Source organism: Bradyrhizobium sp. USDA 4501 (assembly GCF_054062115.1).
The window spans coordinates 6,779,693-6,891,671 of record NZ_JBSSEX010000001.1; the positions used below are offsets into that span (position 1 = coordinate 6,779,693).

Annotated in this window: 105 protein-coding genes, 2 pseudogenes and 1 riboswitch (2 of these 108 cut by a window edge); of the genes and pseudogenes, 53 read left to right on the forward strand and 54 right to left on the reverse strand. The window is 65.0% G+C overall.

All coding sequences use genetic code 11. From position 1 onward, the window contains the following. The 6 genes and pseudogenes from pgl to ACVWZM_RS31210 form a co-directional block, all read right to left on the reverse strand. A protein-coding gene (pgl, locus tag ACVWZM_RS31185) for a 6-phosphogluconolactonase (RefSeq protein ID WP_076823948.1) crosses the window boundary here: on the reverse strand, positions 1–219 show its beginning. The gene continues 534 nt to the left of window position 1, outside the view; only the first 219 of its 753 coding nucleotides appear in the window; its start codon is at positions 217–219; the stop codon falls past the left edge of the window. 1 nt (position 220) lies between these two features. Then, positions 221–1,714: a glucose-6-phosphate dehydrogenase gene (zwf, locus tag ACVWZM_RS31190; RefSeq protein WP_076823950.1), complete on the reverse strand. Its 1,494-nt coding sequence runs from the start codon at positions 1,712–1,714 to the stop codon at positions 221–223. A 20-nt stretch (positions 1,715–1,734) separates the two neighbouring features. Beyond that, positions 1,735–2,718 carry a phosphogluconate dehydrogenase (NAD(+)-dependent, decarboxylating) gene (gnd, locus tag ACVWZM_RS31195; protein WP_057014889.1) on the reverse strand — a complete coding sequence of 328 codons (984 nt, stop codon included), beginning with the start codon at positions 2,716–2,718 and terminating at the stop codon, positions 1,735–1,737. A gap of 12 nt (positions 2,719–2,730) precedes the next feature. Beyond that, entirely contained in the window at positions 2,731–5,577 is a 2,847-nt protein-coding gene (locus ACVWZM_RS31200; RefSeq protein ID WP_076823955.1) for a bifunctional transaldolase/phosoglucose isomerase, read from the reverse strand. A 213-nt stretch (positions 5,578–5,790) separates the two neighbouring features. Then, positions 5,791–6,238 (reverse strand): annotated as a pseudogene (locus ACVWZM_RS31205) (DsrE family protein). A 54-nt stretch (positions 6,239–6,292) separates the two neighbouring features. After that, a complete protein-coding gene (locus ACVWZM_RS31210; protein WP_076824213.1) occupies positions 6,293–6,883 on the reverse strand; it encodes a hypothetical protein in 591 nt (196 codons plus the stop codon). A gap of 496 nt (positions 6,884–7,379) precedes the next feature. Between ACVWZM_RS31210 and ACVWZM_RS31215 the strand changes: the two genes are divergently transcribed. The 4 genes from ACVWZM_RS31215 to ACVWZM_RS31230 all read left to right on the forward strand — a co-directional run bounded on the left by ACVWZM_RS31215 (position 7,380) and on the right by ACVWZM_RS31230 (position 13,698). Next, on the forward strand, positions 7,380–9,323 hold the full coding sequence (locus ACVWZM_RS31215) for a PrkA family serine protein kinase (protein ID WP_038382967.1): 1,944 nt from the start codon (positions 7,380–7,382) through the stop codon (positions 9,321–9,323). Positions 9,324–9,431: 108 nt separating this feature from the next. Continuing rightward, positions 9,432–10,700 (forward strand): YeaH/YhbH family protein, encoded by a 1,269-nt coding sequence (locus ACVWZM_RS31220; RefSeq protein ID WP_076823957.1) that lies wholly within the window; start codon positions 9,432–9,434, stop codon positions 10,698–10,700. Positions 10,701–10,704: 4 nt separating this feature from the next. Then, a complete protein-coding gene (locus ACVWZM_RS31225) occupies positions 10,705–12,249 on the forward strand; it encodes a SpoVR family protein (protein WP_057014891.1) in 1,545 nt (514 codons plus the stop codon). A gap of 258 nt (positions 12,250–12,507) precedes the next feature. After that, positions 12,508–13,698 (forward strand): ABC transporter substrate-binding protein, encoded by a 1,191-nt coding sequence (locus tag ACVWZM_RS31230; protein WP_076824215.1) that lies wholly within the window; start codon positions 12,508–12,510, stop codon positions 13,696–13,698. Between the two features lie 82 nt (positions 13,699–13,780). On the opposite strand, the gene ACVWZM_RS31235 is transcribed toward ACVWZM_RS31230, so the two are convergent. The 4 genes from ACVWZM_RS31235 to ACVWZM_RS31250 form a co-directional block, all read right to left on the reverse strand. Further along, on the reverse strand, positions 13,781–14,836 hold the full coding sequence (locus tag ACVWZM_RS31235; protein ID WP_057014892.1) for a 2-oxoacid:ferredoxin oxidoreductase subunit beta: 1,056 nt from the start codon (positions 14,834–14,836) through the stop codon (positions 13,781–13,783). Beyond that, positions 14,833–16,680: a 2-oxoacid:acceptor oxidoreductase subunit alpha gene (locus tag ACVWZM_RS31240; protein WP_018273082.1), complete on the reverse strand. Its 1,848-nt coding sequence runs from the start codon at positions 16,678–16,680 to the stop codon at positions 14,833–14,835. The genes ACVWZM_RS31235 and ACVWZM_RS31240 overlap by 4 nt, the downstream gene beginning before the upstream one ends. Beyond that, positions 16,650–18,449 carry an FAD-dependent oxidoreductase gene (locus ACVWZM_RS31245; protein WP_456855513.1) on the reverse strand — a complete coding sequence of 600 codons (1,800 nt, stop codon included), beginning with the start codon at positions 18,447–18,449 and terminating at the stop codon, positions 16,650–16,652. Before ACVWZM_RS31245 ends, ACVWZM_RS31240 begins: the two co-directional genes overlap by 31 nt. Before the next feature lie 289 nt (positions 18,450–18,738). Beyond that, positions 18,739–19,410 carry a hypothetical protein gene (locus ACVWZM_RS31250; protein WP_456855514.1) on the reverse strand — a complete coding sequence of 224 codons (672 nt, stop codon included), beginning with the start codon at positions 19,408–19,410 and terminating at the stop codon, positions 18,739–18,741. Between the two features lie 184 nt (positions 19,411–19,594). Between ACVWZM_RS31250 and ACVWZM_RS31255 the strand changes: the two genes are divergently transcribed. Then, positions 19,595–21,973: a caspase family protein gene (locus ACVWZM_RS31255; protein WP_456782136.1), complete on the forward strand. Its 2,379-nt coding sequence runs from the start codon at positions 19,595–19,597 to the stop codon at positions 21,971–21,973. A 66-nt stretch (positions 21,974–22,039) separates the two neighbouring features. On the opposite strand, the gene pip is transcribed toward ACVWZM_RS31255, so the two are convergent. From pip to pqqA, 6 genes and pseudogenes are all read right to left on the reverse strand, one after another. Then, positions 22,040–23,011, reverse strand: coding sequence for a prolyl aminopeptidase (gene pip / locus ACVWZM_RS31260; protein ID WP_168856938.1), 972 nt, complete (start codon positions 23,009–23,011; stop codon positions 22,040–22,042). Then, positions 23,001–24,245, reverse strand: a complete 1,245-nt coding sequence (gene pqqE / locus ACVWZM_RS31265) for a pyrroloquinoline quinone biosynthesis protein PqqE (protein ID WP_456782135.1) — start codon at positions 24,243–24,245, stop codon at positions 23,001–23,003. The genes pip and pqqE overlap by 11 nt, the downstream gene beginning before the upstream one ends. Beyond that, positions 24,242–24,550, reverse strand: a complete 309-nt coding sequence (pqqD, locus tag ACVWZM_RS31270) for a pyrroloquinoline quinone biosynthesis peptide chaperone PqqD (protein WP_456855515.1) — start codon at positions 24,548–24,550, stop codon at positions 24,242–24,244. Before pqqD ends, pqqE begins: the two co-directional genes overlap by 4 nt. Positions 24,551–24,616: 66 nt before the next feature. Further along, positions 24,617–25,373 (reverse strand): annotated as a pseudogene (pqqC, locus tag ACVWZM_RS31275) (pyrroloquinoline-quinone synthase PqqC). A gap of 20 nt (positions 25,374–25,393) precedes the next feature. Next, complete coding sequence (gene pqqB / locus ACVWZM_RS31280; RefSeq protein ID WP_456855516.1) at positions 25,394–26,323, reverse strand: pyrroloquinoline quinone biosynthesis protein PqqB; 930 nt, start codon at positions 26,321–26,323, stop codon at positions 25,394–25,396. Between the two features lie 158 nt (positions 26,324–26,481). Further along, a complete protein-coding gene (gene pqqA, locus ACVWZM_RS31285; protein WP_035635412.1) occupies positions 26,482–26,562 on the reverse strand; it encodes a pyrroloquinoline quinone precursor peptide PqqA in 81 nt (26 codons plus the stop codon). A 326-nt stretch (positions 26,563–26,888) separates the two neighbouring features. Between pqqA and ACVWZM_RS31290 the strand changes: the two genes are divergently transcribed. The 9 genes from ACVWZM_RS31290 to ACVWZM_RS31330 all read left to right on the forward strand — a co-directional run bounded on the left by ACVWZM_RS31290 (position 26,889) and on the right by ACVWZM_RS31330 (position 36,676). Further along, positions 26,889–27,146 carry a DUF6894 family protein gene (locus tag ACVWZM_RS31290; protein ID WP_028332662.1) on the forward strand — a complete coding sequence of 86 codons (258 nt, stop codon included), beginning with the start codon at positions 26,889–26,891 and terminating at the stop codon, positions 27,144–27,146. Positions 27,147–27,307: 161 nt separating this feature from the next. Continuing rightward, complete coding sequence (locus ACVWZM_RS31295; RefSeq protein WP_253625783.1) at positions 27,308–28,579, forward strand: PQQ-dependent sugar dehydrogenase; 1,272 nt, start codon at positions 27,308–27,310, stop codon at positions 28,577–28,579. 111 nt (positions 28,580–28,690) lie between these two features. Next, a complete protein-coding gene (locus tag ACVWZM_RS31300) occupies positions 28,691–29,257 on the forward strand; it encodes a c-type cytochrome (RefSeq protein ID WP_253625784.1) in 567 nt (188 codons plus the stop codon). Positions 29,258–29,328: 71 nt separating this feature from the next. Further along, the gene (locus tag ACVWZM_RS31305; RefSeq protein WP_253625785.1) at positions 29,329–30,720 is read left to right on the forward strand and encodes an amidase family protein; all 1,392 of its coding nucleotides are present in this window, start codon (positions 29,329–29,331) and stop codon (positions 30,718–30,720) included. Between the two features lies 1 nt (position 30,721). Next, positions 30,722–31,198, forward strand: coding sequence for a glutathione peroxidase (locus tag ACVWZM_RS31310; RefSeq protein WP_456855517.1), 477 nt, complete (start codon positions 30,722–30,724; stop codon positions 31,196–31,198). Beyond that, positions 31,195–31,461 (forward strand): DUF3297 family protein, encoded by a 267-nt coding sequence (locus tag ACVWZM_RS31315; RefSeq protein WP_016848389.1) that lies wholly within the window; start codon positions 31,195–31,197, stop codon positions 31,459–31,461. The genes ACVWZM_RS31310 and ACVWZM_RS31315 overlap by 4 nt, the downstream gene beginning before the upstream one ends. A gap of 135 nt (positions 31,462–31,596) precedes the next feature. Beyond that, entirely contained in the window at positions 31,597–32,766 is a 1,170-nt protein-coding gene (locus ACVWZM_RS31320) for a mandelate racemase/muconate lactonizing enzyme family protein (RefSeq protein WP_076823976.1), read from the forward strand. Positions 32,767–32,950: 184 nt separating this feature from the next. After that, positions 32,951–34,012, forward strand: a complete 1,062-nt coding sequence (locus ACVWZM_RS31325) for a hypothetical protein (protein WP_456855518.1) — start codon at positions 32,951–32,953, stop codon at positions 34,010–34,012. A gap of 300 nt (positions 34,013–34,312) precedes the next feature. Continuing rightward, positions 34,313–36,676, forward strand: coding sequence for a TonB-dependent receptor (locus ACVWZM_RS31330; RefSeq protein ID WP_456855519.1), 2,364 nt, complete (start codon positions 34,313–34,315; stop codon positions 36,674–36,676). A gap of 146 nt (positions 36,677–36,822) precedes the next feature. Here ACVWZM_RS31330 and ACVWZM_RS31335 read toward each other — a convergent pair whose 3' ends face one another. Then, positions 36,823–38,175 carry a malonyl-CoA decarboxylase gene (locus ACVWZM_RS31335; protein ID WP_076823983.1) on the reverse strand — a complete coding sequence of 451 codons (1,353 nt, stop codon included), beginning with the start codon at positions 38,173–38,175 and terminating at the stop codon, positions 36,823–36,825. Between the two features lie 158 nt (positions 38,176–38,333). Further along, positions 38,334–39,146 (reverse strand): AraC family transcriptional regulator, encoded by an 813-nt coding sequence (locus tag ACVWZM_RS31340; RefSeq protein WP_076824223.1) that lies wholly within the window; start codon positions 39,144–39,146, stop codon positions 38,334–38,336. Positions 39,147–39,220: 74 nt separating this feature from the next. Between ACVWZM_RS31340 and ACVWZM_RS31345 the strand changes: the two genes are divergently transcribed. The 7 genes from ACVWZM_RS31345 (at position 39,221) to ACVWZM_RS31375 (ending at position 47,542) form a co-directional block, all read left to right on the forward strand. Then, entirely contained in the window at positions 39,221–40,411 is a 1,191-nt protein-coding gene (locus tag ACVWZM_RS31345; RefSeq protein WP_456855520.1) for an MFS transporter, read from the forward strand. A gap of 199 nt (positions 40,412–40,610) precedes the next feature. Beyond that, on the forward strand, positions 40,611–42,155 hold the full coding sequence (locus tag ACVWZM_RS31350; protein ID WP_456855521.1) for an SUMF1/EgtB/PvdO family nonheme iron enzyme: 1,545 nt from the start codon (positions 40,611–40,613) through the stop codon (positions 42,153–42,155). Positions 42,156–42,192: 37 nt separating this feature from the next. Beyond that, positions 42,193–42,618 (forward strand): DUF4399 domain-containing protein, encoded by a 426-nt coding sequence (locus tag ACVWZM_RS31355; RefSeq protein ID WP_168856950.1) that lies wholly within the window; start codon positions 42,193–42,195, stop codon positions 42,616–42,618. Between the two features lie 157 nt (positions 42,619–42,775). Further along, positions 42,776–43,522, forward strand: coding sequence for a transporter substrate-binding domain-containing protein (locus ACVWZM_RS31360; RefSeq protein WP_456782126.1), 747 nt, complete (start codon positions 42,776–42,778; stop codon positions 43,520–43,522). Between the two features lie 429 nt (positions 43,523–43,951). Continuing rightward, positions 43,952–44,770, forward strand: a complete 819-nt coding sequence (locus ACVWZM_RS31365) for a formate/nitrite transporter family protein (protein ID WP_137480433.1) — start codon at positions 43,952–43,954, stop codon at positions 44,768–44,770. 60 nt (positions 44,771–44,830) lie between these two features. Beyond that, positions 44,831–46,567 (forward strand): protein kinase domain-containing protein, encoded by a 1,737-nt coding sequence (locus ACVWZM_RS31370; RefSeq protein ID WP_456855522.1) that lies wholly within the window; start codon positions 44,831–44,833, stop codon positions 46,565–46,567. A gap of 138 nt (positions 46,568–46,705) precedes the next feature. Then, positions 46,706–47,542: an IS5 family transposase gene (locus ACVWZM_RS31375; protein WP_456834810.1), complete on the forward strand. Its 837-nt coding sequence runs from the start codon at positions 46,706–46,708 to the stop codon at positions 47,540–47,542. 62 nt (positions 47,543–47,604) lie between these two features. Here ACVWZM_RS31375 and ACVWZM_RS31380 read toward each other — a convergent pair whose 3' ends face one another. Continuing rightward, complete coding sequence (locus ACVWZM_RS31380; protein WP_456855523.1) at positions 47,605–48,399, reverse strand: substrate-binding domain-containing protein; 795 nt, start codon at positions 48,397–48,399, stop codon at positions 47,605–47,607. A 194-nt stretch (positions 48,400–48,593) separates the two neighbouring features. Continuing rightward, on the reverse strand, positions 48,594–49,817 hold the full coding sequence (locus ACVWZM_RS31385; RefSeq protein ID WP_456817212.1) for a polyhydroxyalkanoate depolymerase: 1,224 nt from the start codon (positions 49,815–49,817) through the stop codon (positions 48,594–48,596). 171 nt (positions 49,818–49,988) lie between these two features. Here ACVWZM_RS31385 and ACVWZM_RS31390 point away from each other — a divergent pair, with 171 nt between their 5' ends. The 3 genes from ACVWZM_RS31390 to ACVWZM_RS31400 all read left to right on the forward strand — a co-directional run bounded on the left by ACVWZM_RS31390 (position 49,989) and on the right by ACVWZM_RS31400 (position 51,568). After that, the gene (locus tag ACVWZM_RS31390) at positions 49,989–50,645 is read left to right on the forward strand and encodes a glutathione S-transferase family protein (protein ID WP_168857485.1); all 657 of its coding nucleotides are present in this window, start codon (positions 49,989–49,991) and stop codon (positions 50,643–50,645) included. Between the two features lie 319 nt (positions 50,646–50,964). Beyond that, positions 50,965–51,399 carry a cupin domain-containing protein gene (locus ACVWZM_RS31395; RefSeq protein WP_057014914.1) on the forward strand — a complete coding sequence of 145 codons (435 nt, stop codon included), beginning with the start codon at positions 50,965–50,967 and terminating at the stop codon, positions 51,397–51,399. Between the two features lie 31 nt (positions 51,400–51,430). Then, positions 51,431–51,568: a hypothetical protein gene (locus ACVWZM_RS31400; RefSeq protein ID WP_168857487.1), complete on the forward strand. Its 138-nt coding sequence runs from the start codon at positions 51,431–51,433 to the stop codon at positions 51,566–51,568. A gap of 90 nt (positions 51,569–51,658) precedes the next feature. Here the strand turns inward: ACVWZM_RS31400 and ACVWZM_RS31405 are convergent, their stop codons facing one another. Further along, positions 51,659–51,883: a hypothetical protein gene (locus ACVWZM_RS31405; RefSeq protein ID WP_057014915.1), complete on the reverse strand. Its 225-nt coding sequence runs from the start codon at positions 51,881–51,883 to the stop codon at positions 51,659–51,661. 194 nt (positions 51,884–52,077) lie between these two features. Between ACVWZM_RS31405 and ACVWZM_RS31410 the strand changes: the two genes are divergently transcribed. Then, positions 52,078–52,449 carry a hypothetical protein gene (locus ACVWZM_RS31410; protein WP_057014916.1) on the forward strand — a complete coding sequence of 124 codons (372 nt, stop codon included), beginning with the start codon at positions 52,078–52,080 and terminating at the stop codon, positions 52,447–52,449. Positions 52,450–52,626: 177 nt separating this feature from the next. Here ACVWZM_RS31410 and ACVWZM_RS31415 read toward each other — a convergent pair whose 3' ends face one another. After that, positions 52,627–53,730 (reverse strand): mandelate racemase/muconate lactonizing enzyme family protein, encoded by a 1,104-nt coding sequence (locus ACVWZM_RS31415; RefSeq protein WP_057014917.1) that lies wholly within the window; start codon positions 53,728–53,730, stop codon positions 52,627–52,629. A 223-nt stretch (positions 53,731–53,953) separates the two neighbouring features. Continuing rightward, entirely contained in the window at positions 53,954–55,195 is a 1,242-nt protein-coding gene (locus tag ACVWZM_RS31420; RefSeq protein ID WP_057014918.1) for an ABC transporter substrate-binding protein, read from the reverse strand. A gap of 238 nt (positions 55,196–55,433) precedes the next feature. Here ACVWZM_RS31420 and ACVWZM_RS31425 point away from each other — a divergent pair, with 238 nt between their 5' ends. Further along, the gene (locus ACVWZM_RS31425) at positions 55,434–56,273 is read left to right on the forward strand and encodes an AraC family transcriptional regulator (protein WP_456855524.1); all 840 of its coding nucleotides are present in this window, start codon (positions 55,434–55,436) and stop codon (positions 56,271–56,273) included. A 177-nt stretch (positions 56,274–56,450) separates the two neighbouring features. Here ACVWZM_RS31425 and ACVWZM_RS31430 read toward each other — a convergent pair whose 3' ends face one another. Beyond that, positions 56,451–57,461 (reverse strand): polyprenyl synthetase family protein, encoded by a 1,011-nt coding sequence (locus ACVWZM_RS31430; RefSeq protein ID WP_057015096.1) that lies wholly within the window; start codon positions 57,459–57,461, stop codon positions 56,451–56,453. 135 nt (positions 57,462–57,596) lie between these two features. On the opposite strand from ACVWZM_RS31430, the gene ACVWZM_RS31435 reads away from it, so the two are divergent. The 9 genes from ACVWZM_RS31435 to ACVWZM_RS31475 all read left to right on the forward strand — a co-directional run bounded on the left by ACVWZM_RS31435 (position 57,597) and on the right by ACVWZM_RS31475 (position 65,644). After that, positions 57,597–57,824 carry a putative signal transducing protein gene (locus ACVWZM_RS31435; protein WP_026193157.1) on the forward strand — a complete coding sequence of 76 codons (228 nt, stop codon included), beginning with the start codon at positions 57,597–57,599 and terminating at the stop codon, positions 57,822–57,824. Positions 57,825–57,840: 16 nt separating this feature from the next. Further along, positions 57,841–58,644 carry a tRNA1(Val) (adenine(37)-N6)-methyltransferase gene (locus tag ACVWZM_RS31440; RefSeq protein WP_316393864.1) on the forward strand — a complete coding sequence of 268 codons (804 nt, stop codon included), beginning with the start codon at positions 57,841–57,843 and terminating at the stop codon, positions 58,642–58,644. Positions 58,645–58,940: 296 nt separating this feature from the next. Next, the gene (locus ACVWZM_RS31445) at positions 58,941–59,852 is read left to right on the forward strand and encodes a S49 family peptidase (RefSeq protein ID WP_168857488.1); all 912 of its coding nucleotides are present in this window, start codon (positions 58,941–58,943) and stop codon (positions 59,850–59,852) included. 116 nt (positions 59,853–59,968) lie between these two features. Then, on the forward strand, positions 59,969–60,160 hold the full coding sequence (locus ACVWZM_RS31450; protein ID WP_026193154.1) for a hypothetical protein: 192 nt from the start codon (positions 59,969–59,971) through the stop codon (positions 60,158–60,160). Positions 60,161–60,404: 244 nt separating this feature from the next. After that, positions 60,405–61,340: a glycine--tRNA ligase subunit alpha gene (locus ACVWZM_RS31455; RefSeq protein ID WP_057014922.1), complete on the forward strand. Its 936-nt coding sequence runs from the start codon at positions 60,405–60,407 to the stop codon at positions 61,338–61,340. Then, positions 61,340–63,436, forward strand: a complete 2,097-nt coding sequence (glyS, locus tag ACVWZM_RS31460; protein ID WP_456855525.1) for a glycine--tRNA ligase subunit beta — start codon at positions 61,340–61,342, stop codon at positions 63,434–63,436. The genes ACVWZM_RS31455 and glyS overlap by 1 nt, the downstream gene beginning before the upstream one ends. A 3-nt stretch (positions 63,437–63,439) precedes the next feature. Next, positions 63,440–64,036, forward strand: coding sequence for a class I SAM-dependent methyltransferase (locus tag ACVWZM_RS31465; protein WP_253639035.1), 597 nt, complete (start codon positions 63,440–63,442; stop codon positions 64,034–64,036). Further along, complete coding sequence (locus ACVWZM_RS31470) at positions 64,036–64,467, forward strand: GFA family protein (protein ID WP_307720374.1); 432 nt, start codon at positions 64,036–64,038, stop codon at positions 64,465–64,467. The genes ACVWZM_RS31465 and ACVWZM_RS31470 overlap by 1 nt, the downstream gene beginning before the upstream one ends. Positions 64,468–64,543: 76 nt before the next feature. After that, complete coding sequence (locus ACVWZM_RS31475; RefSeq protein ID WP_456855526.1) at positions 64,544–65,644, forward strand: hypothetical protein; 1,101 nt, start codon at positions 64,544–64,546, stop codon at positions 65,642–65,644. Between the two features lie 135 nt (positions 65,645–65,779). Here ACVWZM_RS31475 and ACVWZM_RS31480 read toward each other — a convergent pair whose 3' ends face one another. Continuing rightward, entirely contained in the window at positions 65,780–66,139 is a 360-nt protein-coding gene (locus ACVWZM_RS31480; RefSeq protein ID WP_076824009.1) for a DUF1236 domain-containing protein, read from the reverse strand. A 234-nt stretch (positions 66,140–66,373) separates the two neighbouring features. Between ACVWZM_RS31480 and ACVWZM_RS31485 the strand changes: the two genes are divergently transcribed. From ACVWZM_RS31485 to ACVWZM_RS31520, 8 genes are all read left to right on the forward strand, one after another. Next, positions 66,374–66,529 (forward strand): DUF3096 domain-containing protein, encoded by a 156-nt coding sequence (locus ACVWZM_RS31485; protein WP_016844375.1) that lies wholly within the window; start codon positions 66,374–66,376, stop codon positions 66,527–66,529. Between the two features lie 91 nt (positions 66,530–66,620). Beyond that, the gene (ppdK, locus tag ACVWZM_RS31490) at positions 66,621–69,542 is read left to right on the forward strand and encodes a pyruvate, phosphate dikinase (RefSeq protein WP_057014928.1); all 2,922 of its coding nucleotides are present in this window, start codon (positions 66,621–66,623) and stop codon (positions 69,540–69,542) included. A gap of 144 nt (positions 69,543–69,686) precedes the next feature. After that, positions 69,687–69,899 (forward strand): hypothetical protein, encoded by a 213-nt coding sequence (locus tag ACVWZM_RS31495; protein WP_168857493.1) that lies wholly within the window; start codon positions 69,687–69,689, stop codon positions 69,897–69,899. 123 nt (positions 69,900–70,022) lie between these two features. Further along, complete coding sequence (locus ACVWZM_RS31500; RefSeq protein WP_456855527.1) at positions 70,023–71,489, forward strand: cell wall hydrolase; 1,467 nt, start codon at positions 70,023–70,025, stop codon at positions 71,487–71,489. A gap of 189 nt (positions 71,490–71,678) precedes the next feature. Next, positions 71,679–72,923, forward strand: a complete 1,245-nt coding sequence (locus ACVWZM_RS31505; RefSeq protein ID WP_456855528.1) for an MFS transporter — start codon at positions 71,679–71,681, stop codon at positions 72,921–72,923. A gap of 47 nt (positions 72,924–72,970) precedes the next feature. Then, the gene (acuI, locus tag ACVWZM_RS31510; RefSeq protein WP_456855529.1) at positions 72,971–73,957 is read left to right on the forward strand and encodes an acrylyl-CoA reductase (NADPH); all 987 of its coding nucleotides are present in this window, start codon (positions 72,971–72,973) and stop codon (positions 73,955–73,957) included. A gap of 186 nt (positions 73,958–74,143) precedes the next feature. Further along, entirely contained in the window at positions 74,144–74,722 is a 579-nt protein-coding gene (locus ACVWZM_RS31515) for a hypothetical protein (RefSeq protein WP_028332627.1), read from the forward strand. 139 nt (positions 74,723–74,861) lie between these two features. Further along, a complete protein-coding gene (locus tag ACVWZM_RS31520; protein WP_016844381.1) occupies positions 74,862–75,095 on the forward strand; it encodes a DUF6894 family protein in 234 nt (77 codons plus the stop codon). A 24-nt stretch (positions 75,096–75,119) separates the two neighbouring features. Here ACVWZM_RS31520 and ACVWZM_RS31525 read toward each other — a convergent pair whose 3' ends face one another. The 5 genes from ACVWZM_RS31525 to ygfZ all read right to left on the reverse strand — a co-directional run bounded on the left by ACVWZM_RS31525 (position 75,120) and on the right by ygfZ (position 80,669). Next, positions 75,120–77,825, reverse strand: coding sequence for a DUF2339 domain-containing protein (locus ACVWZM_RS31525; RefSeq protein ID WP_456855530.1), 2,706 nt, complete (start codon positions 77,823–77,825; stop codon positions 75,120–75,122). A gap of 108 nt (positions 77,826–77,933) precedes the next feature. Continuing rightward, a complete protein-coding gene (locus ACVWZM_RS31530) occupies positions 77,934–78,440 on the reverse strand; it encodes a tyrosine phosphatase family protein (RefSeq protein ID WP_456855531.1) in 507 nt (168 codons plus the stop codon). A 119-nt stretch (positions 78,441–78,559) separates the two neighbouring features. After that, on the reverse strand, positions 78,560–79,171 hold the full coding sequence (locus ACVWZM_RS31535) for a YfbR-like 5'-deoxynucleotidase (RefSeq protein ID WP_076824022.1): 612 nt from the start codon (positions 79,169–79,171) through the stop codon (positions 78,560–78,562). Then, on the reverse strand, positions 79,168–79,794 hold the full coding sequence (locus ACVWZM_RS31540) for a DNA-3-methyladenine glycosylase I (protein ID WP_057014934.1): 627 nt from the start codon (positions 79,792–79,794) through the stop codon (positions 79,168–79,170). Before ACVWZM_RS31540 ends, ACVWZM_RS31535 begins: the two co-directional genes overlap by 4 nt. Beyond that, complete coding sequence (ygfZ, locus tag ACVWZM_RS31545) at positions 79,791–80,669, reverse strand: CAF17-like 4Fe-4S cluster assembly/insertion protein YgfZ (RefSeq protein WP_057014935.1); 879 nt, start codon at positions 80,667–80,669, stop codon at positions 79,791–79,793. Before ygfZ ends, ACVWZM_RS31540 begins: the two co-directional genes overlap by 4 nt. 127 nt (positions 80,670–80,796) lie before the next feature. Here ygfZ and ACVWZM_RS31550 point away from each other — a divergent pair, with 127 nt between their 5' ends. Further along, the gene (locus tag ACVWZM_RS31550) at positions 80,797–82,131 is read left to right on the forward strand and encodes a dihydroorotase (protein WP_092087735.1); all 1,335 of its coding nucleotides are present in this window, start codon (positions 80,797–80,799) and stop codon (positions 82,129–82,131) included. Between the two features lie 65 nt (positions 82,132–82,196). Here ACVWZM_RS31550 and ACVWZM_RS31555 read toward each other — a convergent pair whose 3' ends face one another. The 5 genes from ACVWZM_RS31555 to ACVWZM_RS31575 form a co-directional block, all read right to left on the reverse strand. After that, positions 82,197–82,463: a hypothetical protein gene (locus tag ACVWZM_RS31555; RefSeq protein WP_028332620.1), complete on the reverse strand. Its 267-nt coding sequence runs from the start codon at positions 82,461–82,463 to the stop codon at positions 82,197–82,199. Positions 82,464–82,618: 155 nt separating this feature from the next. Continuing rightward, on the reverse strand, positions 82,619–83,275 hold the full coding sequence (locus ACVWZM_RS31560; protein ID WP_057014937.1) for an HAD family hydrolase: 657 nt from the start codon (positions 83,273–83,275) through the stop codon (positions 82,619–82,621). Beyond that, positions 83,265–83,642 carry a TIGR02301 family protein gene (locus tag ACVWZM_RS31565; RefSeq protein WP_076824032.1) on the reverse strand — a complete coding sequence of 126 codons (378 nt, stop codon included), beginning with the start codon at positions 83,640–83,642 and terminating at the stop codon, positions 83,265–83,267. The genes ACVWZM_RS31560 and ACVWZM_RS31565 overlap by 11 nt, the downstream gene beginning before the upstream one ends. A gap of 84 nt (positions 83,643–83,726) precedes the next feature. Continuing rightward, positions 83,727–84,146: an NUDIX hydrolase gene (locus ACVWZM_RS31570; protein ID WP_057014939.1), complete on the reverse strand. Its 420-nt coding sequence runs from the start codon at positions 84,144–84,146 to the stop codon at positions 83,727–83,729. Between the two features lie 42 nt (positions 84,147–84,188). Then, on the reverse strand, positions 84,189–84,689 hold the full coding sequence (locus tag ACVWZM_RS31575) for a hypothetical protein (protein ID WP_057014940.1): 501 nt from the start codon (positions 84,687–84,689) through the stop codon (positions 84,189–84,191). A 62-nt stretch (positions 84,690–84,751) separates the two neighbouring features. On the opposite strand from ACVWZM_RS31575, the gene ACVWZM_RS31580 reads away from it, so the two are divergent. After that, complete coding sequence (locus tag ACVWZM_RS31580; protein ID WP_456855532.1) at positions 84,752–85,513, forward strand: SOS response-associated peptidase; 762 nt, start codon at positions 84,752–84,754, stop codon at positions 85,511–85,513. Positions 85,514–85,682: 169 nt separating this feature from the next. On the opposite strand, the gene ACVWZM_RS31585 is transcribed toward ACVWZM_RS31580, so the two are convergent. From ACVWZM_RS31585 to ACVWZM_RS31595, 3 genes are all read right to left on the reverse strand, one after another. Further along, positions 85,683–86,078, reverse strand: a complete 396-nt coding sequence (locus tag ACVWZM_RS31585; protein ID WP_076824036.1) for a RidA family protein — start codon at positions 86,076–86,078, stop codon at positions 85,683–85,685. A 4-nt stretch (positions 86,079–86,082) separates the two neighbouring features. Then, positions 86,083–86,562, reverse strand: coding sequence for a DUF6691 family protein (locus ACVWZM_RS31590; protein WP_456855533.1), 480 nt, complete (start codon positions 86,560–86,562; stop codon positions 86,083–86,085). Positions 86,563–86,629: 67 nt separating this feature from the next. After that, a complete protein-coding gene (locus ACVWZM_RS31595; protein ID WP_057014944.1) occupies positions 86,630–87,079 on the reverse strand; it encodes a YeeE/YedE family protein in 450 nt (149 codons plus the stop codon). A gap of 207 nt (positions 87,080–87,286) precedes the next feature. Here ACVWZM_RS31595 and ACVWZM_RS31600 point away from each other — a divergent pair, with 207 nt between their 5' ends. Next, entirely contained in the window at positions 87,287–87,721 is a 435-nt protein-coding gene (locus tag ACVWZM_RS31600; protein ID WP_028332611.1) for a hypothetical protein, read from the forward strand. A gap of 147 nt (positions 87,722–87,868) precedes the next feature. Here the strand turns inward: ACVWZM_RS31600 and ACVWZM_RS31605 are convergent, their stop codons facing one another. Both ACVWZM_RS31605 and ACVWZM_RS31610 read right to left on the reverse strand, forming a co-directional pair. Continuing rightward, positions 87,869–88,384 carry a mismatch-specific DNA-glycosylase gene (locus ACVWZM_RS31605; RefSeq protein WP_253639046.1) on the reverse strand — a complete coding sequence of 172 codons (516 nt, stop codon included), beginning with the start codon at positions 88,382–88,384 and terminating at the stop codon, positions 87,869–87,871. Positions 88,385–88,859: 475 nt separating this feature from the next. Then, positions 88,860–89,255, reverse strand: coding sequence for a hypothetical protein (locus ACVWZM_RS31610; RefSeq protein ID WP_168857501.1), 396 nt, complete (start codon positions 89,253–89,255; stop codon positions 88,860–88,862). A 153-nt stretch (positions 89,256–89,408) separates the two neighbouring features. On the opposite strand from ACVWZM_RS31610, the gene ACVWZM_RS31615 reads away from it, so the two are divergent. Together ACVWZM_RS31615 and ACVWZM_RS31620 are read left to right on the forward strand one after the other, a co-directional pair. Beyond that, on the forward strand, positions 89,409–90,350 hold the full coding sequence (locus ACVWZM_RS31615; RefSeq protein ID WP_456855534.1) for a flavin-containing monooxygenase: 942 nt from the start codon (positions 89,409–89,411) through the stop codon (positions 90,348–90,350). Next, positions 90,277–91,077 (forward strand): hypothetical protein, encoded by an 801-nt coding sequence (locus tag ACVWZM_RS31620; protein ID WP_456855535.1) that lies wholly within the window; start codon positions 90,277–90,279, stop codon positions 91,075–91,077. Before ACVWZM_RS31615 ends, ACVWZM_RS31620 begins: the two co-directional genes overlap by 74 nt. 112 nt (positions 91,078–91,189) lie before the next feature. Here the strand turns inward: ACVWZM_RS31620 and ACVWZM_RS31625 are convergent, their stop codons facing one another. The 7 genes from ACVWZM_RS31625 to ACVWZM_RS31655 form a co-directional block, all read right to left on the reverse strand. Beyond that, positions 91,190–91,585, reverse strand: coding sequence for a hypothetical protein (locus ACVWZM_RS31625; protein WP_253639048.1), 396 nt, complete (start codon positions 91,583–91,585; stop codon positions 91,190–91,192). Between the two features lie 322 nt (positions 91,586–91,907). After that, complete coding sequence (thiC, locus tag ACVWZM_RS31630) at positions 91,908–93,773, reverse strand: phosphomethylpyrimidine synthase ThiC (protein ID WP_456855536.1); 1,866 nt, start codon at positions 93,771–93,773, stop codon at positions 91,908–91,910. 133 nt (positions 93,774–93,906) lie between these two features. Further along, positions 93,907–94,515: a thiamine phosphate synthase gene (thiE, locus tag ACVWZM_RS31635; protein WP_456855537.1), complete on the reverse strand. Its 609-nt coding sequence runs from the start codon at positions 94,513–94,515 to the stop codon at positions 93,907–93,909. Further along, positions 94,502–95,284, reverse strand: coding sequence for a thiazole synthase (locus ACVWZM_RS31640; protein ID WP_456855538.1), 783 nt, complete (start codon positions 95,282–95,284; stop codon positions 94,502–94,504). The genes thiE and ACVWZM_RS31640 overlap by 14 nt, the downstream gene beginning before the upstream one ends. A 194-nt stretch (positions 95,285–95,478) precedes the next feature. Next, positions 95,479–95,676 carry a sulfur carrier protein ThiS gene (gene thiS, locus ACVWZM_RS31645; protein ID WP_057014951.1) on the reverse strand — a complete coding sequence of 66 codons (198 nt, stop codon included), beginning with the start codon at positions 95,674–95,676 and terminating at the stop codon, positions 95,479–95,481. Then, on the reverse strand, positions 95,667–96,680 hold the full coding sequence (locus ACVWZM_RS31650; protein WP_456855539.1) for an FAD-dependent oxidoreductase: 1,014 nt from the start codon (positions 96,678–96,680) through the stop codon (positions 95,667–95,669). The genes thiS and ACVWZM_RS31650 overlap by 10 nt, the downstream gene beginning before the upstream one ends. Further along, positions 96,668–96,809, reverse strand: a riboswitch (TPP riboswitch). Its footprint overlaps the gene before it by 13 nt. 108 nt (positions 96,810–96,917) lie before the next feature. Continuing rightward, a complete protein-coding gene (locus tag ACVWZM_RS31655; RefSeq protein ID WP_456855540.1) occupies positions 96,918–97,442 on the reverse strand; it encodes a transglycosylase SLT domain-containing protein in 525 nt (174 codons plus the stop codon). 372 nt (positions 97,443–97,814) lie between these two features. Here ACVWZM_RS31655 and ACVWZM_RS31660 point away from each other — a divergent pair, with 372 nt between their 5' ends. After that, positions 97,815–98,012 (forward strand): hypothetical protein, encoded by a 198-nt coding sequence (locus ACVWZM_RS31660; protein WP_028332600.1) that lies wholly within the window; start codon positions 97,815–97,817, stop codon positions 98,010–98,012. Between the two features lie 29 nt (positions 98,013–98,041). On the opposite strand, the gene ACVWZM_RS31665 is transcribed toward ACVWZM_RS31660, so the two are convergent. Both ACVWZM_RS31665 and ACVWZM_RS31670 read right to left on the reverse strand, forming a co-directional pair. Beyond that, entirely contained in the window at positions 98,042–99,397 is a 1,356-nt protein-coding gene (locus ACVWZM_RS31665; protein ID WP_456855541.1) for an ATP-binding protein, read from the reverse strand. A 2-nt stretch (positions 99,398–99,399) separates the two neighbouring features. Continuing rightward, positions 99,400–100,137, reverse strand: a complete 738-nt coding sequence (locus tag ACVWZM_RS31670; protein WP_018273044.1) for a response regulator — start codon at positions 100,135–100,137, stop codon at positions 99,400–99,402. 288 nt (positions 100,138–100,425) lie between these two features. Here ACVWZM_RS31670 and ACVWZM_RS31675 point away from each other — a divergent pair, with 288 nt between their 5' ends. The 3 genes from ACVWZM_RS31675 to ACVWZM_RS31685 all read left to right on the forward strand — a co-directional run bounded on the left by ACVWZM_RS31675 (position 100,426) and on the right by ACVWZM_RS31685 (position 104,896). Then, complete coding sequence (locus tag ACVWZM_RS31675; RefSeq protein ID WP_028344225.1) at positions 100,426–100,803, forward strand: PRC-barrel domain-containing protein; 378 nt, start codon at positions 100,426–100,428, stop codon at positions 100,801–100,803. Positions 100,804–101,127: 324 nt separating this feature from the next. Then, a complete protein-coding gene (locus ACVWZM_RS31680; protein ID WP_456855542.1) occupies positions 101,128–101,646 on the forward strand; it encodes a PRC-barrel domain-containing protein in 519 nt (172 codons plus the stop codon). Between the two features lie 181 nt (positions 101,647–101,827). After that, positions 101,828–104,896 (forward strand): alpha-mannosidase, encoded by a 3,069-nt coding sequence (locus ACVWZM_RS31685; protein ID WP_456855543.1) that lies wholly within the window; start codon positions 101,828–101,830, stop codon positions 104,894–104,896. 119 nt (positions 104,897–105,015) lie between these two features. Here the strand turns inward: ACVWZM_RS31685 and ACVWZM_RS31690 are convergent, their stop codons facing one another. The 3 genes from ACVWZM_RS31690 to ACVWZM_RS31700 all read right to left on the reverse strand — a co-directional run bounded on the left by ACVWZM_RS31690 (position 105,016) and on the right by ACVWZM_RS31700 (position 108,953). Continuing rightward, positions 105,016–106,230, reverse strand: coding sequence for an ABC transporter substrate-binding protein (locus ACVWZM_RS31690; protein WP_253639056.1), 1,215 nt, complete (start codon positions 106,228–106,230; stop codon positions 105,016–105,018). Between the two features lie 274 nt (positions 106,231–106,504). Then, on the reverse strand, positions 106,505–108,073 hold the full coding sequence (locus ACVWZM_RS31695; protein ID WP_456856798.1) for a DUF4403 family protein: 1,569 nt from the start codon (positions 108,071–108,073) through the stop codon (positions 106,505–106,507). A 190-nt stretch (positions 108,074–108,263) separates the two neighbouring features. Further along, positions 108,264–108,953, reverse strand: a complete 690-nt coding sequence (locus ACVWZM_RS31700; RefSeq protein WP_456855544.1) for a L,D-transpeptidase — start codon at positions 108,951–108,953, stop codon at positions 108,264–108,266. A 250-nt stretch (positions 108,954–109,203) separates the two neighbouring features. Here ACVWZM_RS31700 and ACVWZM_RS31705 point away from each other — a divergent pair, with 250 nt between their 5' ends. After that, on the forward strand, positions 109,204–110,427 hold the full coding sequence (locus ACVWZM_RS31705; protein WP_253625813.1) for an acyltransferase family protein: 1,224 nt from the start codon (positions 109,204–109,206) through the stop codon (positions 110,425–110,427). A 23-nt stretch (positions 110,428–110,450) separates the two neighbouring features. On the opposite strand, the gene ACVWZM_RS31710 is transcribed toward ACVWZM_RS31705, so the two are convergent. Together ACVWZM_RS31710 and ACVWZM_RS31715 are read right to left on the reverse strand one after the other, a co-directional pair. Next, positions 110,451–111,233: a sulfite exporter TauE/SafE family protein gene (locus tag ACVWZM_RS31710; RefSeq protein WP_076824231.1), complete on the reverse strand. Its 783-nt coding sequence runs from the start codon at positions 111,231–111,233 to the stop codon at positions 110,451–110,453. 117 nt (positions 111,234–111,350) lie between these two features. Beyond that, a protein-coding gene (locus ACVWZM_RS31715; RefSeq protein ID WP_168857512.1) for a TAXI family TRAP transporter solute-binding subunit crosses the window boundary here: on the reverse strand, positions 111,351–111,979 show its final stretch. It continues 754 nt past the right edge of the window; 629 of the gene's 1,383 nt are visible here — the last part of the coding sequence; its start codon lies beyond the right edge, outside the window; its stop codon occupies positions 111,351–111,353.

Below are 111,979 nucleotides of genomic sequence, written 5' to 3' on the forward strand. Positions count from 1 at the left end.
GCCGATGAACCAGTCGATGCGGTCCCATGGAATCCTTTGGCGATAGTCCGGCGTCGCCAGCAGCTGATAGAGCGCCTTCGGGCTGGAGCCGCCGGTGAGGCACACCGCGATCCGGCCGCTGTTCTGGTCGATCCTGGCGATCACCCGCTCGGCGGCCGCCTGCGCCAGTGCCGCCGGATCGGCGACCGTGATGATCTGGCGCTCGCCGGTCGCGGTCATGTCAGCCCAGCTTCCGCCAGCTACGGCCGTCACGCGTCAGCAGCGCATTGGCGGCCTCCGGGCCTTCGCTGCCGGCCTTGTAGGGTTGCAGGCCACGGCCGCCGGCGCTCTTCCAGGCGTCGATGAAGGGCTGCACCGCCTGCCATCCGGCCTCGACGCTGTCGGCGCGCTGGAACAGCAGATTGTCGCCGATCATGCAGTCATAGATGAGTGTCTCGTAGCCGGTCGACGGCTCGGCCTTGAAGTAGTCCTTGTAGCGGAACTTCATCTCGACGCCGTCGATGTTGATGGTCGGGCCGGGTACCTTGGTGTTGAACTGCAGCTCGATGCCTTCGGTCGGCTCGGTGGAGATGACGAGGTAGTTCTGCGACAGGCGATCGACCGACGTGTCGCGGAACATCGCAAACGGCGCCTGCTTGAACTTGATCGCGATCTCGGTGCGCTTGGTGGTCAGCGCCTTGCCGGTGCGCAGGTAGAACGGCACGCCGGCCCAGCGCCAATTGTCGATGGTCAGCTTCAGCGCGGCATAGGTCTCGGTCGAGCTGTCGGGCCTGACGTCGGGCGTCTTGAGAAAGTCCTCGATCTCGGTGTCGCCGATCCGGCCGGCGCGATACTGGCCGCGCACCGAATTGTGCAGCGCCTCCTGTTCGCTCTGGGTCTGGATCGCGCTCAGCACCTCGGCCTTTTCGGAGCGCACCGCGTGGGCGTCGAACCGCGCCGGCGGCTCCATCGTCACCAGCGACAGCAGCTGGAACAGATGGTTCGGCACCATGTCGCGCAGCGCGCCGGTGGCGTCGTAGAAGCTGCCGCGATGACCGACACCGAGCTTCTCGTCGACGGTGATCTGGATGTGGTCGATGTGGTTGCGATTCCAGATCGGCTCGAACATGCCGTTGGCGAAGCGCAGCACCAGGATGTTCTGGACGGTTTCCTTGCCGAGATAGTGATCGATCCGGTAGATCTGGTGCTCGTCCATCAGCTTCAGCAGCGCGGCATTCAGTGCCTTGGCCGACGCCAGATCGGTGCCGAACGGCTTTTCGATGATCAGCCGCCGCCAGGCGCCGTTCTCCTCCAGCATGCCGGTGCGCCCGAGCTGCTGGCTGATCGGCAGGAACGCTCGCGGCGGGGTCGCGAGGTAGAACAGCCGGTTGCCACCGGTGCCGCGCGCCTGTTCGAGCTTCTCGAGCCGCTCGTTCATGGCATCGAAGGAGGGCGGATCGCTCGGGTCGGCCTCGATCGCGGTGACGCATTCAAACAGGCGTGTGACGATGGCCTCATCCAGCGGGCGCGTGGCGAACTTGCGTAGCCCTTGCATCAGGCTGTCCTTCATCTGGTCGCTCGACATGCCCTTGCGGGCGATGCCGACGACGCAGAATTTCTCCGGCAGCAGATTGCCGGCGGCAAGATTGTAGAGCGCCGGGATGACAAGCCGATGTGTCAGATCACCGGTGGCGCCGAAGATGATGAAGGAGCAAGGGTCTGGTTTCTTCTGCACGTGACCTTCCGCGGTTCGCTTTAAGTTTTCTTCGGCGGCTCCTTGTGGCCGCCAAAGCCTGCGCGCATCGCCGAGAGGATCTTCTCCGCGAAGGTGTGATCCTTGCGCGAGCGGAAGCGCGTATAGAGCGCCGCCGTCAGCACCTCGGCCGGCACGGCCTCGTCGACCGCGGCATTGACTGTCCAGCGGCCTTCGCCGGAATCCTCGACAAAGCCGGAATAATTGTCGAGCGTGTGGTTCTGCGCCAGCGCCGATGCCGTGAGGTCGAGCAGCCAGGACGGGATCACGCTGCCGCGCCGCCAGACTTCGGCGATGTCGGCGATGTCGAGGTCGAAGCGATGCTCGGCCGGCAGCGCCTCGATATTGGCGTTCTTCAGGATGTCGAAGCCTTCGGCATAGGCCTGCATCAGGCCGTATTCGATGCCGTTGTGGATCATCTTGACGAAATGCCCGGCGCCGATCGGGCCGGCGTGAATGTAGCCCTGTTCGATGCGCGGATCGCGGCCCTCGCGGCCGGAGGTGCGAGGAATGTCGCCGATCCCGGGCGCCAGCGTCTTGAAGATCGGGTCGAGCCGGTCGACCACTTTCTTGTCGCCGCCGATCATCATGCAGTAGCCGCGCTCGATGCCCCAGATGCCGCCGCTGGTGCCGACATCGACGTAATGCAGCCCGCGCTCCCTGAGCGCCTTGCCGCGGCGGACGTCATCCTGCCAGAAGGTGTTGCCGCCATCGATGATGACGTCGCCTGGCTGCATCAGCTTCGACAGCGCCTCGATGGTGGCTTCGGTGATCTTGCCGGCCGGCAGCATCACCCAGGCGGTGCGCGGCGCCTCCAGCTTGAGGACGAAATCCTCCAGCGATGAGGACCCGATCGCATTGTCGGCGACGAGCGCCGCGACGGCCTTCGGATCCTTGTCGTAGACCACGGTGGTGTGGCCCTGGGTCATCAGGCGGCGGACGATGTTGCCGCCCATCCGCCCGAGGCCGATCATGCCGAGTTGCATCCCTCGCCTCCGTCAGTTCAGTGCAGCCGAGATCGCGGCATCGAGCGCCGCGAGCCCGGAGCTGAGATCGCCCTTGAGATGCACGCGCAGCGCCCGCCGGCCGCGCTCGGTGAGCACGTCGAAATCGCCGCGCGCCTGTGCCGCCTTGATCACGCCGAAGCTCGCCTTCTGGCCGGGCACCGGCAGGTCCGCCGTATCGTCGGTCGTGACCTGCAGGAACACACCGCTGTCGGGCCCGCCCTTGTAGGCCTGCCCGGTCGAATGCAGGAAGCGGGGACCGAACTCGGCGCAGGTCGCAAGGTGCCTTGCGTCGCGCACCTTCAGCCGCATCGCCTGCATGGCGTCGATGGTGTCGCCATCGCGCTCGATATAGGCGAGCAGGGCGACATAGTCGCCGCGGCCGGAGCGCGCGAGGTGCGCCTTGATCCAGGAGTCGAGATCGCCGTTCGCACCGGCCTTGCGCAGCTCCTCGGCGTTCTGCGCGTCGGTGTAGAGATCGACCCCGTCCGCCGACACCACCGGCTGTTCGGCCGGCAGCGACCCGGTCTTCTCGAACGCTGCCGTCAGTTCGCGGGTCTTGACCTTGGCGGCTTCGACGTCGGGCTGGTTGAACGGGTTGATGCCGAGGATCGATCCGGCGACCGCGGTCGCGATCTCGAAGCGGAAGAACTCCTGACCGATATGGTCGATCGACTTCATCACGATCCGAACCACGGGATGGCCGGCGGCCTCGAGCGCCGCGAGCTTGGCCTCATGCGCTGCATCGTTCTCGCCATCGGTGCGCAGATCGATGAAGAACCGGTCGTTGCCGTAGACCGCGGCGTCGCCAATCGTCTCGCCCTCGATCGGGATCAGGCCCTTGCCGTCCTTGCCGGTCGATTCCGCGATCAGCTGCTCGGCCCAGGCGCCGAAATCGGCAACGTCCGGCGAGGCGAAGATCGTCACCTTGTCGCGGCCTTCGAGCCCCGCGATGCCCATCGCGAGCCCGAGCTGCACGCCCGGGTTCTCCTGCGGCGGCACGTCGGCACCGCAAGAGCGCACCATCGCGAGCGTATGGCCGAGCAGGCTGCGGACGTCGATGCCGGCAGCGGCCGCCGGCACCAGACCGAACGGCGACAGCACGGAATAGCGGCCGCCGATCGCGGGGTCGCCGTAAAAGATGCGGGCAAAGCCCTGCTTGATCGCGACCTTCTGCAGCGATGAGCCCGGATCGGTCACCGCGATGAAGCGGTGGCCGGCCTTGTCCTTGCCGATCGCCTTCGCCACCCGATCGAAGAAATAGTCCTTCATCACGTTCGGCTCGGTGGTGCCGCCGGATTTGGAGGAGACGATGAACAGCGTCCTTGCGATGTCGACATACTCCTCCATCGCGCGCACCTGCGCCGGATCGGTGGAATCGAGCACGTGCAGCCGCGGGAAACCGGACCGGTGCGGGAAGGTCTGGGCCAGGACCTCCGGCCCGAGGCTCGACCCGCCCATGCCGAGCACGACGGCATCGGTGAAGTTCTGCCCCTTCACGCGCTGGGCAAAGTCCTCATAGTCGGCGACATCAGCGGTGGCCGCGCTGGTGAGCCAGCCCAGCCATTTGTCCTCGTCGTCGCCGGTCCAGACCGATTTGTCCTTGTGCCAGAGCCTTCGGATCCGGGCGGAGGCGCGCCATTCCTCGGTGCTCTTCTCGACCGCCTTCTCGATGGTGGCGCCGAGCGCGAGCTTCTGGCGGTCGATGCCGCCGCCGAGCGAGGTGGCGCGCTTGTGGGCGACCGCGCCGTACAGCTTGTCGGCCGCGTCGGCGAACAGCTTGACGCCGTCCTTGACCAGTTCCTCGGTGATCGCATCGAGCGAGATGCCGGACTTCTCCAGCTCTTCCAGCACGTGGCGGGCGTCCTCGACATTTTCCTCGAGGCTGTCGCGGACCTTGCCGTGGTCGCGGAAGGCATCGAGCGTTGCCGGCGGCACGGTGTTGACGGTGTCGGGGCCGATCAGCTCCTCGACATAGAGCACGTCGCTATAGTCCTTGTTCTTGGTGCCGGTCGACGCCCACAACAGCCGCTGCGGCTTGGCGCCCTTGGCCGCCAGCTTGTCCCAGCGGCTGCCTGCGAACAGGTGCTTGTAGTCCTGGTAGGCGAGCTTGGCATTGGCGATCGCGACCTTGCCCTTCAAGGCCGCGAGCCGCTCCTTTTCGTGCGGATCGTTGGCCTTGGCGATCTTCTCGTCGAGCTGCTTGTCGACGGCGGTGTCGATGCGGCTGACGAAGAAGCTCGCGACGCTCGCGACATGGGAGGGATCGCCGCCCTTGCCGACGTATTTCTCCAGGCCCTTGAGATAGGCCTCGGCGACCTGGCGATAGACCTTCTGCGAGAACAGCAGCGTGATGTTGATGCTGATGCCTTCGCCGATCAGGTACTCGATCGCCGGCAGGCCCTCGGGCGTCGCCGGTACCTTGACCATCAGGTTCTTGCGGTGGACGTCCTTCCAGAGCCGTTCGGCTTCCGCGATCGTGCCCTTGGTGTCCATCGCGAGATAGGGCGACACCTCGAGGCTGACGAAGCCGTCGCCGCCGTGGCTCTGGTCGTAGACCGGGCGCAGCACGTCGGCGGCGTGCTGGATGTCCTCGACCGCGAGGTGCTCGAACAGGTCGGCGACCGAGCGGTCGCCGTTCTTGAGGGCCTTGCCGATCGCCCCGTCATATTCGTCCGAGCTGCCGATCGCCTTCTCGAAGATCGAGGGGTTGGACGTCACGCCTTTGACGCCGTCGGTCTCGATCAGCCGCTTCAGGTCGCCGTCGGCGACGAAGCCGCGGGCGAGGAAGTCCAGCCAGACGGCCTGACGGTGATTTTCGAGTGCTTTGACGGGGTTCATGGGTGCCTGTTCTCGTTCGATCGAGGGTCGATTTTTGGGTTCCCGGGCAGCTTTCGGGGGCGGAGGGGGATTGTCAACTGGGAGCCCCGGGCGGAATATCAGCATTTCCAAGGGATAACGCCATTCACAACAGTTCGATCCGCTCGGACGCAGGTGCGAGCAGACCCCCATCTCAGCACATTTTTATGACGCGTTGCGGCGCAGGACCGCGCGTCAGGGGCGCAGGTAGAGGTAACCTTGGGATTGCAGCTCGGCGAGGCGGACCCACCCCGCCGCGCTCGGCGGCAACGAAGCCGGGGAGCAAGTCGGCGAGGCCGATGTTCTGCGATTTCATGGTGTTGCCGCAGGCGGCGAACTCGATCCCATCCTTGGTGAACCGCGCGACATGTTTTGACAGCTCGGGATTGGCGGCTGCTGAATGAAACGCCTTCAGCGCCCGGCCGTGCACCACCAGCGCAATCGTCACATTGCCGGGGCCGCCGACGCCGTCGAGATGGTTCTGGATGTTGCCGATCACGAAATTGACCTTGTCGAGGTCATCGAGGTGATAGACCACCTTCAGCTTTTGCGGCGGTGCTTCGGTGGCGGCGCCGGCCTGGGACGCTGCCAAGACGGCGCCGATCGCTGAAAGCGTGCCCCAGAGGATGCTGCGTCGGCGCATGGCGTCTCTCGCGCAATTATTGTTGATCCAGTGTTGTCCCTTTGGGCAAACCTATCATTTGTGGCGGAGCGCAGCGAGTTCCTTGCGGTCGGTCACAAGTTCGGCGCATTCGCCCAAGTCCGCGCGATCGACGCGAAAGATCTTGTCGTCGGCGCCGGCGAACAGCGCTTCGCCCGCATCGTCGTCGGGCTTGTTGCGATTCCACACCATGATGCGGCCAAGGGGCGCAATCGCGGATTTATTGTCCTTGGACAACGCCACGGTGATACCGCCGCCCTCGCAATCCACGCCGCATTCGAAGCGTATTTCGTGGCAGTAGCCGCTGGAGTCGAAATTGCCAGGGCGGTGGCGGTACGCGACGCCGAGCCGGAATGAATAGTTGGTGGCCTTGTCCTCCGGAGCGTCTTCCGCTGACACCAGCAGCTTCATCGCGCTGACCTTCTGCTTCGGATGCTGCGCCAGATGATTTGCATCGTAGCGCCGCACGAAGCAGGCATAGGCTTTCGCGCCGGGCGGGCCCGCGAACATCCTGTTGTGGAAGGCGGCCGCCGCGGCCTTGTCGACGCCTTCCTGCGCCTGAACGGCTAACGGCGCGCCGGTCCAGGCGGCGGCTGCGAGTGCGACAACAAGGAGCGCCTGCTTCATGACCGGCTCGGGAATAGCCAGCGCCTCCAAGGTGTCATCTTTAAAGCGCGGCAATGGTGCCGCGCGGAACTGCGCGGGCTCGTTGCCTTAGTCGCGGCGACAAGGAGGCACGTTCAACCGCGGCTGAACGTTTGTTCATGAGAGTCCATGACGCGTGCATCTTGACGCCACGGCTGAACGGTCACACTTTTTCAGGGAAGCCCAACGTCCATCGCCGGACGGGAAGTTGCCCGCTCGGATGTCCGCTTCGGAGGCCTGGCCCCGGTAAACCACGGATGTGGCGAGGGGGTTACAGCCACCAAAAACAAGGGGATATTGATGAACCATTAAGCTTCCTGCCTGTTGATAAGGCAGAGGCTGCACGCGCCGTGCATTGCCGAACTGAGTCGGTCGAGTGTCCAATGGACCCAGCGTGCCGACGCTGATTCGATCCTAGGACGCTCTTGTTACGACTCGTGTCAGTCGTGCGGCGATACATATCGTGGAGAGAGGGATCATGTACAACGATTCTTTGTTCAACGCCTTCGCAAGGTCGTTTGAAGCGCGAAGCCAGACCGACATGTCGATGGCCGAGTATTTGGAGTCGTGTCGAAGTGATCCGATGCGATATGCAAATGCGGCCGAGCGGTTATTGGCGGCAATCGGTGAGCCCCAGATGATCGACACGGCCAAGGACCCACGCCTTGGCCGTATCTTTTTGAACCGTACGATCAGGTCGTATCCGGCCTTCGCCGGCTTCTACGGCATGGAGGATACGATCGAGCGCCTCGTCGGCTTCTTCCGTCACGCCGCGCAGGGCCTCGAAGAGCGCAAGCAGATCCTCTATCTGCTCGGGCCGGTCGGCGGCGGCAAGTCATCGCTCGCCGAGCGCATCAAGGCGCTGATGGAGATTCATCCGATCTACGTGCTGAAGGCGGGCGACGAGCTGTCGCCGGTGTTCGAGAGCCCGCTTGGGCTGTTTGATCCCGAGACGCTTGGCCCGATGATCGAGGAGAAGTACGGCATTCCGCGCCGCCGGCTGAGCGGGCTGATGTCGCCCTGGGCCTACAAGCGGCTCGAAGCCTTCGGTGGCGACATCTCGCAATTCCGCGTCGCGCGCATCCAGCCTTCAAGGCTGCGCCAGATCGCGGTTGCCAAGACCGAGCCCGGTGACGAGAACAACCAGGACATCTCCTCGCTGGTCGGCAAGGTCGACATCCGCAAGCTCGAGACCTACGCCCAGAACGATCCCGACGCCTACAGCTATTCCGGCGGCCTCAACCGCGCCAACCAGGGCGTGCTCGAGTTCGTCGAAATGTTCAAGGCACCGATCAAGATGCTGCACCCGCTGCTGACCGCGACGCAGGAGGGTAACTACATCGGCACCGAGAACATCGGCGCGATTCCGTTCACCGGCATCATCCTCGCGCACTCCAACGAGGCGGAGTGGCAGAGCTTCAAGACCAACAAGAACAACGAGGCCTTCATCGACCGCATCTGCGTCATCAAGGTCCCGTACGTCCTGCGGGTCACCGAGGAGCAGAAGATCTACGAGAAGCTGATCCAGGGCTCCGAGCTTGCCGCAGCACCTTGCGCTCCGGCGACGCTGGAGACGATGGCGCGCTTCTCGGTGATGTCGCGGCTGCGCAAGCACGAGAACTCGACGCTGTTTGGCAAGATGCGGGTCTATGACGGCGAGAGCCTCAAGGAATCCGATCCGAAGGCGCGCAGCGTTCAGGAGTACAAGGACGCGGCCGGCGTCGACGAGGGCATGGACGGCGTCTCCACCCGCTTTGCCTTCAAGGTGCTCGCCTCGACCTTCAACCATGACACCACCGAAGTCGGCGCCGATGCGGTGCACCTGATGTATGTGCTGGAGCAGGCGATCCGCCGCGAGCAGCTGCCTGACGAGACCGAGAAGCGCTATCTCGAATTCATCAAGGCCGACCTCGCGCCGCGTTATGCCGAGTTCATCGGCAACGAGATCCAGAAGGCCTATCTGGAATCCTACGCCGACTACGGTCAGAACCTGTTCGACCGCTATGTCGACTACGCCGACGCCTGGATCGAGGATCAGGACTTCAAGGATCCCGACACCGGCCAGCTGATGAACCGCGAGCTCCTGAACCAGGAGCTGACCAAGATCGAGAAGCCGGCCGGCATCGCCAACCCGAAGGACTTCCGCAACGAGGTCGTCAAGTTCTCGCTGCGCTCGCGGGCGCACAACGGCGGCAAGAACCCGAGCTGGACCTCCTATGAAAAGGTTCGCGACGTGATCGAGAAGCGGATATTCTCACAGGTCGAGGATCTGCTTCCGGTCATCTCGTTCGGCTCCAAGAAGGACGGCGAGACCGAGAAGAAGCACGGCGAGTTCGTCGAGCGGATGGTGGAGCGCGGCTATACCGAGCGCCAGGTCCGCCGGCTCGTCGAGTGGTACATGCGGGTGAAGCAGGCCGGCTAATACGCGATCCGGAAAGCCGGCACCGGCTTTCCGTTTCGTCTCGTCCTGTCCAATAAAATGCGATGCGACTGTCATGATCGCATCCGGTGAGGCAGATGCAACGTGGTCATGCATATCGTCGATCGGCGGTTGAATCCGGGTAGCAAGAGCCTGGAGAACCGCCAGCGCTTCCTGCGGCGCGCCAAGGCGCTGGTGCAGGGGGCCGTCAAGAAGTCGTCACAGGACCGGGACATCAAGGATGTCCTGGAAGGTGGCGAAGTGACAATCCCGCTGGACGGCATGGATGAGCCGCGGTTCCGGCGCGAGGGCGGCACGCGTGACATGGTGCTGCCCGGCAACAAGAAGTTCGTCGAGGGCGACTGGCTGCAGCGCCCGAACCAAAGCGGCGCCAAGGGCTCCGGCGCAGGCGAAGGCGACAGCGAGGACGCCTTCCGCTTCGTGCTCAGCCGCGACGAATTCGTCGATCTCTTCCTCGACGACCTCGAACTGCCCGATCTTGCCAAACGCAAACTTGCGGAAACCGAAAGCGAAGGCATCCAGCGCGCCGGCTATGCGACGTCGGGCTCGCCCGCCAACATCTCGATCAGCCGCACGGTGAGCCGGGCGCTGGCGCGGCGCGTGGCACTGCGCCGGCCGCGCAAGGACGACATCGAGGCGCTCGAGGCGGAGCTTGCCGAATGCGATGACGATGCGCGGCGCCGCGAGCTGCTGGCGCTGCTCGAAGCGTTGAAGGCCAAGGCCAAACGGATCCCGTTCATCGATCCGATCGACATCCGCTACCGCCGCTTCGAGACGGTGCCGAAGCCGGTGGCGCAGGCCGTGATGTTCTGCCTGATGGACGTATCGGGCTCGATGTCCGAGCACATGAAGGATCTGGCGAAGCGGTTCTATATGCTGCTCTACGTGTTCCTGAAGCGGCGCTACAAGCACGTCGAGATCGTGTTCATCCGCCACACCGACCGCGCCGAGGAGGTCGACGAGGACACCTTCTTCCATGGCCCGGCTTCCGGCGGCACGCTGGTGTCGAGCGCGCTGGTCGCGATGAACGATATCGTCCGCACCCGCTTCCGTCCGGCCGACTGGAACATCTATGCCGCCCAGGCCTCGGACGGTGACAACATGACCTCGGACAGCGCGCTGACCGGTCACCTCCTGACCGACAAGATCCTGCCGGTCTGCCAGTTCTTCGCCTATCTCGAGGTCGGCGAAGCCGCCAACTACACTTTCGACATGCCGGACTCCTCGCTCTGGACGCTCTATGAGCGTCTGCGCAACGAGGGCGCGCCGCTGTCGATGCGCAAGGTGAGCGAGCGCGGCGAGATCTTCCCGGTGTTCCAGGACCTGTTCAAGCGCCGCAGCAAGCAGGAAAGGGTGTAGCGTGATGGGTTCTTCCGGGGAACGGCTGTTCGAGGGCGCCGATTGGGATTTCCAGACCTTGCAGCGGGTCCACGACGCCTGCGAGAAAATCGCGCGCACCGAGCTCGGGCTCGACGTCTATCCCAACCAGATCGAGGTGATCACCGCCGAGCAGATGCTCGACGCCTATTCCTCGGTCGGCATGCCGCTGTTCTACAAGCACTGGTCATTCGGCAAGCAATTCGCGTTCCAGGAAGCGTCCTATCGCAAGGGCCTGATGGGCCTCGCCTATGAGATCGTGATCAATTCCTCGCCGTGCATCTCCTATCTCATGGAGGAGAACACGGCGACGATGCAGACGCTGGTGATCGCGCACGCGGCGTTCGGGCACAATCACTTCTTCAAGAACAACTATCTGTTCAAGCAGTGGACCGATGCCGACGGCATTCTCGACTATCTGGAATTCGCCAAGGGCTACATCGCGGTCTGCGAGGACCGCCATGGCCGCGAGACGGTGGAGCGGACGCTCGATGCCGCGCATGCGCTGATGTCGCATGGCGTCGACCGCTATCCCGGGAAGAAGACGCTCGATTTGCGTGCCGAGGAGAAGCGGGCCGGCGAGCGCCGGCAGCACGAGGAAAGCGTGTTCAACGATTTGTGGCGGACGGTGCCGAACACCAAGGCCAAGAGCAAGGCTACGCTCACGGCCGAGCGCCGCCGCGCGCTGCTCGGCTTGCCGCAGGAGAACATCCTCTATTTCCTCGAGAAGACCGCGCCGCGCCTTGCACCCTGGCAGCGCGAGCTGATCCGCATCGTCCGCCACATCGCGCAGTATTTCTACCCGCAGGGCCAGACCAAGGTGATGAACGAGGGCACCGCGACCTACGTCCATTACCGCATCATGAGCCGGCTGCATCAGCAGGGCCGGCTCACCGACGGCAATTTCCTCGAATTCCTGCAGTCGCACACCAATGTGGTGTTCCAGCCCGAATTCGACGACCGCCGCTATTCCGGCTTCAATCCCTACGCGCTCGGCTTCGCCATGATGCAGGACATCGAGCGGATCGTGAAAAATCCGGAGGACGAGGACCGCGAGTGGTTCCCTGACATCGCCGGCAAGGGCGACGTCGAGGGCGTGCTGCGCGAGATCTGGAGCAACTACCGCGACGAGAGCTTCATCAACCAGTTCCTCAGCCCGGCGCTGATCCGGCGCTTCCGCATGTTCCATTTGCACGACGACCCCGCGGAAAGCCAGGGGATCAAGGTCGACGCGATCCACGACGAGCGCGGCTACCGCCGGGTCCGCCGCGAGCTGGCGCGGCAATACGACGTCGGCTTCGTCGACGCCAATATCGAGGTTGTGGATGTCGATCTCGACGGCGATCGCCGCCTGATGCTGCGTCACACCACCGTGAAGGGCGCGCAGCTCAACGAGACCGACGCGCGGCGCGTGCTGCAACACCTCGCCGATCTGTGGTCCTACGACGTCGCGCTGACCGAAATCGACGGCACCGACAAGGTGCTGAAGGAATACGTCGTCAGCCCGCGCGCGGCTGCGGTCGCGGCGTGAGGATCACGCTCTCGCTGACATGAGCGCGGCGCGCACCGCCGCGCGGAATGCGAGTCTTGCTCGGTGAACCTTCATGTCTATCGAAGGCTCACATCATGAACATGCCGGCAACATTCCGACTTTGAAAGCGCATGGCGTTCTATGCGCGAACGCGATTGCCGGCATGCGGAAATCTCGCGAGACGTTCTTGGTGATTGCCTGCGCGGACGCGATGGATAATGTGCGCCGCGTCAAGAAAACCAAGAAAAGGATATGCTCTTGTCAACTCGCTCCCGCCTGGCGGGCTTTCTCGCCTTCACCGCGCTCACGGCCTCGTTGATCTCGCCGTCCGTGGCAGCCGATACCGCAATCAAAATAGGAAACACCGCGCCCTATAGCGGCCCGGCGTCGGCCTACGGCACGATCGCGCGTGCCGAAGCCGCATATTTCCAGATGCTCAACGATCAGGGCGGCATCAACGGCCGCAAGATCGACTTCGAGAGTCTCGACGACGCCTATTCACCGTCGAAGACCGTCGAGCAGACCCGCAAGCTCGTCGAGCAGGACGAGGTGCTCGCGATCTTCAGCGCGGTCGGCACCGCGCCGAACATCTCGGTGCAGAAGTACCTCAACATCAAGCGCGTGCCGCAGCTGTTCGTGTCCTCCGGCGCGACGCGCTGGAACGATCCAAAACAGTTCCCGTGGACGGTCGGTTTCAATCCGACCTACGAGCTCGAAGGCCGGCTCTACGCAAAATACATCCTGAAGACCAAGCCGGATGCGAAGATCGCCGTCATCACGCCGAACGAGGACGCCGGCAAGGACTATCTGAGGGGTTTCAAGGACGGGCTCGGCGAGCATGTCGGCCAGATCGTCGCCGAGACCACGTATCTCACGACCGATCCCACCATCGATTCCCAGATGGTGACGATGCGCGAGTCCGGCGCGGACGTCTTCTTCGCGGAGGCGACGCCGAAATTCGCGGCCCAGGCGCTGCGCAAGGCGGCGAGTATGGGCTGGAAGCCGCTGACCATCCTGCCGACCGTCTCGAACTCGGTCTCCGCGGTGCTTGAACCGGCCGGTCTCGAGAACGTCATCGGCGTCGTGACCGGGCTCTATCTGAAGGATCCGACCGATCCGCGCTGGGCCGACGATCCCGCGCAGAAGGAGTTTGCGGACTGGATGAAGAAGTACCAGCCGAATGCGAGCCCGGGCGACCTCTTCAACGTGCAGGGCTACACGGTGGCGCAGGTCATGACGGCGGTGCTGAAGAACTGCAACGGCGACTACAGCCGTGCCAACATCATCAAGCAGGCGACCAATCTGAAGGCGCTCGAGCTGCCGATGCTGTTGCCCGGCATCAAGGTGCAGACCGAGCCCGACAATGTGACGCCGATCCGGCAAATCCAGATGGCGCGGTTCGACGGCAAGTCCTGGGCGCTGTTCGGCGACGTCTTGAGCGACAAGTAGCCGTCACCAACTCCGCTGTCGTCCCTGCCTAGTGCGCAATTGCGCACGGGAGCAGGGACGACACGGAGTGTGCTGCCACTGCTCAGCGCAGGCTGGCGTTGATCTTGTCCAGCACGGCTGAACCCGGGCACAGCGCTTGTTCGTCGAGCGTGTTGAGCGGCGTCTCGACGGTGTCGAGATGGGTGTGCAGATCCTCGGCATCCGGATCGACATAGAGCAGGCCAGTGACGATCTGGCCCTTGGCCGCGTGCTTCTGCAGGAAGGTCATCGCGCCCAGACGATCATGCGGATCGTAATCGGCGTCGAGCTTGCGCAGCGCCAGTCTGGAGCCGTCATGCTGCTCGACCACCTGAACGGTGCCGGGCGCATAGTCGACGCTGATCGGATCGCGGCCGACCAGCACGTCGAGGCGATTCACCGCGTCATTGTGCTCGCGGACATAGTCAAAACTCTTGGTCGAGCCGGCGTGGTTGTTGAAGGCGATGCAGGGGCTGATCACGTCGATGAAGGACGCGCCCTGGTGGCGGATCGCAGCCGCGATCAGCGGCACCAGCTGGGTCTTATCGCCGGAGAAAGAGCGCGCCACGAATGTGGCCCCGAGCTGCAGCGCGATCGCGACCAGGTCGATCGCGTTGTCGGTATTGACGACACCCTTCTTGGACTTCGAGCCGCGGTCGGCGGTGGCCGAGAACTGGCCCTTGGTCAGGCCGTACACGCCGTTGTTCTCGACGATGTAGGTCATGTTGACGGCGCGCCGGATCGAATGCGCGAACTGGCCGAAGCCGATCGAGGCGGAATCGCCGTCGCCGGAGACGCCGAGATAGATCAGGTCGCGGTTGGCGAGGTTGGCGCCGGTCAGGACCGACGGCATGCGGCCGTGCACCGAGTTGAAGCCGTGCGAATTGCCGAGGAAATAGTCCGGCGTCTTCGACGAGCAGCCGATGCCGGAAATCTTCGCCACCCGGTGCGGCTCGATCGAGAGCTCGTAGCAGGCCTCGATGATCGAGGCGGTGATCGAATCGTGACCGCAGCCGGCGCACAGCGTCGAGATCTTCCCCTCATAGTCGCGGTGGGTATAGCCCAGCTCGTTCTTCTTCAGGCCGGGATGATGAAACTTCGGCTTTGCAATGTAGGTCATGTCACGGCCTTGCGGAGAGGGGTCACCTTGAGATGATCCTGGTGGTCGCCGATCGCGCCCGCGATGAAGCGCGCGGTGATCGGCGTGCCGTCATAGTGCAGGATCGGCACCAGCCTGACGGGGTCGATGCCGTTCTCGTTGACGATCAGCTGGCGAAGCTGCGCGTCGCGGTTCTGCTCGACCACGTAGACGAAGTCGTGGTCGGCGATAAAGCTCGCGACGCTGGAGTGGAACGGGAAGGCGCGGATGCGCATGCGGTCGAGCTGATGGCCGCGCGCCTCCAGGATCCCGATCGCCTCGTCCATCGCGGGCGAGGTCGAGCCGAAATAGATCACTCCGTATTTGGTCGGCTTCGCCGCATTGGCCTGCAGCGGCCGCGGCACCATGTCCTGCGCGGTCTCGAACTTGCGCACCAGGCGTTGCATGTTGTCGGCGTAGACCGCGCCTTCCTCGGAATAGCGCGCGTAGCGGTCGCGCGAGGTGCCGCGGGTGAAGTAGGAACCCTTGGTCGGATGCGTGCCGGGATAGGTGCGATAGGGGATGCCGTCGCCGTCGACGTCGAGATAGCGGCCGAAGTCGCGGCCTTCCTCGAGCATCTCCGCCGTCATCACCTTGCCGCGGTCGTATTGCTTGGCGTCGTCCCACTTCAGCGGGCGGCACAGCCGGTGGTTCATGCCGATGTCGAGATCGAGCATCAGGAAGATCGTGGTCTGCAGCCGCTCGGCGAGGTCGAAGGCGGCCGCGGCGAACTCGAACGCCTCCGCCGGATCTTCCGGGAACAGCAGCACGTGCTTGGTATCTCCGTGCGAGGCATAGGCGCAGGCGATCACGTCGCATTGCTGGGTGCGGGTCGGCATGCCCGTCGAAGGGCCGGCGCGCTGGATGTTCATGATCACGGCCGGGATCTCGGCGAAATAGGACAGGCCGATGAACTCGGTCATCAGCGAGATGCCGGGACCCGAGGTCGCGGTGAAGGCCCGTGCGCCGTTCCAGGAGGCGCCGATCACGATGCCGATCGAGGCGAGTTCGTCCTCGCCCTGCACGATGGCGTATTTCGCCTTGCCGGTTTCGGGATCGTGGCGGTACTTCTTGCAGTGGCTGGTGAAGGCTTCCGCCACCGATGATGACGGTGTGATCGGATACCACGCGCACACGGTGGCGCCGCCATAGACGGCGCCGAGCGCGGCCGCGCTGTTGCCTTCGACGAAGATGCGGTCGCCGACCTTGTCGGACTTCTTCACCCGCAGCCCGAGCGGACATTTCAGGTTTTGCAGCGCCCAGTCGCGGCCGAGATGCAGCGCATGGACGTTGGAGGACAGCAGCTTCTCCTTGCCCTTGTACTGCTCGCCGATCAGCTGCTCGACCAGCTTGGGATCGAGGTCGAGCAGGGCGCAGAGCGCGCCGAGATAGATGATGTTCTTGAACAGCTGGCGCTGCCTGGGATCGGTGTAGGTCGAGTTGGTGATCGCGGTCAGCGGCACGCCGATGACGGTGATGTCCTCGCGGAATTTCGACGACGGCATCGGCTTGGTCGAATCGTAGAACAGATAGCCGCCGGGCTCGATCGAGGCGACGTCCTTGTCCCAGGTCTGCGGGTTCATCGCCACCATCAAGTCGACGCCGCCGCGGGCGCCGAGATGGCCGTCCTCGGTGACGCGCACCTCATACCAGGTCGGCAAGCCCTGGATGTTGGACGGGAAGATGTTGCGTGGCGAGACCGGCACGCCGTGGCGCAGAATCGAGCGCGCGAACAGTTCGTTGGCGGAAGCTGAGCCCGAACCGTTGACGTTGGCGAAGCGGACGACGAAGTCGTTTACGCTGCTGATCGGGCTTTGGACTGACATGTTGATCCCGCTTGAACCATATCGATGAGGTACTTCTGCATGTCCCAGGCGCCGGTCGGGCAGCGCTCGGCACACAGCCCGCAATGCAGGCAGACGTCTTCGTCCTTCACCATGACGCGGCCGGTCTTGAGGTCGCCGGAGACGTAGAGCGCCTGGTCGTGATGCGGCGAGGGCGCTTTCAGCCGCTGCCGCAAATCATCCTCCTCACCGTTCTCGGTGAAGCTGATGCAGTCCATCGGACAGATGTCGACGCAGGCGTCGCATTCGATGCAGAGCGGCGCGGAAAACACCGTCTGCACGTCGCAATTCAGGCAGCGCTGCGCCTCGCCGAGCGCGAGCTTGAGGTCGTAGCCGAGCTCGACCTCGGCGCGGATGTCCTTCAGCGCGACCACCTTGTCGCGATGCGGCACCTTGAAGCGCTTGTCGGCGGAGATGTCGTTGTCGTAGCTCCACTCGTGGATGCCCATCTTCTGCGAGGAGACGTGCACCTCGGGCAGCGGGCGCTCGTTGATGTCCTCGCCGGACAGCAATCGGTGAATGGAGAGCGCGGCGTCGTGGCCATGCGCCACCGCCCAGATGATGTTCTTCGGCCCGAACGCCGCATCGCCGCCGAAGAACACCTTCGGATTGGTCGAGACAAACGTCTTGGGATCGACCTTCGGCATGTGCCACTTGTCGAATTCGATGCCGCAATCGGCTTCGATCCAGGGGAACGCGTTCTCCTGGCCGACCGCAACGAGCACATCGTCGCAGGGCACGGTCTCGTCAGGCTCGCCCGAGGGCACCAGATTGCGGCGGCCCGTGGCGTCGTACTCCGCCTTCACCTTCTGGAAGGTAACGCCGATCAGCTTGCCGGCCACATGCTTGAACGCCACCGGCACCATGTAGTTCAGGATCGGGATGTCCTCGTGAAGCGCGTCTTCCTTCTCCCACGGCGAAGCCTTCATTTCCTCGAAGCCGGAGCGGACAATCACCTTGACGCTTTCGCCGCCGAGGCGGCGCGCGGTGCGGCAGCAATCCATCGCCGTGTTGCCGCCGCCGAGCACGATGACGCGGCGGCCGATCTTGTCGACGTGGCCGAACGACACGTTGGCCAGCCACTCGATGCCGATATGGATGTTGGCGGCGCCCTCCTTGCGGCCGGGGATGTCGAGCTCGCGGCCGCGCGGTGCGCCAGAGCCGACAAAGATCGCGTCATAGTTCTCGGCGAGCAGCTGCTTCAGGCTGTCGACGCGCTGACCACCCCTGAACTCGACACCGAGGTTCAGGATGTAGTCGGTCTCCTCGTCGATCACGCTGTCGGGCAGGCGGAATTTCGGAATCTGGCTGCGCATCATGCCGCCGGCCTTGGGATCGCCGTCGAACACGGTGCAGTGATAGCCGAGCGGCGCGAGATCGCGCGCCACGGCGAGCGAGGCAGGGCCGCCGCCGACCAGCGCGATGCGCTTGCCGTTCTTCGGCCCGGGCTTCGGCAGCCGATGCTTGATGTCGTCCTTGAAGTCGGCTGCGACGCGCTTCAGGCGGCAGATCGCGACCGGGTTGTCCTCGACCCGGCCGCGGCGGCATGCTGGCTCGCATGGACGGTCGCAGGTGCGCCCGAGAATGCCGGGGAACACGTTGGACTTCCAATTGATCATGTAGGCGTCGCTGTAACGCCCCTCAGCAATCAACCGGATGTACTCGGGAACGGGTGTGTGTGCGGGACAGGCCCATTGGCAATCGACTACTTTGTGGAAGTAGTCAGGCGCCGAGATATCAGTCGGTTTCATTCCTACCTTTGACCCGCGCGAAAATGCCAGACCCGCGCGGCCTTATCGTTGACGACGAACGCTCACGTGGCGTTGTTCTGGTTTTTGAATTGGATCATAGGCTTATCTTATTAGAGCCGTTCCAGAGAAGGCAAAGGCTAAATTGTCCGATCATCAGCTTTCGCGCGGCTGATGCGCGTGTAGCGTTAATCTCGATTGCGTTATGTGGCGGTGCAGCATGATCTGCACCGCCACGTTTGCTTGAGAAGATGTTTTTCGGGAAAGCGCTTCGCACGCTTTCGGATCAGGCTTACTCGCGCGGAAGGTCGCTCTTCGCGATATCCCACAACAGCCTGTAGACGCCGCTGGTGACCACGAGCGGCTTCAAGGCTGCATTGCCGGTGATGCCTGCGGCCGCTGCGGGGATCGCGCCGACGTCGGTGGCGTCGATCAGCACGAACCAGTCGCCGGCCCCGGGATCGGGTTTCGCCGCATCCGGCGTGAGCGGTTTCGACAGATCAGGGTCGTTCTCCAGAAGGTGCATCGAGATGATGCCGTCGCGCGAAGCTGGATCGAGTTGCTCCCGCAATGCAGCGCGAAGTTTGTCCGCGCCTTCGGCGGGCGGGCGCAGGCGGATGATGCCGAGCGCTGCGCCCCTGCCGACGCCGCGGCTGATCGTGATGCGCGCGACCCCGCGGATCATGTTCTGAAAGCGCGCGATATTGGCCTTCGACCAGTCGGTCTGGTTGGCGAGCGCCTTGCGATAGGCCGGGCTCTCGAGCACATCGAAGGTCGCGGTCGAGTAGAGGCTGAGATATTTCGGCTTGCCGTCATGGGCGACGTAGCGGCGGGCTTCCAGAAAGCCGTCGATGGCGACCCGTTCCTCGAGATGCTCGCGGTCGTACCAGCGATTGAATTCAGCTTCGTGCAAGCTGTCGATATCCATCGAAGTCAGCAGCATGCCTTGTCCGGCGATTGGCATCGAGTGCTCCTTTTTTGCCTGTTTTATCCGCGCAATATCGCCTGATCGCGCAAACCAGGGAAGCCGGTTCCCGTCACCACAGACCAAGGATTGCCACAATTGCTGCAATGCTGTTCAGCACCGGTTCACAGAGGTAGCATTTCATTCGTTACGCCAACTCTCGAGAAGAAAAGGGACGACCACCATGGCACGCATTCTGTGGGCATTGATCGTCGGTCTGGTGTCGCTCGCCTCGCTTCCCGTGCATGCGCAGGATCAGGAAAAGCGTCTCGCACTTGTCGTCGGCAACGGCGCCTATGAGGCCGGCGCGTTGCAGACCGCCGCGAACGACGCCGGTCTGATCGCGCAGACCTTGCAGGCCGCCGGCTTCGACGTGATCGGCGCACGCGATCTCGACGGCGAGACGCTGCGCAAATCGTTCCGCGATTTCATCCAGAAGGTGCAGGAGGCGGGGCCCAATGCCGTCGCCTTCGTCTATCTCGCCGGTTACGGCGTGCAGCTCACCGGCGAGAACTATTTCGTGCCGGTCGATGCCAAGATTGCCCGCGACACCGACGTGCCGGTCGAGGCGATCCGCATCTCCGACTACAGCCACCAACTCTCGGCGCTGCCGATCAAGGCTGGCGTGATCGTGCTCGATGCGGCGCGCAGCAATCCCTTCGCCAAGGAAGGCCAGCCGCTGGCCGGCGGTCTTGCGCTGGTCGATCCCGATCCGAAGATGCTGATCGCCTTCAACTCGGCGCCCGGCACCGTTGCTCCTGACGGTGCGCCGCCCTACGGGCCTTACGCGCAAGCACTGGCGGAAATGATCCGCACCGGCGGCCTGACTCTGCCCGAGGTGTTCGACCGCGTCCGCCTGCGGGTCAACGAGATGACCAAGGGCGCCGAGATCCCGTGGGATGCGCACAAGGTCGACGCGCCCTTCATGTTCTTCGAGCGCAAGCCGGACGCGCCGCCGCAGCAGGTCGATGCCGGGCTGCGCACCAAGCCGATCCGCGATTTCTCGGCGCAGGATGCCTACGCCGCGGCGCTGGAGCGCGACACGCTGCAGGGCTACGAGGATTACCTGCAGGCCTATCCGAACGATCCGCTGGCCAAGCGCGTGCGCGCGATCGTGGCGGCGCGGCGCGAGGCGATCACCTGGCGGCGCACCTACAACGCCGACTCGACTGATGCGTATTGGTCGTATCTGCGGCGCTATCCGCGCGGGCCGCATGCCTACGACTGCCGGCGCCGGCTCGCCTATCTGTCGGCCGCGCTGGAGCCGCCGGCGCAGTTCACGGTGCTCGACTACGACGTGCCGCCGCCGCCGCCCGACGAGATCGACTATGTCGACCGCCCGGTGCTGTATTACAGCGATCCGGTGTTCGCCTTCGCGCCGCCACCGCCGCCGCCGGTGTTCTTCCTGCCGCCGCCGCCGCCGGACTTCGTCGTGCTGCCGCCACCGCCGCCGCCGATCGGCCTGTACGTGCTGCCGACGCCGATGTTCGTGGCGATGCCGGCCTATGTCGCCGCACCGGCCTATGTCGTGCCGCCGCAGAACAACATCGTGTTCAACAACATCCACAACACCACGGTCATCAACACGGTCATCAACAATCCCAACCCGACGCCGGCGCAGCTCCATGCGGCCGGGGTGACGGCGGCGATGGGCGGCGCGCCGGTGACGGCGGCACCGCGACTGCCGGCCGCGGCGATGCAGCGCGCCAATCTGCCGGGCGCTCCGCAAGGCGCGACGCCCGCGCAGGGCGCGGCGATGGGAGCTCCGCGCGCCGCACCGAACGCTGCCGCGGCGCCGAACGCTGCTGCCACTCCGAATGCTGCCGCCGCTCCGAATGCGATGGGCGCGCCGGGCACGCCGGGTGCGCATACCCTGCCGGGCGCGAAAAATGGACCGCCGCTGCCGCAGTCGGCGACCGCACCGGCCAATGCCATGCAGCATGGCGCTGTGCCGCCGGGAGCCGCACAACCCGGCGCCGCGCAACCTGGCGCAAAGCCGAATGCGGTGGTGCCGGGCAAGCCGGCGACTGCCATGGCGCCTGCCAATGCGCAGCCTGCTCCTCCGGCCAAGCCCGGTGCCGCGCCGGCGACAAACGCGCCCGCCTCACCCGCGGCCGCCGGCAAGCCAGGTGCGCAACCGCTTCCGCATGCGGCGACCGCGCCGACCGCAAACGTGAAGCCCTCGGCGGCGCCGTCGCCGGCGAACAGCGCGATGTCGACACGGCCGACGCCGGCGGCGCACCCGGCACCCGCGCGCGCCGCAGTGTCGCCGGCGCCGGTCTCCCGGCCCGCGCCGGCGCATGCGGCAGCTCCGCCGGTCCATGCCGCAGCTCCGCCCGTGCGGGCTGCGGCTCCCCCGCCGCGGCCGGTTGCCCCGCCACCTCGTGCTGCGGCTTTGCCGCCGCGTCCGGCGCCGGCACCGGCTCCGCGCGCCGCGCCGCCGCCTCGGCCGGCGATGCAGGTGCAACATGCAGCGCCGCCACCGCGGATGGCGGCGCCGCCAAGGCCCGCGGCCGCGCCACGGGCAGCGCCGGCATGTCCTCCCGGCAAGTGCAAACATTGAGGGAAGCAAGGGAGCCGGTCGAGTTCTTCACCGGCTCCTTGACGTCGGGTGCGTTCCGGCGGCGGTCTAGCGCTTGGCCGCGAGGTCGGCGATCGCCTTCATCACGGCGTTGCGGATGCCGGGATCGTAGAGGATGTGGCCGGCGCCATCGATGATGCGGACCTCGCTGCCCGGCCAGCGCGCGGCGAGCGCGTGCGATGTTGCGGGCGGGCACAACAGATCGTAGCGGCCCTGCACCAGGATGCCGGGAATGCCGGCGAGCTTGCCGGCCTCACTCATCAATTGATGCGGCCGCATGAAGCAATCGTTGGCGAAGTAGTGCGCCTCCATGAACGGCGTCGAGGGCAGGGCGCCTGAGGCCTTGAGATCGAGCCGCGTCTGCTTCGGCGTGTGCTCCGACAACGCGCGTTCGGTGTCGTGCCAGGCGCGCGCGGCCGGCGCATGCACGGCGGCGTCGGGATCGAGGATGCGGCGATAATAGGCCGCAAGCGGTGCTGCGCGCTCGCTCTCGGGCAGGAAGTTGAGGAAGTCCTCGTGGAGGGCGGGATAGAAGCGCGGCAGGGCGCGCAGGAAAACGTCGTCCAGCTCCTCGGCTGTGCCGAGAAACGTCGCGCGCAGTGCGAGCCCGCTGACCCGCTCGGGATGGGCCTGCGCATAAGCCAGCGCCAGCGTCGCGCCCCAGGAGCCGCCGACCACCATCCAGCGCGCGAAGCCGAAGCGCTCGCGGATCTTCTCCATGTCCGCGATCAGGTGCTGCGTCGTGTTGTTGTCGCGGCTGCCCTTCGGCCGGCTGCGGCCGCAGCCGCGCTGGTCGAACAGCACGGCGTGAAAGCGCTCGGGATCGAACAGCCGGCGATGATCGGGCTGGCAGCCGCTACCGGGGCCGCCATGCAGATAGACCGCGGGAATGCCACCCTCGCGCCCGACGCTCTCGACATGGAGATCGTGGCCATCGCCGACGTCGAGCCATTCCGACGTCAGCGGCGCAAAGGGATCGGCACGCCTCGCGGCCTTGCCGACGTCGGCGTCAGGCGCCATTGCGCTTGTCCTGGGATTCGTTCCGGGGGGCGTCCGTCTCCAACGTGCCGCCGGCGAAGTTACGATACAGGAAGCGGTTCTGCGTGCCGGCGGATTCCTGCTCGGCCTGCTTGAAGATCTCCTCGTGTCGCGGCGACAGCGCGCAGGCCGGGTCGGTGTTGCCGGCATCGCCGGTCAGCGCAAAGGCCTGGCAGCGGCAGCCGCCGTAATCGATCTCGCGGAATTCGCAACTCTTGCACGGCTCCGGCATCCAGCCGGTGCCGCGATAGCGGTTGAAGGCCTCCGAGTTCTGCCAGATCCAGGCGATCGAATGATTCGAGCGCACCGATTCGAATTCAAGCCCGGTGATGCTTTCGGCGGCGTGGCACGGCAGCACCTTGCCGGCCGGCGAGATGTTGAAGAACTGGCGGCCCCAGCCGCCCATGCATTTCTTCGGCCGCAGCGCGTAGTAATCCGGCACCACATAGTCGATCGCAAGCGTGCCCTTCAGGCGCATTTGGGCTTCCTCGACGATGCGGCTGGTCTCCTCGATCTGCTCGATCGTCGGCATCAGCGCGGCACGGTTCTTCAGCGCCCAGCCGTAATACTGCACGTTGGCGACCTCGAGCCGGTCGGCGTCGAGGTCGACCGCCATCTGGATGATGTCGGTCAGCTGATGCAGGTTCTGCCGGTGCATCACCGCATTCACCGTGAGCGGCAATTCCAGCTCGCGCGTCCATTTGGCGACCTCGAGCTTCTTCTTGTGCGCGTCCTTCAGCCCGGCCACGCGGTCGGCGACGTTGGGCTCGTTGCCCTGAAAACTGATCTGCACATGGCTGAGGCCGGCGTCGGCCAGCGCCGAAAGCTTGTCCCTGGTCAACAGCACGGCCGAGGTGATCAGGTTGGAATAGAGCCCGACATCGGTCGCGTGCTGCACCAGCTCGACGATGTCCTTGCGCGCGGTCGGCTCGCCGCCGGAGAAATGGATCTGCAGCACGCCGAGCTCGGCAAGCTCGCTCAGCACCTTCTTCCATTCGTCGGTGGTGAGCTCGGTCGAGCCGCGGTCGAGCTCGACCGGGTTCGAGCAGTAGGGGCATTGCAGCGGGCAGCGGTGGGTGATCTCGAGCAGCACCGCAAGGGGAATGCCGTAGGTCTCGGCCGCCGAGCGGCGGCTCTCCAGCACGGCGAGCCCATCGCTTGGGGCTGCGCTCGGGCCCGGCGCTGTCGTCTTGGTGTCGGCCAGCGTGTCGCTCATGCTGTGCTCTCGCGCGCTTCGGTGAGAAAACCCTTGTCGGCCAGATCCTGCAGCATCGCGATCACGTCGGTCGCGATCGCCTCGCGTGGGGCGGCGTATTTTTCGGCGAGCTGGTCCACCATCTCGGCGACACTGCGCACGCCGTCACACAGCTGCAGCACCTCGACCGCGATGTCGTCCGGCGCCAGCACGCGCTCCGGCGCCAGGATCACCCAGACCTGCCGCGTCTCGTCGAATTTCAGCTTGGTATGGCGCGGCAGTTTCGGCCGGCTGGTCTCGCTGACGCTGATGTTGCGGCTGGCCATGATCTAAGTCTCTTTGTCTGAGCATGATCTTTCGGAAAACCGGCTCCCACTTTTCCGGATCATGCTCTAACCTGTCTTCGGCACGAACGCGCCGGGCGGAATCTGGCCGTCGACATACGCATGATACAGCGCGTCGAGCTGCACCCACAGCACGTTGGTCTTGAAGATCAGCGCGTTGCAGACCGCTTCGCGCTCCGCCGGCGTCTTGGCGTGCTGCTTGACATAATCAAGCGCAAAGCCGGCGTCGCGCGGCGCCTGGGTCAGGCGGCGGCTGAAATAGCTCATGATGTCGGGGTTGACGAAGTCGTAATGCTTCAGCATCCCCGAGATGCGCTCCTCGTGCAGGTTCGGCGCGAACAGTTCGGTGAGCGAGGAGGCGATCGCCTCCAGCGGCGTGCGATCGCGGCAGAAATGCACATAGGCTTCGACGGCGAAGCGCGTCGCCGGCAGAATGCCTTCGGTGGACTCCACGTAAGCCGTGTCGAGGCCGAGGCCTTCGGTCAGCTTCAGCCAGCGCTCGATGCCGCCTTCATTGCCGAGATCGCCGTCGTGATCCTCGATGCGGTGGCGCCATTCGATCCTTGTGTTGCGGTCGCGGAAGCGCGAGATCACCATCGCGTCCTTCAGCGGGATCGTGCTCTGGTAGTAATAGCGGTTCAGCGCCCAGGCCTGGACCTGGCCCTTGTTGAGCTTGCCGCCGTGCAGCAGGGCGGTGGAACGGGTGCAGGCTGTGATACCGCGTGGCACCGATCGTGCGCAGCGTCGCCTCCATCTCCTCGGCAGTGTCGAGCGTGATGCCCTTGCCGATCGAGAGCGCGGTCATTCCTGAGGTCAGCACGACATTCACAGCACGATCTCCGTTCCGTCGGAGGGAATCTGCCAGCCCGCCTGTTCGGCCGCCTTGCGTTCGGCCGAGGTCCCAAGCAGCGCCGGGTTGGAGTTGTTGATATGCAAAAACACTTTTCGTCCGATGTCGAGCCCGGCGAGGCTTTCGATCGCACCCTGATCGCCCGACATCGCGATGTGGCCCATGCCCTGGCCGGTCTTGTTGCCAAGGCCCGCCGCGATCAGTTCGTCGTCGCGCCACACCGTGCCATCGAAAAACACCAGCGGGGCGCCCTTGAGCCGTGATTTCAGGTCGTCAGTCACCCGTGCGCAGGCGGCCAGGAAATAGAAATATTTGCCGCTGCGCCGGTCCGCAATACGCAGGCCGAGCGTATCGCCGACGCCGTCGGCGCCCGCCGGATGCGCCTTGCCCTCAAGATACCACGCGCCCTTGCCGGGAACCTCAAACGGCAGCACCTCAAGCCCGGACGGCGATCCGTCGGGCAGGGCCGGTTCGAAGGCCTGGTCGACCGTGATCGGCCGGCGGTCGACGTTCTCGTCGCTGAGCACGTTGAAGATGCTGTTCGCGCGCAGGATCGCGAGCACCCGCTCATGCGCGTAGATCGCAAATGGCGAGCCCTCGCGCATCGACAATAGCCCGGCGACCGCGTCGATCTCGCCATTGGTGAGGATGACGCCCGCGATCGGACTATGGCGCAGTGCGCCGTGCTTCGGATGCAGCTGCGGCGTGGCAATCAACTGCTGGCGCAGATCCGGGGACGCATTGACCAGGAACCAGTGCACACCATCGCCGCTGACGGCGATCGAGGCTTGCGTGCTCTGCAGTTCGGGGTGGTCGCTTCGCGCCGTCCTGCAGACGGCACAGCCGCAGTTCCACTGCGGAACGCCGCCACCCGCCGCGGCACCCAGGACGACGACACGAAGCATGATCCGTCCCCTGAGAAGCTTGGCCTGGAGAAGTTTGTTGGACCCAGAAACGTTACGAGGTGGACTCCGGATTTGAAACACACTCCCTTGGTCGGGAGCGCGTTACGCCCGGATGTCCACCTGCGCTAAAACGCTAAACGTGTAGAGGGCGCTGCCGCTTACTTGCGGGTTGCGCACATATACATGTTGATTTCCATGCCGACCGACACTTCAACGATCTTCGGTGCTTTCCAGGCCATTTGGCTCTCCTTGTTGCAACCGGACGAACTTTCCGCCCTGCAGGCTAAACTACTGTGGTTGGAAAAGTTCGCCAGTTAAATTTTCTGTAAGGTGCCGCCTCGAAGGGCATGCTGCACTGCGGCAAGCAAATCTTACCCACTCACAAATTTGTGCGCGCGTTTCCCGTCAAAAGCCCGTGGCATCAGACCTTTTTCCTGTTGTTAGCCACACGGTGAATGGTGATGTTGGAATAGGTAAACAGCAGCCCCGCGGTCCTCCGAAGGTCCCGGTGACGATCCTGTGCTTCCCCGCGACGGGAGGCGACTAACCGAGCCGAGTTCAGCCGATGCCACGCTATTTCTTCAACACCCGTATCGGCGACGAGCTGATCTCCGATCCCGACGGCGAAATCCTGCGGGACCCGGATCGTGCGTGGGAAATGGCGCGCGCGATGATTCGCGAACTGCTCAAGACCGAGGGCGCCGACGGCGCGCTGCTCAGCGCCGTGATCGAGGTGACCGACGACGAGGGCGAGGTCGTGCTGGAGTTTCCATTCACGGAGGCGATCCTCGATCGCCCGGACCGCTCGATGACAAGGCACTGACGCTGGCCCCGCGCGGCCACAACCATGCGTTGGCCGATGTCCGGCATGCTTCCGATTGCAATTGTCCGGACAAATTCGCAAGACTATGAACGGAAAGCCGAACGGCGCCGGGCGACGTCAATGGCGCAATCAACAACGGCTTCCACCCAGGGGAGATCTTCATGAAAAAACACTCGTTCGCACCGCGCAGCTTGCTGCTCGCGGGGGTCATGCTCGGGGCGTTCACGCTCTCTGCTGCGGCGCAACAGCCGGCCGCGCCGGCGGCAGGTGCCGCCCCTGCCGCCCAGCCGCTGCCGCCTGGCTCGCCCTTGATCGGGCGTCCCGACAATGAAGCCGCCGCCAAGCTCGCGCCGGTGGCGCCGCCGCCGCTGCCGTCCGCGCCCGACAAGCTGCCGCTCGCCAAGCTCAAGGTGCCGGCCGGCTTCAATGTCGAGGTCTATGCGGCCGGCATGGCCAATGCGCGCTCGCTGGCGCTCGGCGACAAGGGCACGGTGTTCGTCGGCAGCCGCCTCGTCGACAAGGTCTATGCGATCGTCAACAAGGACGGCAAGCGCTCGGTCAAGGTGATCGCCTCCGGTCTCTATCGTCCGAACGGCGTCGCCTTCAAGGACGGCACGCTCTACATCGCCGAACTCTCGAAGGTCTCCAAGATCGACAAGATCGAGGACAATCTGGATAACCCGCCGAAGCCCACCGTCGTCTACGACAAGCTGCCGAAGGACGAGGCGCATGGCTGGAAGTTCATCGCCGTCGGTCCCGACAACAAGCTTTATGTTCCGGTCGGACAGCCCGGCAACAACGTGCTGCATGATGCCGACCACGGCCAGATCCGCCGCATGAATCTCGATGGCTCCGGCGCCGAGGTCTACGCGCTCGGCGTGCGCAACACGGTCGGCTTCGACTGGAATCCCGAGAACAAGCAGATGTACTTCACCGACAACGGCCGCGATTGGCTGTCGGAGACGGTGCCGGAAGACGAGCTCAACCGCATCACCAAGGCGGGCGAGGATTTCGGCGCGCCGTACTGCTACCAGGGCAACATCATCGACCAGGAGCTCGGCTGGGGCAAGACCTGCAAGGACTACACCGCGCCGGTCGGCCTGATGGGCCCGCATACCGCGTCGCTCGGCATGCGCTTCTACACCGGCAGCATGTTCCCGAAGACCTACAAGAACGTGATCTTCGTCGCGCGTCACGGCTCCTGGAACAAGTCGCAGAAGCAGGGTGGTGACGTGGTCGCCGTCAGGCTGAACAAGGACGGCACCGTGAAGTCGATGGAGCCGTTCCTGACCGGCTTCCTCGAAGACAACAAGTATGTCGGCCGCCCGGTCGACGTGATGCTGCTGAAGGACGGCTCGCTGCTGGTCTCCGACGACTGGAACGGCGCGGTCTATCGCGTCAGCTACGGCAAGCCGAAGGTCGCCAATCAGTAACAACCACCAACGTCATTCCGGGCTGGTGCGACAGCACCAGACCCGGAATCTCGAGATTCCGGGTTCGCCCTTCGGGCGCCCCGGAATGACACTGAAAGTCAGGAGCAGCCGATGCGTAAGTTCATGATCCCTGTGCTCCTGTTTGCATCCGCTCTTTCCGCAAATGCCGAGACCATCCAGGAGCGCGCCGCCGCGTGCTTTGCCTGCCATGGCGAGCATGGCACGTCGGAGACCGAGAACACGCCGTCGCTTGGCGGCCAGACGGCGCCCTATGCGCTGATCCAGCTCTTCATGTTCCGCGAGAAGCTGCGGGTGTTCGACCCGATGAACGAGATGGCGAAGCCGCTGACCGACGACGATTTGCGCAGCTTCTCGGATTTCATCGCGACCCTGCCGAAGCCCACGCCGCCCGCTGACGCCGGCGATCCGGCGCGGATGGCGCGGGGCCAGGCGCTGGCGCAGCAGAACCGCTGCAATAGCTGCCACAACACCGATTTCTCCGGCAAGGAGAATGTCCCGCGCATCGCCAACCAGCGCGAGGACTACCTCGCCAAGACGCTGGCCGAATACAAGGACAACAGCCGCCATGGCTATGACGCCACCATGGCCGACGTGATGCAAACGGTCACCAAGGAGCAGATCGGCGACCTTGCCTATTACATCGCGCATGTCCGCTGAAACATCAGGCGGCGGACCGCTGGCCATGTTCTCCGCGCGGCGCTAAAACGGAGCGTCACACGGAGTTGCACATGCAGGATATTTGGCGTCTGTCGGCGGCCGAGCTCGCCAGCCTCATCAAATCGAAGAAGGTGTCGGCGAAGGAGGCTGCGGAGGCGGGGCTCGCCCGGCTCGACGCGGTCAACCCGAAGCTCAACGCGGTGGTCGATCACCGGCCGGACGACGTGCTGGCGCAGGCGGCCAAGATCGATGCGGCCATTGCGCGCGGCGAGGCGGTCGGGCCGCTCGCCGGCGTGCCGGTCACCATCAAGGTCAATGTCGACCAGGAGGGCTACGCCACCACCAATGGGCTGAAGGCACAGCGCGACGTCATCGCCAGGGTCGACAATCCGGTGGTCGCCAATCTGCGCAAGGCCGGCGCGGTGCTGCTCGGCCGCACCAATTGTCCGGCGGTCTCCTATCGCTGGTTCACCACCAACCTCATTCACGGCGACACCAAGAACCCGCGCGATCCCGGCATCACCCCGGGCGGCTCGTCCGGCGGCGCGGGTTCGGCGGTCGCGGCCGGCATCGGCCACATCGCGCACGGCACCGATATCGCCGGCTCGGTGCGCTATCCGGCCTATGCCTGCGGCGTGCACGGCCTGCGGCCAAGCATGGGCCGTATCCCGGCCTTCAATTCGGCTTTGCCGGAGCGGCCGATCGGCCCGCAGATCAGCGCGGTGTCGGGCCCGCTGGCGCGCACCATCAACGATCTGCGCATCTCGCTCGCGGCGATGTCGGCGCCGGACTATCGCGACCCCTGGTATGCGCCGGTGCCGCTCGAAGGCCCGCCGCGCGAGAAGCGCGTTGCGATGTGCCTCAATCCCGACGGTCTTAATCCGGTGCCGGAAGTGGTCGCCGCGGTGGCCGATGCCGGCAAGCGCTTGCAGAAGGCCGGCTGGATCGTCGAGGAAATTGCAAACACGCCGTCCTTGCGCGAGGCGGCCGAGATCCAGACCCGGCTCTGGCTCGGCGACGGCTATGAGGCCCAGCTCGCATTCGCCGAGCGCGAGGGCGATCCCGGCGCACTGGCCTGCCTGCGCGGCGTCCGCGCCCGGGTGCATCCGTTCGACCTGTCGCAGGCACTGACCCGCCGCGCGACCCTGACGCGCGAATGGTTCGCCTTCTTCGAGAAATATCCGGTGCTGCTGATGCCGGTGTCCGGCGAGCTGCCGTTCCCCGACCATCTCGACCGCAAGGACGAGGCGTCGTTCGCGCGGGTGTGGCACGCGCAGCTGCCGCAGATTGCGATCCCGTTCATGGGGCTTCCCGGGCTCGTGGTCTCCACCGGTCTCGTCGGACGGATCCCGGTCGGCGTGCAACTGGTGGCCGGACGCTACCGCGAGGATCTCTGCCTTGCCGCTGGTGAGGCGGTCGAGGCCGGCGGCACGCCGTCGTCGCCGATCGATCCGGTCAGCTGAGATGGCGACCGTTTACGATTTCACCGCCAAGTCGCTCGCCGGCGACGACGTGCCGCTGCAGCGGTTCGAGGGCCAGGTGCTGCTGATCGTGAACACGGCGAGCGCCTGCGGGTTCACGCCGCAATACAAGGGCCTGCAGGAGCTGCACGCCGGCCTGTCGCCGCGCGGCTTCGCCGTGCTCGGCTTCCCCTGCAACCAGTTCGGCGCGCAGGAGCCGGGCGATGCGCAGCAGATCGCCGCGTTCTGCGAGACCAACTACGCCGTCACGTTTCCGATGTTCGCCAAGATCGACGTCAATGGCTCAGGTGCGCATCCATTGTACGAACACCTGAAACGTGAGAAGTCGGGCCTGCTCGGGCCCGCGATCAAATGGAACTTCACCAAGTTCCTGGTCGATCGCGCCGGCAAGGTCGTGGCGCGGCATGCGCCGACCGCCCGGCCCGAAGGATTGAGGAAGGACATCGAGGCGCTGCTATGAGCGACGACAACGACACCAACGACCAATTCCCCGACCGCCTCTCGGTCGATCCGAACAGCCCGTACTACAATGCGGATATTCTCGCCCGCGATGTCGGCATCCGCTTCAAAGGCGCCGAGAAGACCAATGTCGAGGAGTACTGCATCAGCGAAGGCTGGGTCCGCGTCACCGCCGGCAATGCCAAGGACCGTTACGGCAATCCGCTGACCATCAAGGTGCACGGGCCGGTCGAGCCGTATTTCCGGGATAAGGCGAAGTCCTGAAGCCGCTTCCTCTGCCGTCATTGCGAGCGAAGCGAAGCAATCCACGTCTCCGCTCGTTGAGAAATGGATTGCTTCGTCGCTTCGCTCCTCGCAATGACGAGGAGAGGACGGCAAACCCAACTTAGAAAGCCCCCCATGTCCGTCCGTATCGTCGACGTCCGCGAGGTGACCAAGCCGATCTCCTCGCCGATCCGCAACGCCTATATCGACTTCACCAAGATGACCTCGAGCCTGGTGGCCGTGGTCACCGACGTGGTGCGCGACGGCAAGCGGGTGGTCGGTTACGGCTTCAATTCCAACGGCCGTTACGGGCAGGGCGGTCTGATCCGCGAGCGCTTTGCGCCGCGCCTCAAGGAAGCCGATCCGAAATTGCTGCTCGATGCCGATGGCGGCAATCTCGATCCGGACAAGGTCTGGTCGACGCTGATGTCGAACGAGAAGCCGGGCGGCCATGGCGAGCGCTCGGTCGCGGTCGGCACCATCGACATGGCGGTGTGGGACGCGGTGGCGAAGATCGCGGGCAAGCCGCTGTTCCGGCTGCTCGCCGAGCGCCACGGCCTCACCGCCAATCCGCGCGTCTTCGTCTACGCAGCCGGCGGCTACTACTATCCTGGCAAGGACCTCGGCGCGCTGCGCAAGGAGATGCGTGGCTATCTCGACCGCGGCTACAACGTCGTGAAGATGAAGATCGGCGGTGCGCCGCTTGCCGAGGACCGCGAGCGCATCGAGGCGGTGCTGAAGGAGATCGGCAGCGCGGCGCAGCTTGCGGTCGACGCCAACGGCCGCTTCGATCTGGAAACCGCGATCGCCTACGCCAAGATGCTGCGCGAGTATCCGCTGTTCTGGTACGAGGAGGCCGGCGACCCGCTCGACTACGCGCTGCAGGCCGCGCTGGCCGAGTTCTATCCGGGGGCGATGGCGACCGGCGAGAACCTGTTCAGCCACCAGGATGCGCGGAACCTGATCCGCTACGGCGGCATGCGGCCGGACCGCGACTGGCTGCAATTCGATTGCGCGCTGTCCTACGGGCTCTGCGAGTATCAGCGCACGCTCGAGGTGCTGAAGACCCACGGCTGGTCGCCGAGCCGCTGCATCCCGCATGGCGGCCACCAGATGTCGCTCAACATCGCGGCCGGCCTCGGCCTCGGCGGCAATGAGAGCTACCCCGACCTGTTCCAGCCCTATGGCGGGTTCCCGGACGGCGTGCGCGTCGAGGGTGGCCACATCGTGATGCCCGACCTTCCCGGCATCGGCTTCGAGGGCAAATCCGATCTCTACAAGGAGATGAAGGCGCTGGCGGACTAAGTTCGGCCCAGCGACTGCCGATCCGCCGGGCGCGGGTGGGCACGAGCTTGATCGCAAAATATTGTGAGCATTGCTCAATAAATTATTGAACGTTGCTCATTTCTGGATATACTCATGAGAACAGGGCGCCTTTAGTCCCGGATGATCGGGAGCAGGCGCAAAAACCGGCCGTGAGGATAGCCGCATGCCATATTCAGCCAAGGATCTCCGGGACGCCGCAAATGCTGGGGTGATCAGCCCGGCCGATCTGGAACGGTTGCTCGCTTTCCTGGCGAGCAGCGCCGGGCAAGGTTCGGCAGGCGATGCAAGTCCCGCCGCCAAATTCGATGCCGCGCATGTGCTCTGGTACGCCGGCGCGCTCATCGTGATCGGTGCCATGGGCCTGTTCTCGACCCTGGCCTTCACCCAGATGGGCGGCCGGGCGCTGACGGCCTGCGCGATCGCCTATGCGGTCGGGTTCAGCGTGGCGGGTCATTACCTCTGGCACGACAAGAATCTGCGGGTTCCCGGCGGCCTGCTGATCGCGATCGCGGTCTCGATGGCGCCGCTCGCGGTCTACGGCATCCAGGACGAGCTTGGCTGGTGGGGCAAGTTCGGCAAGCCGGGAACCGTGCAGGACTTCTACGTCTGGGTGAAGGGCAGCTGGATCTTCATGGAGATCGCGACCGTCGCCGCCGGCATCGTCGCGCTGCGCTACTACCGCTTCGCTTTCATCGTCGCGATCATCTCGGTCGCGCTGTGGTTCATGTCGATGGACTTGGCGCCGTGGTTCAGCGGCATGGCTCACGCCGATTTCGAGATGCGCCGCAGGGTGTCGATCTGGTTCGGGCTTGCCGTGCTCGCGGTCGCCTGGATCGTGGACTATCGCAGCCGCAACGGCGACTTTGCGTTCTGGCTGCATCTGTTCGGCCTGATGGCGTTCTGGGGCGGAATTAGCGCGTCCGAAGGCTCAACCGAATTGAGCAAGGCGGTGTACTGCCTGCTCAATGTCGGCCTGATCGTGATCGCCGTGATTTTGATGCGGCGCGCCTATGCGGTGTTCGGCGCGTTCGGCATCTGCCTCTATCTCGGCCATCTCGCCGACGTCGTCTTCAAGGACTCGCTGTGGTTTCCGTTCTCGCTGTCGCTGATCGGCATTGCCGTGATCGCCGCAGGCCTGCTCTACCATCGCAACGAGCGTGCGATCACTGGCTGGATCGATGCGCATCTGCCGGCGGGGTTGCGGCCGCGGTCCGCAACCGCATGACCGCGACGTCCTGATCGTTTTAGAATCGCTACAATCTGGAATTGCTACAAGAAGTGCGGCGCGCAAGCGCCGCTCTTCGTTTCCGGGCGCAAATCCGGAAGCCGACAGAAACCATTCGCATCCTTGACTTTTCCAACCCTGCGCTCGCCGCGAGGTATATCCGCGTCCATTCGTCGCGATTTTATTCCGTAGTCACGCAAAAATTTTCTCGCGCCCGTCGTCTGGACGCACAGCGCCGCACCTCTCTAGAGGACGGCGCATCGCCTTCAGCGAAGGCGAGAGTTGCTTGGGGACGACGTCATGACATCAAGAACACAAGCCCATCGTCGCACTGTCTTGCTTGCGCTGCTCACGGCGAGCTATCTCGCGCTGAGCGTTCCGCTCGCAACGTCTGCCGCACAGGCGCAATCGGCGCCGTCGCAGGCCGGCGCCTCGTCGCTGCCGCCGGTGACCGTCACCGCGCCGGCCACGCAACGTCGCCGCAACGCACCATCGACATCGCGTAACACCGCCGCAGCACGAGGCCGCCGCACCCAGACGGCACGGCGGATCGCGCCCGCGGCGGCGGCAAAACCGTTCGCGGAATCGCAGGACGCCCGCACCGGCACATCGGGCTATTTCGCCAACAGCACGTCGGTTGCGACCAGGACCAACACCGCCATCGTCAACATCCCGCAATCGCTCAACGTGATCACGCGGGAGCAGATCCGCGACCAGAACTATCAGGGCCTCACCGACGTCACCCGCTATGTCCCCGGCGTTGCCGTGCATCAGGGCGAGGGCAATCGCGACGAACTCGTGATCCGCGGCGTCGATTCCAGCGCCAACTTCTTCGTCAACGGCTTTCGTGACGACGTGCAGTATTTCCGCGACATGTACAACGCCCAGAGCATCGAGGTGCTGAAGGGGCCGAGCGCGCTGACCTTCGGCCGCGGCGCCGGCGGCGGCCTGCTCAACCGCACCCTCAAGGAAGCCGACGGCAACCGCGTCTACGAGGCGACGGCGCAGACCGGCTCGTGGGGCGATCGCCGCGTCAGCCTCGATGCCGGACAGGCGATCAACGACAACGTCGCAGCAAGGCTCAACGTGTTCTACGAGGGTGCCGACGCCTTCCGCGATTTCAATCATCTGGAGCGCTACGGCATCAATCCGACGGTGACGCTGAAGCCCGACGACAACACCAAAATCAAACTGAGCTACGAGTACTTTCACGACGAGCGCACCGCCGATCGCGGCAATCCCTCGCAGGGTCTGCCGGGCGGCGCGACCCGCTTCAACCCGACCACGCCGTTCGCGCCGAACGGCGACTTCTCGACCTTCTTCGGCAGCCCAAGCCTGAACACTGCGCAGGCGACGGTGCAGACCGGCATGGCCATCATCGAGCACGATTTCGAGAACGGGCTGACGGTGCGCAACGGCACCATCGCCGCCGACTACCAGAAATTCTATCAGAACGTCTATCCAACGGGCGGTCCGCTCGCCGGCGCGGTCAATCCTGCCGACACCGCGGTCAATCTCGGCGCCTATCAGCACACGACGAACCGCGACAATGTCTTCAACCAGACCGATTTCACCTACAAGGCCTGGACCGGGCCGCTGTTCCACACCGTCGGCTTCGGCACCGAGTTCGGCCGGCAGACCGGCGTCGATATCCGCAACACCGGCGTGTTCCCGAACGGCACCAACACCATCGTGCAGAACCCGTTCGCGCCGACCTATTTCGGCCCGGTGACGTTTCTTCACCACTTCACCGGCACCAACAGCGACGGAGTCACCACGCCCGATTCGAACAGCCGCTATGCGCTGAACATTCAGTCCGGCTATCTCAGGGACACCATCGAGATTTCGCGCGCCGTGCAGATCATCGCCGGCGCCCGGTTCGATCGCTACGACATGTCGGCCACCGACATGAACACCAACATCAATCGCAATCGCGTCGATAATCTGGTGTCGCCGCAGGGCGCCCTGATCATCAAGCCGATCGATTCGATGTCGGTCTATACCGCCTACAGCGTCTCCTTCCTGCCGGCCTCGGGCGACCAGTTCAGCGCGCTGAACGACGGCACCCTGATCCTGCAGCCGCAGCGCTTCGAGAATGTCGAGCTCGGCATGAAGTGGAACATCAATCCGAAGCTGCTGTTCTCGACCGCGGTCTACAATCTGAACCGCACCAACCAGCCGATCGCCGACGGCAACAATCCCGGCTTCTTCTTCCCCTCCGGCGGCACGCTCACGCGAGGCGTCGAGGCGAGCCTGACCGGCTATGTCACCGCGCAATGGCAGTCGTCGCTGGCCTATGCCTACACCGACGCGAAGATCACCGGCGCCACCTCGGCGACCGTCGTGCCCGGCAACCGCGTCCAGCTGGTGCCGTACAATCAGTTTGCCTGGTGGAACAAGTATCAGTTCACGCCGATGTGGGCGGCTGCGCTCGGCGTGATCTATTTCGGCGATTCCTTCGCCTCGTCCGACGATACGGTGCGGCTGCCGGGCTTCGTGCGGTTCGACGCGGCGATCTATGCCAAGATCGACGAGACCTGGAGCGCCCAGCTCAACGTCGAGAACATCTTCGACAAGGGCTATTGGGCGTCGGCTGACGGCAACAACAATATCTCGCCGGGACAGGGCCGCACGGTAAGGCTGATGGCGCGGGCGAGGTTTTAGCTTTCACCGTCATGCCCGGGCTTGTCCCGGGCATCCACGTCTTTGCCGCGGTCTATAAGAAAGACGTGGATGGCCGGGACAACAAGCCCGGCCATGACAACGGTAGAGAGGTGTGCTCGCAATGACGTGGAGAGGGGTTGGCCCTGTCATCCCAACCGCATGTCCAGCAGCCGCCGGCCTTCGCCCTTCAACAGCTTCTTCACCGCGCTCGAGGCGATCACCTCGCCATTGTTGGCGTAGGCTTCGTGGTTCTTCTCGATGTCGTCGAGGCGGTAGAGGTAGTTGACCATGATGCCGGCGGATTCGCGCAGGCCCTTGGGCGAGAGATCGCCGAGCCAGTTGATCCGCTCCAAGCGTGCGCCGTTGCCGAGATGGAAGCGCGCGACCGAATCGATCAGTCGTCCCTTCGGCGTGCGCGCCTTCAGGAAATAGTAGGCGGCAAGCGGCTCCAGCACGGCGCGCAGCTGGGTCGCGAGCTCGGCGTTCTCGAACCAGTCGGGCTTGCCGAGGCTTTCCAGCAGCCGGCGGTCCTCCTCGGTGAGCGGCACGTCGTCGGCCTGCTTGACCCACTGCATGAAGCCCGGCACCGGCGATAGCGTCACGAAGTTGTCGAGCTTCGGCAATTCGCGGCGCAGCTCCTCGACCACCTGCTTGATCAGGAAGCTGCCGAAGGAGATGCCGCCAAGGCCGCGCTGGGTGTTGGAGATTGAATAGAACACCGCGGTGCGGGCGCGCTCGACCGGCACCGGCTCGCGCTCTTCGGCCAGCAGCGGCGCGATTGCGCCCGGGATGGCTTCGGTGAGCGCGACCTCGACGAAGATCAGCGGCTCGTCGGCCAGCGCCGGATGGAAGAAGGCGTAACAGCGGCGATCGATCGGATCGATGCGGCGGCGCAGATCGTCCCAATCGCGGATCTCGTGTACGGCCTCATAACGGATGATCTTCTCCAGAATATTGGCCGGAGACGACCAGTCTATCCTGCGCAGCACGAGGAATCCCCTGTTGAACCAGGACGAGAGCAGATGCACCACGTCGCGATCGAGCGCGGCAAGGTCCTTGTTGCCCTTCATCAATGAAAGCAGATCCGAGCGGATCGACACCAGTTCGCCGGTGCCGCCCGGCGCGCGATTGAGCCGGCGGATCAATTCCTGGCGGCGCGGCTCGGACGCGAAATGCAGGTCGCTGGCATCGTCGCCATTGGCTTTGGCGCGCCAGCTTTCGATCGCCTGCGCCAGTTTGGCGTGATCGGGGCCGAAATCGCGGGCCAGCGTCTGGAAGAACGACAGCCGCCCGGCGGCATCGAGGTGGTGGTAGCGGTCGAGCACTTCGCGCGCCATCGCGGTGCCGGAGGCTTCGCCGCGGCCGGATAACAGCGCCTCGCACAATTCCAGCAGTTCGGAAGCATCCTGCTTGTCGTCGGCCGGGCTGGCGCGGCCGAGCAGGACGCGGCCGCGTTCGGAAATCGTCGAGAGCAGATCGGAGAAGAAGGCATTGGCCATGAGCAGGTCGTATCCAGCAGGTCGTATCCAATGAAGCCGGACCTTACACGGGATTTAAGGTCGGGAGCACAGCAATCAAGCGCATGGATCGTACGGAAATATGTCGCAGCGCGACAGCGGTATAATTCGTCGTCGCTGCGCCCGGTGACAAACCCGGTTCACGTTTTCTCGCACGTTTTCTCCGCGAACGCGGTCGGTGTCTTGCCGGTAACCTGCCGGAACGCGTGGGAAAATGCCGGCACGCTGGCATAGCCGAGGTCGGAGGCGACCTGCTTGACCGAAACATTCGCGCTGCTCGACAGGCGCTCGATCGCGGCCGCGATGCGGGCGCGCTGGCACCAGCTCTTGAACGAGAGCTGCGTCTCAGCCGAGAACAGCCGCGACAGCGTCCGCGCCGAGGTGCCGACCGTGCGCGCCAGCGCGTCGATGTCGTGGTCCTGCGTCGGATCGGCCAGCACGAGGTCGGCGGCGCGGCGGCAGCGCGGCTCCTGCGGCAGCGGGATGAAGGTCGCGGAATCCTCGGCCTGGTGCAACTCCAGCATCACGAGGCGAATCAACAGATCGGTGCGCTCGCGTCCGCATGAGGCGTCGAACAGCGCGAGGATCGCCTGGTGCACCAGCGGCGACACCCGCACCACGAATTCGTGGTCGAGGCTGTCACTGCGCTTTTCGCGCGCGAGCCAGGCCTGGTCGAAATACAGCGTGCGCATCTCGATGTCGCCAAGCACGTCGATCGCGTGCGGGAGCAGGGCAGGGACCCACACCGCGCGGTCCGGCGGCACCAGCCAGCGCCCCTTCGGCGTCGTCACCTGCATGGTGCCGCTGGCGGCATAGACCAGCTGTGCCTCGCGGTGCAGGTGCGGGTCGAGCCGGACGCCCTTGCGGTAGCTGCGCGCCACCAGATGCACGCCGTCCCCGGTGACGCGCCGGTCCTGGTGGAGGGCTCTTATTGGCGGCTCAGCGATAGTCATTGGCGACATCCCGTCAGGACAAGCACCTATAACCTATTTTCGAGCAATTGAAGAATCGCGTGAGAGACGTGCCGATGAACAGTCCAAGCAACAGTCCCAGCCGGGTGATCACCTTCGTCAACGCCGCCCATTTCATCGATCACTACGCGATGCTGATTTTCGCCGCCGCCGTCATCATCATGGGTCCGGCGCTCGGCATGGCCTATTCGGAACTCCTGCCTTATGCGACCCCGGGCTTCATCGCCTTCGGCGCCGGCTCGCTGGTCACGGGCTGGCTCGGCGACCGCTGGAGCCGCCGCCACATGATGGTGATCTTCTTCGTCGGCATCGGCCTGTCGATGATCTCGGTCGGCTTCGTGCAGACACCGCTGCAGCTCGGCGCCGCACTGCTGGCGATCGGCGTCTTCGCCTCGATCTATCATCCGGTCGGCACCGCGATGATCGTGTCCTATGCCGAGAAGCTCGGCGTCCAGATGGGGATCAACGGCGTCTGGGGCAATCTCGGCGTCGCCTCGTCGGCGCTGGTGACCGGCGTGATCGGCCAGTATCTCGGCTGGCGCTGGGCCTTCATCGTGCCCGGCACGGTCACCGTGCTGATCGGCATCGCCTTTGCGATGACGGTGGTGCATGAGGACCGCAAGGGCTCCAGGCAGGCGGCAGCGCAGGTGCGGGTCGCCAAGGAGGACATGTGGCGGGTGGTGCTGTCGCTGCTGATCGTGGTGATCGCGATCTCCACCACCTTCAACGCGGTGACGGTGGCGCTGCCGAAGCTGTTCGCCGAACGGCTCGCCGACCTGACCAAGAGCCCGGCGCTGCTCGGCGTGATCGCGGCCGGGGTCTATGTGTTCGGCGCGATGACGCAGTACACCATCGGCAAGCTGCTCGACAGATATTCGCTGAAGACGGTGGCGCTGCCGCTGTCGTTCCTGCTGGCGCCGTTCCTTTATCTGGCGGCGAGCCTAAACAACCTGCCGCTGATCGTGGTCTCGATCGGCATCGTGATGGGCGCGTTCGGCCAGGTCACGGTGAACGATGCCATGGTCGGCAAGTACACCACCGAGGAATGGCGCTCGCGCGCCTATGCGGTGCGCTATTTCGTCGGCTTCACCGCGGCCGGCGCGTCCGTCGGCCTGGTGGCATGGTTGTACGACCAGGGCGGCTTCTCGATGATGCTGCGCGCGTTCGCGGCACTCTGCCTGCTGGCGATCGCCGCCGCGATCATCCTGCCGCGCGAGATCCGCACCCCGGCCGCGCAGGCGGGCTGACGCAGGCGTTTTGCCGCCCGTTTAACGTTGCGACGAGGCGTGCCCGACCGGCGGGCCTCGACCGACGGCGGATAACCGTGACATGGTCACGCTTCGCGAACTTTGTTCCGACCCGCAGGTGTGGTAGGTTCAAGCGGGCCTCGGGGACGAAGGCGCCGGTTGCGCCTTGAACACGTCTTTGCGGAGCAGCCGGAGCGCTATGGGAGAAATTCGCGACTTCAAGTCAGGCCGGTCACAGCCCGACAACACCCAGCCTCCCGGCGATTCAATGCCGCGGCGCCTCGCCGCGATCGTAGCGGGCGATATCGCCGGCTACAGCCGGTTGATGCAGCTCGATGAGGAAGGCACGCATACGCGCGTCAAGCGGACCCTGCGCGATCTGATCGAGCCCACCATCGCCGAGCACCACGGCAAGCTGGTCAAGACCACCGGCGACGGCTTTATCGCGATGTTCGACAGTCCGGTCGAGGCCGTCCGTTGCAGCATCGTGATCCAGCAGAACATGATCGGCCGCAACGCGGCGATCGCGAGAGATCACTGGATCGAGTACCGGATCGGCGTCAACCTCGGCGACGTCATCATCGAGCCCGACGATATCTATGGCGACGGCGTCAACGTGGCCTCGCGCCTGGAAGGGATCGCGGCGCCGGGTGACGTCTTCATCTCCGGCGGCATCTACGAGCAGATCAAGCACAAGATGGTCTGCGGATACGAATCGCTCGGCGACCGCAAGGTCAAGAACATCACCGATCCGGTCCGGGTTTATCGCGTGCTGCCGGACGCCGCTGCGTACCAAAGGACGCGCAGGCGCCGCGAGTCCGTCCTGCTCACGCTGCTCGGACTGGCGGTCGCGATCATCGCCGGAGGCGTGCTGTGGTATCTGCTCGCCCAACCGCGCGGCAAGCCGGCCGACGTGGCGCAGGCGCCTCCGTCACCGACGGCATCGCCTGCCGTCCAGCCGCCGGCACCAAGCCCGGCTCCGACCCAAACCGCAAGTCCGGCCCCGGCGGCACCGACACAGCAAGCGTCGCCTCAACCCGCGCCCTCGGCGAGCCCTACCCCGGAGCTGCCGGAGCCCGAACTGGTCTCGCTTCAAGCCGGCAGCTTCTCGATGGGAAGCAATGACGATCCGTCGGAGCGGCCGATCCGCCGGGTGACGGTCAAGCCCTTTGCCATGGGCAAGTATCCGGTCACGGTCCGCGAATGGAACGCCTGCGCGGCGGCCAAGGCCTGTGGCTTCACGGCCAGCGGCAAGGACGACGTTCCGGTCACCAATGTGAGCTGGAGCGATGCGAAGCAATATGTGACGTGGCTCGCCGAGCGCACCAAGAAGGCCTACCGGCTTCCGAGCGAGGCCGAGTGGGAATATGCGGCGCGCGGCGGAACGCAATCGAAGTACTGGTGGGGCGACCAGGTGCAATCGGGCCACGCCGGATGCAAGGATTGCGGCGGCGACAGTTCGGCCGAGCAGCCGGTCAAGGTCGGCAGCTACAAGCCGAATCCGTTCGGCCTCTACGACATGGGCGGCGGGGTCGATCAATGGGTCGAGGATTGCTGGCACAGGAATTACCAGGGCGCGCCGACCGACGGTGCGGTCTGGTCCGGCGGCGACTGCGCCTCCCATGTCATCCGCTCCGGCTCGTGGAAGAATGACGCACGCTATGTGCGTCCGGCCAATCGCGATAATTACGACACCAATGTCCGTTATCCGACCCACGGTTTCCGGGTCGCGCTGTCTCCCTGAGCGATCATCCCTGATCGCCAGGCTTCATGGAGGGGCTATGAAAAGTGCAGGCTTGATCATGCTCGCCGCGGCACTGACGCTGTTCGCGGCTCCGGCCGACGCCCAGAACAAGCCGGCCGGCAAGGACACCAAGCTGTATTTCATCTGGCCGCGCGACGGCGCCAAGCTCAAGAGCCCGTTCTGGTGCCGCTTTGGGCTGCGCAACATGGGCGTCACCCATGCCGGCGACGACTACCCGAACAGCGGCCATCACCATCTTCTGATCGACGTGAATGAGCCGTTGAATGCGAATGAGCCGATCCCGTCGGACAAGTCTCATCTGCATTTCGGTGCCGGCCAGACCGAGACGCAGCTCGACCTGGCGCCCGGCAAGCACACCCTGCAGTTGGTGCTGGGCGACGCCAAGCACTATCCATTCAGCCCGCCGGTCGTCTCCGAAAAAATCACCGTCCGGGTCAGATAGGCCGATACGGATAGCTCCCTTGCGGGAACCGGCGCTTGCACAAGGCCGCGCCGTGCGGTTTGTTGCGCGCCTGCCGGACAGCAAGATTCGGCGTGGAGGACGTCCGATGTCGTCTCGACTGCTGCGTCTGGCCGGCCTCGTTCTGGGAGTGATTGTCATGGCCACATCAGCGGATGCCGACGCCTTGAAGGATCAGATCGCACCGACCGGAAAGCTCCGGGTCGCGATCGCGATCAGCCCGGCCGGCGGCGCGTTCTGGTCGACCAAGACCGAGAGCGGCTATGCGGGCGTTCCCGTCGATCTCGGCCGCGAGATGGCGGCGCAACTCGGCATCCCCGTCGAATATGTCGTGCACCAGAATTCCGGCCAGATCACCGACGCGGCGGCCAAGAACACCTGGGACATCACCTTCCTGCCCAAGGATCCCGAGCGTGAGACCAAGATGACGTTCGGGCCGATCTACGAGGTTGCCGACGCTACCTATATCGTCAAGCCCGGCTCGACGATCACGAATTTCGCCACGCTCGACCAGGACGGCGTCAAGGTCGCCGCCGTCAATGCCACCACCACGATGCGCGGCGCGATCGCCCATCTCAAGCACGCCAAGGTGACGGGCTATCAGACCTACGACGAGATCTTCAATCTGCTGAAGAGCGGCGAGATCGACGCCTTCGCATTGTCGCGCGATCAGCTCAACGCGATGGCGAAGAAGATTCCGGGCACGCGCGTGCTGGACGAGACCTTCAAGCAGACCGTCACCGCGGTCGCGGTACCGCTCAACCATCCGCTCGCCGCGGCCTTCGCCACCAGGTTCATGACGGAGGCGATCGCCAACGGCACGCTGCGCAAGGCCTACGACAACAACGGGCTGAAGGGCGCGCCGGTCCGCACCGAGGCGAAGTGAAGTAGCGCGCGTATCGACTCTTTCCCCTTTACCCCGCGCAAAGGCGAAGCCTTTGCGCGGGGATGACGGTGATGGAGGGGCGCGCATCCTCTGGGCGACATCTGGGCATGCTGCATAATTCCGCGCCATCGCGCCGTGCGGTTCCTGCGCCACCAGCCTAACTCATTGTATTGACGGGGATTTAAAGCCAACCGCCAGCGTCGCCGCTTGGCACATCCATTGCTTTTGATTGCACCAGTCAATGACGACTGCCGTCCTCCGGATTGCCAAGGCCAGTGCTGGCCGAGGCGAGGGGATCAAGGTGCCCGGCCCGGGCGTCTCGAGCAATCGTCGCAGCCCCATCTCCCCGGACGGACGAGCATTTCAACCAACCCGCGTCGCTTCCGGCAGGCAACCGGCGCGGCCGAATTGCGCAAGGGGATTTTACGAATGGCCTATCTCGCTCCGTCCGAATTCGTCACCAAGATGGTGGATGCCGGCGAATCCAAGATCTTCATGTCGACCCGCGACACCGTGATCCGCGCCTATATGGCCGGCGCGATCCTCGCGCTGGCAGCCTGGTTCGCCGTGACGATCAACGTCAATACGGGTCAGCCGCTTGTCGGAGCATTGCTGTTTCCGGTCGGCTTCGTCATGCTCTATCTGCTGGGCTTCGATCTGTTGACCGGCGTGTTCGTGCTCTCGCCGCTGGCGCTGCTCGACAAGCGCCCCGGCGTTACGCTCGGCGGCGTGCTGCGCAACTGGGCTCTCGTGTTCATCGGCAATTTCGGAGGCGCGCTCACGGTGGCGTTCATGATGGCCTTTGTCACGACATTCGGCTTCACGCAGGAGCCCGACAAGGTCGGCATGACCATCGGCAACATCGGCGAGGGCCGGACGCTGGGCTACGCTGCGCATGGCGCGGCCGGCATGGCCACGCTGTTCATTCGCGGCATGCTCTGCAACTGGATGGTCTCGACCGGCGTCGTCGGCGCGATGATTTCCACGACGGTGCCCGGCAAGGTGATCGCGATGTGGATGCCGATCCTGGTGTTCTTCTACATGGTATTCGAGCATTCGGTGGTGAACATGTTCCTGTTCCCGTCGGGACTGATGCTGCATGCGAAGTTCTCGATCATGGACTACCTGATCTGGAATGAGATCCCGACCGTGCTCGGCAACCTCGCCGGCGGCCTCGCCTTCACCGGGCTCACGCTCTACACGACGCATGTGAAGACGGCGCCGAAGCGCCAGCGCCTCGCGGCTTGATCCTCGACGACTTATGGGGCTCTCCTGTCGCGGAGGGCCCCATTCGCTTTGGGACGGTCGATGCCGCGCGCGCTGAAAATATCGGTCGGGCAATTCTCTGATCAGGGCCGCAAGGACGCCAATCAGGACTTCCACGGCGCCTTGATCCCCGGCGAGCCGCTGCTCGGCCTGAAGGGCATCACGGTGGTGCTCGCCGACGGCATCTCCTCGAGCAGCCTCGGCCGCATCGCCGCCGAATCCGCGGTCAAGAGCTTCCTGACCGACTACTACTGCACCTCGGAATCCTGGTCGGTGAAGAGCTCGGCGCAGCGCGTGCTGGAGGCGACCAATTCCTGGTTGCACGCGCAGACAAGGCACAGCCAGAATCCCTACGACAAGGACAAGGGTTACGTCTGCACGCTGAGCGCCCTGGTCATCCGGTCGACCACGGCGCACCTGTTCCACGTCGGCGACTCCAGGATCTACCGCGTCGCCGGCAACAGCCTCGAGCAACTGACCAACGACCACCGCGTCGTGATCTCCTCGCAGCAGAGCTATCTCGGCCGCGCGCTCGGCGTGAACCCGCAGCTCGAGATCGACTACCAGGCGCTCCCGCTGGAGCGCGGCGACATCTTCCTGCTGGTGACCGACGGCATCTACGAGCATGTCCCGGCGCGGCAGCTGGCGAAGACGATCAAGGACGGTGCCGCGTCTCTCGATGCTGCGGCGAAATCGATCGTCGAGCAGGCCTATGAGAACGGCAGCCCGGACAATCTCACCGTGCAGATCGTCCGGATCGACGAATTGCCCGACGGCGATGCCGGCGAGGTGTTCGGCCAGCCGACCGAACTGCCGCTGCCGCCGCTGCTCGACGCACGGATGCTGTTCGACGGCTATCGCATCGTGCGCGAGCTCCACGCATCGCACCGCAGTCACATCTATCTCGCGGTCGACGAGGACAGCGCCACCACGGTCTCGATCAAGATCCCCTCGATCGACCTGCGCGACGATCCGGCCTATCTGAAGCGTTTCATGATGGAAGAATGGGTCGCCCGGCGGATCGACAGCCCGCATGTGCTGAAGCCGTTTTTGCCGCAGCGCAAGCGCAATTTCCTTTACGTCACGATGGAATATATCGACGGTCAGACCCTGACGCAGTGGATCACGGACAATCCAGCGCCGTCGCTGGAGACGGTACGCGGCATCACCGAGCAAATTGCAAAAGGGCTGCGCGCCTTCCACCGCAAGGAGATGCTGCACCAGGACGTCAGGCCCGACAACATCATGATCGACAGGACTGGCACGGTGAAGATCATCGATTTCGGCTCGACGCGGATCGCGGGCGTCGGCGAGGCGGCGCCGGCGGGCGTCGAGGACATCCTGGGCACCCAGCAATACACCGCGCCGGAATATTTCCTCGGCGAGGGCGGCACCGCGCGCTCCGACCTGTTCTCGCTCGGCGTCGTCACCTACCAGATGCTGACGGGACGCTTGCCCTATGGCGCGCAGATCGCGCGGGCCCGGACACGATCCGACTTCAACCGGCTGGTCTACCGACCGGCCGCGCATCGCGGGCGCGAGATCCCGGGCTGGGTCGACGGCGCGCTGGAGCGCGCGGTGCATGCCAACCCGCTTAAGCGCTACGAGAGCTTTTCGGAGTTCCTGTTCGACCTGCGCAATCCCAACGCAAAATATCTGACGACGTCATCGACCCCGCTGATCGAGCGCAACCCGGTGCTGTTCTGGAAGTCGACCACGCTGCTGCTGGCGCTGGTCGTGGTGCTGCTGCTCGCCTACGGCGCGCATCATTGGCGGTAGTGTATCTAGTCGCCATCTAGTCCCGTCACCCTGAGGAGCCCGCAAGTGCGGGCTCCTCAGAGCCTGACTGAAAAATGGGTGAGTGATCTCAGTGGGGTGTGATTCCATCGGATTTGCAAAGATTCGAGGGAGAGCACGATGCCCTGGACCAAGATCACTCGGGAGCAATATCGGCGGGACGATCTGCGTTATGCAAGCGATATGACCGATGCGGAGTGGGCGGTGATCAGACGCCTGTTGCCGCGAGCGAACCGGCGCGGCCGGCCGCGTAAGACGGAGCTGCGTCGTGTGATCGAAGCGATCCTCTATATCGTTTCGACCGGCTGCCAGTGGCGGGCGTTGCCGCAGGAGTTCCCGCCCTATTCGACGGTGCAGGGCTATTTTTATAAATGGCGGGATACAGGCCGGTGGCAGAGGATTGTCAGCGTGCTTGTCCGACGGGCGCGAAAAAAGCTTGGACGGACACCGAAGCCGACGGCAGCCGTGATCGACAGTCAAAGTGCGCCAACCACGCAAGCTGGCGGACCGCGCGGCTACGATGCAGGCAAGCGCATCTACGGCCGCAAGCGGCATATCGTGACGGATACCAATGGCCTCCTCCTTGGGGTTCATGTTCATCCGGCCAACGTTCAGGACTGCCATGGCGCCGTACCGCTGCTGAAGAACGTGCGGATGAACTTCCCCCGGCTGCGCCACGTCTTTGCCGACCGGATCTACCGCGGAAATCAACTCCTCGACGCGCTCTCAGACTGCGGTCCATGGACTGTCGAGATCGTCGAGCGGCCTCAAGGCGTCAAAGGCTTCCAGCTTCTGCCGAGGCGGTGGGTGGTTGAACGCACATTCGCTTGGTTCGGCAGATGCCGCCGCCTCGCCAAGGACTTCGAGGCGACGGCGGCAACCGAAGCTGCCTGGCTGCTGATTGCACACATCAGGCTCCTGACCCGCAGACTCGCGGCTGCAGCTAAGGTTGGGTGATTTATGAGTCAGACTCTCAGGATGACGGGGAGGGAGTAGAACGGGGAGAGAGTCGGACGCCGCTAATGCGTCCCACCCGCCGTAATCGGATCGAGGCCGCTCTTCACCAGCGCGTCGCGCGCGTCCGGCGAGGCGAGGAAGCTGATCAGCGCCTTGCCGGCCTCACGCTCCTTTGCAGCCGTCGCGATCCCGGCGGAAAATACCGTGATCTTCTGCAACGGCTCCGGCAATGGGCCGACGATGTCGATGCCGGCGACCGGCTTCAGCTCGGAGATCTGCTGCAGGCCGATCTCGGCCTCGCCTTTGGCCACGATCTCGCCGACCGGCGTCGCCGGGATCATCCGCGCCTTGTCCTTCATCTGATCGGCGATGCCGAGCTTTGCGAACATCTCGGTCGAGACATAGACGCCGCTGGCGCTGTCGGAATAGGCGACAGACTTCGCCGCCAGCAGCGCCTGCTTGACGGTGTCGGCCGAGCCGATGTCCGGTTTTGGTGCGCCGGCCTTCACCGCGATGCCGATCGGCGACTTCACGAGGTCGACGCGGCTGTCGGCCAGCACTTTGCCCTGCTTCATGAGATCGCCGAGCGCATAGCCGACCATGATCAGCACGTCGGCCGGCTCGCCGCGCTCCAGCCGCACCGGAATGGCGTTCTTCGTGGTACCCATCGACGGCCCGAAGGCGGTCACCACCTTGTGCCCGGTCTTGCGTTCGAACTCCGGCACCAGCGCCTTGTAGGCCGCCGTCAGTCCGCCCGAGATCATGACATGGACTTCGGCGGCGGATACGGCTGAGGTGAAGGCGAGGGCGCCGATCAGGGCGAGCGTGAGGGCACGGAAGGCAGTGGGCGCGCGCATGGAGTTTCTCCCTGGACGATTCTTGGGAAGCGGGTCGTCGTGGCCGGGAGACTATAGCGCGAGTCGATGCGTGGCTAGCCGCCACCCGTCATTGCGAGGAGCGTAGCGACGAAGCAATCCACCTTTCCGCCCATGTGGAACGATGGATTGCTTCGCTTCGCTCGCAATGACGGGGAAAGATCGTTGCCGATCCGTCACGAATTCACATGCACGAAATCGCGCAGCAGCGGGTAGATCTCGTTGTTCCAGCGCTTGCCGGAAAACACGCCGTAATGGCCGACGCCGGCCTGCATGTGATGCACCTTGCGATAGGTGCGGACTCCGGTGCAGAGGTCCTGCGCGGCGAGCGTCTGGCCGATCGAGCAGATGTCGTCCTTCTCGCCTTCCACCGTCATCAACCCCATGCGCCGGATCGCCGCCGGATTCACCGGGCGGCCGCGATGCATCAGCATGCCCTGCGGCAACAGATGCTCCTGAAACACATCGCGCACCGTCTCGATGTAGAACTCCGCCGGCAGGTCCATGACCGCGAAATATTCGTCGTAGAAGGTCTTGATCACCTCGGCCTTGGCGGTCTCGCCCTTGGCGAGATGGTGGGCCAGATCGATATGCTGCTTGATGTGCCGTTCCAGGTTCATCGACACGAACGCAGTGAGCTGCACGAAGCCGGGATAGACCTGGCGCAACGCGCCCTTGCACTGCATCGGCACGTAGTTGATCAGATTGTCCTCGAACCATTTGATCGGCTTGCTCTTGGCGAATTCGTTCACCTTGGTCGGCTGGATCCTTGTGTCGATCGGCCCGGCCATCAGGGTCAGCGAGGCCGGCCGCGCCGGATGATTGTCTTCCGACATGATCGCGGCGGCGGCGAGCGCCGACACCGAGGGCTGGCAGATCGCCACCATATGCGCGCGCGGGCCGAGCTGGCCGAGGAAGTCGATCAGATGGTCGGTGTAGTCCTCGAGGCCGAAGCGGCCCTCGTTGCGCGGGATGTCGCGCGGATTGTGCCAGTCGGTGATGTAGACGTCGTGGTCCTGTAGCAGCGTCTTCACGGTGCCTCGCAGCAACGTGGCAAAATGCCCGGACATCGGCGCCACCAAGAGCAGCCGCGGCTGCTCCGGGCCGTCCACCTTCCTGAAATGCAGCAGCGAGCCGAACGGCGTCGCATAGGCAACCTCCTCGGTCACCTGCAATTCCCTGTTGCCGACGGTCACGCTGCCGATGCCATAAGGGGGCCGCGCGTAGGTCAGGCTGGAGCGGGAGATCAGCTCGAGCGCGGCCGCGAGCCGGCCATACATCCGGTCAGCGGCGCCCTGCGGCACCAGATTGAGGTATTTCAGCGCCGCTGCAGCCCCGGTCCGCCATGGCGCCGTGAGGTCCATGTGGTTCTGATAGGCCTGGTACATCATTGACATCATACGCATCCACCCGTGGCCTGGCTTGCCATGCAATATCGACGCCAGAGGCGGGCCGACCGCCCGGCAAATTGGCACGTGGCTTGCTGCAAAAGCTGATGGCTCCGGGTGCGCGGCGGCTGAACCGGCGCGATATCCGGGAGCTGAGGACGCGTTCAGGCGTGAGGGACAGATATGGCGAAAGCGACACTGACCATCAGCAGCAAGAATTACTCCTCCTGGTCGCTGCGCGGCTGGCTGCTGGCGAAATTCGCCGGGCTCGACTTCGAGGAGGTGGTCACCGCGCCCGACGACCCGTCGGCCCGCGCCGAGCTGCTGCTGCTGTCGTCCTCGATCCTGGTGCCCTGCCTGCGCCACGACGGCGCGACGGTCTGGGATACGCTCGCGATCGGCGAGTATCTCAACGAGATCATGCCGCATGCAGGGCTGTTGCCGGAAGACCGGATCCAGCGCGCGCATTGCCGCTCGATCTCGGGCGAAATCCATTCCGGCTTTACCACGCTGCGCTCTTCGCTGCCGGTCAATCTCAAGGGCCATTTCCCCGGCTTCAAGATCTGGTCGCGGGCGCAGGCCGACATCGATCGCGTTTGCACCATCTGGCGCGATTGCCTCGGCGCATCGGGTGGGCCATTCCTGTTCGGCGAGCGCCGCACCATGGCGGACGCGATGTATGCGCCGGTCGTGACCCGCTTCATGACCTACGACGTCAAGCTCGAGCCTGCGCTTGCGGTGTATGCCAGCACCATCATGACGATGCCCGAGATGCAGGAATGGATCGAGGCCGCGAAGGCGGAGCCGGCCGACGTCGAGGAGCTCGAGGTCGAATATTAGGCAGCGCCCGTGCCGGCCTGCCTGCATCGGCGGCTCAAGCACGAGGCAAGCCTTGCTCAATGGACGTGCCGCCGGCGTCGGGCACCGGCATGCGCGCCGGACCCGCGCGACAGCCACTGAGGCGCAAATTCGTGCCTCGCTCCAAATGCTTCTGCGGCGATATCAGCGCATGGCGAGACGGTTCGCCGCAGCCCAATCCGGCTGGCAAGGATTTCGCATGGCATGACCGAGCTGTGACCGCGACGATGCGACGCTGCCGAAAATTTGGACGCCGAGCCGCGCCGCGATCTCGCGAACACGAGAACCGTGGAGGCTTGAAATGAACCAGCACGCCGTCGTCAGCAAATTCTCCCACGTCAAACCCGGTGACACCGAGTTCAAGGGCGGAGGTCTGCGCGACTTCTTCCTGTATCGCGATCTCGGCATCGCCGATGCCACCAGCGGGCAGGTGATCTGCCACCTGGTCAAGGCCAATCCCGACATGCCGCCGGAGCAGGGCACCGGCTGGCACAAGCATCTGTGCGATTTTCAGATCGTCATCATGACCAAGGGCTGGGCGCGCTTCATGTACGAGGACAAGGAGACGCTGGTCGAGGCCGGCGACGTCATCCATCAGCGTCCCGGCATCACCCACTATTTGTTCGATTACTCGAAGGACATGGAATACCTCGAGATCGTCAGCCCCGCCGATTTCAAGACCGTGGATGTGCCGCCGGCGACCGAAGCGGTGCCGCCGATCACGCCGTGGAAATGATCGCCCGGGCGGACAGAGAGGAGGGATCGCGATGTCGTCTGCGGAAGAGTTAACCTTTGTTATCGGCCGCTGGCTGCGGCCGATCGTCATGCTTCTGTATGTGGTGCGCAGCCTCGGGCTGATGGCCACATCTAGCCGTGAACAACGCAGTACGTTGCTCGATCAGTGATTCGGACGCGGTTCGTTCCACCCGCGTTCCAAATCTTAAGACACGGTGCGCGCGCGTCGCGTTTTGAAACAGCGCGCACCGATGCCGGCCTCAGGCCACGCCTGCCTGCTTCTCGCGCGGCATCCGCCATGCGATGACGTTGGCTTCCAGCGCGCCGCCGGTGTTGTCATTGCGCCACTGGCCGTTGACGAAGCGGCAGGCGAACGGCAGCTGATACGTTCCGCTATGATCCTCACAAAGTACTTCCACGCGCTGTTCCGGCGCCGGTTCGCCATTGCCATCGAATTGCGCCATCCGTTTTTCGCGCGTTGCCATGCGATCTGTCTCCACTGCCCAAGGTCGAGCCAAAAGGGATCGAACCAAACAAGTTCCGAAGGCCCCCGTCCCCACGAGTAGTCCCGTAATGGGTGAAGCACACCGCTTGAATGCGGTTTCAGTGTGGTATGTCTGCCTCGCTTTCAGCGTCGCGAGCACAAAACTGTGAATGACGCATTTGCCTGGAGACGCCGATGACCGCTCGTTTTGTTCTCGCCTTGCTGGCACCGCTCGCACTCGGCGTCGCCGGAACCGCGCATGCGCAGGACGTTCCCGGCATCGAGATCTGCACCGTCGAGAAAACCATGGAGCGGCGCACGAGCTGTCTGCAGAGCAATGTCGATTTCCTGCAGAAGACGATCAACAAGCTCACATCGGATCATCAACAGAAGCTCGATGCCGCCAACCGGCAGATCGTGAGCTTGCAGAGTTCGGTCGCGAACTTGCAGAAGCTCGTCACCGATCTGCAAACAGCGCAGGTCAAGCTGACCGAGGACCTGAAGAAGAAAGCCGACGCGCCGCCGGCGAAGGACGCCGCGCCCGCCGCGAAGGACGGGACGAAGTAGGAAATCGTCATTGCGCGCCACCCGGTCGGCGCGAAGCGCCGCCGGATGACAGGCTCCGCGAAGCAATCCATCCCACCGCGCGTGCGGAACGATGGATTGATTCGTCGCTTCAGCGCAAAATTGCTTTGCAATTTTGTCGCGAGCTCCTCGCAATGACGATGGAACGAGCCGGGCTCCTCACGCCACCCGATACTGCTCCATCACGTCGCGATCCGGCTCGTAGCCGAGGCCGGGGCCCTGCGGCACGGCGACATGGCCGTTGGCGTCGACGTCGATGCGATCGCCCCACAGGCAGGCCGGACGCTTCATGAAGAACACCTCGATCAGCCCCGCGTCGCGGATCGCCATCAGATGCAGCGTGGCGAGGAAGCCCGGCCCGAAATAGGGCGAGTGCGGAATCACCTGGACGCCGAACTCGTCGGCGAGGACGGCCACCCTCAGAAATTCGGTGATGCCGCCGACCTTGATCACGGAGGGCTGCGCGTGACTGACCGCGCCCGCGGTCATCATCTGGCGGAATTGATGCACGGTGCAGGCGTTCTCGCCGGCCGCGATATCGAGCCGGCCTTCTCTGCGCACCTCGGCGAGCGTCGCAAAATCCTCCGGCGGCCAGACCGGCTCCTCCAGGAACAGCGGCGCGGCCTGCTTGCAGTCGCGCGCGAACTGGATCGCCGCGGGTCCGTCCAGCGGGCAGTTCATGTCGACCATCAGCGGCACGTCGGGGCCGATCGCCTCGCGCGCGGCGGCGACCGCGGGCACGGTGGTCTCGTGCAGCTTGATCGCGGAATAGCCCAGCTTGATCGCCTTCTTGCATTCGGCGGCGATGTGCGCCGGATTGCCGATTCGCATCAGGCTCGCATAGGCCGGGATCGTGCTCCGCTTCGCGCCGCCGATCAGTTGATGCAGCGGCACGCCCTTCACCTTGCCGGCGAGATCCCACAGCGCGATGTCGAGCGCCGAGATCGCAAACATCGTGATGCCGTAGCGGCCGAAGAGATGGAGGTTGCGCTGGATCTGCTCCATCGCGGCGGGGATGCTGGCGGCGTCGGGCACCTCGAGGCCGCGGGCCTGCGGCGCGATCATCTCGGCCACCGCCGTGCAGCTCGTCTTCGGGCAGACATAGGCGAAGGCATCGCCCCAGCCGGTGAGGCCGGCATCGGTCGAAACCTCGACCAGCACCATGTCGAGCGCCGAGATCGCGGAAGCTCCCTGGCGGAAGCTCGCGGGCCCGGCGTCGTAGGGAATGCGGATATGGTGGGCGCGGACGTCGGTGATTTTCATTGTTGTTGTCCTTCCGATCGCAGGATGTGCCTGGAATTCGTGGTGGCCGGACACTTGAGCCTGAAGAACGGCGTCGCTTCGGCTGGTCTGGGTTCCGGCCATCGCAAATCTTGCTCGTAACGAGTCTTGCTTGCCACAAGTCTTGCTCGTGAATCATGTCGAAGACGTGGATGCCCGGCGCATGGCCGGGCATCACGAACCGCAAAGTTGTGGAAGAAAGCCCTCAACTGCTCTTTTCGCCGCTCATGATGGGGCCGAACCGCTCCCAGCTCTCGCCTTTGAAGCGCATCATCTGCAGCTGCTCGATCGGCGCATAGTCGTCCGGCCCGGTCTTGATCTTGGTGCCGGGCAGATAGATGCCGATCTCGAAGTTGAGGCTGGCCGCCTGCTTCATCAGGTTCTCGCGGGTGAGATTGTCGCCGCATTGCCGCAGCACCTGCTCGAGCCCCTTGGCGACACCATAGCCGAATACGGTGGCGGCGTCGTCGAGGTCGCCTTCGGGATACCACTTGGTCATGAAGGCGCGCCACTCGGTCATCGCCGGATCGTTCTTCCACTCGGTATCCTTGGGGTCCTTGAGATACGCCGTGGACAGCACGCCCTGGCTCGCTTCATAGCCGGCCGGCTTCATCACGCCGCCGATCGAGCCGGAGACGTTGGTCAGGAACTGCACCGGATGCCAGTCGAGCTCGGCGACTTTCTTGATCGCCTGCGCCGCGAATTTCGGCGTTGCAATGTTGACGAAGATGTCAGGGTTGGCGCCCTTGATCTGCACGATCTGCGAATCCACCGTCGGTGACGAAGTCTCGTAGGAGGATTCGACGACGATCAGCTTCTTGGCCTGGTCGCCGAGCCCGTCGTGCAGGCCGATCAGATAGTCCTTGCCGAAATCGTCGTTCTGATAGAGCACGCCGATGGTCTTGCCCGGATAGTTCTGCAGAATGTACTTGGCATAGATGCGCGCTTCGACCTGGTAGCTCGGCTGCCAGCCCATGGTCCACGGGAAGTTCTTCGGATCATTCCACTTGGCCGCGCCGGTGGACACGAACAACTGCGGCACCTTCTTGGCGTTCATGTATTTCTGGATCGCGGTATTGCCCGGCGTGCCCAGCGGATTGAAGATCAGGAGCACCTCGTCGCTCTCGACCAGCTTGCGGGCCTGCTCGACCATCTTCGGCGGCGAGTAGGCGTCATCGTAGGAGATGAAGTTGACCTTGCGGCCGTTGATGCCGCCTTCGCTGTTGAGCTTGTTGAAATAGGCGGCTTCGGTCTTTCCGATCGTGGCGTAGGCGGACGCCGGACCGGAATAGGGCATGATGTTGCCGACCTTGATCTCGGTGTCGGTCGCGCCCGGATCGTATTTCTTCTGCGCGTTGGCGGCGCTGGCGACGGCGATCGTCAAAAGCCCCGCAAGCGCCGCTGATTTGACGCAGTTGGCATAGCTCAAGCGTTGGTGGTGCATCATTGTCCTCCCTGACATGCTGGCCGCGGCTCTTGCAGTCTTGATTATCGGGCAGCTTGATGAGCCGTCGGATCGATGCGTCGGCGAGTATGCACGATTGCAACGTTGTTGCCAGCGACGGCTTTGCGGGTAAATTTCCGTGGAGCGGAACCGCGGTTTCGCCGTCGGGCAGCAAGGACTGTCAAATGCCGCGCGCGGCAGCCGTGCATGATGCCCGAGCTTTGCAGGAAAGCCGTCATCCATGAATCCAGCCCAGAAGGCGCTCTGGTATATCGAAAGCCATCTCGGCGCGCCGCTGACGCTCGACGAGATTGCCGCCGTAGCCGGCGTCTCGCGCTTCCATCTGGTGCGGGCGTTCGCGGAAGCAACCGGGTTCTCGGTGATGCGTTATGTGCGGGCCCGGCGGCTCAGCGAAGCCGCGCGCGAGCTCGCGGCCGGTGCGCCCGATATTCTCAGCCTCGCGCTGGATGCGGATTACGGCTCCCACGAAGCATTCACCCGCGCGTTTCGCGACCATTTCGGCGTCACGCCCGAGACGGTGCGCGCGACAACGTGCCTGACGACGCTCAATCTCCAGGAGCCGATCACCATGATCTCGACAGCTCTCGACCACATCGATCCGCCGCGCATTGCCACCGCAAAGGCGTTCCTCGTCGCCGGCATCGGCGAGCGTTACAACCACGGCAATGGCAGCGATGCCGGCATTCCGAACCAGTGGCAGGGCTTCCACCAGCAATGCGCGCATATCCCCCGCCAGGTCGGCAATGTCGCCTATGGCGTCTGCTGCAACGGCGATGATGCCGGCAATTTCGATTACATCGCCGGCGTCGAGGTTGCCGATTTCTCCGACCTGCCGCGCGAGTTCGCGCGCGTTCGCATTCCCGAGCAGAAATACGTCGTGTTCACCCACGCCGACCACATCTCGACCATCCGCCGCACCGTCAACACGATCTGGAATCGCTGGCTGCCGCAATCCGGCATGAAGGTCGCGGACGCGCCGAACTTCGAGCGCTACGACGAGAAGTTCGACGCGAGTACCGGCAATGGCGGGCTGGAGATCTGGGTGCCGGTGAAGGAGTAGCGGGTGCCGGTGCAGCAAACCCTGGTGTCGCCCCCGCGAAAGCAGGGACCCATGACCACCGATGCTTGTTATTTGCGTGACGCTGGAATGACGAGACCCGCCTACAACTCTCGCCGCGGAGTATGGGTCCCTGCTTTCGCAGGGACGACACCGTCTTGTTGTTCGCGAGTGCCTAGATCAATGAGAGCGCGCTAGGCAGAACGCGACGACCTCTTCCAGCGCCGTCTTCATCGGCGAGGGCGGGAACAGCGCCAGCGCGTCGACCGCCATCGCGCCGTAGTGCTGGGCGCGGCTGATCGTGTCTTCGAGGGCGCGGTGCTTTGTCATCAGTCCGATCGCGTGATCGAGGTCGGCCGATCCGATCTCGCCGCGCTCCAGCGCGCGGATCCAGAACTTGCGTTCGGTGTCATTGCCGCGGCGGAAGGCGAGCACCACCGGGAGCGTGATCTTGCCCTCGCGGAAATCGTCGCCGACATTCTTGCCGAGTTTTGCGGATTTGCCGCCATAGTCGAGCACGTCGTCGACGAGCTGGAAGGCGATGCCGAGATTCATGCCGACCGAACGGCAGGCGGTCTGCTCGGCCTTCGGACGGTTGGCGATCACGGGGCCGACCTCGCAGGCGGCGGCGAACAGCTCCGCGGTCTTGCCGCGGATCACGGCGAGATATTCGTCCTCGGTGGTCGCGGTGTTCTTGGCGGCGGCAAGCTGCATCACCTCGCCCTCGGCGATGGTGGCGGCGGCGGCGGAGAGGATGTCGAGTGCGCGGAGCGAGCCGACCTCGACCATCATCCGGAACGCCTGGCCGAGCAGGAAGTCGCCGACCAGCACGCTGGCCTCGTTGCCCCACAGCATCCGCGCGGACAATTTGCCGCGGCGCAGCTCGCTCTCGTCGACCACGTCGTCATGCAGCAGGGTCGCGGTGTGCATGAACTCGACCGCGGCGGCGAGCTTGATATGGCCGTCGCCGGAATAGTCGGCGAGCTGGGCCATTGCCAGCGTCAGCATCGGGCGCAACCGCTTGCCCCCGGAGGAGATCAGGTGATTGGCGACCTCGGGGATCATGGTGACCTCGGAGCCGGTCCGCGAAAGGATCGTCGCGTTGACGCGCTCCATGTCGGCGGCGAGAAGTCCCACCAGCCCGTCGATCGAAGCATTGGACGGGCTTTCGAAGGGTACAATAACCGCCACGCTGGTCTCCAATTTTGCCGAATACGCACTATGCTCAGCTATAACAATAGAAACTGAACGGTGCAGCGGCAAGGCCATCAAGTTATTGACATGTGGCGCAAGTGCCGCACTGCCGGGGCGACAGGAGAGCGTATTTTGCGGGAATTGGTACGGACCAATGACATGGTGCTGGTCTCCGCCATCGGCGCGCTGCTCGACAGCGCTAACATCCATCATCTGGTGCTGGACCAGAACATGAGCATCATCGAGGGCTCGCTCGGCGTCTTGCCGCGGCGGATCCTTGTGCATGAGGACGACAACCACGAGGCCCGCCAGCTCCTGACCGATGCCGGCCTCGGCCACGAATTGCGGGCCGATGACTAGAGCGTTTTCGAGCGAAATGGGCCCCGGTTCGCGTGAAGAAAACGCGTCAAAAAGCGAGTCTCCGGCCGCCGGGATCACCGAAGACGGATTTCTCGGTGGCCAATTGCGCCTGCGGCAACCCCGCAGCGGCCACCGCGCCGGCCATGACGCGATCCTGCTCGCCGCGGCGACGCCGGCTCGATCAGGCGACCGCGTCGTCGATCTCGGCTCCGGCGTCGGCGCGGCCGGGCTGGCCGTGGCGCGGCGGGTGAGGGGGATCAATCCCGTTCTGGTCGAAATCGACCCGGCCCTGGCCGAGCTTGCGCGGAATAATGCCGCCACCAACGCGATCATGGCGGAGGTGATCGTGCTTGATGTCGAAGCCGGCGCCGCAGCCTTCGATGATGCCGGCCTCGGGCCGGATAGCGCCGACGTCGTGCTGATGAACCCGCCGTTCAACGATCCGTCGCGGCACCGCGCCTCGCCGGACGGTGTGCGCGAGCGCGCCCATGTCGCGAGCGCGACCACGCTGGCCGGTTGGGTTCACGCGGCGCGGCGGATTCTCAAGTCGAACGGGCAGCTTGCGCTGATCTGGCGGGCCGACGGCATTGCCGAGGTGCTGGCTGCGCTGGACCGTGGTTTTGGCAGCCTCGAGATCCTGCCGGTTCACGGTGACGGGACGTCGCCGGCGATCCGAATCCTGGTGCGGGCGACCAAGGGCGGCCGGGCGCCGACGCGGCTCCATGCCGCACTGCTGCTCAATGAAGAGTCAGGCGTGCCCAATAAATGGGTGCAGGAGGTGTTGGCTGGGAAGGGGGAATTGCCGCTGGCGCGGCGCTAAAACGATCATGCTCGAACAAGAAGCCAAGGCGCGATGGCATTGCGCTTTAGCGGGCAGGCATGCTGCCCACGTCGTCAGAGGCACTAAATCACTGCGAAGCCGTTTCCGACTGGCGGTCCGGCGTGGACGTGAAGTGGATCGCCGCCAGGAGTGTACCGATCAGCAAAATCAGCAGATAGATTTTCATGAGTCCCTCTCCGCCCGCGCATTGCAGCCCCAATGACAAAATGCAAAACGCGTTCCACGGATTCCAATGACAGTGGCGTGATAAAAAGTGGTTAATTCGAGGTAACGGCATGAGTGAACAAATAAGTGATCACGCTGGACGTTCGGGACTGCTCGAACGCGTGCAGGCAGTGTTGCCGGCGCGCTTCAGGCGCGGCGCGGCCGTCGTGCCGGTGGTGCGGCTGGCAGGCGTGATCGGTGCGGTGACGCCGTTGCGGCCCGGCATGACACTCTCCGGCGTCGCCAAGATGCTGGAGCGCGCCTTTGGCACGCGGAATGCCAAGGCGGTGGCGCTGGTGATCAATTCGCCGGGCGGCTCGCCGGTGCAGTCGCGGCAGATCTATCTGCGCATCCGGCAACTCGCCGCCGAGAAGAAGCTGCCGGTGCTGGTGTTCGTCGAGGACGTCGCGGCCTCCGGCGGCTACATGATCGCCTGCGCGGGCGACGAGATCTATTGCGACCCGTCCTCGATCCTCGGCTCGATCGGCGTGGTCGGCGGCAGCTTTGGCCTGGAGGGGCTGATCAAGAAGATCGGGGTCGAGCGCCGGCTGTATACGGCGGGCAGCCACAAGGCGATGCTCGATCCGTTCCTTCCCGAGAACCCCGACGACGTCGCCCGGCTGAAGGCGATCCAGCGCGAGATCCATGCGATCTTCATTACGCTGGTGAAGCAGAGCCGCGGCAGCCGCCTCAAGGGCGCCGACGACGTGCTGTTCACCGGTGAATACTGGGCCGGCGATACCGCGATCGGTCTCGGGCTCGCCGACGGCATCGGCGACATCCGCTCCACGCTGCGGGCCCGCTATGGCGACAAGGTGCTGACCCCGGTGATTGCGCCGGCCAGCGGCTTGCTGTCCGGCCTGCTCGGCCGGCGGGCGCCGGGGGCGGGATCGCTGGCGGCGCTGGATGGACTGGCCGCGCTGCCGGACGAGGTGATCTCGGCGCTGGAAACCCGGGCGATTTGGGCCAGATTCGGGCTGTGAACACAGGGATGTGAGCGCGCCATTTAGCCCCAAAACCGCGATTGCGGCGCAGGCCGCCTTGCGCGAGAATGCCTGTCATTGGGGGCCTGACAGACGTGAACGACAAGGATCGACCGATGCCGCCGCTGATTGCATTCGCAGGCGTCTTGGGAAGCCTGGCCGTGGTCCGCTGGGCGTACAAGACGGCCGTCCGGATCAACCAGGAACTCGAAGAGGCGCGATTGTCCCGCGTGGCCGAGGCCACCCGCGCGGGCGAAATCAAAACCCTGCGCCGCGACCCTGTGACCGGGGCCTATCGCCCGGGCTAGGGCTTGGATTTGCCTCGCCCCGCGCTTGCGGGGAGAGGGCCGGGGTGAGGGGCTGTTTCCGCAGATTCGAAAGACCTAAGTTCGCGGAGAGTCCCCTCACCCGAAATGCGCGCTGCGCGCGAATTTCGACCTCTCCCCGCAGGCGGGGCGAGGTGCAGAAACATCCCCCATCGCCTTGATTCCATTGGCTGCCGCCGATACGGTCCCGCGCGCCTCACACCCCCTCGCGAGATCGATTCCAACGATGGACGCCCTGCCTGACCACATGCGCCCGGAACGTTCGTTCCAGGGCTTCATCCTGGCCCTCCAGCGGTTCTGGGCCGAGCAGGGGTGCGTCATCCTGCAGCCCTACGACATGGAAATGGGCGCCGGCACCTTCCATCCCGCGACCACGCTGCGCGCGCTGGGGCCCAAGCCCTGGAACGCGGCCTATGTGCAGCCCTCGCGCCGGCCCAAGGACGGCCGCTACGGCGAAAATCCCAACCGCCTGCAGCACTACTACCAGTTCCAGGTGATCATGAAGCCGTCGCCGCCGAACCTTCAGGACCTGTACCTGAAGTCGCTGGCCGCGATCGGGATCGACGCCGCCGTCCACGACATCCGCTTCGTCGAGGACGACTGGGAAAGCCCGACCCTCGGCGCCTGGGGCCTCGGCTGGGAGTGCTGGTGCGACGGCATGGAAGTGTCGCAGTTCACCTACTTCCAGCAGGTCGCCGGCGTCGAATGCGCGCCAGTCGCGGGCGAGCTTACCTACGGACTCGAGCGGCTCGCGATGTATGTGCAGGGCGTCGACCGCGTCTACGACCTCAACTTCAACGGCCGCGAGGGCGCCGAGAAGGTGACCTATGGCGACGTCTTCCTGCAGGCCGAGCAGGAATACTCACGACACAATTTCGAGCACGCCGACACCGCGATGCTGTTCGAGCAGTTCAGGATGGCCGAGGAGGCCTGCCGCAAATATCTCGCCGCCGGCTGGCGTGAGGGTGGGAATCAAAAGGAACATCTGATGGCCTTGCCGGCCTACGACCAGTGCATCAAGGCGAGCCACGTGTTCAACCTGCTCGACGCCCGCGGGGTCATCTCGGTGACGGAGCGGCAGAGCTACATCGCCCGCGTGCGCGACCTGGCGAAGGCCTGCGGCGAGGCATGGATCCACACTGAAACGGGCAGGGCGGTCTGATGCCCGATCTTCTCCTCGAACTGTTCTCCGAAGAAATTCCCGCGCGCATGCAGGCGAAAGCGGCCGACGATCTGCGCCGCATGGTGACCGACAAGCTGGTCGCCGAAGGCCTGGTGTATGAGGGCGCCAAGGCATTCGCGACCCCGCGCCGTCTTGCGCTCACCGTGCACGGCATTCCCGCGCGCCAGCCCGATTTGAAGACCGAACGTCGCGGCCCGAAGATCGGCGCCCCTGATGCGGCGGTGCAGGGCTTTCTGAAAGCGACCGGTCTCACGTCGCTGGATGAAGCAAAGGTCCAGAAAGATGCGAAGGGCGACTTCTACATTGCGCTGATCGAAAAGCCCGGCCGTGCCGCGATCGACGTGATCGCGGAAATGCTGCCGGTGATTATCCGGACCTTCCCCTGGCCGAAATCGATGCGCTGGGGCGCGCGCTCGGCGAAATCAGGCTCGCTCACCTGGGTGCGCCCGCTGCACGCCATCACCGCGACCTTCGGTCTGGAGACCGAGGAGCCCGACATTGTCAAGTTCTCCGTCGACGGCATCGAGGCCGGGCAGACCACCTATGGCCATCGCTTCATGGCGCCGGGTGCGATCTCCGTGCGCCGCTTCGAGGATTACGAGGCCAAGCTGAAGGCCGCGAAGGTGATCCTCGATCCGCAGGCGCGCAAGGACATCATCCTCGAGGACGCCAAGGAACTGGCGTTCGCGCAGGGCCTCGAACTGGTCGAGGATCAGGTACTGGTCGACGAGGTTTCGGGCCTCGTCGAATGGCCGGTCGTGATGATGGGATCGTTCGAGGAGCAATACCTGTCGATCCCCGACGAAGTGATCCGCGCCACCATCCGCAACAACCAGAAGTGCTTCGTGGTCAGGGATCCCAAGACGGGCAAGCTGACCAACAAGTTCGTGCTGACCGCCAATATCGAGGCGCCCGACGGCGGCAAGACCATCGTCGCCGGCAATGAGCGCGTGATCCGTCCGCGGCTGTCCGACGCAAAATTCTTCTACGAGACCGATCTGAAGACCAAGCTGGAAGACCGGCTGCCGAAGTTCGAGCAGATCGTGTTCCACGAGAAGCTCGGCACCCAGGCGGAGCGCATCAAGCGGATCGAGCGGCTCGCCGCCGAGATCGCGCCGCTGGTCGGCGCCGACGTCGCGAAGACCAGGCGCGCCGCGCGCCTCGCGAAGGCCGATTTGCTGACCGAAGTGGTCGGCGAATTCCCGGAGTTGCAGGGCCTGATGGGCAAGTACTACGCGCTGGCGCAGGGCGAGGATGCGTCCGTCGCCGCCGCGAGCGAGGACCACTGGAAGCCGCAGGGGCCGACCGATCGCGTGCCGACCGATCTGGTCAGCGTCGCGGTCGCGCTGGCGGACAAGCTGGACACGCTCGCCGGATTCTGGGCGATCGATGAGAAGCCGACGGGTTCGAAGGACCCGTTCGCGCTGCGCCGGGCAGCGCTCGGCGCGATCAGGCTGATCGTCGAGAATACGCTGCGCCTGCCGATCCTGAAGACGGCCAAATCCGCGTTGCTCGGATTGTCGCTCAAGGCCGATGCCGAAACGCTGCCGAACGATCTGCTAGCCTTCTTTGCCGACCGTCTGAAGGTCCAGCTCCGCGATCAGGGCGCGCGTCACGATCTCGTCGATGCCGTGTTCTCGCTTGGTGGCCAGGACGATCTGCTGCTCGTCGTCCGGCGCGTCGAGGCGCTCGGCAAATTCCTCGACAGCGACGACGGCAAAAACCTGCTCGCTGGCACGAAACGCGCCAGCAACATTCTCGCGATCGAGGAGAAGAGGGACAAGCGGACCTTCGACGGCGCGCCTGACGCCGCGCTCTACACGCTCGACGAAGAGAAGACGCTGGCCAAGGCGATCGACCAGGTGAAGGCCGAGGCCTCCGCCGCCGTCGCCAAGGAAGACTTCGCCGGCGCGATGAGCGCGATGGCCAAGCTGCGTCCGGCGGTCGATGCGTTCTTCGACAAGGTCAAGGTCAACGACGACGATCCGAAGGTGCGCGAAAACCGCCTCAAGCTGCTCAACGAGATCCGCGCTGCGACGCGCGCGGTTGCGGACTTCTCCAGGATCGAGGGCTGATCGATGGACCGCGCAACGCTCGCCGCTTACGACAAGGATGCGGCGGCGTTTGCGCAGGACTGGCACGAACAGCCGGCCCCGGTCGATCTGCACGACATCGTCACGCGGTTCTTCATCCGGGGCGGCGCGACCGCCGATATCGGCTGCGGCAGCGGCCGCGAGGTGGCTTGGCTCAATGCCAACGGCTTTCCGGCCGAAGGCTTCGACGCCTCCGGGGGCCTGCTCGCGGAAGCCTGCGCCCGCTATCCGGCGCTGCGCTTTGCCCGCGCCGAGCTGCCGGACCTGTCCGGCACCGCCTCCGGCAGCTTCGACAATGTGCTCTGCGAGACCGTGATCATGCATCTCGATCACGCGCTGATCGCGCCGTCGGTCCGTCGCATGTTCGATATCGTGAAGCCCGGCGGCATCTTCTATCTGAGCTGGCGCGTGACCAGAGGTGACGATGCGCGCGATGCGCATGGCCGGCTTTACGCGGCGTTCGATACCGCGCTGGTGCGGGCCGAGCTGGCGGCGGCCGAGTTGCTGCTCGACGCGGAGGTCGTCAGCGCATCGTCCGGCAAGGTCATTCACCGGCTGGTCGCCAGCAAGGGCGCGCGATGATGGCGCGGCTCGCGACATGCGCCTGCGGACAGCTCCGCGTCACCTGCCAGGGCGAGCCCACCACAGTAGCGCTGTGTCATTGCCTGGAGTGTCAGAAGCGAACCGGCAGCACCTATGGCGTCGCGGCGTTCTTTCCGCGCGCTGACGTCGAGCCGCAGGGCGAGGCGCGCGAATACAGCCGCATCGGCGGCAGTGGATCTGCCGTGGTGTTTCATTTCTGCCCGAATTGCGGATCGTCGGTCTATTGGGAGCCCGGTCGCGCCGGACCTGATCGGCGTTGCGGTCGGCGCCTTCGCGGACCCCGATTTTCCCGCACCGTCGCAATCGGTCTTCACGCAGCGCCGCCACGCCTGGGTCGTCGACAAATAGACCACCGCCGCAGCGATTTGCGTCGCGCTGGAAATATTTCGACACAATTTGCAATTTGTTAACCATGCCCTGCGAAGGTCCTGACAAAGCAACGATTTCTTAAGACATCGCCCCTCGCGCCAATGCAGGGACCGCCCGATGACCTCGATCGGCACCACGCCCAATCCCTACGCCCAATATGGTTCGGCCTATGCGCGGGCAGCAGCGACGCCGTCACTGGCGGCGACCTTGTCGGGCGACGGCACCGCCGGCGATCTGTCGGCGTCCTCGACGGCCAACGCGGCAACCAACCTCACGCTGTCGGACGCCGCCCGCGCGCAGCTCGCCAAGGCGCCGCTGCCGGATTTTGCCACCGTCACCAGCGATGCGCGGATCACGCTCGACCGGCTCTACACGGTCGCCGGCGTCAAGACGCCGATCGTCGACGGCAAGACCACCATCGATCTCTCGACGCTGGACCGTCGCTCGCTGTTTGCGATCTCGACCAACAATGGCGGCAAGTTCACCCCCGACGAGCAGACTGTTGCGGCCACCGAGCTGAAGCAGCGCTTCGACAAGGCGTTGGAGCCGTCGCTGGCGACCACGCGCCTGACCGGCGACTACAGCATCAGCTACAAGACCGCGCTCGATTATCTCGATGGTGCGAGCGATGAGGAGAAGGCCACCGCAACCTGGGCCAGCCAGCGCGCCGCGGTGCTGAAGGGCTATCAGGCGACGCAGCAGGATCCGAACACGGCACCATCGGGAATTTCCGGCGATCCGATCGCGGCCTCGCTGGCGGGGACGGCGCCTCCCACAAAGAGCACCACGCGCGACTTCAGCAGCATTGCCAGCGACGTGCGCGCCTTCCTCGATCGGCAGAAGAGCGAGGCGGCGAAAAGCGGCAAGGAGCTGGTCTACGATCCCCGCCGCAAGACCGGACAGCTCGCCGACCTTTCCTCGCTCGACAACCGCTCGCTCTCGGCGATCTCGCTGAACCAGGACAAGAAGTTCTCCACCGAGGAGATCTTCGCGGCCAAGCAGGAACTCAATACGCGGACGCGTCTCGCCGTGCTCGACGCGCTGAAGCAGAGCCAGACCGCCGGCGATCCGCGCCAGTTCAGCCTCGGCATCCTCAAGCAATATTCCTCGATGAGCGCGGAGGAGCGCCAGGCTGCCAACTGGACGCAGGATTTCCAGGACGCCGCGATCAAGAGCTACAAGTCGACCTCGACGCTACTCTCGATCCTCAAGTCGTAACCCGGCACGGCATCAGAACGGAAGAGCCCCGCCCGGAGGGGAGGCCGGACGGGGCTTTCTGGTCCGGTCGATCCTCGCGCACATCCGCTTGCGCGGCGCCCGGACTGTCGTTCAGGCGATCGTGCTGACGTTGATCTAGTCGACCACCTGAACGATCCGTCGCGAACGCGGCTCGACCAGAACGGTCTCGCCGTTCACGACGGTGTAACGATAGGGCGTCGCGCCGAACCGCTGCGGCACGTCGTAATAGGTCACGCCGGCGTCAGGCAGCACGGTGCCGACCACGACGCGATCCGGAACCGTGTAGTTCGGTACACGCTCGCGCACGATGTATTCGCGGAATGCCGGACGCTGTTCGACCGCGATGCCTCCGTCATCATCGACGGCGACAGCCGGACCACCGCGGACGATGCCAACGGTCTGGGCCTGTGCGGCAACAGCCGGCACCGTGATCGCGGCAGCAACCGCTGCAACGGCAAGTAATCTGTTTCGCATGGCTCGCTCCATTCTTTTTCGGTGCGCGCCAGCCTTCGCCGATGCGCACGGCGAGCCAATGCATCGGCTGCGGTGATGTTCCGGAAAGCCGCCGCCATATACGCGGCAATTTGGAGCAATTTTCGTGAGTTGCGGGAACTCGTCGGCGGGACGGGCGTCTTGATGTGGGAACTTCCCTCAGCGGATAAACTGCCGCTCGATTCGCTCCTCCAAAAACCCCCGGAGAAAACTTCAATGACCATCACCGCTGGGCATCTGCCTGCTATCGTGGCTCTGATCGCAGGCGTCCTAATCCTGATCATGCCGCGGCTCCTCAACTACATCGTCGCGATCTATCTGATCTTCGTCGGGCTCGTGGGGATGGGTCTGCTGCGCTGGTTGCACCTCTAGCGGGAAAGCGGGGTTTCGCGGCTTGCGCGGAACCCCTCAAAATGGTGTAAGGCGCGCATCTTCGACCCCTCCTTCCGGATTGTTGTCTGACATGGCCAAAGCCGTCGCGAAGTCCAAGAAAACTGCTGCGAAAACTGCCGAGAAAACAGCAGCGAAATCAAAGCCCTCCGCCGCAGCCCGCAAGGCCGCCCCGGCGCGCAAGGCGCTGAAGAAGAGCGCCCCGAAGGCGGCGCCGAAAGCCGCTCCCAAATCGGCTGCAAAGCCGGCCGCAAAGCCCGCTGGCAAGGCGCCGGCGAAGGCCGTTGCGAAGAAGGCGGCCCCGGCTGCGATCAAGGCCGGCAAGTGGGTCTATACGTTCGGCGACGGCAAGGCCGAGGGCCAGGCGACCTTGCGCAATCTGCTCGGCGGCAAGGGCGCCAACCTCGCGGAAATGGCCAATCTCGGCCTGCCGGTGCCTCCCGGCTTCACCATTCCGACCTCGGTCTGCACCTATTTCTACGAGCACGACAAGACGTATCCGAAGGAATTGAAAGCACAGGTTGAGAAGGCGCTCGACTATGTCGGCAAGCTGACCGGCAAGACGTTCGGCGACGCCAAGAACCCGCTGCTGGTCTCGGTCCGCTCGGGCGCGCGCGCCTCGATGCCGGGCATGATGGACACCGTGCTCAACCTCGGCCTCAACGACCGCACCGTCGAGGCGCTCGCCGAACTCTCCGGCGACCGTCGCTTCGCCTATGACAGCTATCGCCGCTTCATCACGATGTATTCGGACGTCGTGCTCGGCTTCGAGCATCATCACTTCGAGGACATCCTCGACACCTTCAAGGACGGCCAGGGCTATTCGCTCGATACCGACCTCACCGGCGACGACTGGGTCGAACTGGTCGGCAAGTACAAGGAGGCGGTCGCCAAGGAGACCGGCCATGACTTCCCGCAGGATCCGCACGATCAGCTGTGGGGCGCCATCGGCGCGGTGTTCTCATCCTGGATGAACGCGCGCGCGGTGACCTATCGCAAGCTGCACGACATTCCGGAATCCTGGGGCACCGCCGTCAACGTGCAGGCGATGGTGTTCGGCAACATGGGCGAGACCTCGGCCACCGGCGTCGCGTTCACCCGCAATCCCTCGACCGGCGAGAGCAAGCTTTACGGCGAGTTCCTCATCAACGCGCAGGGCGAGGACGTTGTCGCCGGCATCCGCACGCCGCAGGACATCACCGAGGAGGCGCGCCAGGAATCCGGCTCGGACAAGCTGTCGATGGAAGCCGCGATGCCGGTCGCGTTCAAGGAGCTGACGCGGATCTACACGCTGCTCGAGAAGCATTACCGCGACATGCAGGACATGGAGTTCACGGTCGAGCAGGGCAAGCTGTGGATGCTGCAGACCCGCGGCGGCAAGCGCACCGCGAAGGCGGCGCTGCGCATCGCGGTCGAGCTCGCCAATGAAGGCCTGATCTCGCGCAAGGACGCGGTGACGCGGATCGATCCGGCCTCGCTCGACCAGCTGCTGCACCCGACCATCGATCCGGCCGCCAAGCGCGACGTGATCGCGACCGGCCTGCCGGCGTCGCCTGGTGCTGCCTCGGGCGAGATCGTGTTCTCGTCGGACGAAGCGGCCAAGCTGCAGGCCGACGGACGCAAGGTCATCCTGGTCCGCATCGAGACCAGCCCGGAAGACATCCACGGCATGCACGCCGCGGAAGGCATCCTTACCACCCGCGGCGGCATGACCTCGCACGCGGCGGTGGTTGCGCGCGGCATGGGCAAGCCCTGCGTCTCCGGCTGCGGCACCATCCGCGTCGATTACGGCCGCGGCACCATGAGCGTGGGCTCGCGCACCTTCAAGACCGGCGACGTCATCACCATCGATGGCTCGGTCGGCCAGGTGCTGGCCGGCCGCATGCCGATGATCGAGCCGGAACTGTCCGGCGAGTTCGGCACGCTGATGGGCTGGGCCGACGAGGTCCGCAAGCTCGGCGTTCGCGTCAACGGCGACACGCCCGATGACGCGCGCACCGCGGTGAAGTTCGGCGCCGAAGGCATCGGCCTCTGCCGCACCGAGCACATGTTCTTCGAGGAGACCCGCATCCGCACCGTGCGCGAGATGATCCTCTCCGAGGACGAGCAGTCGCGCCGCGCCGCGCTGTCGAAGCTGTTGCCGATGCAGCGCGCCGACTTCGTCGAGCTGTTCGAGATCATGCAGGGCCTGCCCGTCACGATCCGCTTGCTCGATCCGCCGCTGCACGAGTTCCTGCCGCACACCCAGGCCGAGATCGAGGAAGTGGCGCGCGCCATGAACACCGATCCGCGCAAGCTCGCCGACCGCGCCCGCGAACTCTCCGAGTTCAACCCGATGCTCGGTTTCCGCGGCTGCCGTCTTGCGATCGCCTACCCGGAGATCGCCGAGATGCAGGCGCGTGCGATCTTCGAGGCTGCCGTCGAAGCCGGCAAGCGCACCGGCAAGCCGGTCGGTCTCGAGGTGATGGTGCCGCTGATCGCGACCAAGGCCGAGTTCGATCTGGTCAAGGCGCGGATCGATGCGACAGCCAACGCGGTGATGAAGGAAACCGGCGTCAAGCTGAGCTACCAGGTCGGCACCATGATCGAGCTGCCGCGCGCCTGCCTGATGGCGGGCGAGGTGGCCGAGACCGCGGAGTTCTTCTCCTTCGGCACCAACGACCTGACGCAGACCACCTACGGCATCAGCCGCGACGACGCCGCGAGCTTCCTCGGCACCTATGTCGCCAAGGGCATCCTCGAGATCGATCCGTTCATCTCGGTCGATCGCGACGGCGTCGGCGAGCTCGTCAGGATCGGCGTCACCCGCGGCCGCAAGACGCGTCCGAACCTCAAGGTCGGCATCTGCGGCGAGCACGGCGGCGATCCCGCGTCGGTCGCGTTCTGCCACGAGGTCGGGCTCGATTACGTCTCGTGCTCGCCCTATCGCGTGCCGATCGCGCGTCTCGCCGCGGCGCAGGCCGCGCTCGGCAAGGAGATCGCCAGCCAGGCGTGAGCGATCTTACAGTTCAGAGAGTGCGATGGCCGGGACCAAGTCCCGGCCATTTTTGTTTGTTGAGGCAGCCTGAAAATATAGCGTCATTGCGAGCCGACGGGTCGCGCGAACGCGCGCCCGATGACAGGCTCCGCGAAGCAATCCATGTTTCCACTTGCCGAGCCATGGATCGCTTCAGCCTTCGCCAAGGCTTCGGCGGACAAGTCGTCGCTGTCGCTCCTCGCAATGACGGCGGGTGGCTACCGTGCCTGCAACACTTTGTTCACCATCTCCGTTGACTTGTTGTTTACGACTTTCATGCGCCGCGCGTTTACCAAGGCGCGCAATGCAACGTGCGAAACATGCGCGATCGCTTGAGTGTAGCGCGCGAGCAACGCCGATTAACTCCGCGGCAACCTAAACGGTTTAGCAACGAGAAAGGTCGAATTGCGCGGATGTACCGCGTTCGATTGCACTCAGTAAGCGTTGCGTGAGCGTACGATGTTTGTGTCGCGTAACCAGCCGAAGGGCGCACGTCTTGCGCTCTTCGGTCTCGGTCTTGGCATCTTCGCACTGATGCCGACCGAGATCGGATATCAGGATATTGCCTCGCTCCTGGCCCGGCAGCCCGGCGTCGCCGAGCGCTGGCAGAAGCGCGTCTTCGCCTCCGCCGTCGGCTCCATCCAGGTCGCGACCTACAGCTTCGGCCGTCCGATCGGCACGTCCGCGCCGCAAGCCCCGCAAATCCTGCTCGCAAGACTGGACAGTTCGAACCTCGACATCACCGGAACGGTGACGCGCAATCCGATCACGGCCCCGCCGCCGCGCTATCAGGCATCCGATTTTCCCAAGGTCGATCGCACCATGAAGGGCGATCGCCTCGTCGTCCGGCGGCCCGATCAGGTCGAACCGGCGGAGCCTGCAAATACGGCGCCGGCGAACGAAGATCCGGCGACATCGAATTCGTCGGTCAAGGGCATGAAGACCGCGACCGCGCCGGCCGATGGCGCGCCGCTCGATCCTGAATTGCAGGAGGCGCTGCGCGCGCCGCCCTTGCCGCAATATGCCAAGCCGTCGCCGCAGCAGAACGACGTGTCGCTCTCGCTCGAGGCCAGCCCGCTCGACGATCTGAAGCCCGCGCCCGCGAAGCCCGCCGATGCGGCGCGCGAGCGCGACCCGTTCGCATTCCAGACCGCCAGTCTGTTCTTCGGCTCGTCGCTCGGCACGCCGGAGAACCTCGAGCGCTGGCAGCCCGGCGAGGCGCCGGTTGTCGTGATGCCGGCAGCAACGCCCGATCCCGACATGAAGGTGATGGCGTCACTGCCGGTCGATGCCGACGGTCCGGTCAAGGCCGGCGAGATGGGCGAGAGCATCGCGCCGAAGGGCGAGGTCAATGCCGACGACCAGCACACCAAGACGCCGGCGGAGCGGCTCGGCCTGTTCGACGAGAAGTCGCGCGCCAAGTCGGAGAAGTGCCTCGCCGAGGCGGTCTATTTCGAAGCCCGCGGCGAAGCGGTGCGCGGCCAGATCGCGGTCGCCCAGGTGGTGCTGAACCGCGCCTTCTCCGGCAAATATCCGGAGACGGTGTGCGGCGTGGTCTACCAGAACAAGAATCGCCATTACGCCTGTCAGTTCACCTTCGCCTGCGACAACGTCGCCGACGTCGTCCGCGAGCCCGACATGTGGGATCGCGCCAGGAAGATCGCGAAGGCGATGCTCGACGGCGAATTGTGGCTGCCGGAAGTCGACCGCTCGACCCACTACCACGCCTACTGGGTGCGGCCGTCCTGGGTCAGCGAGATGAAGAAGATGTACAAGTTCGGCGTCCACACCTTCTATCGCCCGCGCGCCTGGGGCGACGGCAGCGACGCGCCGAGCTGGGGCAACCCGGCCGAGACCGCCAAGATCTCGGCGCAGCTCGCCGAGGCCGCCCAGAGCTCGGCCGAGCAGGCCAGCGCCCGGCGATAGGGCCTTCTGCCTCCCGTTCCGCGGCCGGCGTGCCCGGAATGACGGTCATCATCCTCTCCGATTCTGCAGAGCAGCCCTGCAGGCGAATATTTTTCTCCGGCCCCTCTTGGGGTTTTCATGCACCTGCATTAACTCCCCGTAACGTTCGGCGGGGCGGCTCCCCGCGCAGCAGTTGCGGGGGAAGACAAGATGGCCGTTACCACCGGGGATCTTCGACCGACGTCGGGCACGTGGCGCACGCCACTTGTCATCATCGTCTGTGGCTGCGCGATTGCGCTGCTGAGCTTCGGGCCGCGCTCCAGCCTCGGCTTCTTCGTGCAGCCGATGAGCCATGAATTCACCTGGGGCCGCGACGTGTTCGGCCTCGCGCTGGCGCTGCAGAACCTGTTGTGGGGGCTCGGCCAGCCGATCGCCGGCGCGATTGCCGACCGCTTCGGGCTGCTGCGTGTGATGGTCGTCGGCGCACTGCTTTACGCCGCGGGCCTGCTCCTGATGCGTTACTCGGCGATGCCGCTCTCGCTCAACCTTGGCGCCGGCGTCTTGATCGGCTTCGGCCTGTCGGGCTCATCGTTCAACCTGGTGCTGTCGGCGTTCAGCAAGCTGCTGCCGCCCGCGCAGCGCGGCATCGCGCTCGGCGCCGGCACCGCCGCGGGCTCGTTCGGCCAATTCCTGTTCGCTCCGTTCGGCGTCGCGATGATCGACAATTTCGGCTGGCAGACCGCGCTCCTCGTATTCGGCGCGCTGATGCTGCTGATCCTGCCGCTGTCGCTGGCACTCTCGACACCGCCGGCGGAGACGAATGACGCCGCGCCGGCCGATCAGCAGTCGTTCAAGACCGCGCTGGCGGAGGCGTTCGGCCATCGCTCCTACGTGCTGCTGGTGCTCGGCTTCTTCACCTGCGGCTTCCAGCTCGCCTTCATCACCGTGCATCTGCCGGCCTATCTCGCTGACCGCGGCATTCCGGCATCGACCGGCGGCTGGGTGATCGCGGCGATCGGCCTGTTCAACATCGTGGGCTCGCTCAGCGTCGGCTGGCTGCAGAACGTCTTCCCGAAGCGCTACATCCTGTCGGTGATCTACTTCACCCGCGCGCTGTCGATCGTCGCCTTCATCTCGTTCCCGATCACGGCCTTCTCGGCGATTGCGTTCGGCGCGATCTCCGGCCTGACCTGGCTCTCCACGGTGCCGCCGACCTCGGCGCTGGTGGCGCTGATGTTCGGCACGCGCTGGTTTGCGACGCTGTACGGCTTCGCCTTCGTCAGCCATCAGGTCGGCGGCTTCCTCGGCGTCTGGCTCGGCGGCATCGTGTTCGAGCAGTACGGTTCCTACACTCCGATCTGGTGGCTGTCGGTGCTGTTTGGCGTGCTGTCCGCGCTGATCAACCTGCCGATCGTCGAAAAGCCCGTCGCCCGCCCGGTTGCGCAGCCTGCCTGATGGGGTAAACCATTTCCCCGAAACCAAGATTACGGGGAGTGCACATCGTGGCAACGTTCAAGGCAATCAGGATCGACAAGGCGGACAAGGGTACCACCGCCGCACTCACCCAATTCGACGAAGCCGAGCTGATGGACGGCGACGTCACCGTCCGCGTCGAGTGGTCGACACTGAACTACAAGGACGGCCTCGCACTGACTGGCAAGGCACCGGTGGTGCGCCGGTTCCCGATGATCGCCGGCATCGATTTCGCCGGCACGGTCGAGCAATCCAGCCATCCGGACTGGAAGGCGGGCGACAAGGTCGTCTGCAACGGCTGGGGCATGGGCGAGACCCATCTCGGCGCCTATGCCGAAAAGGCCCGGGTCAAGGGCGACTGGCTGGTGCGGCTGCCCGACGGCATCTCGGCCCGCGATGCGATGGCGGTCGGTACCGCCGGCTATACGGCGATGCTCTCGGTGCTGGCGCTGGAGAAACACGGTCTCACCCCGAAGAGCGGCCCTGTGGTGGTCACGGGTGCCGCCGGCGGCGTCGGCTCGGTGGCGGTCGCCGTGCTCTCGAAGCTTGGCTACCACGCCATCGCGTCGACCGGGCGGATGTCGGAGACCGACTATCTCAAGGGTCTCGGCGCCACCGAGGTGATCGACCGCGCCGAACTGTCAGGTGCGCCCAAGGCGCTGGCGAAGGAGTGCTGGGCCGGCGGCGTCGACAGCGTCGGGTCGACCACGCTCGCCAACCTGCTGTCGATGACGAAGTATGGCGGAGCCATCGCGGCCTGCGGTCTGGCGGCCGGTATGGATCTGCCGTCGTCGGTCGCGCCCTTCATTTTGCGGGGCGTGTGCCTTCTCGGTATCGATTCGGTGATGTGTCCGATCGAGCTGCGGAGGACCGCCTGGCGCCGCCTTGCCAGCGATCTGGATAAGGCAAAACTGGCTGATATCACTCACGAAATCGCCCTGGACGAAGTCATGGGCTTTGGCGCGAAAATCCTCGGTGGCCAGGTCCGCGGTCGCATCGTGGTAAAAATAGTCTGAGGACGTTCAGACTTTACCAACCAAGCTGCTCCAATGTTGCCACTGTTGGTATGGTAAGCAGCGGGTAAAGAGACTTGCAGCATGATCCCGGGGGGCCGGGTTTCCTCGCGCAGACGTCGAAAAGCGTTGGTGCGGGGGTCATGCGCAACAAGGAGCGAGTGCCCGCGCTCGTAAGTGGAGTAGCTCATGCTTGCGCGTTTGGTGTTGGGGGCCGTCACGGCCGGAGCAATGGTCGTGCCGGCATTCGCGGGCATGATGAACGCCGATGAGGCCCGCAGGTTCGTCGCCGGCAAGGTGTTCGCGTTCACCTGTTTCGATGGCACCCGCGGCGCCGGTCGCATCCTCGACGATCTGGGTGCGGCAGGCTCGGTCCAGTTCTCCGGCTCGGGGCCGATCCGTCACCTGCGCCTGCCCGGCAACACGCTGCAGATCCGCGGTCAGAGCGTTTGCGCGTCGCTGAAGGGCATTCCGTTCGAACCGTGCTTTAATCTCGACAAGCAGGACGACCGCTCGTTCCGCGGCTCGGTCTCCGGCATGGGCTTTGCCTATTGCGATTTCCATCACCAGGGCGGCCAGCAGATGCTGATGGCGCGCGCGGCGGCGCGTCCGCGCTCGCTGCATCCGCGCACCCGATCCGCGGACGCCTCGCAGACCGAAGTGTCGCGCGTTGAGACGCCGCAGGTCGGAAGCGCGAAGCTCGAGCCGGTCAAGGCCGAGCCCGCCAAGGTCGAGAGCGCGCCGGAATTGCGCCGCTCCACCGACTAACCTTTCATCTGCGCGCTAGCGGGAATAGCGCCGCCAAGCCGTAGTCATACGGATGGCGGTCGCCACGCCTTGCTCGCTACTCAATACCTGGCGTTCGCCGTGAGGCGGGACATTGGGGACTCTGATTTTGAGTAGTCATATGGCGCAATATTTTTTTCGAATTAGTGATGGCGATTACGCTGGTGCATCCGACCACGCGACGGAGTTTGAAAGCCGCGACGTGGCCTGGGCCGAGATGACCAAGGTCTGCGGAAATTTCCTCGGCAGCATTTCGCGCAATCTGAAGCAGAACAGCGAATGGCACATGGAGCTGCTCGACGAGGGCAGAAAACCCGTGTTCAGGATTCGACTGGTCGCCGAGTCCGTCGACTGAAGCTGTCTTTCAGGACGGCAAGTCCTAACCCTCAGCCTGCGCGAGCGGCTGAGCGGTTCGCCTGCGAAACAGGATCCGCTGATACAGCCAGCCGATCGCGACCAGCACGATGCCGAGGCACATGAACGACAGCGCCCGGTAGACACCCGTGAGCGTCGACATGTCGATCAGGAACGCCTTCAGGATCGTCAGCCCGATCACCGCAGCAGACGCGAGCCGCGCCCGCTGCGAGTTGACGACGATGCCGATGCCGAGCAGCGCGACGCCGAACATCAGCCAGGCGATCGAATAGGTGTATTGCTCCGCGCCCGTGGTCTCGCCGCGCGTCAGCACGGGTCCGTGGTAGAGCCTGCGGATCTCGAACGTGACGTAAGCGAGCGCAAGGACCAGCGCGCCGGCGGCGATCGTGTTGGCATAGCCGGCAGGACGATGGCCCGCCACCGCATAGGACAGCAGCAGCGCCAGCACCGCCGGCAGCGCGTAGCCGAGCAGCAGCAGGTTGACGAAGCTGCCGCCGACGCTTTGCGGCCACAACATCGGATTCTCCAGCGCCAGCAGCCCGAACAGGCTGGCGAGCCCGGCGAACGCGGTCAGCAGGATCGCGCCGATATTGTGCACGATGCTGCCGCTGCGCAGGCGCAGCCGCTCCAGTCCGATCGCCATCGCAAGCGTCGCGCCGACCTGCAGCGCGACCTCGGTCAGCCCGGCGCTGGCATAATAGACATCGCCGCTGTTGACCGCGTGGCGGATCTCCATGAAGGCAAGCAGCACCGTGAACAGGATCGCGGCGGATTCGACGATGCGCAGCGGGACGTCGTCGCCGTTGCGACGCAGGAAATGGCTTGCCGCCCAGAATGACAGCGCCGGCACGCCATAGCCCCACAGCAGCCAGTTGAAGATCGGCGTGGTGCCGACGGCGTCGCCCGCGATCCGCGGCTCATAGCCGATGCGCAGCACGACGACGCCGGCCAGGATCGCGGCAAACCAGCGCAGGAACGGAATCGGCCGCTGCACCGACAGCCACGCCGTGCCCATCGACACCAGCGCGAGCGCGATGGTGAGCCAGCCCTTGTCGAGCGCGAAGGTCAGCGCCAGCGCCAGCGAGGCGAGGGCGCCGGTGGCGGACAACGCAATCGAAGGCGACAGCTCCGGCCGCTCGTCGCGTCGGGTCAGCGCCTCGGTCGCGGCTGCGTAGGCCGCCGCCAGCAGCACGGCGAGGACCGCGAACGGGATCGAGCGGTCGAGATGCGCGATGCGTGCATAGAGCGCGACCAGCAGCGCGACCGGCGTGAACACCGCCGCCGCGGCCCAGGTCACCGTGACCTTCGTGGTGGCAAAACGGAATTGCGCGAGGAAGCCGGCGATGCCGAAGGCGGCCGCGAACAGCGCGGCGGTGACGAGATGCAGCGAGACCGAGCCATCGGTCACGGACCGGCCGATGCCGGGGATCGCGCCGCCCGGCAGCACCAGCATGTCGACGTTGCGGCGGACGGCCCATTCGCCGAACACAATGAACACGAAGATCGACGCGGCGCCGATCGCACGGGTAGCAGCAGGCGCGCGCCAGGCGACAAGCAGGCTCGCGGCTGTCAGCAGCGCAAAGCCGATCATCGCGGTGTCGGCGTGGGCGCTGTTGAGCACGATCAGCATCGCGCCAAACAGATAGGCGGCGAGCGAGCTAGATGAAATCGGCTCGATCTCCTCGCCGTCGCCGTCGGGACCGAACATGAAGCCGCAGACCACGAGCAGCGCCGCCAGCACGAAGCCCGCGATGACATGGAAGACGTGCGGCGCGATCATCTCGGGCCCGCATTGCAGGCAAGGGAAGGTCCACAGCAGCGCGAAGGCGATCGTCGTGACCGCGAGCCAGCGCCACAGCCGGATCCGGGCGAGGCCGAACGCCGCCGCCGTGACGATGGCGAGGTAGACGTAGAGCGACCAGAAGTCGGGCTTGTCTGACGACACCAGGAGCGGCGTGACGAAGGCGCCGACGATGCCGAGCCCGGCCAGCGCGGGTCCGTGCAGCAGCGCGGCCGCCAGCGTGCCGAGCGCGACCATACCGAGCAGGATGAAGGCGCTCGCCGGGGCGAGGAAGTCATACAGCGCGTAGGCGGCGTAGACGGTAGCGAATGCCACCGCGGTGCCGGCGGCGGTGAGGATCGCCGGGATGTTGGCGATCGGCAGCGCCGCGATGTTGGAGATGCTTTCCTGGCGCCTGGTCCATTCACCGGCGCCGAGCAGCGCCAGCGCAAACAATCCGCCGAGCATCGTGCGGACGCCGGGGCCGAGCAAGCCGGCTTCGATCGAATAGCGCACCATGAAGAAGCCGCCGAGCGCGAGCGTCAGGCCGCCGATCCACACCACCCAGCGCGTGCCGAGCGTCTCCTCGAAGCCGGGTGCAGGCTGCGGCGGGGCTGTCGGCTCCGGCAGGGGCGGCGGTACGGCACCTGGCCCGTCCGCGGCTGGCTCGATCTGCGCGGCCGGTTCGCCGGGAGCCGCCTCCGGGAGCGGTGGCGGCGCGACGGAAGACGCCGTCGGCGGCGTCTGCTCGAACTCCTGCAGCGGGGCCAGCGGCGGCGGCACGGCTGTCTGCATGGCGGCGCCACCCGCGGCCTCGATCGCATCCAGGCGGCGCTGCAGCAGGTCGATCCGGCCCAGCGCCTTGCGCGCGAAAATGATCGCGACGATGGCGAGGACGAGCGTCAGGAAGTCGAACGGCGAATCGAACATTGGGCCTCCGGCGGGACGCGCCGGACTTGGCCAGCCAGCGGCCCGTCGCAACCTAGTAGTGCAGTGAGGAGGACCGGAAGTTCAAGCGATCGGGGTGACCGGCCACGCTTAGTCCAGATCGATGTGGAAAGGCCGGCCTTCGACGCTCATGCTGCCGGGACCCATCGCGTCGAGTGCGCGCAGCATCCGGCCCTCGCGCCCCAGCGCCTTGTCGGCGAGGCTGACGATCAGCCGGTTGGGAGCCGCGATCGGCGAGGCCTCGCGGATCATCCGGGCGATGGACATTTCGTCGCGGTGCGGGTTGAGGGCGCAGACCGTGACGAATGCGCTCGCGGTCGAACGGCTGATGCCGGCGTAGCAATGCACCACCATCGGTGCTTGGCGATCCCAGCCGCGCACGAAGCTCAGCACCTTCTCGATATGCGACTCGTTGGGCGCAACGAAGCCGTCCATCTGTTCGATGATGTCGTCCATCGACACTTTCAGGTGGTTGGCCGGCAGCACGGAAGGCGGCCGCTGCACCTGGTCGACATTGGCCATCACGGTCAGCACATGGCTGGCGCCGGTGGCGCGAACCGTGTCGGAGAGTGCGGCAAGCGAGCAGACGTGAAGCATGATAGTCCTTCTATCGGGGGTGCCGGATTATAACGGCTGCTCCCGAACGGGCAAAGGCGGGGGTGCCATGCCGATTCGTCGTTTTGCGGCGCAACCGGCGGCACGTTTTCGCTGCCGCCCTACGAGGCGTGCAATGCCTCGAAGCGCTCGAGGAACTGCTTTTCGGCCCGCGCGGCGGTCCATGGCGTCAGATAGTCGCGCTCGGTCGCTTCGGGCAGTTCCGGATCGCGGCCGAACAGCCGCTTGGCCTCGGCTCGCGAAAATCCCGCCAGATGCGTCGCCTCGAGATACGCGGCGCCGCGATCGGCGGCCTTGATCTGCTGGGTGATCTCGTCCGCCAGCACGGCGGGCAGGCCGAAGCGGATATGGATCGCGCCGAGCAGCCGCTTCTCCACCGCCTTGTATTCGCCTGACAGCACCGCCTTGAACGGTGAGATCATGTCGCCGATGACATATTCCGGTGCGTCGTGCAGCAGCGCGGCGAGACGATGGCGGATGTCGACGCGCGGCATCTGCTGGCGCATCACGGCTTCGACCAGCAGCGTGTGCTGAGCCACCGAGAAGATGTGCGCCCCGCTGGTCTGGCCGTTCCAGCGCGCGACCCGCGCCAGTCCATGCGCGATGTCGACGATTTCGATATCGAGCGGCGACGGGTCGAGCAGGTCCAGCCGGCGTCCCGACAACATCCGCTGCCAGGCGCGGGTTGTCTCCGTCGATTTGCGCGCCGTCATTTCTTCTTGAGTCGCGGTGTGCGGAGCTTGCCGCTGCAGCTCTCGTGGCAGAAGCAGGTCACGAGGTGATCGTTGACCATGCCGGTCGCCTGCATGAAGGCGTAGACGATGGTGGGACCGACGAACTTGAAGCCGCGCGCGCCGAGCTCCTTCGAGACCTTGATCGAGACCGGCGTCGAGGCCGGCACGCTCGCGGTGGTCTTGAATTGATTGACCTTCGGCTTGCCGTCGACGAAGTCCCACAGGAAATTCGAGAAGCCGGGGCCTTTCTCCATGATCTCCAGATAGCCCTTCGCACTCGCCACCGCGCCTTCGATCTTGGCGCGATTGCGCACGATGCCGGCGTCGTTCATCAGCGCGTGCACCTTCTTGGCGTTGTAGCGCGCGATCTTCTCGGGCTGGAAATCGTCGAAGGCTTTGCGGAAGTTCTCGCGCTTGCGCAGGATCGTGATCCAGGACAGACCGGCCTGGAAGCCGTCGAGGATCAGCTTTTCGTAGAGCGCGCGGTCGTCATATTCCGGCACGCCCCATTCATTGTCGTGATAGGCGACGTAGAACGCATCCTCGCCCGGCCAGGGGCAACGCGTCTTGCCGTCGGGGTGCAGTTGCGCGGTACGGCTCATGCGGTCTGCTTGGGTGTGATGCGGACGGCGTCGGGTTCGGCGAGGTGAAGCGACAGCCCGCCCGCGGTCAGCGCCAGGCCGGCGTCGAGCGCATCGGCGACGCGGTCGATGCGGACCAGCGCGAGACCCTTCTCGCCGGCGGTCGAGCCGATGGTGCCGACCTGCTTGTCGCCGGCCAGGATGGTAGCGCCGGCTTCGGGCGCGGGGCCGTCGAGGACGATCTTCACCGTGCGGGTGCGCGCCGTGCCGCGGTGCTGCATGCGCGACACCACCTCCTGGCCGACATAACAGCCCTTGTCGAAATCGACGCCGTTGAGGCGATCCATATTGGTCTCGTGCGGGAAGGCGTCGCCATACATGAAGTCGAGCCCGCCGCGCGGCACGCCGGTGGCGATCCGATGCGCCTCGTAGGCGTTTGAGTCGACGAGATCGGCACCGATCAGCTCAGCGAGCTTCTGCTTCAAATCTTCCGGAATCAGGATGCGCCAGCCGAGCGCTGGGTTGCGCGGATCGGCGAACGCGAGATCCGGCGTCGCCGCCGGCTCGCCATCCCAAGCTGCCAGCACACCGAGGCTATCGGACAGGTTCTCGACCACGACCTTGGCGCGCAGCTTGTAGAAGCCGAGCTTGTCGGCAAGACCCTTGGCGAGCGCGCGCGGCGCGTCGATCAGGAAGCCGCCGCCATGACCTGAGGGTATCTCGGTGATCAGGAAATCGACGATGATCTTGCCTTGCGGCGTCAGCAGCGCGCCAAACCGGGCCTGTCCCGCGCGCAACTCGGCGATGTCGGCGGTGATGAGGCCGTTGAGGAAGTTGCGGGCGTCCTCGCCAGAGACCTTGACCACGCCCCGATCTGGAAGAAACGCTGCTTTCATTCGCAAAATTGGCTCTTTTCCAAGTTCCTTGGGAAACGCGCAGGCCGCGATATCCCCTGCCAAGCTAAGGCGCTAGAGTGCGCCGAACAAGGCCCGCGCGACAGCCGAAAGCGGGCGTCGAGGACCGATGAATCAGCATTTTGACACCATTCTAAAATCCGGCACCGTGGTCAATCAGGACGGCGAGGGCGTGCGCGATATCGGTATCGCGGGCGGCCGCATCGCCGCGATCGGCTCGCTCAGTCAGGCCTCGGCCGGCGAGGTGATCGACTGCAAGGGCCTGCACATCCTGCCCGGCGTGATGGACACCCAGGTGCATTTCCGCGAGCCCGGGTTGACCCAGAAGGAAGACCTCGAGACCGGCTCGCGCAGCGCGGTGATGGGCGGGGTCACCGCCGTGTTCGAGATGCCGAACACCAATCCGCTGACGGTCACCGAAGCGGCCTTCACCGACAAGATCAAGCGCGGCCGCCATCGCATGCATTGCGATTTCGCGTTCTTCATCGGCGGCACCCGCGAGAACGTGCAGGATCTGCCGGAGCTCGAGCGCGCCCCGGGCTGCGCCGGCGTCAAGGTGTTCATCGGCTCCTCCACCGGCGCGCTGCTGGTCGAGGACGACGAGAGCCTGCGGCGGATCTTCCAGGTGATCCGGCGCCGCGCCGCGTTCCACGCCGAGGACGAGTATCGCCTCAACGAGCGCAAGCCGCTGCGGATCGAGGGCGATGCTCGCTCGCATCCGGTGTGGCGCGACGAGACCGCCGCGCTGATGGCGACCGAGCGCCTGGTCAATCTGGCGCGCGAGACCGGCAAGCGCATCCACGTGCTGCACATCTCGACCAAGGAAGAGATTCTATACCTGCGCGACCACAAGGATGTCGCCTCCTGCGAGGCGACGCCGCACCACCTCACCATGGCCGCGCCGGAGTGCTACGAGCGGCTCGGCACACTGGCCCAGATGAACCCGCCGGTGCGCTCGGCCGATCACCGCGCCGGCATCTGGTACGGTATCGAGCAGGGCATCATCGACGTGCTCGGCTCGGATCACGCGCCGCATACGCTGGAGGAGAAGGCCAAGACCTATCCGGCCTCGCCGTCGGGCATGACCGGCGTGCAGACGCTGGTGCCGCTGATGCTCGATCACGTCAATGCCGGGCGGCTGTCGCTGGCTCGCTTCGTCGATCTCACCAGCGCGGGGCCTGCGCGCCTGTTCAACATCGCCTGCAAGGGCCGCATCGCGGCCGGTTACGATGCCGACTTCACAATCGTCGACCTGAAGCGCAGCGAGACCATCACCAACAAATGGATCGCCTCGCGCGCCGCCTGGACGCCTTATGACGGCGTGCGGGTGCAGGGCTGGCCGGTCGGCACCTTCGTGCGCGGCCGGCGGGTGATGTGGCAGGGCGAAGTCACGACGCCATCGACCGGCGAGCCGGTTCGGTTCCTCGAGACGCTGAAGCCGTAGGTTCGCGTTTGACGCGTTTTCTTGACGCGAACCGGCGGCCCACTTCGCTCGAAAACGCTATCGTTTTACTGTCGGGCCAATGCCAGCGAGAACTCGCCGTTGCGCACGCGCGCGGCGAGGCCCTCGGCAAATTTCGCCACCGCGTCCTCGCCATAGGTGCCGACGAGCTCGGCGAGCGCCGCAAACAGGCTCGCCTGCGCGAGGCAGTCGCCATCGACGCCGTCGTGACGCGCTTCAGCCCAAGCCTCGTTCAGGTAGCCCAGCGCGGCCTGCTTCTGCTCGTGGTCGGGTCGCGGGTCTTGGTGATGGGGGAAGGACGCTGGATGGCGCATGAAACTCTGCAAATTGACAGCGCGCGGTCCGAGGAGCGAACCACTGCGACGCGCGAGATGTATCACGCATGCAGGTACCGCCTAGCCCACATCTTTCGAAAAGGTTAACGGCGGCCCCGGCATTTAAAGGGGAATTCCGGATATCCGGGCCGCGATCAGCCGAATGAGCTGTGGATATGGTCCAGCACCGCGCGCGGCGTGGCGCACAGATGGCTGGCGCCGGCCTCGGTCAGCTCCTCGGGCGTGCCGTAGCCATAGGTGACGCCGACCGCCCGGATGCCGTTTCGATTCGCCCCGATCACGTCGTGGCTGCGATCGCCGATCATCAGGGATTTGGCCGGATCGGCCCCGGTCTGCGCCAGCGCATAGGTGAGCAGGTCGACCTTGTTGACCCGGGTTCCGTCGAACTCCGAGCCGAAAACGTGGTCGAAATAGCCGCCGAGGCCGAAATGCGCGATGATCCGCGTCGCGAACACATGCGGCTTCGAGGTCGCGACGAACATCCGGCCCGGTGCCCGGCGCAGCTCGGCCAGAACCTCCGCGATGTCGGGATAGACCGCGTTCTCGAACAGCCCGACATCGCCGAATCTTTCGCGGTAGAGCGCGACCGCGCGGTCCGCGAGCTCCTCGCCGCCGAGCAGCATCGCAAAGCTCGCCCTGAGCGGCGGCCCGATGCACCAGGTCAGTTCATCCTGCGAGGGAACCGGCCGGCCGAGCTTTTCCAGCGCGTACTGGATCGAGCCGGTGATGCCGGGCTTCGGGTCGGTCAGGGTGCCGTCGAGGTCGAAGAAGATCGCCCGTTCAGTTGGCATAGCGGGCCGTCAGGTCGCGGGAGATTTTCGAGCCCTCCTCGATGTAGCGGCGGATCGCTACCGTGGCCGCGGGCGTGCAGGTCCGGTAGGTCTGCTGGAAGCCGTTATAGCCGCGGTTGAAGCCCGCGATCATGCGGGCGCGGCGGTCGCCGGAGGGGGTCTCGGCATCGATCAGCGCCTGCATTTCGTTGCGCCATTTGGCGCCCTCGTTGGAGCCGCAGATGCCGCGCAGATAGTGCAGGGCGCCGAGGATCTCGGCCAGCCGCTGCAAATCGCCGTCGAACGGCGCAGCCGCGTCCTGCGCCCGGGCGGGCGTCGCAAGGCATGCCGACAACAGGATCACAACGGCGAGAAAGGCTTTGATCATCGGGGTTCCGGAATGGCCGTGGTATGCCCCCTCAATGCGCCCGAGGCAAGGCGGCCGAGCCCCCCAAAGCCGCTAAAACGGGCCTCAAACCAGCCGCCGGGCGGCCGCAATCACCTCATGCAGGCCGCCGGTGACCTTGAGGTCGCCGATCTCCTCCGGCGCCAGCCATTTGAAATCGTCGTGCTCGTCGTTCAGGTGAGGCTCGCGGGACGCCCAGCGCGCCGCGAAGGTCATGATCAGATAGTGTCCGGTGCCGGGGCCGGTCGGCAGCACCTCGCGCCAGCCGGCGAGGCCGACGATCTCGACCTTGAGGCCGGTCTCCTCGTCGATCTCCCGGTGCAGGGCGGTATGCAGCGATTCGCCGAACTCGACCCGGCCGCCGGGCAGCGAATAGAAGCCCTTACCGGGCGAGCGGGCGCGGCGCACCAGCAGCACCTTGTCGTCGCGGAAAATCACGCCTGACACGGCGAGCTGCGGGCGGATCGGAGGTTCGGGAGAGGTCAAGGTGATTGGCAGCCGGTTGTGAAGACCATCATGCCCGATATCTCAGGCGCCCGCCATGATGCTGTCGACATCGGCCTCTGCGGCGCCGTTGATGATGCCGGCGGTCTGCATCACCAGCGGCTTGACCCAGACGATCGCCTGCTCGGCGAGCGCGACCCGGCTCTTGTCCTGCTGCAATTGCCGCATCGCCGCCCCGACCTCGGTCAGGATCTTCGTCATGCTGTCGGTGAGCTGGTCGAATTCGGCCCGGATTGCGGCGTCCGCGGTCTCATAGGCCTCGATCGCGAGATCGCGTGCCCGGAAATTCGACGCGGTGAAATGCTCGGCATAGGACAGCGGCTGCCATTCGAGGAAATCGCTGGCGCATTCCGGCAGGTCTGGGACCATCTCCAGCAGCATGATGGCTTCGTTGAAGTGATTGAGGTAGTCGGTGGCAAGCCCGGTGCGGGGATTGATGTTGGCGGCGCGCAACAGCGCCGCCCGCGCCTCATCGGGGTACGTCGGTCGCGGGGAAGAGTCCGCTATGGCGGCCGTTGAGGTCATTGATCGCAGTCTTTAACGGTCCAAGTTAAGGCAGAATAAACGGATACCACTCTGGACGGCAAATGTGCGGACGCTTTGTCATAACCTCGCCGCCGGCGGCCTTGCGCGAGATGTTCGGCTATATCGAGCAGCCGAATTTTCCGCCACGGTATAATGTTGCGCCGACCCAGCCGATCCCGGTGGTGCTGCTGCAGAATGGCGGCCGGCATTTTCAATTGATGCGCTGGGGCCTGATCCCGTCGTGGGTCAAGGACCCCAGGACCTTCTCGCTCCTGATCAACGCGCGCTCCGAGACGGTGCGTGAGAAGCCGGCCTTCAAGAACGCGATCAAGCGGCGCCGGGCGCTGATCCCCGCCGACGGCTATTACGAATGGCAGGATGCCGGCGGCCGCAAGCGGCCGTTCTTCATCCATCGCCGCGACGACCATCCGCTCGCCTTCGCCGCGCTTGCCGAGACCTGGATGGGGCCGAACGGCGAGGAGCAGGATACGGTCGCGATCGTCACTGCGCCGGCCAGTCCCGACCTCGCGCAATTGCATCACCGCGTGCCGGTCACGATCAGGCCCGAGCAATTCGCGCGCTGGCTCGACTGCCTGCCGAACGATGTCGACGACGTGATGCCGATGCTGAAGGGCCCCGAGGTCGGCGAGTTCGCCTGGCACCAGGTCACGATGCGCGTCAACGCGGTCGCCAATGACGATGCGCAATTGCTGCTGCCGATGACCGCGGATGAAATCGCCGCGGAGGACGCGCCGCAGCCGAAGAAGGCCGCGCCGCGCAAGGCGCCGGTGCGGGAGGATGACGGGCAGGGGTCGCTGTTTTGAGGGCTCACTGAACCGGCGTGATGCAGCGCGGATTTGCGTCAGCTCTCCACATCGTCGTCCTGGCCTTCGCCAGGACGACGATGAAGATGGACCTCGATTCAACCGGTGCGCAATTGCGCACCTGAGGGCTCGCGCCAAGTGGCGCGCTCCGGCATGACAGAGCCAGAGATCACCCCTTCACGTGTGCCACGCCTTCGATCTCGATCAGCATCTTTGGATTGGGCAGCGCCACCACCACGCAGGTGGTGCGCGCGGGGTAGGGGGCGGGGCCGAACGCGCCAGCATACAGCGCGTTCATCGTCGCGACGTCGCTCGCGCGCGTCAGCAGCACGTTGACCTTGACGAGATCGCGCATCGTCGCGCCCGCCTCGCTCAGCACGCGCTTGATATTGGTCACGACATTGGCGAACTGCGCCTCGAAGCCGTCGGGCAGCTCGCGATTGGCGTCAAAGCCGGGAATGCCGGAGATGAACAACAAATCGCCGACGCGGGCGCCGAACGAGAGTGGCGGCGCCTGGACGCCGGGCGGAGGAGGGAAGTGCTTGATTGTGGTCTTTTCAGTCATTGGGTCACCCGTCTGCGTGAGATGGAAGGGGAGAAGTTTCGATGGCGCGCGGCGCCGGTGCACGCCGGCGCCAAAGATTCCTGCCGAAGAGATTCTGGCCGATCATGCCTGCGAGCATCGCGAGAACGAAGACCACGATCGGTAGCGAGAGGCCGGCGATATTGACCAGTGCCGGCCCGGGGCAGATGCCGACGAGGCCCCAGCCGATGCCGAACAGCACCGCGCCGGCAACCAGCGGCGCATCGATGTCGGTCCGGTCGGGCCAGAGGAAGCGCGCCGAGAAGGCGGGGGCCGTGCGCCGCCGGGCGATCGCAAAGCCGGTTGCTGCGACCGCAACCGCGCCCGCCATCACGAAGGCGAGCGTCGCGTCCCACGCGCCGAACAGATCGAGGAAGCCGAGCACCTTCTGCGGATCGGTCATGCCGGAGATCAGAAGCCCCGCGCCGAAGATCAGGCCGCAGACAAAACTGGCAAGCACCGGCATCGCTAAACCGCTCCTTGTTTGAGCATGATCCTTTCGGAAAACCGCTTCGCACTTTTCCGGATCATGCTTAGCCTCCGATCCCGTGCCTGACGATTGCGACCGTCGCGATCGCCGTCAGCATGAAGATGCATGTTGCCACGATCGAGCGGCCGGACAGCCGCGCGAAGCCGCAGACGCCGTGGCCCGAGGTGCAGCCATTGCCCATCCTTGTACCGAATCCGACCAGCAGTCCCGCGATCGCGACCACCACAAGGCTCGCATTCATCGCCGGCCGCGGCAGCGGCGCGCCGAACAGCGCCGCAATCAGGGGCGCTCCGATCAGTCCCGCGATGAACGCGATGCGCCAGGAACGATCGGCGCTACGGTCGGCGCCGCGGTCGGCGGTATCGGCCCGCAGCGCGCCGCCGACGATGCCGGTGACCCCGGCGATTCGCCCGGTCAGCAGCATCAAGAGCGCCGCGGCAAGCCCGATCAGCGCGCCGCCGGCTAGGCCGGAAAGTGGGGTGAAATCGTGCATCGATGCAGATCCCTGTTGCGCAAACTCCTCAGCGATCCGGCAAAGCGGTGGGCGCGCATGCGCCAGTGGTCGCGCGGCTGCAGAGGCGATGATAGACTCCGCACCATCAGGAACAAGCGCAATCCCGCATGTTTCGCGGCATTTCAGCGATGCCGCCGGTCGGCTGGATTGCCGCGATTCGCTCTCACTTCGTCCGGAGAATCCCCCATGAAGTTGCCATCCGTCGCCCGCGCCGCGCTGCTCGCGCTGGCGATGCTCACCGGAACGTCCGCTGCCCTGGCTGACGAGGGCGCGGTGACGCTCGTGATCTTCAAGGGCGGCTGGGTGTTCGGCGGCTCCGCCGGCAAGGGCGTCATGACCTTCCACGGCCAGACCTATGGGCTCACGGCCGGCGGGCTGGACTATGGGCTCGTGTTCGGCGGCTCGCAGACCACGTTGCAGGGGCGGGTGCGCAATATCCGCCGTCCGCAGGATATCAACGGCGTCTATGCCGCGGCGGGCATGGGCGTTGCGCTCGGCGCCGGCGTGCGCGGCATCCTCTTGACCAACCAGAACGGCGCGGTGCTCGAATTGAGCGGCAAGCAGGTCGGGTTGATGGCCAATGTCGACCTCAGCGGGCTTGCGATCACGTTGAAGGAGTAGGGAGCGGTCTCGTAGCGATCTCGTAGGATGGGTAGAGCGAAGCGAAACCCATCGACTTCGGTGCGTCGGGAGAGATGATGGGTTTTGCGGAGTTTATCATCCGGCCGCGCTTTGCGCGGACCCGTTGGCTCTACCGATCCTACGATCCTACGATTCCGTGATCCACTCGGCGAGTTCGCGCCACGGCTGTAAGGTCCAATGACCCGAGGCCGCGCCGGATGGCGACGGCAGCACGAACACTTCGGGAAAGCCATTCACCGATGGCTGCCGGCCGAGCACGAGCGCGTTGGTCGGCCTGTTGTAGAACAGGCTCGCCGCCTTCCTGCTGGTGAAGGCGACGGTGTTCGGCCGATAGGTCTCGATCTTCGTCCGGAAGCCCACGACGTCGAACGACTGCCTGCTGATTTCGTGATCCATCCCGGCGCCGGTCTTGGAGAGATCGGTGAAGCCGATGCCGAGCGCGAGCAGCGCCGCGAACTCGTCCGGCCGATAGCGCCGCGGCGTGATGCCGGCCTCATGCAGCGCACGCCAGAACCGGTTGCCGGGATGCGCGTAATAATGCCCGACGGCGGCCGAGCGCGTGCTCGCTGCGGTGCCGACGAACACCAGGCGCAGATTGGCGCGGAGCTGGTCGGGGAGGCGGTGGGAATTGTTCGCGGGCATCTGGGGGCTGAATAAAGTAATCACGCGTTGGCACATGACTTCACCTGGAATCGAGCGGCGAACTGCGCCTCACCTCTCCCGATTGCGGGCAGGGCAATCCGGTGTTTCCGCGCCGTCATGGCCGGCACAAGGCCGGGCATGACGAGTTTGTGGCGCTATCGAGCCCATATGCGATTGCCAGCACTCGCAGGGGAGGCGCGTTCCCAAAATATCGAAAACAACCCCATGCAAAGTACAAAGTAGCCGGCGGTGGCCGGCGTTCGACCAGGCTACTTGACACGTCGGGCAACTCACGAATATTTTCCAATATTCCGAAATCACGCAGGCGCACGCTCGCCTCCCGGGGCATATGGCATTCGTGCGCTTCTGTAAGCGACGTTTCCATGTCGTCGTGGCCGCCAGCCATATGCATAGCCCTGCGGCTTGCGGGGGGCAGTGCCGTCGCTGTCGTCATTCAAGCTAGTCCCGTCACGCGCTAGCGCACCGGCTCCTTGACCTCTTCTTCCGTCGTGACCGCTTGCGACGGTCCGGTTGCGCGCACCATCAGGAACGTCCCCGAGAACCTTGTGCCGCGGATGCTCCAGCGGCCGTCGATCTCGGTCGCGTCGGCATTGACCGCGCCTTCATAGTGCACGGTGTCGTAGCCGTAGCCAGGCGGCTCGTAACGTTTGACGAACGTAACAGCGCTGCCGGAGCGCTGGCCCGCAAGCGATGCATTGTGCGTGCTGATCGGACAGCCCGGCATCACGCAGGGTTCGGTCACGCTGCCGCCGAGCGCGCCGCCGGCGTCGATCAGCGTCGCCAGGAACGTGACCATGCCGCTCGGCTGAACATAGCTGCCGTCCCAGACGCCGGTGAGATTGTCGGTCATGTCGCTTGCCCGGATTGCGCTTGGCGAAATTGCAGTGATCGATGTGGTGCACGCAGCGCCTCAACGCAAGTCGTGCCCGATCGCGCGGTTGCTTGCAGGTGCAAAAGGGTCTGTAATCCGCTCAAACAGATCAAGAAGAATTCGGGAGCGGACATGACAGGAGAGGCGAAAACCCACTTTGAGGTGATCGTGGTCGGCGCCGGCGTCGCGGGCATCTACCAGATCAAGCGGCTGGCCGATCTCAGCATCGACGCCACCGTGCTCGAAGCCGCGCCCGATCTCGGCGGCACCTGGTACTGGAACCGCTATCCGGGCTGCCGCTTCGATTCCGAGAGCTACACCTACGGCTTCTCATTCTCGCGCGAGCTGCTCGACGAGTGGCACTGGAAGGAGCGCTTCTCCGGCCAGCCCGAGAATCTGCGTTACCTCAACTACGTCGCCGACAAGTTCGACCTGCGCAAGTACATGCAGTTCAATTGCAAGGTCGAGACCATGCAGTTCGACGAGACGCGCGACCTCTGGCAATTGAGGATCAGTGACGGCCGCGAACTGACCTGCCGCTTCGTGGTGCTCGCGATCGGGCTGTTGTCGGCGCCGACCATGCCGCGCGTGCCTGGCATCGATGACTTCAAGGGCCGCTCGTTCCACACCTATTACTGGCCGCACGAGCCGGTCGATCTTGCCGGCAAGAAAGTCGCGGTGATCGGCACCGGCGCCACCGGCATCCAGCTGATCGGCGAGATCGCCGACAAGGTCGGCGAGCTCACGGTGTTCCAGCGCCGGCCGAACTGGAGCGCGCCGCTCAACAACTCTGCGATCTCCGTTGACGAGATGGCCGAGATCCGCGCCCGCTATGACGAGATTTTTGCTGCCTGCGCGTTGACGCCGGGCAGTTTTGTCCATGGCCCCGACAAGCGCGGCTTCTACGAGGTGAGCCGCGAGGAGCGGCTCAAGCTGTGGGACAAGCTCTACGACGAGCCCGGCTTCGGCATCTGGCTCGCGGAACTTCCGCGAGATCTTCATGGACGAAGCCGCCAATGCGGAGCTCTCGGAATATATCGCGGGCCGCATCCGCCAGCGCGTGAACGATCCTGATGTCGCCGAGAAGCTGATCCCGCGGGATCACGGCTTCGGCGTGCAGCGCCTGCCGCTGGAGACCCGATATTTCGAGGCGTACAATCGCGACAATGTGCAGCTCGTCGATCTCTCCGAAACGCCGCTGGTGCGCGTCACCGAAAAAGGCCTCCGCACCACGACGCGCGACTACGATTTCGACATCATCGTCTACGCCACCGGCTTCGACGCCATCACCGGCGCCTACGACCTGATAGATATCCGCGGCATTGGCGGGGAGCGCCTCGCCGACAAGTGGAAGCACGCGCCATCGACCTTCCTCGGCATGCTCGTCCACGGCTTCCCGAACCTGTTGATGCCGACCGGCCCGCAAAGCGCCTCCGCGTCGACCAACTTCCCGCGCGGCATCGAGAACGGCGTCAACTGGTGCACCAACCTGCTGCAATACATGTGGGACCGCGGTCTGACCCACGCCGACGCCACGCTCGAAGCGCAGCAGCGCTGGACCGCGCATGTCGTCAAGATGTACGAGATCATGCTGATGCGCAAAGCCAAGTCGTGGTTCACCGGCTACAACTCCAACGTCGCCGGCCACGAGGAGGGGACGGTCCGCTACTTCGTCTACAACGGCGGCACGCCGAAGTTTTTGGGGATCATCAACGGGGTTGCGGAGAAAGGGTATCAGGAGATTGCGTTTGGTGCGGGGGCGCGGGGCGGTGTGCAAGCAGCTGTCGGGGCGACGGCGTAGGATTCAGGAATAGTCCGGTAGCCCGCATGAGCGCAGCGATATGCGGGACAGGTAAACCCCGGATATCGCTTCGCTCATCCGGGCTACTTGCTCAAGCCGTCGCCGCCGAATGTCACATCGAGCAGCGAACATACGGCGTCTCGATGGGCACCGGTGCCTTGGAGCTGAGTATGATCTTGTTCTCTCCGGAGAGTGTTATGTCGAATGACACGTCCGAAACCGCGACGCCGTCCGAGCACGCCGCAATCACGCGAACATTCTGCCCGTCATCATGCAGCGATTTGACGGTGCATTTTTGAAATGTGCCGGTGATTTGCTTGCCCTGGACGATCAAGCCTCCCGCGTTGAGATCGGCATCTTTCTTGAACGCGAGCTTGTTGTTCTCCTTGGTGAAGACCTGGTTGCAAGCCGAGGCGTCGATCGTCCAGGCTCCGCTCAAATCCGCAGCCTGTGTCGAGGCCGCTTGCGCAACGAGAAGTACGAATAGCACAGCGCTGAAGGTTCTCATGAAACTCTCCAATCAAATGGTCACAGGGGTAATATCCCTGACCCGACCTTCATCGCTTTCGAGCGTCATAGCAAGCGATGAGATAGCGGATTTTTCGTTGATCCAAGTCAAGGGTTCTGCGGAGCGCCTGGTGTGGACCTGGGCCGGTTGCTGTCGTGACCGGCCCTCCACAAGCCGAACACACGCACTAAATCATAAGTGAATGATCCAGACGCAAAAAGGCCGGGCTTTCACCCGGCCTTTCGTTTTTGGATGGATGCCCGGGGCGTCTCGCGCGAAGACGCGCTCCGCGCTGTTGCCCGGGCATGACGAGCGGTGAGGGTCAGAACACCCTGTTGCTCTCCTTCACCTTCTCCGCGTCCAGATACACGTCGCTTCCCATTTCCTTGAACTTGGCGCTCATCTGCGCCATGCCCTGTTCCTTGTCGTTGAGCGTCGCGGCGTAGTCGCGGACGTCCTGGGTGATCTTCATCGAGCAGAATTTCGGGCCGCACATCGAGCAGAAATGCGCGACCTTGTGGGCTTCCTTCGGCAGGGTCTCGTCGTGGAAGTTCTTCGCGGTGTCCGGATCGAGGCCGAGGTTGAACTGGTCCTCCCAGCGGAAGTCGAACCGGGCACGGCTGAGCGCATCGTCGCGCAGCTGCGCGGCGGGGTGGCCCTTGGCCAGATCAGAGGCGTGGGCCGCGATCTTGTAGGTGATGACGCCGGTCTTGACGTCGTTGCGATCCGGGAGACCCAGATGCTCCTTCGGCGTGACGTAGCAGAGCATCGCGCAGCCGAACCAGCCGATCATCGCAGCGCCAATGCCCGAGGTGATGTGGTCGTAGCCCGGCGCGATGTCGGTCGTCAGCGGCCCGAGGGTGTAGAACGGCGCCTCGCCGCACTCCTTGAGCTGCTTGTCCATGTTGATCTTGATCTTGTGCATCGGCACGTGGCCGGGGCCCTCGATCATGACCTGGCAGCCCTTGTCCCACGCGATCTTCGTCAGTTCGCCGAGCGTCTCGAGCTCGGCGAACTGCGCGCGGTCGTTGGCGTCCGCAATCGAGCCCGGGCGCAGACCGTCGCCGAGCGAGAACGAGACGTCATACTTGCGCATGAGGTCGCAGATCTCGTCGAAATGGGTGTAGAGGAAGCTCTCCTTGTGATGCGCAAGGCACCACTTCGCCATGATCGAGCCGCCGCGCGACACGATGCCGGTGACGCGGTTGGCGGTGAGATGGATGTAGGGCAGCCGCACGCCGGCGTGGATCGTGAAATAGTCGACGCCCTGTTCGCACTGCTCGATCAGGGTGTCCTTGTAGAGCTCCCAGGTCAGCTTGACCGGATCACCGTCGCACTTCTCCAGCGCCTGGTAGATCGGCACGGTGCCGATCGGCACCGGCGAGTTGCGCAAAATCCATTCGCGGGTGGTGTGGATGTTGCGCCCCGTCGAGAGGTCCATCACGGTGTCGGCGCCCCAGCGGATCGCCCACACCATCTTGTCGACCTCTTCCTCGACCGACGAGGTCACCGCCGAGTTGCCGATATTGGCGTTGATCTTGGTCAGGAAGTTGCGGCCGATGATCATCGGCTCGAGCTCGGCATGGTTGATGTTGGAGGGAATGATGGCGCGGCCGCGCGCGATCTCGTCGCGGACGAATTCCGGGGTGATGAAGGCCGGCACGGAGGCGCCAAAGCTCTCGCCGTCGGCAAGCGCGGCCTCGGCGCGCTCGAGCTGTTGCTTGCGGCCGAGATTCTCGCGCTCGGCGACGTAGATCATCTCCTTGGTGATGATGCCGGCGCGGGCGAATTCGAGCTGCGTGATCTTGTGGCCGTCGAGGCCGCGCAGCGGCCTGTGGTGCGCGGTGAACGCCTTGGCGGCGTGGGCGGCGCCGACATTGCCGTTGTCCTCCGGCTTGATGGTGCGACCCTCATATTCCTCGACGCCGCCGCGCTCCTTGACCCAGGCGAGCCGATTGCGCGGCAGGCCGGCGTTGACGTCGATCGTCACGTGCGGGTCGGTGTAAGGGCCCGAGGTGTCGTAGACCGGCAGGTTCGGCTCGCCGGCGCCCTCCGACAGCATGATCTCGCGCAGCGGCACGCGCAGATCGGACGCGGCCTCCGGCGTCGCAAAGATCTTGCGTGAGGCGGGCAGCGCGCCGGTGGTGACGGCGGGACGGGTGGTGTCGGGATTGGAGCGGATGTTCATGAGGGATCCTCCTTAATCTTGTCGTCATTCCGGACGGTCCGTTAGGACCGATCCGGAATCTCGAGGTGGTGGCGCGAGATTCCGGGTTCACGCTTCGCGTGCCCCGGAATGACGCTGGTGAGAGTTACGTGCATCACGCGGCCTCCGCTCTGAGGCCGAGCCATTGTCTGACCCGCGCGTCGGGGTCGGGGTTCTGGGTGACGTCACTGACGACGGCGATCGAATCGGCGCCGGCGGCGAAGATCTCGGCCGCGTGCTCGAACTTGATGCCGCCGATCGCGACAAGGGGGATGGAGCCGATCCGTTTCTTCCACTCGGTGATCTTCGGAATGCCCTGCGGCTCGAACCGCATCGATTTGAGCGTGGTGAAGAAGATCGGGCCGAGCGCGACATAGTCGGGCTTGGCGGCGAGCGCGGTGGCGAGCTCGGCGTCGTCATGGGTGGAGATGCCGAGCGTCAAGTTCGCTTTGCGGATCTCGCCGAGGTCGGCCTCGGCGAGGTCTTCCTGCCCGAGATGCAAATGCTCGGCGCCGGCGACGATCGCCGCGCGCCAATAGTCGTTGACCACGAGCTTGGTCGGCGTGCCCTTGGTCACTGCGAGCGCATCGCTGACGATCTGCAGCGCCCCGGCATCGTCGAGCTCCTTGGCGCGCAGCTGGATGGTGCCGACGCCGAGTTTTGTCAGTCGCTCGACCCATTTGATGCTGTCGACGACGGGATAGAAGGGATCAGGATACGGCATGCCAGAACGGGGTCCCAACGACAGGGGTGGAGGGGGAGGCGAAGTCGCGGGCTTCCATCAGTCCGGCTTCGTAAGCGGTGCGGCCGGCCTCGACGCCGAGGCGGAAGGCATTGGCCATCGCAACGGGATCGGCAGCTTTGGCGACCGCCGTGTTGAGCAGCACGGCGTCATAGCCGAGCTCGAGCGCCTCGGCGGCATGCGATGGCGCCCCCAAGCCGGCGTCGACCACCAGCGTGATGTCGGGCAGGCGGTCGCGCAACAGCTTCAGCGCGTCGCGGTTGGTGATGCCCTTGGCGCTGCCGATCGGTGCTGCCCACGGCATCACCACCTTGCAGCCGGCGTCGACCAGCCGCGAGGCGACCGAGAAATCCTCGGTGCAATAGGGGAACACTTCAAAACCGTCCTTGATCAGGATGCCGGCAGCCTCGACCAGGCCGACCACGTCGGGCTGCAGCGTGTCGTTGTCGGCGATCACCTCGAGCTTGATCCACGGCGTGCCGAACAATTCGCGCGCGAGCTTGGCGGTGGTCACCGCCTCCTTCACGCTGCGGCAGCCCGCGGTGTTCGGCAGCACGGTGACGCCGAGCTCGCGGATCAGCGACCAGAACGTATCGCCGGTCTTGCCGCCCGCCGCCTCGCGCCGCAGCGACACCGTGACGATGCTGGCGCCGGAGGCGCGGATCGCGTTCTGCATGATCGCAGGCGAGGGATACAGCGCCGTGCCGATCAGCAGGCGTGACGGAAAGGATTTGCCGTAGAAGGTGACCATGATCCGTGGTGTCTCCTCAAATCACGCCGTCGTCCCGGCGAAGGCCGGGACCCATACGCCGCGGCCCTTCAAGAGGGCACGCGGGGCGTCGTTCGTTCCGCCAATAGCCGGTCGTGGTTATGGGTCCCGGCTCCGTGCGCAAGCGCGCACTCGGCCGGGACGACGTGGGGAGGGACTTTGCGAACAAACTCACATCACCCTCCCTGCCGCGGCGTGATGATCTCGATCTCGTCGCCGGCTTTCAACGCGGTGTCGGCCCAGCGGCTCTTCGGCACCACGTCGTAGTTCAGCGCGATCGCGAAATGCGTGCCCTCGTAGTCGAGCTCGGCCAGCAGCGCATCGACGCTGGAGGCCGCGATCTCCCGCTGCTCGCCGTTGACGATCACGCGCATTGCATCACCTCGTTGTCGATTTCGCCGCGCGCGAGATAGGCGAGTGTCAGCTCGGCCAGCGCCGGCGCCAGCAGGAAGCCATGACGGTAGAGTCCGTTCACCGTGATGCGTTCCTGATCGATCCTGATTTTCGGCAGATTGTCGGGAAATGCCGGACGCAGCCCGGCGCCGAATTCGACGATGCGCGCCTCGGCGAATGCCGGATGCACGACATAGGCGGCCCCGAGCAGCTCCAGCGCCGAGCGCACGCTGACGCCGTTGTCTTCGGCCTCGATCGAGGTCGCGCCCAGCATGAAGCGGCCGTCGCCGCGCGGGATCACGTAAAGCGGCCAGCGCGGATGGATCAGCCGCACCGGGCGCGCCAGTTCGACCTCGGAGGTCTCGATGATGATCATCTCGCCCTTGACGCCGCGCAAGCTCGGCTCGCGGTCGCGCGCGGCAAGGCCGCGGCAGTCGATCACCACGCCGTCGAGATCGGCTGCCTCGGCGTCGCTGCCGAACTTGATGGCGCCGCCGACCTTGCCGATCGCGGCATGCAGCCGCGGCAGCACGCGGCGCGGCTCGACATGGCCCTCGTCGGGATAGAACAGGGCGTCACGGAAACGGCCCTCGAGCGACGGCTCGAGCGCGCGAACGCCCTCGGCGTCGATCCGGCGATGGCCGGTGGTGAGGCGGGCAAAGCGCTCGAAATCGGCGCGGTCGCGCGGATGCGCCACCACCAGCGAGCCGTTGAACGCGGTTTCCGGAACATGCTGCCGCCAGAGCTCGAGCGAGCGGATGCCGAGCCGGGAGATCACCGGCTCGGAGGCCTCCGCCTCGCACCACGGCGCCAGCATCCCGCCGGCCCAGTGGCTTGTGGATTCCGTCATCGCGGCGTCACTGCGCTCATGCAGGGTGACGGCACGTCCGGCCTCTGCGAGCAAGAGCGCATGCCAGGCGCCTGCTATGCCTGCGCCGATGATGGAGACGGGGGAATCCCCCCGCGGTCTTGACGTCTGATACATCCCTGTCCCTTCGCCGGCATGACCCGGATCAGGTTCAAAGGGTCACCGCGGTCCCGGACTATTCGCCTACTGGCTAGCCCAAGCTTGCGGTATCTCAGCTCCTCCTTCGGAGCACCCCTCGGAACGCCCCTAATGTAGGCGGATGGGCTCGTGTGTCAACTTGTATGCCAGACGCATTGACAGGCGGTGTCGAGGATGGCCGGCACGCGCCGTGGGGCTGCGCGGACACGATCGGCGCTATTTTTCGGCCTGTTCCGGCTTCGGCTCGGCGGTATCGGCCGTCATTTGCTTCGACTTGGCGAATTCCTTCGGCGGTGCACCCGCGCCGCCATGCTTCGCTTCCTTCAGGTGATCCCCGCGCTGGCGCTTTGCGACGTAGTAATACCCGCCCGCGAAATAACGCACGGCTCGATCGTGATTGCCATCGGCGGCGCGATAGGCGCCGGCGAGGTATTTGATGCCGTATTTGAGGTTGGTCTGGGGATCGCGCAGACCCTCGGCGGTACCGGTGTAGCCGAGGCCGCGTGCAGTGCCGAGCTTGATCTGCATCAGCCCGATGGTGCCGCCGCGTCCGATCAGCTGCGGATGGTACTTGCTCTCGCGCACGATGACGCGATGCACCAGCTCTTCCGGTACGAGGTTGGCCTGGGCCTCGGCCGCCACCATCGCCTCATATTGCGCGCGCGATTGCGCCTGCGCGCTCGCGCAGGACGCCAGCACCGCGATTGCGGCAAGGCAGCCAAGGGCTTGTACGGTCTTCATCTCAATCGCTCGGGCTTTCAGATGCGCGTCGGTTCTGCGGTCTCATTGGTACGGCTAGCGGGCAGGAATGTGGCAAAACCTTCGCATCAGCGAACGTTAATGCATCCGTGATTGTCCGGTCATGGGGTGAAGGGACGACGCGATTGCAAGAGGGATGCTTCAAATTGTTTGCTTCAATCGTCTCAGCCAAAAATTGTCTTGGCCTGCAATTTCCTTCTAATTTTTCTGACTAATTTTGCCGCACGCTATCCACAGCAGTTTGTCGTGCAAACGAATCAATGAAGGTCTAGACTTCGTCCACGGCAGAGTGCGCGATCGTTCAGTCAGCAGCTCTGTCCAAGCACGCAAGAAACAACATTCGGGAGATGCGCCATGGTCCGTCAGGACACCGGCTATATGCCTCGCGAAAATCCCTGCGCGCAATGCGGTAAGCCGATCGCCCGCCCTGATTGGGTGGAGCACAGCGAAGGCCGCTCGTCGTTCTTGTGGAATTGCCGCGCCTGCAATTACCGCTTCGAGGCCATCGCGATCTACGAGGAAGCGGAGCTCATTACGCCGCTCGCCGCCTGACGTCTCCTCATCGCATCAGCTTCGCCTGATCAGGCCGCGGATTTCTGCCGCTGCAATTGCTGTTGCCGCGCCGGCAATTCGATCCGGACCACGAGCCCGTGCGGCTTGCGATCGTGCAGCGACAGCGTGCCGGCATGCGCGAGCACGATGGCATTGGCGATCGACAGACCAAGGCCGAAGCCTTCGGCCTCATCCATGTTGCGCGCCTGGTCGCCGCGCACGAACGGCTCCAGCACGCTCGCCTTGTGCGCATCCGAGATGCCGGGCCCGTCATCCTCGATGTCGACGACGAGGCGGTCCGGCTTGACGTCGAGGCGGACGGCAACTTCGCCGCCGAACCGCACGGCATTCTCCACCAGATTGGTGATGCAGCGATGCAGGTCGGCCGGCCGCGCGGTCGCCATCGCGTGCTGCGGGCCCGCGTAACTGACCTTGTGTCCCATGTCGGCGAACTGATCGGTGACGAGGTGCAGCGTGCTCGCGATGTCGACCAGCGTCATCTCCTCGAGCTTGCGGTCGTTGCGCAGGAACGACAGCACCGATTCCAGCATCGAGCGCATCTGGTCGAGGTCGCGCAGCATGCGGTGGCGGTGGGTCTCGTCCTCGATGAATTCGGCGCGCAGCCGCATCCGCGTGATCGGCGTGCGCAGGTCATGGCTGATCGCGGCCAGCATCTTGGTACGATCGTCGATCAATGCGGTGATGCGCTCGCGCATCCGGTTCAGCGCCCGGGCCAGCGAACGAATCTCCTCCGGACCGCGCTCGGGCAGCGGCGCGGCGGCGCCGTTCAGGCTGAAGGTCTCGGCGGCCTTGACGAAGGACGACAGCGGCGCGGTCAGCGCCCATGCCGCCCACAGGCCGAGCAGGGTGACGCTGATGACGGCGAACAGCACCGTCATCATCCACGGTCCACCCCAGAACGGCCGCATGTGCTGATCCGGCGTCAGGTTGGCGGCGAACATGGCGCCGTCGGGCAGGCGGATCGCGACGCGGCGAATTTCGCCGTCATGCGGCGTGCCGCCAGCCTCGCGCGGCAGCAGGAAGATGCGATAGCCGACGCCGAGCCGGCGCAACGCGTGCAGGCTTGGCGTGTCGGTTTCGGTGAGCGCGCCGGCATCGGCCGGCAGGTCGCCGATCGCAAGTTGCGGGAAGGCACGGGCGACGTCGGCCACGAGCCGCGGCCGCTCCGACGCCGGGGCATGCCCGAGCAGCTGCGCGGCGGCGGCGAGCTGGGTGTGCCAGCGGTCCGACGGCTCCACCCGATCAGGGCGATGGATCAGGAAGGTGGCGGTGATGATCAAGTGCAGCGCGACGATCGAAACGACGACCAGCGCCGCCATCTGGGCGCCGATCCCCCGCAGACTCAGCACGCGCAGCAGCTTCATGGTCAATTGTTCGTGGCGGCAACCGCCTCCACCCTCGGCGTGAACACATAGCCGCCGGAACGCACTGTCTTGATCATGGTGGCTTCCTGCGGATCGGGCTCGATCTTGCGGCGGATGCGGCTGACCAGCACGTCGATCGAACGTTCGAACGAGCCGGCGCTGCGGCCCTGGGTCAGGTCGAGCAGGCTGTCGCGCGACAGCACGCGGCCGGGCCGCTCGCAGAAGGTGCGCAGCAGGTCGAACTCGGCGCTGGTCATGGCGACGCGCGCGCCTTCGGGGTTGCGCAGCTCGCGCAGGCGGATGTCGATACGCCAGCCGAGGAAGGTCAGCGTGGTCGCGCCCTCGATCGCGCTGGCGTTGCGCGCGGCGGCCTGCCGGCGCAGCACCGCGTTGATCCGCGCCAGCAGCTCGCGCGGGTTGAACGGCTTTGCCAGGTAATCGTCGGCGCCCATCTCGAGGCCGAGGATGCGGTCGACGTCCTCGCCGCGCGCGGTCAGCATGATGATCGGCGTCTGCGATTCCGCCCGCACCTTGCGGCACAGGCTGAGGCCGTCCTCGCCGGGCAGCATGACGTCGAGCACCAGGAGATCCACGCGGTGGTCGGTCATCGCCTTGGCCATCTCGCGGCCGTCGGAGGCGGTCGTGACATGACAAGAATTGGTACGGAGATATTTTGCGATAAGGGACCGCGTCTCGCGGTCGTCCTCGACGACAAGGATATTGGGCGCAGCCTGGGTCATACCGATCTTTTGTCCGTGATTCGGGGAAAGCGGCTCAGGAATTTTGTTTCAGTATGTGTCTGAAATCTTGCCCGGCTATCCGGGTTAACAGGTCGGCCGCAGGCAGAAAAGTTATCGTTCTGTCATCAATCCTGATGCCCTGAAATGCGGGCAGAACCCTCTCGGGATAGCGCATCGGCCCCTGGTCGTTATGGCGGCCGGAGAAGGGGAAGGGCGGCTGTCATATCCGGGGGCGGAACCCGTTACCCCGGCGACGCGTTATTTCTCTTTCGGGTCAAGGAGGGTGAGATGGCTGTCGAGGTCGAGACCAGGCCGCATCAGCTCATTGCAAGCGACCGGGTCGAGGGGACGGCGGTGCGCCGGGCCAATGGCGACATGATCGGCCATATCGAGCGGCTGATGATCGACAAGATCTCCGGCAAGGTATCGTACGCGGTGTTGAGCTTCGGCGGCTTCCTGGGCATTGGAACCAATTTGATCCCGCTGCCCTGGGGCCGGCTGCACTACAACCCGAAGTTCGAGGCCTATGAGCTCGACATCGAGGACGAGGAGCTGAAGCGCGCGCCGTCGTTCCGTGCCGACAAGGATTTCGATTGGGGCGATCGCTCGCAGGAAGTCGAGCTGCATCGCTTCTACGGCGTGCCGCCCTATTGGGGCGGCTTCTGATCGCGCGGCAACATGCGCGCATGACGACGCTCGTCGATCGATGATGCGGTCGCCGGGGCGAGCGCGCGGTTTGTGCAGCGCGGTTCGGTGAGCCAAACATCGTCACATCATGGACTGCGCGTCCGGCGCAGTCGTGAGGCTCAACCGCAAGCTCACTTGAGAGATCACGATACCTTTCGTCAAGCGGCGCAGCGTTTCCGTGCGCTGAAAGGTCCTCACCCCCGTTCCTCGGCATTTAAGCGGCTTTTGAGCGCAGGTCCGTTAGGAACGGTTGCGAAGATGACGGGTTTTCCCAGCATCGATTTTGCGAGAGGAGAGCCATCAATGTTGGTCAAATCCATCATCGCCGGCCTCGCCGGCACTGCGCTGCTTGCAACCGTCGCCGTTGCGCAGACGCCAACCGATAAGGGCGACAAGATGTCTCCTGCGGCGTCGACGTCAGTCACGTCGCCGGATTCGTTCAAGGGCAACTGGCGCGCGTCGAAGGTCGTCGGCCTTAGCGTGTACAACGACGCCAATGAAAGCGTCGGCTCGATCAATGATCTGCTGATGGAGAAGGGCGGTACAATCAAGGCGGTCGTGATCGGCGTCGGCGGCTTCCTTGGCGTCGGCGAGCACTTGGTCGCGGTCCCGATCGACAAGGTGAAGTTCGTGAACGAGCCGATCGCCTATACCGGCGCCTCGAACACCGGCGCCGGCAGCACCAGCAAGACGACCACCACGGGCGCGGCCCCTGCGGCGGCGACGTCGAAGCCGAATCCCTGGTATCCGGATCACGCCGTGTTCAATGCGAGCAAGGATGAGCTGAAGGCGATGCCGGAATTCAAGTATTCGACCGACTAACGCATCGCGTCACCTGCAAGAGAAGAGCGCGTCCGGTTGCTGCCGGGCGCGCTTTTTTGCTGGCCGGATGAATAAAATTTGGGAAGAGTGTAGGGAGTAGGTCAGGCGATCCAATTCGGACAGCGCGTTGCAATCATCATCAACCCTCACGTGATCATTCGTCAAATGGCTGAAGAACCTGATGAATGACAGGGACCGCGATGGCGGCAATCCCGCGGTAGCCCGGATTCGCGGCCGCTACCCGCAATACACGCGGCGCCGGTTGCAAGGCTTTGCGGAGCGGCTGCAACAGAAGGTTCATGCCGACCGTGTGCCGGTCACTTCGCTCGCGCTTGCCGGTCCCACCGAGCGGATCAGCCTCGAGGACGCGCTCAAGCTCGATTATCGGCCGGTCCCGTTGGGCGAGACGCTGGGACCGCTATGGGCGACTTATTGGGTGCAGGTCGTGGCCGAGGTGCCGCAGGCCTGGGCCGGCTCGCGCGTGGATCTGTATTGGGACAGCCGCTCGGAAGCGCTGCTTTGGCTCAACGGACGTTCCTCGCAGGGTCTCAATCCCGGCCGCCACACCGCGCCGCTCGTTCAGTCGGCGAGCGGCGGGGAGACGATCAGCTTCCATGTGGAGGTGGCCTGCAACGGCCTGTTCGGTGCGTTCTGGAGCGATCCGCAGGCCTACGCGCTGGTCGCCTGCGAGCTGCGCTGCTTCGATTCCGAGGCCACGGCATTCTATTTCGACTACGAGGTGCTGCGCCAGCTCGAGGTTGACCGCGATCCCACGACAAAGTCGAGGTCATACGGCGCTGTCGGAGAGACGGCGCAGCCGGCGCTGGATCGGACCTGGGCGGGGCGCCTGCTGCACGATCTCAACCGCATCTGCAACATCGCCGATCCCGACGATCGCGCGACCTGGCCGGCGGCGCGGGCGATCCTCGATGGCCTGCTCGCGGCACGAAATGGCAGCATCGCCCACGAGGTGTCGGCGATCGGCCACGCCCATCTCGACACGGCATGGCTGTGGCCGCTGGCGGAAACCCGGCGCAAGGCGCAACGCAGCTTCTCCACGGCGGTGGCGCTGATGGAGCGCTATCCCGATTTCAAGTTCGCCTGTTCGCAGGCCTATCAGTATGCCGTCATCGAGCAGAATGACCCTGACCTGTTCGCCCGAATTCGCGCCAAGGCCGCCGCCGGCCAATGGATTCCGGTCGGCGGCAGCTGGATCGAGCCGGACTGCAATCTGCCGTGGGGCGAGTCGATCTGCCGTCAGTTCCTCTATGGTCAGCGCTATTTCGAGCAAACGTTCGGCGCGCGCTCCAGCGTGTTCTGGAATCCCGACGTGTTCGGCTACGACGCCCAGCTGCCGCAGCTGATGCAGTCCGCGGGGATGTCGCGCTTCCTGACCCAGAAGCTGTCGTGGAACAAGTTCACCTCACCGCCGCATCACAGCTTCCATTGGCGCGGACTGGATGGCAGCACGGTGCTGGCGCATTTCCCCCCGGCGGACACCTACAACGGATCGGCGCAGGTCGCGGAGCTCCGCTATCACGCCGCCAATTACAAGGACGCCGACCGTTCGTCCGACGCACTCTATCTGTTCGGCTATGGCGACGGCGGCGGCGGTGCCGACGAGACGATGCTCGAGACGTTGCAGCGCGCAAGGGACTTGCAGGGGCTGCCGCGAATCCAGATTCGCTCCGTCGACGAGTTCTTCGACCGCCTGGCGATATCAGCGCCGGATCTGGCAACGATCGAAGGCGAGCTCTATCTCGAATATCATCGTGGCACCTACACCACGCAGGCCGAGACCAAGCGCCTCAACCGCGCTTGCGAGGCCGGCCTTCAGGCCCTCGAATTCGTGACCACGGTCGCGGCTGCCTGCCGGCAACCGGCACCGTCAGCACAGGAGATCGAAGCGCTGTGGCGCACGCTGCTGGTCAACCAGTTCCACGACATCATTCCCGGCAGCAGCATCCGCGAGGTCTATGAACGTGCGGAGGTCGAACTCGCTGGCGTGGCGGAGGAGGCCGGGCGTCGCACGCAAGCCGTGCTGGCGACACTGTGCGATCCCGAAGACGGCAATTGGACGCCCGTCAACACGCTGGGCTGCGCGCGCGCCGAAGTCGCGTCCGACCCCGACGGCGAGCTTCGTCACATCGCCGCCGCGCCGTTTGCGGCGGGTGAAACGACGACGACCGACGATCGCGTTGTGGTCGCCGCCGATCTGGACGGCTTCGTGCTGTCGAACGCGCGGCTCGAAGCGCGCATTGATCGCAGCGGGCTCGTTCGGTCGCTGCTGCATGTTGCGACCGGCCGCGAGACCTTCGCATCACCGGCAGCCCGGCTGCTGCTGCTCGATGACCGGCCGCTCGATTTCGAGGCATGGGATATCGATCCGTTCGCGCTGGAGACCGCGCGCGAGGTGACAGGAGATGTGAGCTGCGCCGTGCTGTCGGATGGCGGACTGCGCGGCGAAGTCCGTTTCGAGCGCGGGCTCGGACGCGCAAGCCGGCTCGTGCAGGTAATCCGCCTCGATGCCGGCGCCGATCATCTCGAATTCGAAACCACGGTCGATTGGCAGGAGCGCAAGACGGCGCTGAAGGTCATGTTCCCCGTCGCCTGCCGTGCATCGAACGCAACCTATGAAACCATGTTCGGCGCAACCGAGCGGCCGACCCATGCCAACGCGGATGCCGATGCGGCCAAGTACGAGGTGCCCGGGCATCGCTGGGCCGATCTCGCTGAGCCGGATTTCGGCGTGTCGCTGTTCAGCGACTGCCGTCACGGCTATTCGGCGTTCGGCAACCAGCTCGCGCTGACGCTGCTGCGCGGCTCCGAATTGCCTGATCCGCAGGCCGATATCGGGCGGCACCGGATGCGCTATGCGATCTATCCCCACCACGGCGACTGGCGCAGCGCGGACACGGTCGGGCGCGCCTTGCGGTTCGAGCGTCCGGTGCTGTGGACCAAAGGGCGCCCTGGCGCGCTGTTGCGACGATCGTTCCTGACCGCGTCTCCGGCCAACGTGATCGTCGATACGATCAAGCCCGCCGAGGATGGAGACGGCTGGGTGGTGCGGCTTTACGAGAGCGCCGGCATTCGCACCGCCGCGGCGCTCGATTTCGGCGTCGACATCGCGTCGGTGTGGATCAGCAACACCCTGGAAGACCGCATCGAGGCCTTGCCGACCGAGGATCGGGGATGCCGCCTGGCGCTGCGTCCATTCCAGATCGCAACGCTGCGGGTCTTCCAGGCGTAATGCCTGCAGTGACTTTCGCTCCGGCTTGCGGGGTACGGCATGGCAGCCGCGGAATTCCGTCTGCGATGCGCGGAGAGACCGGATCGCATCGCTGGATGCGATCCGGTGTGGCGTGGCCGTCAGTTCGACTTCACCAGCGGACAGCCGCCCTTGTCGAGCGGGCGGAACGCCTCGTCGCCGGGCACGGTGGCGATCAGCTTGTAGAGGTCCCACTCGCCCTTGGATTCCTCGGGCTTCTTGACCTCGAACAGATACATGTCGTGCACCATGCGGCCGTCGATCCGGATATGGCCGTTCTTGGCGAAGAAGTCGTTGACCGGCGTGGCGCGCATCTGGGCCATCACCTGCGGCGCCTCGTCGGTGCCGATGGCCTCGATCGCCTTCAGGTAATGCATGGTCGCCGAATAGAGGCCGGCCTGGATCATGGTCGGCATATGGCCGACCTTCTCGTTGAAGCGCTTCGAGAAGGCGCGGGTCTCGTCGTTCATGTCCCAGTAGAAGGCGTCGGTGACGATCAGGCCCTGGGTCGCCTTGATGCCGAGCGAATGCGTGTCGGTGATCTCCTGCAGCAGCGCGATCATCTTCTGGCCGCCCTGGGTCAGGCCGAACTCGGAAGCCTGCTTCAGCGCGTTGGTGGTGTCGCCGCCGGCATTCGCCAGCGCCACGACCTTGGCCTTGGAGGCCTGCGCCTGCAGCAGGAAGGACGAGAAGTCCGACGAGTTGAGCGGATGACGCACGTCGCCCAGCACCTTGCCGCCGCTCTCCTTGACGACATTGGCGGCATCGCGCTCCAGCGCCATGCCGAAGGCGTAGTCGGCGGTGACGAAGAACCAGGTGTCCTCGCCGCGCTTGACCATCGCCTTGCCGGCGACGTTCGAGAGCGCGTAGGTGTCGTAAGTCCAGTGCACCGTGTTGGGCGAGCAGGCGGTGCCGGTGATATCGGAGGAGCCGCCGCCGGAATTGATGTGGATTCTGTTCTTTTCGCGCGTCAGCGCCGAGATCGGCAAAGCGACCGACGAGGTCGGCACGTCGAGGATCGCGTCGACCTTGTCGTTGTCGTACCAGTTGCGTGCGATGTTGACGCCGACGTCGGGCTTGTTCTGGTGATCGGCTGCGATCACCTGCACCGGCTTGCCTTTCACCTTGCCGCCGTAATCGGCGACCGCCATCTCGACGGCGGCGACCGAGCCCTTGCCGGTGGCGTCCGCATAGAGGCTCGACATGTCGGTGAGCACGCCGATCTTGACGACGTCGTCGGAGATCTGGGCGTTCGCCGCGGTCGCTGAGACCGCGAGCGCGAGGCCGGCCGCCGCTGCGGCCAAGAGTGTTTTCATCGTGTTTTTCTCCCTGACTTTTTCGTTGAGGGTTGCTTCCACCGGGGCGTTCTAGCCGCTGCGACAAGCTGTCGCAAAGACGACTTTTTGAGCATGCGCGCGGCAAGTGTTCCCCCTCTCCCCCGCTCTTCGCGGGGAGAGGGTTGGGGTGAGGGGCCTTATCCACGGGTGGCGATTGTCGTGAGACCTGTACCCCCTCACCCGGATTGCTTCGCAATCCGACCTCTCCCCGCAAGCGGGGCGAGGTAAGAGAGCAATCCGCTCGGGCAGTGTCCTACAGCGCCGGTAACGCGGTGACGGCGGCCTTGATGGTGCCGTCGGTTTCCACGATCACCCGCAACGTCTTGGAATCGAAGTCGATCCCGGCCAGCCGGATGCTGTTGACCTCGGCGTCGACGCGGATGCCCTCCTCGTTCTTCTGCAGGTCGGCGATGGCGGCGGCGACCTTGCGCTGCGCGTTGGTCGCGAATGGCTTCAGGTCGACCACCAGCCGGTCGTTAAGGGTCTGCTGCATGTGCGGGATCGCCGCGCGTGCGGCGGCGCCGAGCAGGCCGAACGCGGCCTCGGATTCCACCGCCAGCTCGACGTCGGTCAGCCGCAGCGTCTGCGACGGCTGGTCGAGCCGCGGCCGGCCCCAGATGTGCACGGTCGCCTCGGCGCCCAGCCCGAACCAGCTGGCCTTCTCCTTGGCGTGCACCAGGAGCGAGATCAGAAGCCGGCCGCCGGAGGCGGCGATGCTCGCGCTCTTGACGGTCACGTCGACCGGACCGGAGCCGTCCTCGGGGAAGGTCTTGCCCTTGAGCTGCGCCTCGACCAGCTGGCTCAGCGTGGTGAAGGACAGGTCGACAGGCAGGCCGATCGCGACCTGGCTCGGCATCGGCGGCACGATCGAGAGTTTTTCGGGGAACGGGCAGTTCGGGGTGGTCTGCGCCTCTGTGATCCGCGTTTCGGCCTCGATCCCCATCGTCAGGATCAGCGAGGACGCATCGACCTTCGGCTGCGCGGCGATCGCGCGGGTCGGTCGCAGTTCGAGCCACATCGGCGGCATCGAGGTGGTGCCGCCGGTGCCTTGCAGCGGGATCGAGCGGCAGGCCTTGGCCCATTGCGTGCGGGCGTTGTTCTGGAACACCGGGTCGTTGTGCAATCGGGCCTCGACCACGGAAATCTGGTCGGCGACCGCCTTGTCGATGACAGGCTTGACCTGGGCCGGCACGCTGATGCGGACGCCGGCCGTCGACAGGCTGGTGTCGCCGAGATTGACCTGTGCCTGCAGGTTCGGCTCGATCCGCCAGGACGCGCCGAGCTTCGGCCGCGCGGTGAGGGTGACGTTGCCCTTGATCTCGGCGTTGGCGTTGATGTTCTTGATGTTCACGGCGCCGATCTGCTTGGCGACATTGCCGCCGAGCAGGCTGCCGAGCGCGTCGTTGACCGCGCCGGTTGCCTTGGCGGACAACGCGCCGGTGACCTTGAGCGTGCCGTTGATCGGGGTGGTCAGCGTCAGCACGTCCTGCGCGCCGGTGGCCGCGATCGGCCCGCGCGATGCGGTCCAGCCGATGTCGGCATTTTGCAGGATTTGCTGGACCGGGTTGTCGGCCTTGCCGCCGAACGTCTTCGGCGCGCCGCGTTCGGCGGCGTCGCGGATCGCCGACAGCGCGACCGAGACCTGCGCCACGATCGTCGAGGAACGCGGCGCCTGCGGCAGCGGCGGCAGCTCTGCGAGCTTCGGCTTCTGCACGGTGACGCTCGGCGCGAGCCAGTCCATTGCCTTGAGGCTGATCACGAATGAGACCAGCACCACCGCGGTCCCGAGCGCTATCGTCCTTGGATGCATCGGTAGACGCATCATTCCCCCGGATGAAAATCAACTTGACGGCTTGTACAGGCCCCCCGACGAGGGCGCCAGTGTGGCGGGATCAAGCTGCTTCAGGGGCGGAAGGCGTTAAGGTTGATGAACGCGACAACGGCCCCGGCATGAGAATGCCGGAGCCGTGGTCGAGGACGCCTTTGTTAAGGACGCCTTGGAGGGGAGGGGCTTAGCGGACGGCCGAGCCGAGATCGGCGCGGCGGTCGGTCATCGGCAGCACGATCACCTTGGTGCCGACGCCGACCCGCGAATAGAGGTCGGAGACATCTGCGTTGGTCAGGCGCAGGCAACCGGAGGACACGCGGGTGCCGATCGTCTCCGGCGCGTTGGTGCCGTGGATGCGGTAGATGGTGCCGCCGAGATACATGGCGCGGGCGCCGAGCGGATTGCCGGGGCCGCCGGCCATGTGGCGCGGCAGATAGGGCTGGCGGGCGATCATTTCCGGCGGGGGCGTCCAATCCGGCCACTCCGCCTTCTTGGTGATGGTCTGGGTGCCCGACCAGGTGAAGCCGTCGCGGCCGATACCGATGCCGTAGCGCATGGCCTGGCCGTTGCCGAGCACGAGATAGAGATAGGTGTGCGGGGTGTCGATGATGATGGTGCCGGGCGCCTCGCGCGTCGGATAGGCGACGACCTGGCGGCGCAGGCGGGCGGGCAACTCAACCGAACGGTCTTCCTCCTGCGTCTGCGGCATCGACTGCACCGGCGGCTGCACGGCCTCGGTCGGCGGCGTCAGGATGAAGGGGAACATCGGCAGCGGAGCGGCCGCGGCGGAATTCGAAAAAGCGACGGTGCCAATCGCCAGCGCACCGAAGGCGGCGGCAGCGAGACGTGAGTTCAGCTTGATGGAATTGAACATTGTCGACCCCTGTTGTTTGCGCCCTGCGCGCCAGTTCCGGCGCGTCGTTGGGTCAAAGCAGTACAGGTGAGGCGTTTCAGGACGTTTGCACGAAATCGCCAAAATGGTTTCGTGCCGTTAGGGAATTGTTTCGTGCGTGTTTCGTCGCACGGTTAAGGCCGGGTTGCCGGGAAGGGGGTGTCCCGCCGCAAGACAGTCTTCCTGGCACGGTGCTTGCTGTCCCAGCGCATTGTTTCGGAATGGAGTGGAAATGATGCTGGGGCACACGATCGGCAGCATGCTGGATCGGCAGAAGGGCTTCGGCCCCGGGTTCGATTTTCTCCGTATCGCACTGGCGATTTCCGTCGTCGCCGCCCACGCGCCCTATGTCGCGAGCGGCAGTGGCGACGGCGAGCAGGCGTGGATCGCCTGGTTTCCGCACTACGCCATTCTCGTGATGTTTTTCGCGCTGAGCGGCTTTCTGATCGCGGCGAGCGGCCTGCGGCTCTCCCTAAAGGAATTTCTCACCAATCGCGGCATGCGGATCATTCCGGCGCTTGCGGTCGAGATCGTGCTGTCGGCACTGATCCTCGGGCCGATCTTCACCGCGCTGCCGCTGTCGGACTATTTCGCCAATTTCGGCACCTACAAATACTTCACCAACATCATCGGCCTCGTGAACTACGTCCTGCCCGGCGTGTTCAGCGGAAATCCCGCGCCGGAGGTCAACAGCTCGCTGTGGACGGTGCCGTTCGAATATGGCTGCTACGCGCTGATGACGGTGTTCATCCTGTTCGGCCTGTTGCGCAAGCCGCCGCTCATCGTGCTCGGTGCGCTCGTGCTGGTCGGCATCGGCCTTGCGCTCGTACTCGCCGGGCATGGCGCGCAACCCTCGCAACTGCCCGCCGGGGTCGCCGGCACGCTGCATGACAGGATCTTCAGCACGGCGCCGTTCCTCGGACGCGGCGCGAAGCTGCCGGTCGCGTTCATGCTCGGCATCGCGATCTATCTCTATCGTGACCGCATTCCCTACAACGGATGGCTTCTCGCCGCGTGCTGCGCGCTCTGCGCGGGCGCCGCGCTGCTCGGTCCGGCGGACTGGATGAGCCAGCCGGTGCTCAATCTGCTGATCGCCCCGGCGCTGGTCTATATCACCGCCTATCTCGGCGTTTCGAAGCTGCCGCGGCTGCCGCTGATTTCGCGCGGCGACTATTCCTACGGCATCTATCTCTACGGCTTTCCGGTGCAGCAGGTGGTGCGGGTATGGCTGCCGCACGCGCCCGTGATCGTTCAGTTCGCGATTGCGCTGCTGCTGATCACGCTGTTCGCCGCGTTCTCCTGGCACTGGATCGAGAAGCCGATCCTGAAGCTGCGCAGCCGCTTCTCCTTCGTGGCGCGCGAGCGCCTTGCGCCGGACGACGCGGCCGCGCCGCGCCAGGACATTGCGCCTCTTGCCGTTGCCGCGAGCGCCGTCCGCAGCAGGCACTCCTCCTGACGAGGAGCCAGCACCTTCGCCGTTCAGGAGCTGAGATATCCGGCCGATCCGTCCCACAGCAGCTTGGCCGCGGTGATGACCAGAATGGCGTAGCAGGCGCGGTACAGCGCGCGCTGGTCGAGACGTTCGTGCAGCCGCCATCCGGCCCAGACGCCGACCGGCACCGCCGGCACGCAAAGCGCCATCAGCATCCACAGGCTGCGCGACGGCGTGGCGAGCACGAGCCACGGGCCGGCCTTCAAGAGGTTGCCGACCGTGAAGAACAGGCTGGTGGTGCCGGCGTAGAGCGCCTTCGGCATGCCGAGCGGCAGCAGATAGATCGCAAGCGGCGGCCCGCCCGAATGGGCCACCATCGTGGTGACGCCGGAGGACAGGCCGGCGAACGTCGCCTTGAACGTCGAGCGCGGACGCGGCTTGATCTCGCCGCCGCCGAGAAGCCACAGCGCGGCGAACACCAGCGTCACCACGCCCATCACGATCTCGACGGCATGCCGGTCGAGATCGCGCAGCACGAAATAGCCGAGGCCGATGCCGACGACGAGCGCCGGCAGCAGCATCGCGAGGTCGATGCGCGACCACGTGCTCGGGCGCCAGAACCGCAGCGCGGTGACGTCCATGACGACGAACAATGGTGCCAGCAGCGCGCCCGCCGCGATCGGGTCCATCGCCAGCGACAGCAGCGGGATGCCGACGATGGCAAAACCGCCGCCGAACGCGCCCTTCATGAAGGCGATCAGGAAGACGCCGGCGAAGGCAACCGCGAGCACGAAAGGTCCGGGCAGGTCAGCGACGATGGACGTGATCATGGTGTCGTGCGAAGCGTTGTGGTCATGTACTCAACATGGCCACGCGCGCCTGCATGCGCAATCCAAACATTGCTCTCGGTGCACATTGCTCTCGGTGCAATTCGGCGTGCACGCGGCCTAGCCGGCGCGCATCCGCGGCAGGCCCGGCTTGTCGCCGTTGATCACGGCGCGGCGGTCGGAGACGGCGTGATGGAATTGCTCGAGCGTCAGCCCGATCACCGAGAGATCGCCTTCCTCGATCGCGCCGTCGTCGTAGCAGTCGAGCGCCTCGCGCAACAGGGCATCCGCGTCGCCCTGCATGGCGGCGAGCTGTTCCGGCGTCTCGGCGCCGCGCACCTGCGAGATCAGGGTCAGCAGATTGTCGCGATGGGTGATGTAGTGCTCGCGCTCGTCGCGCTTCACGTAGTGGCGCAGCCAGGCGCCGGCCGAGCCGAGGCCGGAGAGCAGCAGGATGCCGCCCCAGATGTAGTCGGAGTATTTTTCGAGGAAGGTGCGCTCGGTGCCGTCGATATAGGCGGCCGCGCCCTGATGCGCCGGCAGCGCGGCGTCCTTGTCGGTGTCGGGCTTCTCGATCTTTGCCGCCGCCGGCAGATCGCGCGCGACCTGGAGGCGCAGCGTGAACAGCTGCCGGTCGAGCGCGCCGACGGTCGCCTCGCTCAGCGCATGCTGCGCGATGATGAGGTGATTGACGCTGACGGTCTCGACCTTGTCCTCGGGCCGCGCCGGCGACGAGGAGAAGATGCTGC

Bases quoted from the DNA above. Each gene is read 5' to 3' on its own strand.
- gnd (WP_057014889.1), bottom strand. From the start codon at position 2,718: ATGCAACTCGGCATGATCGGCCTCGGGCGGATGGGCGGCAACATCGTC.
- ACVWZM_RS31200 (WP_076823955.1), bottom strand. From the start codon at position 5,577: ATGAACCCCGTCAAAGCACTCGAAAATCACCGTCAGGCCGTCTGGCTG.
- ACVWZM_RS31210 (WP_076824213.1), bottom strand. From the start codon at position 6,883: ATGAAGCAGGCGCTCCTTGTTGTCGCACTCGCAGCCGCCGCCTGGACC.
- ACVWZM_RS31215 (WP_038382967.1), top strand. From the start codon at position 7,380: ATGTACAACGATTCTTTGTTCAACGCCTTCGCAAGGTCGTTTGAAGCG.
- ACVWZM_RS31220 (WP_076823957.1), top strand. From the start codon at position 9,432: ATGCATATCGTCGATCGGCGGTTGAATCCGGGTAGCAAGAGCCTGGAG.
- ACVWZM_RS31225 (WP_057014891.1), top strand. From the start codon at position 10,705: ATGGGTTCTTCCGGGGAACGGCTGTTCGAGGGCGCCGATTGGGATTTC.
- ACVWZM_RS31235 (WP_057014892.1), bottom strand. From the start codon at position 14,836: ATGACCTACATTGCAAAGCCGAAGTTTCATCATCCCGGCCTGAAGAAG.
- ACVWZM_RS31240 (WP_018273082.1), bottom strand. From the start codon at position 16,680: ATGTCAGTCCAAAGCCCGATCAGCAGCGTAAACGACTTCGTCGTCCGC.
- ACVWZM_RS31245 (WP_456855513.1), bottom strand. From the start codon at position 18,449: ATGAAACCGACTGATATCTCGGCGCCTGACTACTTCCACAAAGTAGTC.
- ACVWZM_RS31250 (WP_456855514.1), bottom strand. From the start codon at position 19,410: ATGCCAATCGCCGGACAAGGCATGCTGCTGACTTCGATGGATATCGAC.
- ACVWZM_RS31255 (WP_456782136.1), top strand. From the start codon at position 19,595: ATGGCACGCATTCTGTGGGCATTGATCGTCGGTCTGGTGTCGCTCGCC.
- pip (WP_168856938.1), bottom strand. From the start codon at position 23,011: ATGGCGCCTGACGCCGACGTCGGCAAGGCCGCGAGGCGTGCCGATCCC.
- pqqE (WP_456782135.1), bottom strand. From the start codon at position 24,245: ATGAGCGACACGCTGGCCGACACCAAGACGACAGCGCCGGGCCCGAGC.
- pqqD (WP_456855515.1), bottom strand. From the start codon at position 24,550: ATGGCCAGCCGCAACATCAGCGTCAGCGAGACCAGCCGGCCGAAACTG.
- pqqB (WP_456855516.1), bottom strand. From the start codon at position 26,323: ATGCTTCGTGTCGTCGTCCTGGGTGCCGCGGCGGGTGGCGGCGTTCCG.
- pqqA (WP_035635412.1), bottom strand. From the start codon at position 26,562: ATGGCCTGGAAAGCACCGAAGATCGTTGAAGTGTCGGTCGGCATGGAA.
- ACVWZM_RS31290 (WP_028332662.1), top strand. From the start codon at position 26,889: ATGCCACGCTATTTCTTCAACACCCGTATCGGCGACGAGCTGATCTCC.
- ACVWZM_RS31295 (WP_253625783.1), top strand. From the start codon at position 27,308: ATGAAAAAACACTCGTTCGCACCGCGCAGCTTGCTGCTCGCGGGGGTC.
- ACVWZM_RS31300 (WP_253625784.1), top strand. From the start codon at position 28,691: ATGCGTAAGTTCATGATCCCTGTGCTCCTGTTTGCATCCGCTCTTTCC.
- ACVWZM_RS31305 (WP_253625785.1), top strand. From the start codon at position 29,329: ATGCAGGATATTTGGCGTCTGTCGGCGGCCGAGCTCGCCAGCCTCATC.
- ACVWZM_RS31310 (WP_456855517.1), top strand. From the start codon at position 30,722: ATGGCGACCGTTTACGATTTCACCGCCAAGTCGCTCGCCGGCGACGAC.
- ACVWZM_RS31315 (WP_016848389.1), top strand. From the start codon at position 31,195: ATGAGCGACGACAACGACACCAACGACCAATTCCCCGACCGCCTCTCG.
- ACVWZM_RS31320 (WP_076823976.1), top strand. From the start codon at position 31,597: ATGTCCGTCCGTATCGTCGACGTCCGCGAGGTGACCAAGCCGATCTCC.
- ACVWZM_RS31325 (WP_456855518.1), top strand. From the start codon at position 32,951: ATGCCATATTCAGCCAAGGATCTCCGGGACGCCGCAAATGCTGGGGTG.
- ACVWZM_RS31330 (WP_456855519.1), top strand. From the start codon at position 34,313: ATGACATCAAGAACACAAGCCCATCGTCGCACTGTCTTGCTTGCGCTG.
- ACVWZM_RS31335 (WP_076823983.1), bottom strand. From the start codon at position 38,175: ATGGCCAATGCCTTCTTCTCCGATCTGCTCTCGACGATTTCCGAACGC.
- ACVWZM_RS31340 (WP_076824223.1), bottom strand. From the start codon at position 39,146: ATGACTATCGCTGAGCCGCCAATAAGAGCCCTCCACCAGGACCGGCGC.
- ACVWZM_RS31345 (WP_456855520.1), top strand. From the start codon at position 39,221: ATGAACAGTCCAAGCAACAGTCCCAGCCGGGTGATCACCTTCGTCAAC.
- ACVWZM_RS31350 (WP_456855521.1), top strand. From the start codon at position 40,611: ATGGGAGAAATTCGCGACTTCAAGTCAGGCCGGTCACAGCCCGACAAC.
- ACVWZM_RS31355 (WP_168856950.1), top strand. From the start codon at position 42,193: ATGAAAAGTGCAGGCTTGATCATGCTCGCCGCGGCACTGACGCTGTTC.
- ACVWZM_RS31360 (WP_456782126.1), top strand. From the start codon at position 42,776: ATGGCCACATCAGCGGATGCCGACGCCTTGAAGGATCAGATCGCACCG.
- ACVWZM_RS31365 (WP_137480433.1), top strand. From the start codon at position 43,952: ATGGCCTATCTCGCTCCGTCCGAATTCGTCACCAAGATGGTGGATGCC.
- ACVWZM_RS31370 (WP_456855522.1), top strand. From the start codon at position 44,831: ATGCCGCGCGCGCTGAAAATATCGGTCGGGCAATTCTCTGATCAGGGC.
- ACVWZM_RS31375 (WP_456834810.1), top strand. From the start codon at position 46,706: ATGCCCTGGACCAAGATCACTCGGGAGCAATATCGGCGGGACGATCTG.
- ACVWZM_RS31380 (WP_456855523.1), bottom strand. From the start codon at position 48,399: ATGCGCGCGCCCACTGCCTTCCGTGCCCTCACGCTCGCCCTGATCGGC.
- ACVWZM_RS31385 (WP_456817212.1), bottom strand. From the start codon at position 49,817: ATGATGTCAATGATGTACCAGGCCTATCAGAACCACATGGACCTCACG.
- ACVWZM_RS31390 (WP_168857485.1), top strand. From the start codon at position 49,989: ATGGCGAAAGCGACACTGACCATCAGCAGCAAGAATTACTCCTCCTGG.
- ACVWZM_RS31395 (WP_057014914.1), top strand. From the start codon at position 50,965: ATGAACCAGCACGCCGTCGTCAGCAAATTCTCCCACGTCAAACCCGGT.
- ACVWZM_RS31400 (WP_168857487.1), top strand. From the start codon at position 51,431: ATGTCGTCTGCGGAAGAGTTAACCTTTGTTATCGGCCGCTGGCTGCGG.
- ACVWZM_RS31405 (WP_057014915.1), bottom strand. From the start codon at position 51,883: ATGGCAACGCGCGAAAAACGGATGGCGCAATTCGATGGCAATGGCGAA.
- ACVWZM_RS31410 (WP_057014916.1), top strand. From the start codon at position 52,078: ATGACCGCTCGTTTTGTTCTCGCCTTGCTGGCACCGCTCGCACTCGGC.
- ACVWZM_RS31415 (WP_057014917.1), bottom strand. From the start codon at position 53,730: ATGAAAATCACCGACGTCCGCGCCCACCATATCCGCATTCCCTACGAC.
- ACVWZM_RS31420 (WP_057014918.1), bottom strand. From the start codon at position 55,195: ATGATGCACCACCAACGCTTGAGCTATGCCAACTGCGTCAAATCAGCG.
- ACVWZM_RS31425 (WP_456855524.1), top strand. From the start codon at position 55,434: ATGAATCCAGCCCAGAAGGCGCTCTGGTATATCGAAAGCCATCTCGGC.
- ACVWZM_RS31440 (WP_316393864.1), top strand. From the start codon at position 57,841: ATGGGCCCCGGTTCGCGTGAAGAAAACGCGTCAAAAAGCGAGTCTCCG.
- ACVWZM_RS31445 (WP_168857488.1), top strand. From the start codon at position 58,941: ATGAGTGAACAAATAAGTGATCACGCTGGACGTTCGGGACTGCTCGAA.
- ACVWZM_RS31450 (WP_026193154.1), top strand. From the start codon at position 59,969: ATGCCGCCGCTGATTGCATTCGCAGGCGTCTTGGGAAGCCTGGCCGTG.
- ACVWZM_RS31455 (WP_057014922.1), top strand. From the start codon at position 60,405: ATGGACGCCCTGCCTGACCACATGCGCCCGGAACGTTCGTTCCAGGGC.
- glyS (WP_456855525.1), top strand. From the start codon at position 61,340: ATGCCCGATCTTCTCCTCGAACTGTTCTCCGAAGAAATTCCCGCGCGC.
- ACVWZM_RS31465 (WP_253639035.1), top strand. From the start codon at position 63,440: ATGGACCGCGCAACGCTCGCCGCTTACGACAAGGATGCGGCGGCGTTT.
- ACVWZM_RS31470 (WP_307720374.1), top strand. From the start codon at position 64,036: ATGGCGCGGCTCGCGACATGCGCCTGCGGACAGCTCCGCGTCACCTGC.
- ACVWZM_RS31475 (WP_456855526.1), top strand. From the start codon at position 64,544: ATGACCTCGATCGGCACCACGCCCAATCCCTACGCCCAATATGGTTCG.
- ACVWZM_RS31480 (WP_076824009.1), bottom strand. From the start codon at position 66,139: ATGCGAAACAGATTACTTGCCGTTGCAGCGGTTGCTGCCGCGATCACG.
- ACVWZM_RS31485 (WP_016844375.1), top strand. From the start codon at position 66,374: ATGACCATCACCGCTGGGCATCTGCCTGCTATCGTGGCTCTGATCGCA.
- ppdK (WP_057014928.1), top strand. From the start codon at position 66,621: ATGGCCAAAGCCGTCGCGAAGTCCAAGAAAACTGCTGCGAAAACTGCC.
- ACVWZM_RS31495 (WP_168857493.1), top strand. From the start codon at position 69,687: ATGTTTCCACTTGCCGAGCCATGGATCGCTTCAGCCTTCGCCAAGGCT.
- ACVWZM_RS31500 (WP_456855527.1), top strand. From the start codon at position 70,023: ATGTTTGTGTCGCGTAACCAGCCGAAGGGCGCACGTCTTGCGCTCTTC.
- ACVWZM_RS31505 (WP_456855528.1), top strand. From the start codon at position 71,679: ATGGCCGTTACCACCGGGGATCTTCGACCGACGTCGGGCACGTGGCGC.
- ACVWZM_RS31515 (WP_028332627.1), top strand. From the start codon at position 74,144: ATGCTTGCGCGTTTGGTGTTGGGGGCCGTCACGGCCGGAGCAATGGTC.
- ACVWZM_RS31520 (WP_016844381.1), top strand. From the start codon at position 74,862: ATGGCGCAATATTTTTTTCGAATTAGTGATGGCGATTACGCTGGTGCA.
- ACVWZM_RS31525 (WP_456855530.1), bottom strand. From the start codon at position 77,825: ATGTTCGATTCGCCGTTCGACTTCCTGACGCTCGTCCTCGCCATCGTC.
- ACVWZM_RS31530 (WP_456855531.1), bottom strand. From the start codon at position 78,440: ATGCTTCACGTCTGCTCGCTTGCCGCACTCTCCGACACGGTTCGCGCC.
- ACVWZM_RS31535 (WP_076824022.1), bottom strand. From the start codon at position 79,171: ATGACGGCGCGCAAATCGACGGAGACAACCCGCGCCTGGCAGCGGATG.
- ACVWZM_RS31540 (WP_057014934.1), bottom strand. From the start codon at position 79,794: ATGAGCCGTACCGCGCAACTGCACCCCGACGGCAAGACGCGTTGCCCC.
- ygfZ (WP_057014935.1), bottom strand. From the start codon at position 80,669: ATGAAAGCAGCGTTTCTTCCAGATCGGGGCGTGGTCAAGGTCTCTGGC.
- ACVWZM_RS31550 (WP_092087735.1), top strand. From the start codon at position 80,797: ATGAATCAGCATTTTGACACCATTCTAAAATCCGGCACCGTGGTCAAT.
- ACVWZM_RS31555 (WP_028332620.1), bottom strand. From the start codon at position 82,463: ATGCGCCATCCAGCGTCCTTCCCCCATCACCAAGACCCGCGACCCGAC.
- ACVWZM_RS31560 (WP_057014937.1), bottom strand. From the start codon at position 83,275: ATGCCAACTGAACGGGCGATCTTCTTCGACCTCGACGGCACCCTGACC.
- ACVWZM_RS31565 (WP_076824032.1), bottom strand. From the start codon at position 83,642: ATGATCAAAGCCTTTCTCGCCGTTGTGATCCTGTTGTCGGCATGCCTT.
- ACVWZM_RS31575 (WP_057014940.1), bottom strand. From the start codon at position 84,689: ATGACCTCAACGGCCGCCATAGCGGACTCTTCCCCGCGACCGACGTAC.
- ACVWZM_RS31580 (WP_456855532.1), top strand. From the start codon at position 84,752: ATGTGCGGACGCTTTGTCATAACCTCGCCGCCGGCGGCCTTGCGCGAG.
- ACVWZM_RS31585 (WP_076824036.1), bottom strand. From the start codon at position 86,078: ATGACTGAAAAGACCACAATCAAGCACTTCCCTCCTCCGCCCGGCGTC.
- ACVWZM_RS31590 (WP_456855533.1), bottom strand. From the start codon at position 86,562: ATGCCGGTGCTTGCCAGTTTTGTCTGCGGCCTGATCTTCGGCGCGGGG.
- ACVWZM_RS31595 (WP_057014944.1), bottom strand. From the start codon at position 87,079: ATGCACGATTTCACCCCACTTTCCGGCCTAGCCGGCGGCGCGCTGATC.
- ACVWZM_RS31600 (WP_028332611.1), top strand. From the start codon at position 87,287: ATGAAGTTGCCATCCGTCGCCCGCGCCGCGCTGCTCGCGCTGGCGATG.
- ACVWZM_RS31605 (WP_253639046.1), bottom strand. From the start codon at position 88,384: ATGCCCGCGAACAATTCCCACCGCCTCCCCGACCAGCTCCGCGCCAAT.
- ACVWZM_RS31610 (WP_168857501.1), bottom strand. From the start codon at position 89,255: ATGACCGACAATCTCACCGGCGTCTGGGACGGCAGCTATGTTCAGCCG.
- ACVWZM_RS31615 (WP_456855534.1), top strand. From the start codon at position 89,409: ATGACAGGAGAGGCGAAAACCCACTTTGAGGTGATCGTGGTCGGCGCC.
- ACVWZM_RS31620 (WP_456855535.1), top strand. From the start codon at position 90,277: ATGGACGAAGCCGCCAATGCGGAGCTCTCGGAATATATCGCGGGCCGC.
- ACVWZM_RS31625 (WP_253639048.1), bottom strand. From the start codon at position 91,585: ATGAGAACCTTCAGCGCTGTGCTATTCGTACTTCTCGTTGCGCAAGCG.
- thiC (WP_456855536.1), bottom strand. From the start codon at position 93,773: ATGAACATCCGCTCCAATCCCGACACCACCCGTCCCGCCGTCACCACC.
- thiE (WP_456855537.1), bottom strand. From the start codon at position 94,515: ATGCCGTATCCTGATCCCTTCTATCCCGTCGTCGACAGCATCAAATGG.
- ACVWZM_RS31640 (WP_456855538.1), bottom strand. From the start codon at position 95,284: ATGGTCACCTTCTACGGCAAATCCTTTCCGTCACGCCTGCTGATCGGC.
- thiS (WP_057014951.1), bottom strand. From the start codon at position 95,676: ATGCGCGTGATCGTCAACGGCGAGCAGCGGGAGATCGCGGCCTCCAGC.
- ACVWZM_RS31650 (WP_456855539.1), bottom strand. From the start codon at position 96,680: ATGTATCAGACGTCAAGACCGCGGGGGGATTCCCCCGTCTCCATCATC.
- ACVWZM_RS31655 (WP_456855540.1), bottom strand. From the start codon at position 97,442: ATGAAGACCGTACAAGCCCTTGGCTGCCTTGCCGCAATCGCGGTGCTG.
- ACVWZM_RS31660 (WP_028332600.1), top strand. From the start codon at position 97,815: ATGGTCCGTCAGGACACCGGCTATATGCCTCGCGAAAATCCCTGCGCG.
- ACVWZM_RS31665 (WP_456855541.1), bottom strand. From the start codon at position 99,397: ATGAAGCTGCTGCGCGTGCTGAGTCTGCGGGGGATCGGCGCCCAGATG.
- ACVWZM_RS31670 (WP_018273044.1), bottom strand. From the start codon at position 100,137: ATGACCCAGGCTGCGCCCAATATCCTTGTCGTCGAGGACGACCGCGAG.
- ACVWZM_RS31675 (WP_028344225.1), top strand. From the start codon at position 100,426: ATGGCTGTCGAGGTCGAGACCAGGCCGCATCAGCTCATTGCAAGCGAC.
- ACVWZM_RS31680 (WP_456855542.1), top strand. From the start codon at position 101,128: ATGTTGGTCAAATCCATCATCGCCGGCCTCGCCGGCACTGCGCTGCTT.
- ACVWZM_RS31685 (WP_456855543.1), top strand. From the start codon at position 101,828: ATGAATGACAGGGACCGCGATGGCGGCAATCCCGCGGTAGCCCGGATT.
- ACVWZM_RS31690 (WP_253639056.1), bottom strand. From the start codon at position 106,230: ATGAAAACACTCTTGGCCGCAGCGGCGGCCGGCCTCGCGCTCGCGGTC.
- ACVWZM_RS31695 (WP_456856798.1), bottom strand. From the start codon at position 108,073: ATGCGTCTACCGATGCATCCAAGGACGATAGCGCTCGGGACCGCGGTG.
- ACVWZM_RS31700 (WP_456855544.1), bottom strand. From the start codon at position 108,953: ATGTTCAATTCCATCAAGCTGAACTCACGTCTCGCTGCCGCCGCCTTC.
- ACVWZM_RS31705 (WP_253625813.1), top strand. From the start codon at position 109,204: ATGATGCTGGGGCACACGATCGGCAGCATGCTGGATCGGCAGAAGGGC.
- ACVWZM_RS31710 (WP_076824231.1), bottom strand. From the start codon at position 111,233: ATGATCACGTCCATCGTCGCTGACCTGCCCGGACCTTTCGTGCTCGCG.